The following is a 111,892-nucleotide window of genomic DNA, read 5'->3' as shown; positions in this document are numbered from 1 at the left end:
AGGGGTGCGGCAGCTCGTCGTGGTCATGCGATCAGTAAACCAGACGTACGGTCCTGACAGTCCGCGACTGTCCGCATGCTGGACAGCCATGGACAGTCACGGTCCGGGGTCGGTGCCGGGTCAGTCGCGGGCGGATATCCGGATTCCCCCGTCGGTGACCAGTGTGGAGAGGGCCGACAGGTTCTCGACCACCAGGTCGGCGACCAGCTCGTGGGCCTGATGGGTTGTGGTCAAGGCCACGGTGGTCATCCCGGCGGCGCGGCCCGCCTGGAGTCCCGCGGGGGCGTCCTCGAAGACGACGCAGCGGGCCGGGTCCACGCCCAGTCGGCGGGCCGCCAGCAGGTAGGGCTCGGGGTCGGGCTTGCCGCGCGTGATGTCGTCGGCGGCGATCAGCGACTTGGGCCGGATGCCCACGGCGTCCAGCCTGGCCTCGGCGAGCCGCCGGGTGGCGGAGGTGACGACCGCCCATGAGTCGGCGGGCAGCGAGTCGAGAAGATCCTCGGTACCGGGAAGGAGGTGGACGCCTCCGTTCGGTACGTCCTCGACCTCGAGCTGCTCGACCCGGGCGACGGCCTCCTGCACGAGACCGGCGGGCAGCAGGTCGGCGACGATCTCCACCGCGGGCCGTCCGTGCAGCTCGACCCGCCTGAAATCCTCCGCGGTGATCCCGTACTCCTGGGCCCATCGCGTCCAGCAGCGCTCCACGGAGTCCAGGGAGGAGACGAGGGTGCCGTCGTTGTCGAAGAGCAGGGCTTGCGCGTGGATCGTCATGGTCCAGACCCTACGAGCCCCGTGCTCCCCGGCCGACGGGCGGCCCGCGCGCAGCGGACGGTTCGGCTCGTAATAGGGTCGCCGCATGCTCAATGTCCTGACGCTGGTGACGGGGGTCGCCGCGCTGTTGCTCGCCGCGTGGTGCGGGTGGGCCGCCTACCGCGACCAGCCGACCAAGGACTGGCACTTCATCGGGATGGCCGTGGTCTCGCTGCTGGCCGTGGTGCAGCTGGTGATCGGGTTCGTGCAGCTGGCGCGGGGCGAGAAGCCGGAACAGGGCACCACGATCTTCGTGGCGTATCTGCTGGGCGCCTTCGCCTGCGTGCCGGCGGCGGGCTTCATGTCGCTGGCCGAGCGGACCCGCTGGGGCTCGGTGACGGCCGCCGCCGGTGGCGTGGTGCTGGCCGTGCTCGAGGTGCGGCTCTATGACATCTGGGGAGGATGACCGTGGACACCGCTCAGGACAAACCGGCGCGGAAGCGGCTCATCAGCGGTCCGGGGATGCTGCTCGTCTGGTTCTACGGCGTGATGGTGGTCGGCGCGGTCTCCCGTTCCGCGTACCAGATCGCGACGGACTTCGACCGGGCGCCGCTCGCCTACTCGCTGTCGGCGGTGGCCGGTGTCGTCTACGGCTTCATCACGTACACACTGGTACACGGCGGGGAGACGGCCCGCAGGGCGGCACTGGTGTGCTGTGCCGCCGAGCTGGCGGGGGTGCTGATCGTCGGTACGTGGACCGTGGCCGAGCCGTCGGCCTTCCCGGACGCGACCGTCTGGTCCGACTACGGCATGGGCTACGTCTTCATCCCGGTACTGCTGCCGCTGTCCGCGATCTACTGGCTGCGCAAGTCCCGCACGGTCACGCCGTAGCCGCGTACGTCCCGGCCTGCTTCTCCAGGACGATCATCTCGACTCCGTCGGTGCCCTTGGACGTCCCCACCGTCTGGTAGCCGACCCGGCGGTACAGGCGGAGGTTGCCCTCGCTGCGGTGGCCGGTGTGCAGGCGGAACCTCGTGGCGCCGCGTTCCTGGGCCAGGGCCTCCTCGGCCGCGCGCAGCAGCCTGGCGCCGATGCCGTGGCCCTGCAGGCGCGGGTGGACGCAGAGCCTGCTGATGCAGGCCTCGCCGCCCTCGGTGATCCGGCCGCGCACCGAGCCGACCACCTCGTCACCGAGCCGTGCGACGAAGACGCAGTCGGAGGCGACCTCCTGGCGGACCGAGTCGAGGCTCTGGACGAGCGGGTCGATGCGGTAGTTGCCGTACAGCGCGGCCTCACTCTGGAAACACAGGTACTGGAGCTTGAAGATCTGCTCCGCGTCCTGCTCGGTCGCCACCGAGATGGTCACGCTCATGCCCATGTGCGCACGCCTCCCGCTCACCTGATCACCGGTCGTTCCTCACTCCTATCCCCGCACTTTGCGGGCCGCAACCTCCGGCGCCAGCAAACGTCGAAGACATCCCAGACATCTGGAACGTTCCGGGCCGAGACTGCCCTGTGAGATACCCAACTCCCCCGCGATCTCGCGGTAGGTGAGATCCCGTGCCGACAACAGGACCTCCATCAGCCGGGGACAGCGGCCCGGAAGCCGGCGCACCGCGTCGCGCAGGGCACGCCGCCGGGCCGCGGCGAGCGCCAGTTGCTCCGGGTCACGGCCGCTGTCGTCGGCGGGTTCGTCCTCGTACGGGCGTTCGTGACGGGCTGTACGACGGCTGCGGCGTGCTTCGGCGCGGACGGCCCTGCGCAGCCAGCCCTGCGGGTCGGTCGGCGGCCCGTCGCTCTCCAGCCGCTCCAGAAGGCGGAGCCAGACCGCCTGTTCCAGGTCGCCCGGCTCGGCTCCGGCGGCATGTGCCTCGGCGGAGGCTTCGGCGGTGAGGAGCGGGCGCAGGGAGGCAACCAGGTCGTGCGTCATGTGCAGTGCGACGCGGCCGCCCCGGTGGCAGGTTGCCGGGGCGGCCGCGAGTCTCCCCGAACGGGGTGCGGGGTGGGTCAGCCGTTGACGAAGTCCGCGCGGGCGAGGACACCGGTGTCGGCGTTGTCGGTGAACACACCGTCGATGCCGGTCGCGAAGTACGCCTTGAACGCACCGAATGCGTCACCGTAGGCGTCGGCGCCGCTGCCCTTGCGGAACTCGGCGGGCAGGAAGGGGTTCTCGTTGCGCATGGTGTACGGGTGCAGGATCAGCCCCACGGCATGGGCGTCCTTGACCAGGGTGGTCGGCGTGGTGAGCTTGCCGTTCGCGTCCTTGGGGATGACCAGGTCCAGGGTCGGACCGATGCCCTGTGCGTAACCGGCGATCTCCCTGAGGCCCTTCGGCGTGATGAGATCGGCCACCGTGCGCGGATCGCCCGCCTCGACGAAGTCCCAGGGACGGCTGTCCGCCGTGGAGAGCAGCACGACGAGAGGGTTGTCGACCAGGGTGTTCAGACGCTGGATGCTGCTCGGCTCGAAGGACTGCAGGATGACCGGCGAGTTCCGCTTGTCCTTGCCGTACTTGCGCAGCAGCTTGGCCACCCGCTCCTCCAGGCCGAGGCCCAGCTTGCGGAAGTATGTCGGGTGTTTGGTCTCGGGGTAGATGAACACCTGCTTGCCGCGCTTGCGGGTCTGTTCGTCCTGCCATTTCAGGACTTCTTCGAACGTGGGGATCTCCCAGCGCCCGTTGTAGAGGGTGTTGTGCGGGCGGTTGGCCGGGATGCGCTCGACCGCCCGCAGCGTCTTCAGCTCGGCGAGCGTGAAGTCCTCGGTGAACCAGCCGGTGGTGGAGACACCGTCGAGGACCTTGGTGGTCCTGCGGCCGGCGAACTCCGGATGGGAGGCGACGTCCGTGGTGCCGCCGATCTCCGGCTCGTGGCGGCAGACGAGATGACCGTCCTTGGTGGGCACCAGGTCACCCGCCTCGACGACGTCCGCGCCGAGGTCCAGGGCCAGCTGGTACGAGCCGAAGGTGTGCTCGGGCCGGTAGCCGCTGGCACCCCGGTGACCGATGATCGTCGGCACGGGCAGGCTCTTCAGACCCGCGCCGTGGTGTCCGGACGTCCTCGCGTCGGCGGCTCTGGCCACGCCGGGCAGCCCCAGGGCGGCTCCGCCCGCGCCGAGCACCGCGGCACCGAGCAGCGCCCGCCGTCCGGTGCCGTGCGCCTGTCCGTTCGCGTCCCGCTCGTTCGAGTCCCGCCCGTTCGGGTTCCGGGTTTCCATGAGGGCCCTCCTGCCGTCCGCCCGTCGGTGCGGGCCGATCGTAGGGTCGTGGACATGACCCGCGGGAGACCTTGGTCCGAACAGGTGGGTGACGCCGGATGGCCTAAAGGCGGCGGGATCTGACAGTCCGTCGGCTTCGGTCGGCGCGGCCCGGGTACGCGCCCGGTCGAGGCTGAAGCAAGCGAGGTCCGTCACATCGTCGCGGTCGCGTTACGGGCAGCCGTCGGCGCGGTACCGCAGGTAAACCAGCGTCAACAGTGCGTAAGACCTCGGTGAACCGGACGCGCCCGATGTGCGCTTCGCAGCGACCCGCGAGTATCGTCCTCACCTGCACAGACATATACCGGCCCCTTTGACATCGGAGGAACCGTTGTCCCGCTTCGCGCTCATCAAGGCAGTGCTCGGACCGATCATGCGCCTGATGTTCCGCCCACAGGTGGAGGGCGTGGAGCACATCCCGGGCGACGGCCCGGTCATCCTGGCCGGCAACCACCTCACGTTCATCGACTCGATGATCCTGCCGCTGGTGTGCGACCGTCAGGTCTTCTTCATCGGCAAGGACGAGTACGTCACCGGCAAGACCTTCAAGGGCCGGCTGATGGCGTGGTTCTTCACCGGCGTCGGCATGATCCCCGTGGACCGTGACGGCGGGCGGGGTGGCGTGGCCGCGCTGATGACCGGGCGGCGGGTGCTGGAGGAGGGGAAGATCTTCGGGATCTACCCCGAGGGCACGCGGTCGCCCGACGGCCGTCTGTACCGGGGGCGTACCGGTATCGCGCGGCTGACGCTGATGACCGGGGCGCCGGTGGTTCCCTTCGCGATGATCGGCACGGACAAGCTGCAGCCGGGTGGGCGGGGTATGCCGCGGCCCGGCCGTGTCACCGTCCGCTTCGGTGAGGCGATGGAGTTCTCGCGGTACGAGGGGATGGACCGGGACCGGTACGTGCTTCGGGCCGTGACCGATTCCGTGATGGCCGAGGTCATGCGGCTTTCTGGGCAGGAGTACGTGGATATGTACGCGACGAAGGCGAAGGCTGCCTAGCGCCTCCGGCGGTTCGGCAATCGAATCCAGTGCGGGTGCGTGGGGGCTTGTCGCGCCCCCGCGGCGGAGCAGCCCCGCGCACCTGGGTGGGTGTCCTTACCCGGCGTCTTCAAGGCGCTGCCCCTTCAGCAGGAACCACGCCGCCGCCGCTGTCGCCAGTAGCACCACCGCTCCCGAGCCCGAGGCCAGGTGCAGGCCGTGTACGAAGGATTCGCGGGCCGCGGCCAGGAGGGGCTCAGAGGTGTGGGGTGGCAGGTCCGCTGCCGCCCGTACCGCCGCGCCCAGTGACTCGTGTGCCGCCGCGGGGGTGCCCGCAGGGGCGGTGAAGTCGTGGTACGCCGCCGTCATGATCGAGCCGAGCAGGGCGATACCCAGGGCGGCGCCGAGTTCGTAGGCCGTCTCGGACACCGCCGACGCGGCGCCGGCCTGTTCCTTGGGGACTCCGGCGAGGATGACGTCGGCGGTGACCGTGAAGGAGAAGCCCGCGCCGACGCCGACGACCAGGAGCGCGGCGCCGATGAGCGGGTAGCCGGTCGACCGGGTCAGCGTCGTCAGCGCGGCCAGTGCGAGCCCCATGGCCGCGAGGCCGCCGGAGACGACGGCACGGACCGAGAAGCGCCGGGCCGCTCGGCCCGCGACCAGTCCGGCCACCACCGCGCCTATGCCGCCGGGCAGTTCGGCCAGCCCCGCCTCGAACGGGTGCCGGCCCTGGACGAGTTGCAGGTACTGGGAGAGGAAGAACACCAGTCCGGACAGGCCGAGGACGGTGAGCAGGTCGGCCACGACCGCACCGCTGAAACCCCGGTTGCGGAAGAGGCGCATGTTCAGCAGCGGGGCCGGAAGGGTGAGCTGGCGGTGTACGAACCCGTACAGGGCGGCGGCGCCCAGCAGGCCCACGCCGAGCGTGGCACTCGTGAAGCCGTGGGTGGCGGCCTCCTTCACCGCGTACACCAGGCCGATCATGCCGACCAGGGACAGGGCGACGCTGATCAGGTCCCACGGGCCGGGGTCCGGGTCACGGTACTCGGGGAGCGTGCGGATGCCGACGAGGACGAGCACCGCCATGACCGGCAGGTTGATGAGGAACACCGAGCCCCACCAGAAGTGCTCGAGCAGGAAACCACCCGCGACGGGGCCGACGGCCGTGCCGGCGGAGGCGGTGGCGCCCCAGACGCCGACGGCGAGGCTGCGTTCGCGCGGGTCGTGGAAGAGGTTGCGGATCAGGGCGAGCGTGGCGGGCATCAGGGTGGCGCCCGCGACCCCGAGCAGCGCCCGCGCCAGGATCAGCAGCTCCGGCGTGGTGGCGTAGGCGTTGAGGACGGATATCGCGCCGAACGCGGTCGCGCCGCCGAGCAGGATCCGCTTGCGGCCGATGCGGTCGCCGAGGCTGCCCATGGAGACCAGCAGACCGGCGATGACGAAGGAGTAGACGTCACCGATCCACAGCAGCTGGGTGCCGGTGGGCTTCAGGTCCTCGCTGATGTACGGGGTGGCGAGGCCGAGGACGGTGGCGTCCACGGCCACCAGCAGCACGGCGAGCACGAGGACGGAGAGCGCGAGCCAGCGGCCCGGGCGCTTCTCCCCCTCCCGCGTCACGATCGCCGGCCGCAGGGTGCTGGTCATGGTTCCTCTCTCCGTAGCGCGCCGCCGAGCAGCAGCTCGACGATCATGTGATGGAAGTCCTTGGGGGCGCCTTTGCCGCTCTGCACGACCCAGATGCCGGAGGCCAGCAGGCCGTAGAGGGCCTCGGTCAGCCATGCGGGGGTGAGGTCGATGCGGAACTCGCCGCTGAGCTGGCCGCGCCGGAACAGGGCGCAGACGCGGTCGTCGAGCCGGGACCAGCCCTCGTGCTGCTCCTCGCCCTCGAAGAGCTGGTTCTCGCTGTAGAGGAAGGCGAGCAGTCCGGCGGCCGGTTCGATCTCCTTCACGAACCGGCGCAGGGCTTCCTCGGCCGTTCCCTCGTCGAGCCGTGCGCCGTCCAGCGCGGCGTCGCACTCCTCGATGCCGAGCGCCTCCAACGCCCGTACGAGCGCGTCACGCCCGGCGAAGTGGCGGTGCAGGGTGGCACGGCTGATCCCGGCGGCCTTGGCGACCTCGTCCATGGTCGCGGTGGATCTGCGGGTCAGCAGGGCGGCTGCGCTGCGCAGCACCTGGTCACGGTCGACAGCCATGAGACAAGCATAGCTCGAGTGAGACATTCTTGTCTCAAACGAGGCACACGTGATCCATCAACGCTGGTCGGGCCGGCCGGCCGCCTTGTTCGATCAGTGCCAGGGGAGCCGGCCGCGGTGCTCCCAGTACGCTCGCGGCTCCTCGACGAGCGTGGCGAGACGGGCGAGCTGGTCCTCGTCGAGGTCCACGGCGGCGGCGTGCAGGTTGGAGGCGAGCTGGTTCAGGGTGGCCGCGCCGGAAAGGACCACCCCGGCCCACGGCCGGCGGAGGATCAGCGCCAGGGCGACCGCGTCGCAGCCCAGGCCGGTCTCCGCGGCCACGGCCTTCAGCTCCTCGGGCGCGTGCGGCTCGGCGAGCCGGCCGTTGGCCATGCCCTCCTTGACGATCACGGTGAGGCCGGCGTCGTGCGCCTCGGCGAGCGCGGGGTCGGCGGAGGTCTCCAGCGCGTTGTAGGTCGACTGGACCGTGCGGAAGAGGGGTTCGCCGTCGACGGTGACGGTCAGGGCGGCGCGGATGGCGTCGGCCTGGGCCGGTCCGCTGGTGGAGAACCCGACGGTGAGGCCCTGCGCGGCGGCCTCGGCGAGCCTGGCGTGCAGCTCCTTGTCGGCGAGAGCGGGGCTGTCCGGGGTCACCGAGTGGATCTGGTAGAGGTCGAGCCGGTCGCCGAGCAGCCCGGCGGTCTCGGCGCGCTGCCGCTCGTAGGTGGCGAGGGTGTGGTCCTTGATCTCGTGCCGCTCGGCGTCGGCGGACCAGCCCGCGGTGTACGTGTAGCCCCACTTGCTGCCCACGACGACGTCGTCGGCGTCCGGCCGGGCACTCAGCCAGTCGGCGAGGAACTCCTCGGAGCGGCCGTAGGAGCGGGCGACGTCGAAGTAGCGGACGCCCTGGGCGTAGGCGGCGTCCAGGAGCTGGTGGGTGCGCTCGCGCAGGGCCTCGACGGTGCGTTCGGCCGGCAGGTCGGTCTCCCGGCCGAGGTTGATGTAGCCCGGCCGGCCGACGGCGGCCAGGCCCAAGCCGATGTGGCAGGTGGGAGTCGTGGCCGAGGCCAGTCGGTCGAAGGGCATCGGGGGGGGCTCCGTTCGGTCGGCTCCTTGCTGCTCCGGACCAACGTAACCCGCCGGGTGACGGCGGACACAGCGGGCTCCCGGGAGACCCGCGAGCGGCTACGCGTCCGCGTCCACCGGCCTGCTGTCGTCCTGTGCGTGCCGCACGTGTGCCACGTAGCGCTCGAACAGCTGCGGCTGGTGCGCCCGGACGATGTCGAGCACGGGCGATTCCGCTCTCCGTACACCGGCCAGGTAGGGAGAGGTACGGCAGCGCCCGGTGTCCAGGTCGGGGTCGACGAGGGACAGGTAGCACGTGGGCAGCTGCCGGGTGAAGCGCACCTCCATCCGGCCGGGATGGCCTTCGGCGGCGAAGTCCCGTGCGACTCCTGCCAGCTGACGGGCGGACTCGGCTGCCCGGGCGGGCAGGTCGGGATCGCCGATACTGCGGGCGTACTCGATGGTCAGCGCCGACTCCGGGTCGGCCACCAGATAGGTGATCCGCACGCCACGGCTCAGCAGCCGGCGCACCGGCTCGGTGAAGTCGCGGGCCGGGCGGGAGATGAACAGGCTCGTCAGGCTGCGCAGGGCCACCCCGACCTCGACGATCTCCCCCTGTGCCCCTTCGAGGAAGTCGGCCTTCTCCGTGGGGGCAAGCCGCCCCTCGGCGTGGACGGTCAGGCCGCGCCCTCCGTTGACGGCGGGCGCCCGCTCGTCGATGACCCCGGCCAACTCCTGGAGGAACGTCTGCCGTTCGGCGTCCCGCAGGAACAGGTCGTAGTAGAAGGGGACGGCGACACCGGCCGCCGCGAAGAGAGCGAGTTCGTTGACGAAGGCCCAGCCGAAACCGTCGCGGCCGTTGGACAGAAGCGCCAGGCTCAGGCCCGCCAGTAGGACGCAGAGCGCGAGAGCGGCGCGGAATCTGCTCAGCAGCCGACGGATTCCCGGCGCGTTGTTCTCCATGGTTCCCCCCGCCTCCCTGTCTGCCCGGTGAGGCGGGGGTTCACGCCCCCGGCGCTACCGCTTGTTCTTGGCGTCCGCCCACGCGTGCTGGGCCGCCACGTCCGCCTTGACCTCGGCCAGCTGGACGGCGACGGCGCTGGGTGCCGTGCCGCCGCGGCCGCTGCGGGAGGCGAGGGCGCCGGGGACGTTGAGGACCGAGCGGACCTCGGGGGTGAGGTGGGTGCTGATCTTGGCGAACTGCTCGTCCGTCAGCTCGTCCAGCTCCTTGCCCTCGGCCTCGGCGGCCTTCACGCACTCGCCCGCCACCTCGTGCGCGACACGGAACGGCACGCCCTGCTTGACCAGCCACTCGGCGATGTCGGTGGCGAGCGAGAAGCCGGCCGGGGCCAGCTCCTCCATGCGCTCGTGGTGGACGGTGAGGGTGGCGATCATGCCGGTGAAGGCGGGGAGCAGCACCTCCAGCTGGTCGCAGGAGTCGAAGACCGGCTCTTTGTCCTCCTGAAGGTCCCGGTTGTAGGCGAGCGGGAGGGCCTTCAGCGTGGCCATCAGGCCCGTGAGGTTGCCGATCAGGCGGCCCGACTTACCGCGCGCCAGCTCCGCGATGTCCGGGTTCTTCTTCTGCGGCATGATCGACGAGCCGGTGGAGAACGCGTCGTGCAGGGTCACGAAGGAGAACTCCTTCGTGTTCCAGATGATGATCTCCTCGGAGATCCGGGACAGGTCCACCCCGATCATCGCGGTGATGAACGCGAACTCGGCGACGAAGTCCCGGGAGGCCGTGCCGTCGATGGAGTTGCCGACGCTGCCGTGTTCGAATCCGAGGTCCTCGGCGACGGCCTCGGGGTCCAGGCCGAGGCTGCTGCCCGCGAGCGCACCGGAGCCGTACGGCGACACCGCGGTCCGCTCGTCCCACTGGCGCAGCCGCTCGGCGTCCCGGGACAGGGACTGCACGTGCGCGAGGACATGGTGGGCGAAGAGCACGGGCTGGGCGTGCTGGAGGTGGGTGCGACCGGGCATCGCCACGTCTGGGTGGGCCTCGGCCAGGCCGATCAGCGCGTCCTGGAGGTCGGCGATCAGGCCGCCGATGATCCGGGCGTGGTCGCGCAGGTACATCCGGAAGAGGGTGGCGACCTGGTCGTTGCGGGAGCGGCCCGCGCGCAGCTTGCCGCCGAGTTCGGGGCCGAGGCGCTCCAGGAGGCCGCGTTCCAGGGCGGTGTGGACGTCCTCGTCGGCGATCGTGCCGACGAAGTCGCCGGACGCGACATCGGCCTCGAGCTGGTCGAGTCCGGCGAGCATCCGGGTGAGCTCCTCACTCGTGAGCAGCTTCGCCTTGTGCAGCACGCGCGCGTGGGCACGCGAACCGGCGATGTCGTAGGGCGCGAGCCGCCAGTCGAAGTGGACGGATGCGGACAGTTTCGCCAGGGCCTCGGCGGGACCGTCGGCGAAACGGCCGCCCCAGAGCCGTACGTCACCGCTGTTGCTGCTCACTGTGGGTTGCTCCTCGAAGGTGGTGACCGCGTTGTGCATGATTATGCAGAGCACTGCATGATTCGTCAATCTGAAAGAGATCGTCGAACGCGTTGAACAAACGAAACCGCTTTCACGTACTGACCACCGAACGCTGGCGCCGCGTTAGTAATCCCACTCCTGACCCAAGTGAGGCATCCGCATGTCCAGGGCTCTTCCGAAGTACAGCAAGCGTCGCGTCGCGATCATCGGCGGCGCTGCCGCCGTCGCGCTGTCCGGCGCGATCATCGCGGGCTCCGCTCTCGCCGGGACGCCCGACGACAGCAACGGCAACAGCGGCAGCACGAACGCCCGCACGCTGGCCAGCCCCGGCACGATCACCTGCCCCGACGTGAAGTCGCAGCTCCCGGCCAACATCCCCGCCTCCGCGCAGGCCGAGGTGGACCGCAACCTCACCCTGCTGCAGACGCAGATCGACGAGGCCAACAAGCGACTGCAGGACACGGTCGGCCAGGGCGGACCCAACTTCGTGCAGAACGCGATCCTCGGCCCGCTGGCCGACAAGCGGAAGTCCACGGTCGACCGCATCGCCACCGCCATCGGCCGTAAGGGGACCAAGCCGACCGGCCTGGACGCCCTCGCGACGTGCACGCTGAACGGGGGCGGCACGAACGCCAACGCCGGCGGGAACGCCAACGGGAACGCGAACGCCAACGCGGGCGGGAACGCCAACGCGAACGCCAACGCCAACGCGGGCGGTGGCAAGGCGAACAACGGGGCCAACGCGTCCCAGAACGCGGGCGGCAACGCGGGCAACGCCGGGGCCGCCGCCGCGGGCACCATCACCTGCCCCGACGTGAAGTCGCAGCTCCCGGCCAACATCCCCGCCTCCGCGCAGGCCGAGGTGGACCGCAACCTCACCCTGCTGCAGACGCAGATCGACGAGGCCAACAAGCGACTGCAGGACACGGTCGGCCAGGGCGGACCCAACTTCGTGCAGAACGCGATCCTCGGCCCGCTGGCCGACAAGCGGAAGTCCACGGTCGACCGCATCGCCACCGCCATCGGCCGTAAGGGGACCAAGCCGACCGGCCTGGACGCGCTGGCCGCCTGCACCCTCAACAAGTGAGGTGACAGGCAGCCGGGGCCGCCCCGAGTAACGCCGGCCGGGGCGGCCCTGGTGGCCGCGAAGTCTCGTACAGCCGAGCGGAGTTCACCGATAATCGGCAGTCATGGGAAAGACCTATGAGCGCATAGACGGCAGGCTCCGCACATTCATCGAGGAACAACCCCTCTTCTTCACCGCGACCGCCCCGCTCTCCGGCGACGGCACGGTCAACCTCTCCCCCAAGGGCCTCAAGGGCTCCTTCGCGGTGCTCGACGAGCACACGGTGGCGTATCTCGACTTCGCCGGGTCCAACGCCGAGACCATCGCACACCTGCGTGAGAACGGGCGGATCACCCTGATGTGGTGCGCCTTCCAGGGGCCGCCGAACATCGTGCGGGTGCACGGCCGGGGCGAACCGGTCTTCCGCGACGACCCCCGCTTCGGGGAACTGCTCACCCACTTCCCCGACATCGACCCGACCCCGCACGGCCTGCGCGCGATCATCGTCGTGCACGCGGAACTCGTCCGGGACACCTGCGGATACGCGGTGCCCTTCATGTCGTACGAGACGGACCGCGACCTGCACGGAAAGCGTTTCGCCCGCGAGGACGACGCCTCACTGAGCGAGTACTTCCGCAAGAAGGACCACGTGGCCACCAGCCTGGACGGACTACCCGGGCTGCCGTTGCCACTGCCTCCCTCTACCGTCTGAACCATGCGCCCCGTTGCAGTCGCCCTCGCGTCCGCGTCCGTGTTCCTGATCGGTGCCGCGTCCGGCGGCTGCCCCGTTCCGCTGCCCGCCAGGATGGCGGACACCGGGGGCGGGACCCAGCTGATCACGGCTCAGGCGGCGCGCACCGATTCCACGACGGGCACGGTCGTCTGGTGGGACCTGTGGCACGGGCGGTGGGTGCGGGCGGGTTCGGCCCCCGCCCGCTTCGGCACGAAGGGGCTCGTCGAAGGGACCGCCCGGCAACAGGGCACCAACACGACGCCGACCGGCCTGTACGACCTGCCGTTCGCCTTCGGCACCGAGGCGGCGCCGGCCGGGACCAGGATGCCGTACCGCCCGGTCCACCCGGACTCCTGGTGGTGCCAGGACAACGACTCCGCCGCCTACAACCGGTGGACCGAGCCCCTGGCCGCCGACTGCCGGGCCGGCGAGTCCGAGCACCTCGTCGACTACCGGGGGCAGTACGCGCACGCGCTCGTCATCGGGTTCAACTACCGGCAGCCGGTGCGGGGGCGGGGGGCCGGGATCTTCCTGCACGTCGACGGCCCGGGCGCGACGGCCGGCTGTGTCTCGGTTCCCGAGGAGGCGATGCGGCGGATCCTCGCCTGGGCCGACCCCAGCAGGGGGCCGCACATCGCCGTGGGCACGGAGGACGGTCCGACGGACATCACCCGGTACTGACGTCGCCCAGGGGCAGGCGCACCGTGAACGTCGTCGCCCCCGGCCTGCTCTCCAGGCCCACGCTCCCCCCGTGCGCCTCCACCACCGCCGCCACTATCGCCAGGCCCAGCCCGGCTCCGCCTCCGGAAGCGTCCGTGCGGCGGCGGTGTTCGGCCCGGGTGAAGCGTTCGAAGACTCCCGGCTGGACCTCTTCGGGGACGCCGGGGCCGTCGTCGTGGACCTGCAGGCGGGCCGTCGCGCCGTCGGTCTCCAGGGACACCGTCACCTTGGTGCCCGCGGGGGTGTGCAGACGGGCGTTGGCCAGCAGGTTGCCCAGCACCTGGTGAAGGCGGTGGGCGTCGCCGGTCACGGTCACCGGGTCCTCGGGGAGTTCCATGGTCCAGCGGTGGTCGGGGCCGGCCGCGCGGGCGTCGGTGACGGCGTCCAGGACGAGGTGGGTGAGATCGACGGGGAGACGTTCGAGCGGGCGGCCGGCGTCCAGACGGGCCAGCAGGAGCAGGTCGTCGACCATCTCGCCCATACGGGAGGACTCGGCGGCGATACGGCCGAGCGCCCGGGTGACCGCCGGCGGGACCGGCCCCGGATGCAGCAGGGCTAGCTCGGCGTGGCCGCGCACCGAGGCGACCGGGGTGCGCAGCTCGTGACTGGCGTCGGCCGCGAAGCTGCGCAGCCGCTCCTCGCTGGCGTGCCGTTTGGTCAGCGCGTCCTCGACGTGGCCCAGCATGCGGTTGAAGGCCGCCGCGACCCGGCCGACCTCGCTGTGCGGGTCGGACTCGGGGGCACGCGACGGCATGATGACCTCGCCGCTGGCGAGGGGGAGCTCGCTGACCCGGGCGGCGGTCGCCGCGACCCGGCTCAGCGGCCGCAGCGACCAGCGCACCCAGAGGGCGCCGACCACGCCGGTGGCGGCCAGGGCGAGCCCGAACACCATCCCGGCGACCAGTTCCAGGCGGTGGACGGCGGCCTGTACCGGCTCCAGGGGCAGGCCGACGATCAGGACGTCACCGTCGAGGCCCTGGACCGCGTTGACCCGGTAGTCGTCCAGGGGGGCGAGTTCGACGGTGTGGGCCTGGCCGTCGGCGTCGACCGCCGTGAGCTGCTTCTTGTCCCTGCCGGTCAGCTCGCCGATCACGTTCTCGATGCCGCCGGGGCGGACGACGGCCGCATTGGTGACCTTCCCGTCCACCAGGCGCGCGCCGAAGGTGCCCGTCGCCTGCCTGCGGTCGTCGCCGTGCTCGTCGCCGTCGTGGTCGTCCGGCAGCTTGCCGCCGTGCTCCAGGCTCTGCGGGAACCGGGCGCCGACCTGTTCGAGCTGCTGGTCCAGGCGCTGGGTGAGGAAGCCGTTCAGCTCCACCACCGCGGCGAGCCCGACCGCGGCGCAGCTGATGGCCAGCAGCACCACCAGGCCGACGGTGAGCCGGGCCCGCAGGGTACGGGGACGGGGCAGGCGGCGCAGATACCTCACTTGACCACCGGCTTGAGCACATAGCCCGCCCCGCGCACCGTGTGGATCATGGGATCGCGTCCCGCGTCCACCTTCTTGCGCAGGTAGGAGATGTACAGCTCGACGACATGGGCCCGGCCGCCGAAGTCGTAGGACCACACGCGGTCGAGGATCTGCGCCTTGCTGAGCACGCGGCGCGGGTTGCGCAGCAGGAAGCGCAGCAGCTCGAACTCGGTCGGGGACAGCTCGATCAGTTCCCCGCCCCGGGTCACCTCACGGGACTCCTCGTCCATGACGAGATCGCCGACGACGAGCCGCGGCCCCTCGTCCAGCTGCCGTGCCATGCCCGCGCGGCGCAGCAGACCGCGCACCCGGGCGACGACCTCCTCCAGGCTGAAGGGCTTGGTGACGTAGTCGTCGCCGCCCGCCGTGATGCCCGCGATACGGTCCTCCACCGCGTCCCGGGCGGTGAGGAAGAGCACGCAGACGTCGGGCTTCACCTGGTGCAGGGTGCGCAGCACGGCGAAGCCGTCGGTGTCCGGGAGCATCACGTCGAGGACGACGGCGTCGGGCATGAGCTCGCGCGCGGTGGTGACCGCCGAGGCGCCGTCCCCGGCGGCACGCACCTCCCAGCCCTCGTAGCGCAGGGCGCCGGTGAGCACCTCGGCGAGGTCGGGGTCGTCGTCGACGACGAGGACGCGCAGCGGTGTGCCGTCGGGTCGGGTGAGGGCCGGGCGGCCTGAGCGGGTCGTGTTCATCTCCCTTCCAGGATCACCCCTGCGCGGTACGCCAGGTGCGGCCCGGAGCTCTGAGTTTCCTCTGAGTGCGCTGAGAAAAGGGCCTGCTCAGAGCTGTCTCAGAGGTCCGTCGCGCACAGTTGCGTACCGAACGGCAGAAAGGAACGCCTCATGACCACCGTGTACGAGCGGCGCACGGCACCCCCCGTGGCGCCCGCTCCCCGCAGCTCCCCCGCAGGCCCGCTGCTCGCCCTGTTGTGGGCGGGGGCGGCGGCCGTGCTGGTCCTGTGGTGGGCGGACACCGGCTCGGTGGTCGGCACCGAGGGCTGGCTGACCGGGGCCGGGCGGATCGCCGGGCTGCTGTGCGGCTACTCGTGCGCGGTCCTGGTCGGGCTGATGGCCCGGGTGCCGCTGCTGGAGCGGCGGATCGGCTCGGACCGGGTGGCCCGCTGGCACGCCATGGCGGGCAGGTACACGGTGTGCCTGCTCGTCGCGCACGTCGTGCTGATCCTGACCGGGTACGCCGCGCAGGACCGTGCCTCGATCCTGCACGAGACGGTCACGGTGATCCTGGACTACCCGGACATGCTGATGGCGACGGCCGGCACGGTGATCCTGCTCGCGGTCGGCATCACCTCCGCGCGGACCGTGCGCCGCCGGACCAGCTACGAGTTCTGGTACTACGTCCACCTGCTCACGTACGCCGCCGTCTTCCTGGCCTTCTTCCACCAGCTTTCGCTGGGCGACGACTTCAACGGCAAGCCGGTCTCCACGGCCGCCTGGTACGCCCTGTACCTGGGCGTGGCCGCCCTGGTGATCTGGTACCGGATCCTCGCGCCGGTGCGGCTCAACCTGCGTCACCGGCTGCGGGTGGAGTCCGTGCACAAGGAGGCGCCGGGCGTGTACTCGGTCGTGGTGCGCGGGCGGCGGCTGGACGAGCTGGACGCGCGGCCGGGCCAGTTCTTCCGGTGGCGGTTCCTCGGTGAGGGCATGGGCTGGGCGTCGACGCCGTACTCGCTGTCCGCGCCGCCGCGCCCGGACCGCATGCGGATCACGGTCAAGGCGCTGGGCGACCACAGCGCGGCGGTTCCGCTGCTGCGCCCGGGCACCCGGGTGTGGGCGGAGGGACCGTACGGCTCCCTGACCGCCGACCGGGCCACCAGCCACCGGTCGCTGCTGATCGCGGGTGGCGTAGGCATCACCCCCCTGCGGGCACTGTTCGAGACGCTGCCCGGCGACGTCACCCTCCTCTACCGGGCCCGTACGGCCGAGGACCTCGCCCTGGGCGGCGAACTGGAGGCGATCGCGAACTGGCGCGGGGCGAGGGTGCTGTACGCGCTCAACGGGCCGCGGGGCGAGCGCCCGAGGTTCACGGCCGAGGCGCTGGCCGCCACGGTTCCCGCTCTCGCCGAGCACGACGTGTACATCTGCGGACCGCATGGTTTCGCCCAGGAGCTGTACCGGGAACTGCGCGCCGCGGGGGTCCCGGACCGGCGCATCCACCACGAGTCGTTCGAGCTGTGAGGCAGTAGAAGTGCACGCTTTGAGGAAGAACCGCCCCCTGCGCCGCATCGTGCTGGCCAGTGCCGCCACCGTCTCCGGGATGGTGCTGCTGCTGTCGTTGAAGCCGCACGAGAGTCCCGGCATCACGGTGAGCGCGTCGTCCCCGGCGCCGTCGAGCAGCGCGAGCGCGTCCCCCGGCGGGTCCGGGGGCTCCAGCGGGTCGAGCGGATCGAACGGCTCCAGCGGATCGAGCGGATCGAGCTCCACCGGCACCAAGACCGCCACCGGCGACACGGTCCAGACCCGGTGGGGCCCCGTCCAGGTGCGGATCACCGTGAAGGGCGGCAAGCTCACCGAGGTGACCGCGGTGACCTACCCCACGGAGAACCCACGCGACCAGGAGATCAACAGCTACGCCATCCCCCAGCTGCGGCGTGAGGCGCTGGCCGCGCAGAGCGCCGACATCGACACCGTCTCGGGAGCCACGTACACGAGTGAGGGTTACCGCCAGTCACTCCAGTCGGCACTGGACTCGGTGGGCGTCTGAACACTCGGCCGTCACGGCACGTATCTGTGGGCCAAGGGTCAAGTCCCCACGGAGGAACCGTGACCACCACGATCGCAGGCGGACGTGCCGCCCGCCGCCAGACGATGCGCCGCATCCGTCCGCGCCGCTCCCCGGCCGTCCCGCTGCTGCTCGCCGTCTGGGCGGGCGCGGCGGGCGTGCTGTGGCTGTGGTGGCACAACACGCCGAACATCGCCGACGACAACAGCAAGATTCTCAACGCCGGCCGGATCACCGGTCTGCTCGCCGGGTATCTGATGGCCCTGGTCGTGCTCCAGATGGCCCGGGTGCCCGCGCTGGAGCGCCGGGTGGGTTCCGACCGGGTGGCCCGCTGGCACGCGATGAGCGGCCGGTACACGCTCTGCCTGGTCTTCGCGCACGTCTTCCTCATCATGTGGGGCTACGCGCTGCAGGCGGGCAAGTCGCTCGGTGACATCGTCCAGCAGACCATCGACTCGATCAACCAGCTCCCGGACATGGGCAAGGCGGCCATCGGCACGGGCCTGTTCGTGGTCATCGGTCTCACCTCGATCGGTGTGGTCCGCCGCAGGCTGCCGTACGACGCCTGGTACCACGTGCACCTGTTCACGTACGCCGCGGTGTTCCTGACCTTCTGGCACCAGATCACCACCGGCAACGACTTCGCGATCGAACCGACCGCGAAGACCTTCTGGTACGCCCTGTACGGCACGGTCACCGCGCTGGTGATCTGGTACCGCATCATCACCCCGATCCGGCTGAACGTCCGGCACCGCATGCGGGTCGAGGCGGTCATCGAGGAGACGCCGGGCATCGTGTCCGTGCTGATCGGCGGGCGCAAGCTGCACCGGATGGGCGCGGAGGCCGGCCACTTCTTCCGGTGGCGGTTCCTGGCCCCGGGGATGCGGTTCAGCTCCCACCCGTACTCGCTGTCCGCACCGCCCCGCCCGGACATGCTGCGGATCACGGTGAAGGCCATCGGCGACCACACCGCCCGGCTGCGCGAGCTCACGCCCGGCACCCGGGTGTGGGCCGAGGGCCCGTACGGCGCGATGACCGCCCAGCGGCGCAGCCGCGGCAAGGTGCTGCTGGTCGCGGGCGGGGTCGGCATCACGCCGATGCGCACCCTGTTCGAGACGCTGCCGGGCGGGGCCGGGGACATCACCCTCCTCTACCGCGCCAACACCACCCAGGACCTGGCCCTGTGGGACGAGCTGGCCCTCATCGCCAAGGAGCGCGGTGCCAGGCTGATGTACGCGGTCAACAGCCCGGAGGGCGAGCGGCCGGACATCTCCGCGGAGAACCTCCAGCGGAAGATCCCGGACATCGAGAACCACGACGTCTTCATGTGCGGTCCGCCCGGATTCGCGCAGGGAGTGTACGAAGCACTGCGCGGCGCGGGGGTTCCCGCCCGCCGCATCCATCACGAGTCGTTCGAGATGTGAGCGACGGGAATCGTCGGGAAACCCACGGGAAATCAGGAGCCCAGCAACCATGAGGAAGAGCCACCCCGTTCGGCGCGTCATGCTCGCGACCGCGGCCACCGTGTCCGGTGTCGTACTGCTGCTGTCGCTGAAGCCGTCCACGGACCCGGCCTCCGCGTCGGCGGCCGGTGCGGCCCCGCAGCAGCCCGCGGCGGGACAGGAGGCCCCGCAGGGCGGCGCGGCGGCCGCCGGCACCGTCACCGGTGACGTGGCGCAGACCCAGTACGGCCCGGTCCAGGTGCGCCTGACCGTCGCGAACGGCAAGGTCACCAAGGCGGAGGCGGTGCAGGCGCCCAAGGGTGGCACCAGCGACCAGAAGACCGCGCTGTCCGTGCCCAAGCTCAACCAGGAGGCCGTGGCCGCCGGGACCGCGAACATCGACTCCGTGTCCGGGGCAACCTACACCAGCACCGGGTACAAGAAGTCGCTGCAGTCGGCGCTGGACAAGGTGAAGGCGTCGTCCGCGCAGAGCGGTGGCGGGTCGTCGTCCTCCTCCGGTGGCGGCGGCGCAGCCCAGGCGAGCCGTACCCTCACCGGCAAGGCCGCCCAGACCCCGTACGGGCAGGTCCAGGTCCGGATCACCCTCGCGAACGGCAAGATCACCAAGGCCGAGGCGGTGCAGGCGCCCAAGGGCGGCACCAGCGACCAGAAGACCGCCCTGTCCGTGCCCAAGCTCAACCAGGAAGCCATGGCCGCCGGCAACGCGAACATCGACTCCGTGTCCGGGGCGACCTACACCAGCACCGGGTACAAACAGTCCCTCCAGTCCGCGCTGGACCAGGCCGGTGGCTGACACGGTGACGGACTCACCGGAAGCCCCCGCCGCGGTGCGTCACGCGGAGGAGGTCATGGGGACGGTCTTCTCCTTCGACGTCCGCGGCGGGGAACCGCGCGCCGTGCGCCGGGCCCTCGACGAGGCGGTCGCCGGCCTGCACCGGATCGACGAGGTCTTCAGCACCTACCGCGAGGACAGCCAGGTGTCGCGGCTGGTGCGGGGCGAGGTGACCGTGGCCGACTGCGATCCCGAGGTCGCCGAGGTGCTCGAGCTGGGGGCCGAGGCGGAGCGGGTCAGCGGTGGCTGGTTCAGCATGACGTACGGCGGACGGCTCGACCCGACCGGAGTCGTCAAGGGCTGGGCCGCGGAGCGCTGCGCGCGGCGGATCTCGGCAGCGGCCGGGGTGAGCGGCGTGAGTGTGAACGGCGGCGGAGACGTCCAGATGCTCGGCTCGCCCGAGCCGCAGCGGCCGTGGCGGGTCGGGGTGTCGGATCCGTTGCGGCCGGGTGGGCTGGCGGCGGTGATCTCCTCCACCGGAGTGGACGAGCTGGCCGTGGCCACGTCCGGTACGGCGGAGCGGGGGGCGCACATCGTCGACCCCCGCACACAGAAGTCGGCAGTCACGGACCTGGTCGCCGTGACCGTGGTGGCGCCTCGGCTCACCTGGGCGGACTGCTGGGCCACGGCCGCGTTCGCGATGGGCTCGCGGGAGGGGTTGGCTTGGCTGGAGTCCCTGCCGGGGGTGGAGGCCCTGCTGATCACCGCGGGTGACGAGGTGCGGTGCACCGGGGGGTTGGCGGCCCGTTTGGGCTGACCGGGGCTCCAGCCGACCGGGGTTGCAGCGCGGGCGGGGGTTTCGCTTACCCGCGCTTGGCGGGGTGCCTCCCCCACTCTCGGCTCCGCTCGAGCGGGGGGACCCCCACCGCCCACCCGTGCCGCCCCAGCGGCACGACTGCCCGCAGCCAGGTGGGCTCGGCGTACCACCGCCACCGCCCCACTCAGTGGCCGTTCTGAGCCAGCCTCAGCAAGTGTTCCGCCAGGGCCTGCCCACCCGTCGGCTCCCGGCTGATCAGCAGCAGCGTGTCGTCCCCAGCGATCGTCCCGAGGATGTCGTGCAGCTCCGCCTGGTCGATGGCCGAGGCCAGAAACTGCGCCGCCCCCGGAGGGGTACGCAGAACCACCAGGTTCGCCGAAGCCTCCGCAGAGATGAGCAGCTCCTGCGACAGCCGCCGCATCCGCTCCTCCTTCGCCGACTCCCCCAGCGGCGCCCGAGGAGTACGGAAGCCCCCCTCACTGGGCACCGCGTAGATCAGGTCGCCCTCGGCGTTGCGGATCTTCACCGCGTTCAGCTCGTCGAGGTCCCGGGAGAGCGTCGCCTGGGTGACGCTCAGCCCGTCGTCGGCGAGCAGCTTCGCCAACTGGCTCTGTGAGCGCACCGGCTTGCGGTTGAGGATGTCCACGATCCGGCGGTGGCGGGCGGTGCGGGTCTGCGGCACGGCCGGTCCGCCGGGCTGCTCCTGGTCCTGCGCCTGACTCATCGTCGTCTCATTCTCCGGATCGTCCGTCCCCGTGTACCCCGTCGAGGATGCCGGGCAGTGCCCGGAGAAGCGCGTCCGCCTCGTCGTCGCCGAGGTTCAGCGGCGGCATCAGCCGGACGACGTCGGGGGCGGGTGCGTTCACCAGGAAACCGGCCTCCTGAGCCGCCTGTTGCACCTGCGGCGCGAGCGGCTCGGTGAGCACGATACCCAGCAGCAGGCCGGCGCCCCGGACATGGTCGATCAATGAGTGGCCCAGCGCCTCGATTCCGCCCCGCAGCTTCTCGCTCTGCCGCTTGACGTTCTCCAGCAGTCCCTCGTTCTCGATGGTGTCGAGGACGGCGAGGCCTGCGGCGCAGGCGACCGGATTGCCCCCGAAGGTCGTCCCGTGCTGGCCCGGCTGGAGGAGTTCGGCGGCGCGGCCGAAGGCGACGGTGGCGCCGAGCGGCAGTCCGCCGCCCAGCCCCTTGGCCAGGGTCACGACGTCCGGCAGGACTCCCTCGTGGGCCTGGTACTCGAACCAGTTGCCGGTCCGCCCGATGCCGGTCTGCACCTCGTCCAGGACGAGCAGGGAGCCGGTGGAGGCGGTGATCGCGCGGGCCGCCTTCAGATATCCGGCGGGCGGGACCACGACCCCGTTCTCGCCCTGGACCGGCTCGATGACGACGAGCGCGGTCTCCTCGGTCACCGCGGCGGCCAGCGCCTGCGCGTCGCCGTAGGGAACGTGGGTGACGTCGCCGGGCAGCGGCCGGAAGGGCTCCTGCTTGCCGGGCTGGCCGGTGAGCGCGAGAGCGCCCATCGTCCGGCCGTGGAAGCCGCCCTCGGTGGCGACCATGTGGGTCCGCCCGGTCAGCCGGCCGATCTTGAAGGCGCCCTCGTTGGCCTCGGCGCCGGAGTTGCAGAAGTAGACCTTGCCGTCCCGGCCGAAGAGCTGCAGCAGCCGCTCGGCGAGGGCGACGGGCGGCTCGGCGATGAACAGGTTGGAGACATGGCCGAGGGAGGCGATCTGCTTGCTCACGGCCTCCACGACGGCCGGGTGGGCGTGGCCGAGCGCGTTGACCGCGATCCCGCCGACGAAGTCGACGTACTGGTTGCCGTCGGCGTCCCACAGCCTGGCGCCCTCGCCGCGCACGAGGGGCAGCCGCGGAGTGCCGTAGTTGTTCATGAGGGCGCCCTGCCAGCGTGTGGTCAGTTCCTCGTTGCTCATGACGACTCCCCCTCTTGCTCGTCGGGCACGACCATCGTGCCGATGCCCTCGTCGGTGAAGATCTCCAGCAGGATGGAGTGCTGGACTCGGCCGTCGATGACACGGGCGGTGTTGACCCCGCCCCGCACGGCGTGCAGGCAGCCCTCCATCTTCGGCACCATGCCGGCGGACAACTCCGGCAGCAGCTTCTCCAGTTGGGAAGCGGTGAGGCGGCTGATCACCTCGTCCGAGTTCGGCCAGTCCTCGTAGAGTCCCTCGACGTCGGTGAGGACCATGAGGGTTTCGGCGCCCAGTGCCGCAGCGAGTGCCGCAGCCGCCGTATCAGCATTGACGTTGTAGACATGTCCGTCGTCCTGGCTCCGGGCGATCGACGAGACGACCGGGATGCGGCCGTCGGCGAGCAGGGCCTCGATCGCGCCCGTGTCGATGTCGGTGATCTCTCCCACCCGCCCGATGTCGACCAACTCGCCGTCGATCTCGGGCTGGTGCCTGGTGGCGGTGATGGTGTGCGCGTCCTCGCCGGTGAGGCCCACGGCGAGCGGCCCGTGCTGGTTGAGCAGGCCGACCAGCTCGCGCTGCACCTGCCCGGCGAGCACCATCCGTACGACGTCCATGGCGTCCTCGGTGGTGACGCGCAGGCCCGCCTTGAACTCGCTGACGATGCCTTGCTTGTCGAGGGCGGCGCTGATCTGCGGGCCGCCACCGTGCACGACGACGGGTTTCAGGCCGGCGTGGTGCAGGAACACGACGTCCTGGGCGAACGCGGCCTTCAGTTCGTCGTCGACCATGGCGTTGCCGCCGAACTTGATCACGACGGTCTTGCCGTTGTGCCGGACCAGCCAGGGCAGCGCCTCGATGAGGATCTGGGCCTTGGGCAGAGCGGTGTGTTTCCTGGTCACATTGCTCATGAGGAATAGGCGCTGTTCTCGTGGACGTAGTCGGCGGTCAGGTCGTTGGTCCAGATGGTGGCGGTCTCCGAGCCGGCGGCGAGGTCGGCGACGATGTGGACCTCGCGGTAGCGCATGTCGACGAGGTCGCGGTCCTCGCCCACCGAGCCGTTCTTGCACACCCAGACGCCGTTGATGGCGACGTTCAGCTGGTCCGGTTCGAAGGCGGCGGACGTGGTGCCGATGGCGGACAGGACGCGCCCCCAGTTGGGGTCCTCGCCGTGCAGGGCGCACTTGAGGAGGTTGTTGCGGGCGATGGAGCGGCCCACCTCGACGGCGTCCTCCTCCGTCGCGGCGCCCACCACCTCGACCTTGATGTCCTTGCTGGCGCCCTCGGCGTCCCCGATGAGCTGCCGGCCCAGGTCGGCGCAGACGTCGCGCACCGCCTCGGCGAACTCCTCGTACTGCGGGGTGACTTCGGAGGCACCCGAGGCGAGCAGCAGCACGGTGTCGTTGGTGGACATGCAGCCGTCGGAGTCGACCCGGTCGAAGGTGACCCTGGTGGCCGCCCGCAGCGCCCGGTCCAGGGTGGCGTCGTCCAGATCGGCGTCGGTGGTGAGGACGACCAGCATGGTGGCGAGGCCCGGGGCGAGCATGCCCGCGCCCTTGGCCATGCCGCCGACGGTCCAGCCGCCCTTGGTCACCACCGAGGTCTTGTGGACGGTGTCCGTGGTCTTGATGGCGATGGCGGCCTTCTCACCGCCGTGCTCGGAGAGCTGGGCGGCGGCCTTCTCCACACCCGGCAGCAGCTTGTCCATGGGCAGGAGCACACCGATGAGGCCGGTGGAGCAGACGGCGACCTCGATGGCGCCCCGGCCGAGGACCTCGGCGGCCTTCTCGGCGGTGGCATGGGTGTCCTGGAAGCCCTTCGGCCCCGTACAGGCGTTGGCGCCACCGGAGTTGAGGACGACCGCCGACACCTGCCCGGCCCCCAGCACCTGCTCGGACCAGAGCACCGGTGCCGCCTTGACGCGATTGGAGGTGAAGACGCCCGCGGCGGCGCGGCGCGGCCCGGTGTTGACCACGAGGGCCAGGTCGGGGTTGCCGTTCTCCTTGATCCCGGCGGCGATACCCGCCGCCGTGAATCCCTTGGCTGCCGTGACACTCACGGTGCGACTCCGATCGTGGAAAGCCCCGTGGTCTCGTCGAACCCCAGGGCGAGGTTCATGCTCTGCACGGCACCGCCCGCGGTGCCCTTGGTCAGGTTGTCGATGGCGCTGATCGCGATGATGCGCCCGGCGGCCTCGTCGTACGCGACCTGCACCTGAACGGCGTTGGAACCCTGGACGGACGCGGTGGCGGGCCACTGTCCCTCGGGCAGGAGGTGCAGATACGGCTCGTCGGTGAAGGCCTTCTCGTAGGCGGCCCGCAGGGACTCGGCGGTCACGCCGGGGACCGCCTTCGCGCTGCACGTGGCGAGGATCCCGCGGGGCATCGGCGCGAGCGTGGGCGTGAAGGAGACGGTGACCCGCTCCCCCGCCGCCGCGCTGAGGTTCTGGATCATCTCGGGGGTGTGCCGGTGACCGCCGCCGACGCCGTACGGCGACATGGAGCCCATCACCTCACTGCCCAGCAGGTGCGGCTTGGGTGCCTTGCCCGCGCCCGAGGTGCCGGAGGCGGCCACGATCACGGCCTCGGTCTCGGCCAGATGGGCGGCGTACGCGGGGAAGAGCGCGAGGGAGACGGCGGTCGGATAGCAACCGGGTACCGCGATGCGCTTGGACCCCTCCAGCGCGGCGCGGGCACCCGGCAGTTCGGGGAGGCCGTAGGGCCAGGTGCCGGCGTGCGGGGAGCCGTAGAACCGCTCCCAGTCGGCCGGGTCCTTCAGCCGGAAGTCGGCGCCCATGTCGATCACGAGCACCTCGGGCCCCAGTTGTTCGGCGACCGCGGCGGACTGCCCGTGCGGCAGGGCGAGGAAGACGACGTCGTGTCCGGCGAGGGCCTCGGGCGTGGTCTCGGCCAGCACCCGGTCGGCCAGCGGCAGCAGGTGCGGCTGCAGCGCGCCGAGCCGCTGCCCGGCGTTGGAGTTGCCGGTCAGGGTACCGATCTCGACCTCGGGGTGCGCGAGGAGCAGCCGCAGGATCTCTCCGCCCGCGTATCCGCTCGCTCCGGCCACCGCCGCACGTACCGCCATGTCACCCTCCTCTGGATGGCATGACTATACGTTTCGATGCACGTTTATGCAATCGGGCGCCCGGTTCGGTGGGCGCCCGGTGCAGCGTCTCGCCCTCGCGATGGTCGGGTGCGGAGGTCAGTCTGCCCGCCGACCGGCTCCCACCGCACTCCGCTTTCCACTCATCCGCCGAAGAAGGCCCAGGTCACCGGGTGCGTTCGGCGCGCGCCGGCCGTCGGATCGCGGTCCGGTGGTGGACGGTGGCTCCGACGGCGCCACGGCGCGCCTGCGGCGGACGGCGTCGAGGAAGCCGAGCAGGATCAGAGCCAGGAGCGAGGCCATCCCGACCGTCGTGCCGAGCCGTAGCCCGGGCGGGTGGAACGTGCAGGTGACGCTGGTCGACGAACCGTCGAGGGGGACGGCGATCAGGCCGTAGTACTGCCCTGCCGGCCGGGCGGCGGCACCGCCCGCGGCGCAGCGCCAGCCGGCTGTCCGGGGAGCCGCCACGATCGCGGTTCCCTTGCTGCCCGCGGGGAGCTCGGCCCGTACGGTGCCGTCGGAGACGCTCACCCGGGTGGCGCCGCCGGCCTTGAGCCCTTCTACGGCGGTGTGCAGCCGGGCGGTGTCCAGGCAGCCGACCGCCCGGTTCGGGATGCGGCCGGCCCGGTCCAGGGACAGCTCGATCCGCAGGCGCCCGGAGGCCGGGACGGTGCCGAGCGGCTGCATGGCGGCGAGCCGACTGGGGTCGGACCTGAACCGCACGGCCCGCCCGCCGGCCACGTCACCGGTCAGCCGCGCGGTGCCCGACAAGCGCGGCGCCCACAGATACGCCTCGCTGCCCGCCCGGCACCGGGCCGTGATCGTCGGCCTCCCCCCGGTGCCGCGAGCCGCGGGACCGACGAGCAGTCCGGGACGGGCGGCGTCGCCGCCGTGCGCGGGCTTGCCGGTGGCGGTCCGCACGGTGAGGCGGGGCAGGCTGTAGACACGGGTACCGAGCAGCATCTCCTGGTTGCGGTACGGCGACGCCCCGAAGGCGGAGACGCCCGTGCGCGGGCCGGCGACCGACGGCCGCACCGTGACGAGGGGCGGCACGTCCCGCCGGGACACGGTCGTCCGGCTGCCGTCCTGCGGGGGCCACGTCTGATGCGGGTCCGGCGGGGAGTGCACCCGCGCACCGACGGAGAAGATCGCGTCCGTGACGGCGTTGTCCAGGCTCTGCGGGCTGCGGCCGCCCGAGGTCCAGCCGGCCCCGAGAGCGGTGAGCAGGCGGTAGAGGACGTCGGAGGTGTGGCTGCTGTAGTACTGGGCGCCCTGGCCGCCCACCACCATCGGGTCGTTGCCGACGGTCTGTTCCCGGCCCGGGTCGGTACGGTAGCGGGGCCAGCCGTCGGCCTTCGCGATCGCCTCCGACTGCTCTTGCTGCCGCTCTCCCCACGGCGCGTAGTTGTCCATGCCCGCGAGCCGCTGCCGGGTGGTCGCCGCGGAGTTGGCGGTGGCCTCCCCGAACTGCGCCCCGGCGAGCAGTACGACGGCCAGCCCGGTCAGCGCGGTGCGGCGCGTGCCGGAGGCGAGTCGCCCGCCCTGGAGTCCGGCCAGCAGGACCAGCCCGCCCAGCGCGCCCACGGCGGCGAGGAGGAGCACCGGCCAGGCGTACGGGCGTACCAGATGGCTCCGGCTCGCGACGGCCGCGATCAGCACGAGCAGCGCGCTCGCGGCGAGCAGCGCGCGCCGGCCGGGCGGGCCGTACGAGAGCGCATGCCACGCGGCGATGACCAGCAGGGCGCACAGGACGAAGGCCTGGCGGTACGGACTGCCCTGCGGTGCGGTGAAGGCGTGCCAGGCCAGATGGGTCGGGTTCCACTGCATCGACAGCGTCACCGCGACCACCAGCAGCGTCCATCCCACGCGCACCCGCCGGGGCACCGCCCGGTGGAACGGCAGGGCCAGGGCGAGCAGCAGTGCCATGACGCCGACGTACACGGCCGGCGTGGCGAAGCTGTAGGTCGTGGGCAGCAGACGGGCTGCCAGGTCCTGGCCCGTCGCCGGTACGAAGTCCTGGAATCTGGTCGGGGAGGCGTGCTTGCTGCCGAAGTACACCACCGTGACCAGCGGTGCGGCCAGGCCCACGCCGAGTGCGAAGGTGAGGGCCGCGCGGCCCGCCGCCACGAGCGCCCGTCGACGCGGAGGACCGGCGACCAGCAGCCGGAGCAGCAGTACCAGACCGGCGCCGAGGGTGGCCATGTAGGCGGTGTAGAAGTTGGCGGCCCAGGCGGCCGCGACGACCAGCACACCGAGCAACGGGCGGCGTCCGGTCAGCGTCCACTCGCCGACCAGGCACAGCAGCGGCAGGGCGATGAGCCCGTCGAGCCACATCGGGTTGTACGAGGCGGCCGCCACGCTCCAGCCGCACAGTGCGTAGGAGGTGCCCAGCAGTCCCGCCGCCCACCAGCGGCCCGGGCGCAGAGTGAGCAGAAGAAAGGCCATGGCGGCGGCCGCGCACCCCGTTTTCAGCACGGTGATGACGTACACCGCGAGGTCGATCTCGTCCCGCGGGAACACCGCCACCAGCGGGGCGAACGGGCTGCTGAGGTAGGTGCCGAAGTCGGGCAGGAAACTGGCGCCGAAACCGGACTGCCAGTTGACGAGGAGTCCACCGTCGGCGCGTCCGTGCAGCAGGTCCCACAGGTGCGCGTGATAGGGCACGTACTGATTGCCCAGGTCGTTGACGCTCCGGGTCCGGGGGCCGAACGGATAACTGCGAGCGATGACGTCGCCTACGCATAACGCGGTGACGGTGAGGGCCGCCGCGAGCAGGGAGGCGGCCCGCCGGACACTGCCGCCGCCCGCGCGCAAGATGGTGCGTCGCATTCTTGGAAAGCCCCCGGAGAATTCTGACGTGTCACTGGTTTGCCCGCTAAGACGGACCGGATTTCGGATTGGTTGTGCCGCCGCCGATAAGTGGGTGAGGGAATTCCGAATACATGACCGACGCCCTGTGCAATTATTTTTCGACCGGCAGGTGAATAAAAGGTGACCGGAAAATGATGAGCAGGCCAATGGGTGCCGCGCGGGCCGCTGTCGCCGGACAGCAGCCCGCGGGCGGGCCCGGTCAGTGCTGCTTGATCCGCAAGAAGGTGACGGAGTTCACCGGGAAGGTGTACGTGAACTTGTCGGCGACCCCCGAGTAGGTGGACGTCACCGGGGCGACGGGGGTGGCCGTCTCCGTGTTCACCGCGTCGGGCGCGGCGGCCAGGGTGGTCACGCGGGCCTTGGCGGACACCTTGGCGCCGCCCAGGTCGATCGCCGTACGGGCCGCCGAGGACTGGGCGTTGACGACCTTGACGATCAGGTCACCGGTTTTCGCGTCCCTGGTCACGACCTGCCGGAAGGGTTCGGCCGGCTTGTCGTCGGTGGAGCTGCCCCACACCTGTCCGTCGAGGTAGAGGGTGACCTGACGGCCGCGCACCTTGACGTCGACGTCGTAGGTGCGGCCCGTCTCGATCGATCCCGGCTTGGAGACCAGCGTGGACTTGCCGCCGTCCACGGCCTGTTCGACGGCGCTCTGGGTGTTGTTCCAACCGCCGAGGTTCCACCAGTAGTAGTTTCCGCTGTCCTTGACGCCGAAGGCCACGAGGAAGCCCTCCTTGCCGGACTTCTTGGTGGCCTTCACGTGCAGGTCGTAGTCGTGCCAGGCGGTGTCGCCGGCGGAGACCATGGTGTTCTCGGCCGTGTCGTCGCTCGTACAACACAGTGGTCAGCACTTCGAACGGCAAGATAGAGACGGGGCATGAGCGCGTCAATGGGTCGTGCGCGGCGTACCGTCAAGGGTGTGGTGACGATGGGTGAGTTCTGGCCCGTTCCCGACGTACTGGAGCATCTGGCCGGCCGGTGGTGTGTGACGCGTACCGTGCGGGACCTGGCGAGCGGGGACGAGGGACGCTTCCACGGGGTCACCGTCTTCGGCCCGCTGGAGGGCGGCGGCCTGCTGCACGAGGAGTCGGGCACCTTCACCTGGCGGGGAGTCCCACGGCCCGCCGAACGCACGCTGCGGTTCCTGCCGGGTGCGGCGCCGGGCACGGCGGACGTGCGGTTCGCCGACGGGCGGCCCTTCCACGGCCTGGATCTGACGTCCGGGCGGTACGTCGCCGAGCATCCGTGCGCGGCGGACCTCTACCGGGGCGAGTTCACCGTGGCGGACACCGACCACTGGCGCACGGTGTGGCGGGTCGGCGGCCCCGCGAAGGACCTCGTGCTCACGACCGACTACGCGCGCGTGGTCGAGGGGGACACGCTGTCGAAGCGGAGGTTCCAGCGGCCGGCGCGGCCGATGACAGAGATCGTCGACAGCGGACGGACGTCGAGGTTCCAGTAGGTCGAGGGGGGCGCCTTCAGGGCGTAGACCAGGGCGGCGCGGATCACGGAGGGCTCGGCGACGGCGACGATGCGGCCGCCGTCGTCGGCGGGCCGGGTGTCCAGCCAGCCGCCGACCCGGGAGATGAACGCCAGCAGCGACTCGCCACCGTGCGGTGTGGAGCGTGGGTCGGCGAGCCAGGCGTCCACCGCCCCCGGCTCCCGGGCCATCGCCTCGCCCAGGGTGAGCCCGCACCAGCGGCCCATGTCGCAGTCCCGCAGGGCGAGCTGCGCCAGCGGGGCGTACCCCAGGGCGTCGCCGGTGGCGCGGCTGCGCGGCGTCGGCGAGCAGTAGCGCAGCTCGGCCGCGGCCAGCGGCAGCAGCTCCGGCACGACCCGCTGCACCTCGTCCCAGCCCGCCTGGTCCAGTGGCCGGTCGTCCTGGAAGCGCTCGGCGAGCAGCGGGGCGCTCCGCACGGCGGCCACGAACGTGACCCGAATCTGCATGCGGTGATGGTGAGCCGCGCAAGTGAGCAGGTCAAGGGTCGGATATGGCCGTTACCCGGGAGTTACCCGAGGGCGTGCGAGACCCCTACTGGAAACTGTGGAGCATCCACTGGTCCGGCTGGTCCAGCGGCCGGAAGCCCAGCTTCTCGTAGACCCCCTGGGCGTCCTCGGTGGCAAGCAGGAGGCGGCGCAGTCCGTACGGCCGCAGGTGCTCGCGGATGGCGCGGACCATGGCCGTTCCGACGCCCTTGCCGCGCACGGCCGGGTCCACGTACACGTCGGCGAGCCAGCCGAACAGCGCCCCGTCGGTCACCACGCGCGCGTAGGCCACCTGCTCCCCCGAGGCCGTGTCGTACACCCCGAAGTTCAGCGAACCGGCCATCGCGCGGTCGTGCGTCTCGCGCGTGCGGCCGGTCGCCCAGTAGGAGTCGGTCGACAGCCAGCGGTGGACGCGGTCGACGTCGACGCGGTCGGGGTCGGCGGAGAACTCGTAGCCTTCGGGGAGGACGGGTGTATCGCTCATGCCAGGAGACTGGCAGGCCCGGAGCACGGGTGTCGAATCGATTCACCTCCGCCCACGGGGCGTTGTCGGTGACGGGTGCGATGCTGCACGCATGACCGACACGACGACGGCCGCGGATTACGCGTGGCTGGACAAGGACCACCCCGAGCTGATGGAGGCGTACTGCGTCACGCTGGTCAGGGGGCTGACGCCGGAGCAGTTGCTGCGGGAGCTGGGGAGCGAGCCGCGGACACGGATCACCGGGGTCGCAGCCCTGGCCGAGGCGTCGTACGACGCCTGGGAGGAGCACGACGGCGACCGGCAGTTCGTCGGTGTCGCCGCCGTCGGCGAGTGGTCGCTGATGGTGGAGTACAACGGCTACGTCGGCGTCAGCCGGGAAGTGATGCTCCCGGTCTCCCGCGGCCGCACCGTGGTCTCGCACTTCCGTAACGTCAACGCGGTCGACCACTTCCACTGGTTCGAGGACGGCGACGAACGCCTGCACTTCGAGCCGCTCTTCCCCACCCAACGGGACGGCAGCAGCCCGGACGGACTCGTGACGGAGATGGCGGAGTGCGGCTTCGACCTCACCGAGGACGACGACCGCGACCACCACCTCCACACCGAGGCCGCCTTCGCCCTCGCCCACCGGATAACGGGCGTCCGCCCGACACCGGAGTTGTTCGAGTCGTTGGAGTTCGTCTGCGGGAGCGTGCCCATGCCCTAGTGCCCCGGCACTAGAACACCTCGTCGCATGCCGTCCGCAGCCGCCGCACCCCGTCCGTGATCTCCCCGGTGCCCGCGACCGCGGCGAAGCTGAGCCGCAGATGGGCCGCCGGGGGCTCGGCGCTGAAGTAGGGGCGGCCGGGGGTGACGGCCACGCCCGCGCGGAGTGCCGCCGACGTGAGCACGGAGTCGTCGATACCGTCCGGGAGGCGGAGCCAGAGGTGGTAGCCGCCGGACGGGGTGTGCGGCAGGGCGAGTTCGGGCAGGTCGCGGCGCAGGGCGGTGGTCATCGCGTCCCTGCGGGCCTGCAACTCGGTCGCGACCGTGCGTAGATGGCGGGGCCAGGCGGGCGAGCCGACGAGCTCCAGGGCCGCCTCCTGCAGCGGGCGGGGCACGAAGAAGGAGTCGACGACCTGGATCGCGCGCAGGCGTTCCAGCACGGGTCCGCGGGCCGCCAGCGCGCTCACCCGGAAGCTGGGCGAGGTCACCTTGGTCAGCGACCCCACGTGCACCACGACGCCGTCGGGGTCGTCGGCGGCCAGCGGACGTGGCAGCGGACCCGCGTCGGCGTGCACGAGCCGTCGTACGAAGTCGTCCTCGACCACGAACGCGCCCGCCTCACGGGCGATGGCCAGCACCTCGGCGCGCCGCTCGGGAGCCAGCACGGCTCCGGTGGGGTTCTGGAACAGGGGCTGGCAGACGAACACCCGGGCGCCACTCGCCCGGAACGCGTCGGCGAGCAACTCCGGCCGCACTCCGTCGGGGTCCACCGGCACGGGCACCGGGCGCAGCCCGCCGGCGCGGGCGATGGCCAGCATGCCCGGGTAGGTGGGCGACTCGACGAGCACCGGCGCGCCGGGCGGGGCGAGGGCGCGCAGCGCGGTGGCCAGCGCGGACTGCCCGCCCGCCGCGATCAGCACCTCCGCCGCGGTGACGGCGCCGCCGATGCCGCGCGCGAACCACTCCCGCAACTCCGGCAGCCCCTCCATCGGCGGCCGCTCCCAGGCACCCGGGCGCCGCCCGGCACGGGCCAGGGCGGCCGCCATCGCCCGCTCCGGCTGCAGCGAGGAGTGCAGATAGCCGCCGCTGAACTCCAGTACGCCCGGCGGTGGAGCGGCAAGGGAGACCGTGACCCCGGAGGCGTCGACGGTGCGCGGGACGAGTTCCGCGACGCTGTCGGCGCTGAGCGCGACCTCCTGCCAGGAGGTGTCACCGGTGGCGGTGGGCGCGGTACGTACGTGAGCGCGGAAGGCGCCGGCTCCGGGCCGGGTGACGACCAGGCCCTCGGCGACCAGCTGTGCCAGCGCTCGTGAGACGGTCACCGGACTCACCCGGAAGCGTTCGACGAGTGCCCGGCTCGACGGGAGCTTTCCACCCGGTGAGTAGCGGTCGAGTTCCCGCCGCAGCCGATCGGCCAGCTCTGCCACACTGCTACGCTCTTGCATGAGAACACAGAGTAGCGCTACTACCGCTCCGTCGATAACGGTCACCGCTCCCCGGGAACGCCCCCGCTTCGGCGGCACCCTTCAGGCCGCCCTCGGCGTGACCGCTTTCTCCCTCACCTTCCCGGCCACCGTCTGGGGCCTGGAGGGCTTCGGACCCTGGTCGCTCGTGGCGGTACGCAGCGTTCTGGCGGCGGTCATCGCCGGCTGCTGTCTGCTCCTCCTGCGCGTAGCCCTGCCCGACCGCCGGCACTGGGCGGGGCTGGCCGTGGTCGCCGCCGGAGTGGTGCTCGGTTTCCCGCTGCTCACCACGCTCGCCCTGCGGACCTCCACGACCGCGCACGCCGCCGTGGTCGTCGGCCTGCTTCCGCTGACCACCGCGCTCTTCTCCGCCCTCCGGACGGGCACCCGCCCCTCCCGTACGTTCTGGGTGGCCGCCCTCGCGGGGGCGGGTGCGGTCCTCGCCTTCACCGTGCAGCAGAGCGGTGGCGCGCTGACCGCCGCCGACGGCTACCTGGCCGGCGCGCTGCTCGTGTGCGCGGCCGGCTACACGGAGGGCGGCCGACTGGCCCGGGTGATGCCGGGCTGGCAGGTGATCGGCTGGGCGCTGGTGCTGTGCCTGCCGCTCACCGGGCCGGCCGCCGCGCTGGCGCTGTCGTACGAACCCGTGTCCCTGACCGCGCACGGTGTCGCCGGGGTGCTGTGGCTGGCGGCGGGCTCGCAGTTCCTCGGGCTGGTCGTCTGGTACCGGGGCATGGCGGCCATCGGCATCCCGCGGGCCAGCCAGTTGCAGTTGGCTCAGCCGCTGCTCACACTGGTGTGGTCGGTGCTGCTGCTGGGCGAGCACCTCACGGTGGCCGCTCCACTGACGGCCGCCGCCGTGCTCGTGTGCATCGCCGTCACCCAACGGTCTCGATCATGAGGAGGCCCCGCAGATGCACGCATCCGTGGGCGACCAGCTTGTCCAGCACGGCAGGGTGGTCGGCCAGCACGACCAGGTCACCGAAGTCGTCGAAGTGATGGGTACGGAGGGCACCCCGCCGTACCGCGTCCGCTTCCCGGACGGCCACGAGGCCGTGATGTCCCCCGGCCCCGACTGCGAGGTCCGGCACCGGGAACCGGAACACCGGACACAGTAGATCAGCGGGGTGGCTTCGCCGGCTGCCCGTAGTGGTCGGCGACCACCCGCGCCATCGCCCCGATCGGGTCCTTCGCCGCGTCCTGTGCGGCGAAGAAGACGTGTCCGCGCACCTGCGGGTACCGCGCGGCCAGGGTGAGGTGCCGGGAGAGCTCCACCGGATCCTGCCAGGCCGCGGGCTGTGCGGCGGCGCCCGCCTTGTACAGCGCCTCGCCGATGTGGAGGCGCGTTTTCGTGCCCTGGGCGACCTCCGCCCACCAGGCCACGAGCGTGGCGTAGTCGGCCGCGGCGAAGCCGATGTGCCAGTACACCTGCGGCACGATGTAGTCGATCCAGTTCTCGCGGACCCATGTGCGGGTGTCCGCGTGCAGATCGTCGTACGTCTGGACACCGGCCCGGGTGTCCGAGCCCCGCTCGTCGGTCGTGGCGTTGCGCCACACGCCGAACGGGCTGATCCCGAACCGGGTGCCGGGCCGGACCTTCTTGATCCGGGCCGCGGTCTCGCGCACCAGCCGGTCGATGTTGTCACGGCGCCATGCGGCCCTGCTGTCGAAGTCACCGCCGTACGCGTCGTACGCGGCGTCGTCGTCGAAGGTCTGCCCGGCGACCGGATACGGATAGAAGTAGTCGTCGAAATGGACCGCGTCGACCGGGTACTTCGCGACCGCGTCGAGCATCGCGTCCTCGACGAAGCCGCGGACCTCGGGCAGGCCCGGGTTGTAGTAGAGCTTGCCGCCGTACGGCACGACCCAGTCCGGGTGCTTGCGGGCGGGGTGCGAGGCGGCGAGCCGCGTCGGATCGGCGTGGAGCGCGACCCGGTAAGGATTGAACCAGGCGTGCAGTTCCAGGCCCCGCGCGTGCGCCTCGGTGACAGCGGTGCCCAGCGGGTCCCAGCCGGGGGCCCTGCCCTGGGTGCCGGTCAGCACCTGCGACCACGGCTCGTAGGGCGAGGGCCACAGGGCGTCCGCGGTGGGCCGCACCTGGAAGACCACGGTGTTGAGCCGGTCGCGGACGGCGCGGTCGAGGAGGGCGGTCAGCTCCGCGCGCTGTTCGGCTGCCGTGAGGCCGGGACGCGAGGGCCAGTCCCGGTTGTCGACCGTCGCCAGCCACACGCCCCGCATCTCGGTCGCCGCCCGTGGGCGGCACGGTCCCGCCGACGCGCCCTGCGTCATCGCCAGCGTCGACAGCGCCGCGAGGGCGAACGCACGCCGCGAGACCCGCCTCGTGGACCCCATGGGCACACCCCATACGCTCAGGATCCGCTCGGTCACGGATCGTCTCGGGGCAAAGGATGCCCCTCCCCGGACGATCGATCATCGATACTTGGGAGTAACGTGCACGATCGGAGCAGGGGCACAACCCGGAGCGCCTGCCTTCCAGTCGTTGATCAGCGAAGGGGACGATGTGACCGACATCGAGCAGGTCGGAGTCGTGGGCTGCGGCCAGATGGGAGCGGGCATCGCCGAGGTGTGCGCCCGTGCCGGACTGGATGTGAAGGTCGCCGAGACCACCGGCGAAGCCCTGGAGATAGGCCGTACCCGGCTGTTCAACTCCCTGACCAAGGCAGCCGAGCGCGGCAAGATCACCGACGAGGAGCGGGACGCCACCCTGGAGCGGCTGAGCTTCACCACCGACCTCGGCGAGTTCGCCGACCGCGACCTGGTGATCGAGGCGGTCGTCGAGAACGAGCAGGTGAAGACGGAGATCTTCCAGGTGCTCGACCAGGTGGTGACCCGGCCGGACGCGATCCTCGCGTCCAACACCTCCTCCATCCCGCTGGTGAAGCTCGCGGTGGCCACCTCGCGCCCCGACCACGTCATCGGCATCCACTTCTTCAACCCGGCCCCCGTGCAGCGGCTCGTCGAGCTGATTCCGGCGCTCACCACGTCGGAGGGCACGCTCGGCCGCGCCCAGCTCTTCGCCGAGAAACTGCTCGGCAAGCACGCCATCCGCGCCCAGGACCGCTCCGGGTTCGTGGTCAACGCGCTGCTGGTGCCCTACCTGCTGTCCGCCATCCGCATGTTCGAGTCCGGCATCGCCAGCCGCGAGGACATCGACAACGGCATGGAGATGGGCTGCGCCCACCCGATGGGTCCGCTGAAGCTGTCCGACCTGATCGGCCTGGACACCATCGTCTCCATCGCCAACTCGATGTACGCCGAGTACAAGGAGCCGCTGTACGCCGCTCCCCCGCTGCTCCAGCGGATGGTGGAGGCGGGCCGGCTGGGCCGGAAGGCGGGGTCCGGCTTCTACACGTACGGTTGATCACGAGCTGCCACGCTCTGCTGTGCCCGGCACCCGCTCGGTGCCGGGCACACGTGTTTCACTCCCCGTGTGCGCCCCGGGCCCGCATATGCCCGTCGCACACGCTCCCCACGCGTCCACCAGGCGAGTTCACTCATCATGCGCATGCCGGGATGCGAAAACCACCACGTTCGACTACGGAAGGGAGTGGACCCGTGACCGTCGATCCGGAGCATCCCGTGGTCCATGGAGAACTCGCAGAGTTACGTCGCCGCCTCGATGTGGCATATGCCCGCGTCGAGGGCGGGCTGGCGCTGCTCAGCCACCGTACCGAGGAGACCGCCAAGGAACTCGACGAGCTGAACACCCGCATGATCTCGCTGGAACACGCACGCTGGCCACTGCCCTCGCTCGCCGCGCTCACGGCACTGGGAGCGCTCGTAGTGACCCTCTGGCAGGCGCTGGCCCACTAGTCATCGGCGAGCCTGAGGTGGTGCAGCAGTAGTAACGCGGCCGCCATGTTGGCGGCCGGGACCTCCCCGCGGGCGACCATGTCGGGAACGAGTTTGAGGGGGACCCATTCCCGGCGGTCCGACTCGAAGTCGTCCACCGGGTGTCCGACGTGCTCGCCCTCGTCGGCCCAGTAGATGTGATGCCGGGCGTCCGTGAGGCCGTTGGACGGCTCCACGCTCATCAGATGGTGCAGAGGCCCCGGCCGCCAGCCGGTCTCCTCCTCGAGTTCCCTGGCGGCCGCGCGCGCGATGTCCTCGCCGTCCTCGACGACCCCCGCGGCCAGTTCCCACCCCCAGCTGTCCGTGATGAAGCGGTGCCGCCACAGCAGGAGCACCTCGTTGGCCTCGTTGACCACGGTGGCCACGGCCACGGGACGCAGCCGTATCAGGAAGTGGTCGAGGTGCCGGCCGTCCGGCAGCTCGACGTCTGCGAGATTGACGCTGAACCAGCGGTTCGCGTACACAGTTTGTTCGTTCCGTTTCGTCCACTGCACGGTTCTGCCACCTTCCGTCGAGTAAGTGGCAATATCGCAGCAGCGTGTCTGGTGAACTACAGCGGAACGCGCAGTGCCCCGTCGATGAGTTCGGCGGCCTCGGCAGTGCCCGCGCCGCCACTGCGCACGAGGTTTTCTCGCACCGTGCGCAGTCTGTCCCGTAGTCTCTGGGACTCCATCCCCCGGGCCTGTTCGGCCATCTGCACCGCCGTCACCACCGCCTTGTCCGCGTTGCCCTGGCGGAGTTCGATGGTGCTGAGCATGGCGAGCCGGTGCACCCGGCCCCGGTCGTGGGCGGGATTGTCCACGGCGGCGGCCGCGTGCTCCCGGGCGGCCGCGAGTTCACCGAGGCTGAGCAGCGCCTCAGCCACCTGGACGTTGACCAGGCCCGGCTGGACATAGCCGGTCTCGTCGGGTTCGTGCCCGCGTCGGATGCGGTCGGCGGCCGTCTCCGCCCGCCGGATGCAGGACAGGGCGCTCGTGCCGTCGCCGAGGTGGGCGTACGCCTTGGCCTGCATCGCGTACAGGTCGGAGGCGAGGGCGGGGGTGATGTGCCGGCCGGCGGCACGCAACGCCGCCTCGGCGAAGGCGACGGCCTGCCGGTACTCCCGCATGAACAGCGCCTGGTTGACCAGGAGCGCGATCACGTAGGCGCCAAGTCCCCGGTCCCCACTGGCCTTCGCCAGCCTGAGGGCCTGGTGGAAGTAGCGCTGGGCCAGGCCGTGCGCGTCCGAGTCGTACGCGCAGATCCCGGCTATCGCCACCAACCCGCCGGTCGCCCGGTGCAGTTGCCGGCCGGTGGCGTCGGTGTAGCTGCCGCGCAGCAGCGGGGCCGCCTCCGCGTTGAGGAAGCCGACGATACGGGTGCGGGTCGCGACGCCGCCGGCCTTGCGGTACATCTGCTCGTAGTGGGTGCGGGCGGCCCGCAGCATCTCGATGTCGGCCGAGGTCACCCGGTGCCGGCCGCCTCGGGAGACGTCCACGTCCTCCGGCGGGTTCTCCCACTCCCACACCGGCATCACGGCGGGTGTGCCGGTGACCGCAGTGGCGCCGAGGAGGTGCGGGCGCTGCTGCTCGTCGGAGCGCCACAGGGCGGTGGCGCGTTCGACGAAGCCGGAGAGCGAGGTGCCGTGCGGGACGCTCGGCTCGCCGGGCACACCGAGGCCGATGTCGTCGAGGGTGACAGGCCGTTGCAGCCGGGCGGCGAGCACCTCGCAGATCAGGTCGGGCACCTGGCCGCGTGGCCGCTGCCCCTTCAACCATCGGGCGACGGCGGTGTGTTCGTACCGGAGCGCGAGACCGCGCGCGCGGCCCGCCTGGTTGACGTGGGCGGCGAGACCGGCGTGCGAGATCCCGGCCTCGTCGAGGATCGCGTCGAGCAGAGTGTTGGGCTGCATCAAGCCCCCCCGGATGGCTCGGTGAGCGCCACCTTCGTCGGTGAGCGTCACCTTCGTCAGGGTAGTGGGTGCGTCTTCACACGGGGTGTGAACGGAGTACGCGAATCCGTACTGTGCGCGCGCTGTCGCGCAGAGTCGTCGGCCGATTGACTTGATTGCCTCGCAAGAGGCCGGCCGGGTCACCGGCTCCCCCTCATACAGCGGTGGCCTGGCCGTCGGCACCGGCTCTTGCGGCCCAGAGGTGGGGGTCGCGGTCGTTGCGCACCACGAGCAGGGCGACGTCGTCGGCCGGGGTGCCGCCGGTGTGGCGCAGCAAGGCCGTGAAGACCCTGCGCAGGATGGTCTGCGGCGTGACGGAGTGGGCGTGCAGGGCCTCGCTCAGCGCCGTGGGCAGGGAGAAGAAGCGGCCCCGCGCGTCACGGGCGTCCTCCGCGCCGTCCGTGTAGAGGACCAGGGTCTCGCCGGGCGGCAGTTGTCCGCACTCCAGGACCGGCAGGTCGGGTGGCAGTGGGAAGGGGCCGAGCGGCGGGAGGGGGTCGGCCCGCGTCAGGGGCTCGACCCGGGCGCCGCTGAGCAGGTACGGCCAGGGGTGGCCGCAGTTGAGTGCGCGCACCTCGCCGTCTCGGTCGATCTCCAGGAGCAGTACGGTGACGAACTCCTCGGCGACGGGGGTGTCCGGTACCTGGCCGCTCGCGGGATGCTCGGCGCGGGCCCGCTCCCGCAGGTGCCGGGCCAGGGCGCGGTCCAGGCGCCGCAGCACGCGGTCCAGTCCGGGCTCGTCGTGCGCGGCCTCGCGGAAGCTGCCGAGGACCGCGGCCGCGGTGCCGATCGCGGACAGTCCGTGACCGCGCACGTCGCCCATCACCACCCGGACGCCGTGTTCGGTGGCCACCGCTTCGTACAGGTCGCCGCCGATGGCCGCTCCGCGGTCGGCGGACAGTTGGGCGGCGGCGATGCTCAGACCGTCCAGGCGCGGGGGCGGAGGCCGCAGCAGCACGCTCTGCGCGGCACCCGCCGCCCGGCGGGCCTGCCGCAGCTCACGCAGCAGGGTCCGGCTGAGATGGACCATCAGGCCGGTGCCGACCGTGAAGAACACGGCGCTGGTGGCGAGCCTGGCGCCGAGCCCGTCCTGCCGGGCGAGCGGACAGACCAGTTTGTAGAGGACCGCCATCGCACCCCAGGCGAGTGGCAGTCCCAGCGCGCGGCACAGCGGCCGCCGGTCGGGCTCGCGGGCGGACCACCCTCGGGTGGGTCCCCGAGCGTTGATACGGATCATGCCGATGGCCCCCCATACAGGCTCTGACAGAGCAGACGGACCGGCCCCGAAAGGCCGGTCCGATTCTGTCCAGGGCATGCCCCAAAGGGGATGGATCACCCGAAGTTCTCACCCTAATGAGTGAGCGTTCAACGGGTCCGTGCATTTATGCAGGTGGCAACTGTCCTCGCTAGCTCCGCAGCACCGCGCCCGTACGCTCGCCCGCGAGGGCCACCGCCGCGTCTCGGGCCGCGGAGGCCTCGTCGACGGTCAGCGTGCGGTCGCTCGCGCGGAAGCGCAGCGCGTACGCCAGGGACTTCTTGCCCTCGCCCAGCTGGTCGGCGTTCTCGTAGACGTCGAACAGGCGGATGGACTCCAGGAGTTCACCGGCGCCCTCGCGCAGCGCGGCCTCGACGTCCGCGTGCGGGACGGGCCGGTCGACCACGAGGGCGACGTCCTGAGTGGCGACCGGGAAGGCGGAGATCCGCGGCGCCTGCGGGGTGCCGTCGCCGACCGCCTCCAGGGCGTCCAGGTCGAGTTCCATGGCGGAGCTGCGCTCGGGCAGGCCGAGGGCCTTCAGCACCCGCGGGTGCAGCTCACCGGCGTGGCCCACGACCTGCTCGGTGCCGTCCGCCACGACCGCGAGCTCGGCGCAGCGGCCCGGGTGCCACGGGCCGTACTGGCCCTTGCGGACGATCAGGTCGGCACCGGCCTCACGGGCGACGGCACGGGCGGCCTCGATCGCGTCGGCCCAGTCCGTGGGACGGCCCTTGCCCCACCAGCCGGCCTGCTCGCGGGCCCCGGCGAGGACGACGGCGACGTGCCGCGGCTGCTCGGGCAGCGCGGCGTCGAGCTGCGCCAGCTCCTCGTCGGTGGGGCGCCGGTCGACGGGCGGATGCACGGCGGCGTGCTGCTCGGCACGCGGCCGGAAGACCAGGCCCGTCTCGAACAGCGCCAGGTCGTGCGAGCCGCGGCCGTCGTTGCGCCGCAGGGCACCGAGCAGGCCCGGCAGCAGCGTCGTACGGAGCGCGGGCTCCTCGTCACTGAGCGGGTTGACCAGCTTGACCACACGGCGGGCCGGGTCGTCGGCCTCCAGTCCGAGCTGGTCGAAGACCTGCTCGGAGACGAACGGGTAGTTGGGCGCCTCGACGTAGCCGATGCCGGCCAGCGCCCGGCCGACCCGGCGGTGCAGCCGCTGGCGGTACGTGAGGCCGCGGCCCGAGGGGGGCTTGGGCAGCGTGGAGGGCAGGTTCTCGTAGCCCTCCAGCCGGATGACCTCTTCGGCCAGGTCGTTGGGCTCGGCGAGGTCGGGCCGCCAGGACGGAGCGGTGACGATCAGCTCGTCCTGCCCGTAGACGTCGCAGCCGACCTCCTGCAGCCGGCGCACGACCGTCTCGCGGCCGTAGTCGACGCCCGCGACCTTGTCCGGGTGGTTGGCCGGGAGGGTGATGGTGTGCGGCGCGGACGGCGCGATGATCTCGGTGACGCCCGCCTCGGCGGTGCCGCCCGCGAGCAGCACCAGCAGGTCCACCGTGCGCTGGGCGGCGGCGGCCGCGGCCAGCGGGTCGACGCCGCGCTCGAAGCGACGGGACGCCTCCGACAGCAGCTTGTGGCGGCGGGCCGTGCGCGCGATCGCCACGGCGTTGAAGTGGGCCGCCTCGATGACCACGTCGGTCGAGGCGTTCTCGAGATCGTCGTGATCCGCGATCTCCGTGTTGGCGCCGCCCATGACGCCGGCCAGGCCGATCGGGCCGCGCTCGTCGGTGATGACCAGGTCCTCGGCGTGCAGCTTGCGCTCGACGCCGTCGAGGGTGACGAGCTTCTCGCCCTCCTCGGCCCGGCGCACCCCGATCGTGCCCTGGACCAGCTTCCGGTCGTAGGCGTGCAGGGGCTGGCCCAGCTCCATCATCACGTAGTTGGTGACGTCGACGGCGAGCGAGATCGGGCGCATGCCGACCTTCTGCAGCCGGCGCTGCAGCCAGATCGGGGAGCGTGCCTCGGGGCTCAGGCCGGTGACCGTGCGGGCCGTGAAGCGGTCGCAGCCCATCGGGTCGGAGACCTGGACCGGGTGGCCGAAGGCGTTGGGGGCCGGTACGTCGATCAGCGCCGGGTCGCGCAGCGGCAGCCGGTAGGCGATGGCGGTCTCGCGGGCGACACCGCGGATGGACAGGCAGTCACCGCGGTTGGCGGTGACGGCGATGTCCAGGACCTCGTCGACCAGCTCCAGCAGCTCGATGGCGTCCTTGCCGACCTCGGTCTCCGGCGGCAGCACGATGATGCCGTGGTTGCCGTCGTCGCCCATGCCCAGCTCGTCGCTGGAGCAGATCATGCCGTGGGACGTCTTGCCGTAGGTCTTGCGGGCGGAGATGGAGAAGCCACCGGGCAGCGTGGCACCGGGGAGGACCACGACGACCTTGTCGCCGACCGCGAAGTTACGGGCGCCGCAGACGATCTCCTGGGGCTCACCGGTGCCGTTGGCCTGGCCGACGTCGACGGTGCAGAAGCGGATCGGCTTCTTGAAGCCCTCCAGCTCCTCGATGGTCAGCACCTGGCCGACGACCAGCGGGCCCTTGAGGTCGGCGCCGAGCTGCTCGACGGTCTCCACCTCCAGGCCTGCCGAAATGAGCTTGGCCTGGACGTCACGGCCGGTCTCGGTGGCCGGCAGGTCGACGTACTCCCGCAGCCAAGAAAGCGGGACCCGCATCAGATCTCCATCCCGAACGGCCGGGTGAACCGGACGTCACCCTCGACCATGTCTCGCATGTCCTCGACGTTGTGGCGGAACATCAGCATCCGCTCGATGCCGAACCCGAAGGCGAAGCCGCTGTACTTCTCCGGGTCGACGCCGCAGGCGGTGAGCACCCGCGGGTTGACCATGCCGCAGCCGCCCAGCTCGATCCAGCCCTCGCTGGAGCAGGTGCGGCAGGGCCGGTCGGGGTTGCCGACGGACTCGCCCTTGCAGACGTAGCAGAGCATGTCCATCTCGGCGCTCGGCTCGGTGAACGGGAAGAAGTTCGGCCGCAGCCGGGTCTTCATGCCCTCACCGAACAGCGACTGGACCATGTGGTCCAGGGTGCCCTTGAGGTCGGCCATGGTGAGGCCCTCGTCCACGGCGAGCAGCTCGACCTGGTGGAAGACGGGGGTGTGGGTCGCGTCCAGCTCGTCGGTGCGGTAGACGCGGCCGGGGCAGATCACGTAGACCGGCAGTTCCCGCTCCAGCAGGGAGCGGATCTGCACGGGCGAGGTGTGGGTGCGCAGCACCACACCGGACTCGGTGCCGCCGTCCTCGCCCCGCACGAAGAAGGTGTCGGCCTCACCGCGGGCCGGGTGGTCCGGACCGATGTTGAGGGCGTCGAAGTTGAACCACTCGGCCTCGACCTGCGGGCCCTCGGCGACCTCGTAGCCCATGGCCACGAAGATGTCCTCGATGCGCTCCGACAGGGTGGTCAGCGGATGGCGGGCACCGGCCGGGACACGGTCGTACGGCAGGGTGACGTCGACGTCCTCCTCGACCAGCACCCGGGCGTCGCGCTCGGCCTCCAGCTCGGTCTGGCGGGCGGCCAGGGCCTTGTTGACGGCGCCGCGGGCCATGCCGACCCGTTTGCCGGCGTCGGCCTTGGCGTGCGGGGGCAGGGCGCCGATCTCGCGGTTGGCGAGGGCCAGCGGGGAGGCGGGGCCGGTGTGCGCGACCTTGGCCTCGTGGAGCGCGTCGAGGGAGTCCGCGGCGGCGAAGGCGGCGAGCGCCTCGTCCCGCATGCGCTCGATCTCTTCCGGTTTCAACGCCTCGACCTCTACAGGGTCGTACGACTTATTCGGTGCCGACATCTCTTCCCGTGCTTCCGATTGGCTGGCTGGGGTGCCCCGTCTTCGAGCCGGAGACGATCCGGGGACGATTCGTCCCTGGTCCTGGTCGTCCCTGGTTTTGGACGCAAAGGTGCCAATGGCCGAGTCTAACGGGGCTGAAGGTTGCGATTGCGCCCGCGGGCGGCTCAGGCCAGGTAGGCCGGCACGCTCACGGGCAACGTAAATCGGAACTCGGCGCCGCCGCCGGGGGCGCGGCCGACCGTGATGGTGCCGCCGTGGGCCTCGACGATGCCCTTGACGATATAGAGCCCGAGGCCGGTGCCGCCGCGCTTGCTGCCCCGCCAGAAGCGGGTGAAGACGCGGTTCATGGACTCCTCCGGGATGCCTGGGCCCTCGTCGCTCACCGTGACCGACGTGCCGGTTTCCTCGCCCTCGCGGGGGGACGCCGAGGGCGTGACGTCAATGGTGACGGTTCCCTCGCCGTGCCGCACGGCATTTTCGATGAGGTTGCTGAGCACCTGGTCGACCTTGTCGGGGTCGGCCCACAGGGCGGGCAGCGGCTGCTCGATACGGAGCAGGAAGCGGTCGGCGGGCTGTCCGGCGGCCACGTAGGCCTGGATGTGCCGTCCGACGGCGGCGCCTATGTCCACGGGCTGGCGGCGCACCTCCAGGCGTCCCGAGTCGATCCGGGAGATGTCCAGCAGCTCGGCGATGAGCCGGGTGACCCGGTCGGCGTCCGCGTCGACGGTCTCCAGCATCAGCCGCTTCTGGTCGTCGGTGAACCGCTCCCACTTGGCGAGCAGGGTGGCGGTGAAGCCCTTGACGGAGGTGAGCGGGGAGCGCAGCTCGTGGGCGACGGTCGCGATCAGCTCTGCGTGACTGCGTTCGGTACGGCGGCGGGCCTCGGTGTCGCGCAGGGTGACGACGACGCGGCGGACGGGCCCGGTGGGTTCCTCGCGGACGTAGCGGGCCGACACGAGGACCTCCCGGCCGCCGGGCAGCAGCAGGTTGCGCTCGGGCTGCCGCACGCGGATGGCGAGCCCGCCGTAGGGGTCGGTGAGCTGCCACCAGCGCCGCCCCTCGAGATCCTCCAACGGCAGGGCCCGCTCCAGGGGCCGGCCGAGGGCGTCGGTGGCGCGGATCGCGCTGATGCGTTCGGCGGCGGCGTTGAAGCAGACGACCCGGCCGTCCTCGTCGGCGACCACGAGGCCGTCGGGCAGGTCGTCCGGATCGATGCCGAACTCGGTGAGGTCGCCGGGCCGGGACGCGGGTGTGCGTGGCACGCCCCGCCCTCCCGGCGCCGTGCTGGTGCCGACGACACTCATCCCCGTACCCCACCTCTCGAACGGCGCAGGGCCCCGAGCTGGTCACCCTACTAGCTGTCGGTGACGGAACGGCACCCTCCGGAGGCGCGCTGTGCACGGGCTGACGCATAGAGACATACGGCGGCGGCCGTGGCGAGGTTCAGACTCTCGGCCTTCCCGTGGATCGGGACGCGCACCACGGCGTCCGCGAGCGCGCGGGTCTCCTCCGGGAGCCCCCAGGCCTCGTTTCCGAACACCCATGCGGTGGGGTCGCCCATGGTGCCCCGGTCGAGCTCGTCGTCGAGGTCGCGGTCACCGGCGCCGTCGGCGGCGAGGATGCGTACGCCGGCGTCCTTGAGCCCCTGCACCGCCCGCTCGACGGGCACGCCCACGGCCACGGGCAGATGGAACAGCGAGCCCACGGAGGCGCGGACGGCCTTCGGGTTGTACAGGTCGACGGAGGCGTCGGTGAGGATCACTGCCTCGGCGCCGGCCGCGTCGGCGCACCGGAGTACGGTCCCTGCGTTCCCCGGGTCCCGCACGTGGGCGAGCACGGCGACGAGCTTGGGCCTGGCGGCGAGGACGTCCTCGAAGGGCGTGTCCAGGAATCGGCAGACACCGACCAGCCCCTGCGGGGTGACAGTCGTGGAGATGTCGGCGATGACCTCTTCGGAGGCGAGGTGGACACGGGCCCCGGCGTCCCGGGCCGCTCCGACGATGTCGGCGTACCGCTCCGCGGCCTCGACCGTGGCGAACAGCTCGACCAGTGTGGGGGTGCCGTCCACGTGATGCCCGGCGGCCTCCCTGACGGCCTGCGGCCCCTCCGCGAGGAACAGCCGGTCCTTCCCCCGGAAGTTCCGCTTCCCCAGCCGCCGCGCGGCAGCCACACGTGCGGAACGGGGGGAGATCAGCTCGGGGGTGGCGGGGGGCATGGGTTCACCTTCGGATGTTCACGGGTACGGGTCGGTGCCGGTTCGCTGCCGCGGCCCTTTCCGGTGGTACTCAATCCGGCGTTGCGACGCGCAACACGCTGACGGGGTGCCGCTGCGCCCACCCGTGCCGCCCCAGCGGCACGACTGCCCGCAGCTGGGCCGACCAAGGGGCGCGGGGAACTGCGCGACCAGCCACGATGCTCCCGCAGCCGAACGACGACCAAGCAACCCCAACAGCAGGACCCGCAAGCCGAGAAGCCTGCGGGTCCTTCAGTGAGCGTCGGCTGAAAGCCAGCGCAGCGTCACGCGGCCTTCGGCGCGTTGACGTCCGAGGGCAGCGCCTTCTGCGCGACCTCGACGAGCGCGGCGAACGCGTTCGCGTCGTTGACCGCCAGCTCGGCCAGGATCTTGCGGTCGACCTCGACGTTCGCGGCCTTCAGACCCTGGATGAAGCGGTTGTAGGTGATGCCGTTGGCGCGGGCAGCGGCGTTGATGCGCTGGATCCACAGCTGACGGAAGTCGCCCTTGCGCTTCTTGCGGTCGTTGTAGTTGTAGACCAGCGAGTGGGTGACCTGCTCCTTGGCCTTGCGGTACAGGCGCGAACGCTGACCGCGGTAGCCGGAGGCCTGCTCGAGGATCGCCCGGCGCTTCTTGTGGGCGTTGACTGCCCGCTTGACGCGTGCCACTTGTTAACTCCTTGTAGCGGGGCCGTGGGGGTACTCACACGGCCCGGAAACGATTCGGTCCCGGTCCAGACGTACGGCGCTCGGACGGCGCCGCCGCGTCACTTGCCGAGAAGCTTCTTGATCTTCGCGGCGTCGCCCGGGGCCATCTCGGCGTTGCCGGTGAGGCGACGCGTCACACGGGACGACTTGTGCTCGAGCAGGTGGCGCTTGCCGGCGCGCTCACGGAGCACCTTGCCGGAGCCGGTGACCTTGAAGCGCTTGCTGGCACCGCTGTGCGACTTGTTCTTCGGCATAGCGCCGTTCTCTCCTCGTCGGTGGCGCTCCGGTGCCCGGTCGGGAAAACCGGGCACGGTGGAGCGTCGGACTTGTTTCGGTTACATCCTGGGGACTGGCGTCCCCCGGGATCACGCCTCGGCGGAAGCCTCGGCAGGCGCCTCGGTCTCCACGGCATTCCCGGTTTCCGCGGCGTTCTGCGACTTGCCGGGGTTCGCCTTCGCTTCGGCCTTGCGGGCCTCCTGCGCCTGGCGGGCCTCGGCCATCGCCTCGGTCTTCTTCTTGTGCGGACCGAGGACCATGATCATGTTGCGGCCGTCCTGCTTCGGGTTCGACTCGACGAACCCGAGGTCCTGGACGTCCTCCGCGAGACGCTGCAGCAGTCGGTAGCCCAGCTCGGGGCGGGACTGCTCACGGCCACGGAACATGATCGTGATCTTGACCTTGTCGCCCTGCTTGAGGAACCGGACGACGTGACCCTTCTTGGTGTCATAGTCGTGCGGGTCGATCTTCGGCCGGAGCTTCATCTCCTTGATGACCGTGTGCGCCTGGTTCTTGCGCGCCTCACGGGCCTTCATGGCCGACTCGTACTTGAACTTCCCGTAGTCCATGAGCTTGCACACGGGCGGACGGGCGTTCGCCGCGACCTCGACCAGGTCCAGGTCGTACTCCTGCGCAAGCTCCAGTGCCTTGGCCAGCGGGACGATGCCCACCTGCTCGCCACTGGGACCGACAAGTCGCACCTCGGGAACGCGAATCCGGTCGTTGATGCGGGGCTCGGCGCTGATGGATCCTCCTCGGTAGCACCACGCGACGGTCTGGCGGACAGCCGCGTAACGTCTGTATTCGTAAGACCTAACCGCGCCGAAGCACAAAAAATGCCCCGGACGATCACAGGCGGGGCTCCAATGACTGCCGGAGCACCGCCGCGGTGAACGCGGGGCGCGCTTTCGGGCGACTCCATCGTCCGTACGGAACGATGGCGGCCGCCTGACCGGGTGACCCGCCGTCCCGGGGGACGATCGGGTGGGAGATCGGAGCCTCCACTTGTGGGCCGGACATGACGATGGTGACATGACGATGTCCAGCCGGTCGTTACACAAGGTTAGCAGCAAGGCTCGGGAAAGGGCCAATCGGAAGACGCGCCCGGGTACCGCCTATCGTGTGGGACATGAGTGAGACCTCCCCTTCCGGCACCGCCGACCAGCCCGACTTCGACGAGATGACCCGCGACATCGCCGAGGTCCCCGCGGTCGAGGTGATCGTGACGGTCGCCGTCAACCTGATGAGCGCCGCGGCCGTGAAGCTGGGGCTGACCGAGGAGGGCGACAAGCACAAGGACCTGGACGAGGCCCGCAAGCTGGTGACCGCCCTCGCCGGTCTGCTGGACGCGAGCGCGACCGAGATCAGCTCCTTCCACGCGGCGCCGCTGCGCGACGGCCTGAAGTCGCTGCAGCTGGCGTTCCGCGAGGCGTCCCTCGTCCCGGACGAGCCGGGCCAGGGCCCCGGTGAGAAGTACACGGGGCCGATCTACGGCTAGAGCCGGGTAGTGGATTTACGACCTTCTAGCCGCGTACGTACAAGGGCTCGCCCGGTGGCGTCGTCCCGGCCGGCAGCAGTGCCAGGTCGAGGCCGCGCACCAGGCGGGCCCTCAGTGTGTCGTCGGCGGCCAGGCGCCCCGCGACCGCGCGGGCGGCCTCGTCGGGGGCGACGGCCGGGTCCAGGACCAGGGCGAGGGTGCCGTCCGCCCGGCCGGGACCGAGGTGGGCTCGGAGCACGGCGGGCTCGGCGGCGACGGCGGTGCGGACCGCCTCGACGACGGCCGGGTCCGCCAGCGGGTCGGTCGTCGTGCGGCCCTCGGCGAGCGCGAGCAGCGCGGGTCCCGTCAGCTCGAACGGCACCGGACCGGACAGGTCCAGCACGATCGTGTCCGCCTTCTCGTGCGCGGCGGCCTGCAGGGCTTGATGCAGGGGCACGGCGACCGGCCGGGCCGCGGGGTCCCAGCGGGCCAGCGAGTCGGTGGACGTGAAGGCGGGCAGGGCGGTGCGGGAGCCGGCCTTCAGCGTCGGCACCGCCATGTCGCTGGTCTTCTCTCGGCGCAACCCGTTCTCGTCCTCTTCGACCTCACCCAGTACGGCCACCACCGGAACCAGCAGCCGGGCGCCCTTGAGCGCCTCCAGGACGGGTGCGACGGCGGTGCGGTCCTCGGCCCACGCGGCCAGCGCGGCGCTCAGCCGGGGGTCGGCGGAACCGTCGTCGTCGGAGAAGCCTGGGTCGGGAATGTTCTTGTTCGCCACGGTCATCGACCCTATAGCGGCGGTGCCGCTGGGCTTGTGCGGCCCCTGGGACCCCGCGGACACCGCGTTCACAGGAATCTCAGTCCTCCCTGAGGCAGTTCTCACTTCAGTCCAACGGGGTGCACAGTCCCCGCCCCCAGCATCGCGGGCATGGAGTCCTCCAGAGCCCGCCGGCGCCGGCGCGCGCGCCCGCCCCGGCGCCGTCCGCTCCTACGCACCGCGCTCGCCACCGTCGCCGTGCTCGGCGGCACGGCCGCGGGAACCGTGTACGTGAAGGCGAGGGCGCACCCCGGCCCCGTATCCTCGGCGGCGTCGCCGTCGGCCTCCTCCTCGGCCTCGGCGGACGGGGAGGCATCGGTGGAACCTGTGGCGGAGCCGTCGGCGGACCGGAACGCGACGCTGACGAAGGCCATGGCGGCGGTCACCGTGCCGTCGGCCGCGAAGGTGTCGGCGGCCGTACTGGCCCTCGGCTCCGGTGAGAGCGCCACGTACGGCGACGCCGCCTTCGACACGGCGAGCATCGTCAAGGTCGACATCCTGGCGACGCTGCTGCTGCAGGCGCAGGACGCGGGCCGCCCTCTCACGGCGGCCGAGAAGGCCTATGCCACGAAGATGATCGAGAACAGCGACAACGCCTCCACGACCGCGCTGTGGCATGTCATCGGGAGCGCGGACGGGCTCGACGCGGCGAACGAGCGGTTCGGCCTCACCGCCACCGCGGGCGGTGACGGTGAGCTGTGGGGGCTGACACAGACCACGGCCGCGGACCAACTGGTCCTGCTGCAGCAGGTGTTCGGGGACGACTCGGAGCTGAGCGAGGCCTCGCGGGAGTACGTGCAGGGTCTGATGAGGAACATCGAGCCGGACCAGCGGTGGGGCGTCTCGGCGGCGGCCGACGGCTCCGCGTGGGCGCTGAAGAACGGCTGGCTGCCCCGCAGCACGACCGGACTGTGGGACGTCAACAGCATCGGGCGGGTGACGGTCGACGGAGACGACTATCTGGTCGCCGTGCTGTCGAACGGCAGCGCGAGTCTGGAGACGGGAATCTCGCTGGTCGAGGCCGCGGCGAAGGCGGCGGCGAAGGCGTTCATCGGGAACGACGCCACGTCGTCGGCCCCGGCCCCGGCGTCCCGGTAGGAGCGAGGGGGCCTCAGTTGCCGTCGGGCTCCTGCTCGCGGCGTCCCCGCCACAGGACGACCGCCGCCGCCAGGAGCACCCCGCCGGTGCTGCCGGCCAGGACCCCGGCCCAGCCCGACGAGCCGTCGGCGGCGTCGGCGGTGTCCGGGCCCGAACCGAAGTACTTCTCACCGTAGGCGGCCGACTGCAGGCCGTCCGGCTCGAGACGGTCGGCGGCCTTGATCGCGGCGGCGGGGTCGACCATGCCGAAGCCACGGGAGTCGTCGCGGCCGCCGCTGGGCGAGTCCCGGGCGGTGTCCTCCAGCAGCTTCTTGATCTGGGCCGGGGTCAGGCCGGGGTGGGCGGCCTTGACCAGCGCGACGGCGCCGGAGACGAAGGCGGAGGCCGCACTGGTCCCCCACCCCTCGTAGTACTTGTGGTCCGGGTCGGCGATGACGACGTCGTCGCCGGGGGCACTCACGGTGGCGTACCAGCGGCGGGTGGAGAAGGAGGCGCGGGTGCCGTAACGGTCGACGGCGGTCGCGGCGATGACGCCCGGGTAGGCCGCCGGGTAGGAGATGTGGTCGCCCTTCCTGCCGCCGTTGCCGGCCGAGGCGACGACGACGACGCCCTTCCTGAGGGCGTACTGGACCGCCTCGTCCTCGCTGGGTTCGGGATGCGCGGAGGCGGAGTCGTCGCCGAGGGAGAGGTTGATGACGTCGGCGCCCTGGTCGGCGGCCCAGCGGATGCCTTCGGCGAGTGCGTCGCCCCGGGTGGAGCGGGCCTTGGCGCGGGCGGGGTCGTCGTCCTCCAGGATCACCCGGACGGGGAGGATCCTCGCCTCGGGGGCGATGCCCATGACGCCGTCGCCGTCTCCCGGTCCGTGTCCGTGGGCGGCGATGATCCCGGCCATCGCGGTGCCGTGCCGGGCCCATGGGCGGTCACCGCGCTGGGCACCGAAGCCGATCATGTCCTTGCCGGGCAGGACGTTGCCGACCAGGTCGGGGTGGTCCTCCTCGACACCGGTGTCCAGGACGGCGACGGTGATGCCCTTGCCCTTGGTGGTGCGCCAGGCCTCCTGGGTGTGCATCGCGGACAGGGCCCACTCCTGGGCGCGGATGCCGTCGGCGTACGCCACGGTGGACGGCAGGAGGGCGAGTGAGCCGGCGAGCATGAGGCTCAGGGCTGCCCCGGTCGTACGGTTCATGAGGGGCGCTCCGTGGGCGTGCTGACGGTCTTGCGCAGTCGCCGTTCGACGCGGTCGGCCAGGCCCTGCGCCTCGTTTCCGAGGCCCGCCTGGGCGGGGGCCGAGGTGGCGCCGGAGCGCGTGGCCTCGGCCGCGGGCTGCGGGTCGTCGACGGTGCGGCCGTCGGCCCAGCCGGAGACGGCGTAGGCGACGACCGGGGCGTCGGTGAGGACGGAGACGGTCCAGGAGGCGCGCTGCCTGTCGCCGAAGCCCGCGGCGGCGGTGCCCTTCGCCGCGTAGGGGCGGGGCATGAGGTCGGCGCGGCCGGCCAGGCCCTCGCCCTGGAAGCGGCGGGCCAGGGAGCTCATGGCGGCGGCGTCGGCCTTGGTGAAGAGCAGGCCGACGGTGGTGACGTAGCTCTGGGTGGCGTCCGTGTAGGTGGCGCGCAGCAGGCGACGGCAGCCGACGGGGGCGAGCGCCTTGGCGAGCAGCGGGTCGAAGGCGTTCGCGCAGCCGCTGTCGGGCGCTACGGCGATCCGGGTCCAGGCCCGGTCGGCGCCGCCGGGGCCCGCGCCGGTGCCCTCCAGGGTGGGTGGGAAGAGCTGGTCGACGGGCACGCTGTGCCAGAGGTCGGCGGCCGAGGCGTAGCCGTTCAGGGCTCCGGTGCCGTCGTCGCCCCCGGTGAGCCAACTGCCGGTCACCGCGCCGCCGATGAGCCCGAGGCCCAGCACGACACAGGCGGCGGCAGCGGCGGTACGGGACCGTACCCGCGCACCGAGCGGCCGGGGCCGACCGCGCTCGTCGTATCCCTCGGCCTGTGCGAACGTCACAATGGGCGGGACGGCCGCGCTCCAGGAGAGGGCGGGGTCCGGGTTCACGGTGGGCGCGCTCGCCACTGGGGGCGAGGGAGGCGCGGTCGTGCGCGTCGCGCCCATGGCGCCGGTGGCGCCCGGGCTGGCGGTTTCCCGCGTGACCGGGCGGGCCGTGCCGCCGCTCCCCGGCAGCCGGCCCGACGTCTGAGCGGGTCGCTCCGCCGGGGTCCCGGGACTGCGGCGGGGCACGGTGGGGCGGTGACGGGGCGGGGGCGGTATGCGCTCCCCGTCGGGGCTGCCCGTGCGCTCGGTGCCCGGTTCGCGGCCGACGGTGGGCGGGGCGTCGGGGAAGCGGGCCGAGGCGGGCGGCGGCGGAGCCGTGGGGGCGGGGTTGCGGGCGGCGAAGGCGGGGCGGAGGTAGGGAAAGTCCGGGCGCGCGTCCTGGCCGCCCGAGCCTCGGCGGGGCGGGCTCGTGTCGTCCGCGTTCCGCGCCGGCGCACCGGAGTCCGGCCGCACCGGCGCTCCCGGCCGACGCGATCCGCTGGGGGCACCACCAGGGGCGGTGCGCCCGCCCGAGGGGCCGTCCCCGGCCGCCGCACGGGAAGCCCGAGGGGCACCACCGGCCGCCGCACGCGAACCCGGCGACGTACCGCTCCCCGCCGGCCGTGCGCCCGAGGGCGTGTCTCCGTCCGCCCTGCGGGGTCCGGACGAAGCGTCACCGGCCGCGGCACGCGCACCCGGGGAGCCCTCACCGGTGGTTGAACGTCCCTGCGGAGCGGTGTCACCGCCGGCGGGCCGAGCACCCGAGGTCGTGCGACCACCCGCCGGGCGGGAGCCCGAGGGGGCTCCGCTACCCGCCCCGCGCGGCCGAGGCGGTAGGTCATCGGCCCTCGACCGCGCACCCGAGGAACCCTCACCTGCCGCCGACCGCGCCTGCGCAGAGGCGCCACCGCCCACCGGCCGAGCACCCGACGTCGTGCCACCGCCCACCGGACGGGAGCCCGAGGGGGCGCCACCACCTGTCCGCCGCGCACCCGAAGCGGCGCCACCGCTCGCGCTGCGCGGGTCGAACCGGAAATCGCGGGCCGTCGCGCGCGGGGCCGAGGGGGCTTCGCCGCGCTCCGTGCGGCCCGGTGCCGCAGCGGTGAGGGGGTCCCGTGTGGCCTTCGGTTCCGGCTCTGCGTCCGAGGCGTCGCCCGGCGGGGTGGAGTCGTCGGAGGGGCGTGGGGGGATCGGGGCGTGCCGCGCTTCCGTGCTCATGCACCCCCCGCTTCCTCGTGCCGTCATGCATACCCGCACGCGCGGACCGGCATCCCGGCGCAGCGACAGCGGCCGGGACGGTTTCCACCGTGCGTGTGCGCGTCACTCTACGGCTTGGTCCTGGTCGAACGGGAACCAGTCCACGAGGCCGGGGGTATCTGCCCGGAACGTCCCTCTACCCTGCGGTAATCCTGTCTGGCAGGCTTCGTGCATGACTGCGCGCGCCTCCGACCGGGCCCGTTACGACAAGGCCACTGCCCATCTCGACGCCCCTCTCGCGATCGTGGACCTGGACGCCTTCGACGCCAACGCCGCCGATCTCGTGCGGCGAGCGGGCGGAAAACCGATCCGCCTCGCCAGCAAGTCCGTACGCTGCCGGGCCCTGCTGGAGCGGGTGCTGGCGAAGGACGGGTTCGCCGGCATCATGTCGTTCACGCTGGCCGAGTCGCTGTGGCTCGCCCGCTCCGGGTTCGACGACGTCCTGCTCGCCTATCCGTCCGTCGACCGGTCCGGTTACGCCGAACTCGCCGGGGACCCCAAGCTCGCCGCCGCCGTCACGGTGATGGTCGACCACCCCGCCCAGCTGGACCTGATCGACGCCGCCCGGGGCGGTGGCCGCGAAGTGGTGCGTGTCTGCCTGGAGTTGGACACCTCGCTGAAGCTGCTCGGCGGGCGGGTGCGGGTGGGTGCGCGCCGCTCGCCGCTGCACTCCCCCGCCCAGGTGGCCGACCTGGCGCGGGCCGTGACCCGGCGACCGGGCTTCCGGCTGGTGGGGATCATGGCGTACGAGGGGCACATCGCCGGGGTGGGTGACTCGGTCGCCGGCCGTCCCTTCCGCTCCCGCGCCGTCCGGCTGATGCAGGCCACCGCCCGGCGGGAACTGGCCGAGCGGCGGGCCGCGGTGGTGCGGGCGGTCCGGGCGGTGGCGCCGGACCTCGAGTTCGTCAACGGCGGTGGCACGGGCAGTGTGCAGCACACCGCCGCCGAGGCGGCCGTCACCGAGATCGGGGCCGGTTCGGGACTGTACGTGCCGCGGCTGTTCGACAACTACACGTCGTTCACCGGCCGCCCGGCCGCCCTCTTCGCCATGCCCGTCGTGAGGCGGCCGGGCGTGGGGGTCGTCACCGTGCTCGGCGGCGGCTATCCCGCTTCCGGCGCCCCCGGCCCCGACCGGCTGCCGGTGCCGTACCTGCCCGAGGGACTGCGCTACGACCCCCAGGAGGGGCCCGGCGAGGTGCAGACGCCACTGCTCGGCTCGCCCGCCGACGATCTGCTGATCGGCGACAAGGTGTGGTTCCGGCACGCGAAGGCCGGTGAGCTGTGCGAGCGGTTCGACGTGCTGCACCTGGTCGAGGGGGACGCGGTGACGGCGACGGTGCCGACGTACCGGGGTGAGGGACACACCTTCCTGTGACGCACCTTCCCCGGACGCCCGGCCCTACAGGGGCGTGACGTACGCGCCGGAGATCCCGCCGTCCACCAGGAAGTCGGTGGCGTTGACGAAGGAGGAGTCGTCGCTGGCCAGGAAGGCGACGGCGGCGGCGATCTCCTCCGCCTCGGCGAACCGGCCGACCGGGATGTGCACCAGGCGGCGGGCGGCCCGCTCGGGGTCCTTGGCGAACAGCTCCTGCAGGAGCGGGGTGTTGACCGGGCCCGGGCAGAGCGCGTTGACGCGGATGCCCTCCCGCGCGAACTGCACGCCCAGCTCACGGGACATGGCGAGCACCCCGCCCTTGGACGCCGTGTAGGAAATCTGGGAGGTGGCGGCGCCCATCCTCGCCACGAAGGACGCCGTGTTGATGATGGAGCCCCTGCCCTGGCGGCGCATGTAGGGGATCGCGGCCTTGCAGCACAGGTAGACGGAGGTGAGGTTGACCTCCTGGACGCGCTTCCAGGCCTCCAGGCCGGTCTCCAGGATGGAGTCGTCGTCAGGTGGGGAGATGCCGGCGTTGTTGAAGGCGACGTCCACGCTGCCGTAGGTGTCGAAGGCGGCCTTGAAGAGCGCCTCGACCTGGTCGGGGTCGGTGACGTCGACCTTCACGTAGAGCCCGCCGACCTCCTCGGCTGCGGCCTTGCCGCGGGTTTCGTCGACGTCGCCGCAGACGACGTGCGCGCCCTCGGAGGCGAGCCGGCGGGCGGTGGCGAGGCCGATGCCGCTGCCGGCTCCGGTGACGACGGCGGTGCGGCCGACCAGACGGCGGCAGATGGTGGTTTCCTCGGTCATGTGCGGCTCAGGCCTCCGTGCTGATGAAGACGTTCTTGGTTTCGGTGAAGGCGGTCAGGGCTTCGGGGCCCAGTTCGCGGCCGATGCCGGACTGCTTGAAGCCGCCGAAGGGGGTCCAGTAGCGGACGCTGGAGTGGGAGTTGACGGACAGGTTGCCGGCCCGGACGGCCTGGGACACGCGCAGGGCGCGGCCGACGTCCCGGGTCCAGACGGAGCCGGAGAGGCCGTAGTCGGTGGCGTTGGCGAGCGCCACGGCCTCCGCCTCGTCCTCGAAGGGCAGGACGACGGCGACGGGCCCGAAGACCTCCTCCACCGCCACGCGCGCGTGCGGGTCCACACCGGTGAGGACGGTGGGCGGGAACCAGAAGCCGGCGCCCTCAGGGACCTTGCCGCGGATGCCCTCGGCCTGCGGTGGCATGTACGAACGCACCCTCTCCAGCTGGGCCTTGGAGATCAGGGGGCCCATCTGTGTGCTCCCGTCGGCCGGGTCGCCGACGACGACGGACTCGATCGCGGGGGCGAGGAGGTCGAGGAACCGGTCGTGGACGCCGCGCTGGACGAGGATGCGGGTCCGGGCGCAGCAGTCCTGGCCGGCGTTGTCGAGGAAGGACATGGGGGCCGCGGCGGCCGCCGCCTCCAGGTCGGCGTCGGCGAAGACGACGTTGGGGCTCTTGCCGCCGAGTTCCAGGGTGACGCGCTTGACCTGTTCGGCGCACAGCGCCATGACGCGCTTGCCGACCCGGGTGGACCCCGTGAAGACGATCTTGGCGACGCCGGGGTGCCGTACGAGCGAGTCGCCCGCGATGTCGCCGCGTCCCGGCAGTACTTGGAAGAGGTGCTCGGGGAGCCCGGCCTCCAGGGCGAGTTCGGCGAGCCGCAGCGCGGTGAGCGGGGTGGTCTCGGCGGGTTTGAGGATGACGGCGTTGCCCGCGGCGAGGGCCGGGGCCGTGCCCCACGCGGCGATCGGCATGGGGAAGTTCCAGGGCGCGATGACGCCGACGACGCCGAGCGGTTCGAGGATCGTGACGTCCAGGCCGCCGGGAACCGGGATCTGCCGGCCCGCCAGCCGCTCCACGCCACCGGCCGCGTAGTCGAGGAGGTCGCGCACGTTGCCCGCCTCCCAGCGGGCGTTGCCGATGGTGTGTCCGGCTTCGCGGACCTCCAGGAGCGCGAGTTCCTCGAGGTGTTCGTCGACGACGACGGCGAAACGGCGCAGCAGCCGGGCCCGGTCGGCGGGCGCGGCGGCGGCCCATGCGCGCTGTGCGCGGGCGGCCCGGTGGACCGCGGCGTCGACGTCCTGTTCGACGGCGCCGGGAACGGTCGCGATCACCTCTTCCGTCGCGGGGTTGAGGACGTCGAGTTCGTACGGTTGCGACACGTGGTGCCTCACATGCGTTCGAAGGAGCGGCGCAGCTCCCAGTCGGTGACCGCGGCGTCGAAGGCGTCGAGTTCGACGCGCGCCATGTTGCGGTAGTGCGCGACGACCTCGGCGCCGAAGGCGGCCTCGGCGATCGCGCTGTTCTCCCAGAGCTCGGCGGCCTCGCGCAGTGTGGTGGGCACGTGCGCGAAGTCGGCGGTGTAGGCGTTGCCCGGGCAGGGCTCGGGCAGCTCCAGCTTCTGCTCGATGCCGTACAGCCCGGCCGCCACCAGTCCGGCGACGGCGAGGTGCGGGTTGACGTCGCCGCCGGGCAGCCGGTTCTCGAAGCGCAGGGAGCGGCCGTGGCCGACGACCCGCAGGGCGCAGGTGCGGTTGTCGTGGCCCCAGGCGACGGCGGTCGGGGCGAAGGAGCCCGGCTGGAACCGCTTGTAGGAGTTGATGTTCGGGGCGTAGAGGAGGGAGAAGTCACGGAGTGCGACGAGCTGGCCGGCGAGGAAGTGCCGCATCACCTCGGACATGCCGCCCTCGCCGTCCGCGCCCTCCGCGGCCATGACGTTGCCGCCGTCGGCGTCGGCGAGCGAGAGGTGGATGTGGCAGGAGTTGCCCTCGCGCTCGTTGTACTTGGCCATGAAGGTGAGGGACATGCCCTCCTGGGCGGCGATCTCCTTGGCTCCGGTCTTGTAGATCGCGTGCTGGTCGCAGGTGACGAGGGCCTCGTCGTAGCGGAAGGCGATCTCGTGCTGGCCGGGGTTGCACTCGCCCTTGGCGGACTCGACGGTCAGCCCGGCGCCGGCCATCTCGTTGCGGATGCGGCGCAGCAGGGGCTCGATGCGGCCGGTGCCGAGGACGGAGTAGTCGATGTTGTACTGGTTGGCCGGGGTGAGCCCTCGGTAGCCGGAGTCCCAGGCCTGCTCGTAGGTGTCCTTGAAGACGATGAACTCCAGCTCGGTGCCGACCTGGGCGGTGTAGCCGAGTTCGGCGAGCCGCTCCAGCTGGCGGCGCAGGATCTGGCGGGGAGCGGCGACGACCGGGGAGCCGTCGTTCCAGGCGAGGTCGGCGATCACCATGGCCGTGCCCTCGTTCCAGGGGACGCGGCGCAGGGTGGTCAGGTCGGGATGCATGGCGAAGTCGCCGTAGCCGCGGTCCCAGGAGGACATGGCGTAGCCGTCGACGGTGTTCATCTCGGTGTCGACGGCGAGGAGGTAGTTACAGCCCTCGGTGCCGTGGTGGAGGACCTCGTCGAGGAAGAAGCGTGCGGCGAACCGCTTGCCCTGGAGCCGCCCCTGCATGTCGGGGAAGGCCAGGACGACAGTGTCGATCTCACCGCCGGCGACGAGGGTGTGCAGCTCCTCGACGCTCAGCGGGGGTGTGCGGTCTGCCACGGGAGAGCCTCCTTCGGCTTCTTCGTGCCTCTTAGCGCATTCTCGCGCTTCCTCGCCGCTTTTTCGGCCGGGCCGGGAGCCATAAGGTATTGCCGAGAACCATTGCTTGGGAAGGGGGCACGGCCAGATGCCAGTGGATGCCGACGGTGGCCTCGGCGACCGGCTCACGCCGGTGCTGCGGCCGGTGCGGGCGGGCAACGGCTTCGAGGAGGCGCTGGAGCAGATCCTGCAGGTGGTCCGGCTGGGTCTGGTACCGGGCGGGGGGCGGCTGCCCGCCGAGCGGGAGCTGGCGGAGCGGCTGGGGATCAGCCGGGTGACGCTGCGCGAGGTACTGAAGGTGCTCCAGGAGCAGGGGCTGGTGGAGTCCCGGCGCGGGCGGTACGGCGGGACGTTCGTGCTGCCGCGCACGGAGGCGGGCGGCGAGGACGAACTGCGGCGCCGGATCGCCGAGGTCGACGTCGAGGACGTGCTCCGCTTCCGTGAGGTGCTCGAGGTGGGCGCGGCGGGCCTGTGCGCGGCGCACGGGCTGACCGGCGGGCCGGCGGCCCGGCTGCGCGAGGCGCTGGCCCGCACGCATGACGCGCCGCTCGCCGACTACCGCCGCCTGGACACCCTGCTCCACCTCACCCTGGCCGAGCTGTGCGGCTCACCGACGCTCGCCGCGCAGTACGCGGCCGTCCGGGCGACCGTGAACGACCTGCTGGACTGCATCCCGCTGCTGGTCCGCAACCTGGAGCACTCGCAGCGGCAGCACACCGCGCTGGTGGGGGCGGTGCTGGAGGGGGACGCGGACGGGGCACGGGAGATGATGCGGGAGCACTGTGCGGGGACGGCGGCGCTGCTGCGGGGCTTCCTGGCATGAGCGGCCGCCGCAAAGGTGTGAAGGTGAACCATATGAGCGCTGGGAGGCCCGCATGACCGGACGACCGCTGATCGGCGTGAGCACGTACCTGGAGGCCGGGGCGCGCTGGGGGGTCTGGGAGCTCGAGGCGGCCCTGCTGGCGGCCGCCTATCCCCGCCTGGTCCAGCGGGCCGGGGGGCTGACCGCCATGCTGCCCCCCGACGATCCCGCGCACGCGGCGGCCACGGTGGCCCGGCTGGACGGTGTGGTGATCGCGGGCGGCCCGGACGTCGACCCGGCCCGCTACGGCGCCGAACGCTCCCCCCGCACGGGCCCGCCCGCACCCGAGCGGGACGCCTGGGAACTCGCCCTGATCGACGCGGCACTGGCCGCGCGCGTCCCGCTGCTCGGCATCTGCCGGGGCATGCAGCTGCTGAACGTGGCCCTCGGCGGCACCCTCGTACAGCACCTCGACGGGCACGCGGAGGCGGTCGGCGTGTTCGGCGGCCACCCGGTCAAGCCGGTCCCCGGCACCCGGTACGCCGAGGCCGTACCGGAGGAGACGACCGTACCCACCTACCACCACCAGGCCGTGGACCGGCTCGGCGAGGGCCTCGTCCCCTCGGCCCACGCCGCCGACGGCACCGTGGAGGCCCTCGAACTGCCGTCCGCCGACTGGGTAGTGGGCGTGCAGTGGCACCCGGAGATGGGCGAGGACCTCCGCGTCATGCAGGCACTGGTCCGGGCGGCGTCCGGCCCCGGCCCCTCAGCCCCGTAGCGCCTCTCAGCCGGCGGCGAGACGCTCCCTGAGCCAGGTCAGGGCCGCTTCCCCCTGCGCGCGCTGGAAGGCACGGACCGTGGGGATGCCCGGGGGCGGGGGCTGCAGCGAGTGGCGCAGGAAGTAGCCGGTCAGTGCCGCCAGGGTGGCGGTGACCGCGGCCGGGTCGGCGTCCCGGCCCACCGGATGCCCGGTGAACAGCTCCTCCGGCTCGGGCCCGCCCTGCGCCCGTACGCACGGCAGCATCACCAGCAGGTCGAACCACGGCGCGGCGCGCACGGCGTGGGGCCAGTCGACGAACACGACGCCATGGCCGTCCTCCTCACCGGTGAGGAGGACGTTGTCGGCGCGCAGGTCGGCGTGGGCGAGGGTGTCGCCGCCGGCTGCCCGGCGCCAGGCGCCGGCGAGTCCGGCGAGCTCGGGCAGATGGGCGACGGCCCAGGGGTCGAGGCGTCCGGTGAGGTCGCCCTCCGCCCCGTCGAGCAGTTGCCGCCAGCCGTCGAACGTTCCGGCCAGGGCCTCGGCCACGGGCGGAGCGGCGACGGGTGACGGGGTGAGGCCGCTGCTCAGCTCGCCGACGGCGCCCAGGACCAGCCGGAGCTCGGCCGGCCGCCACGGCACGTGGGGCTGGCGCCCGGCGACGTCCTCGAAGACCAGGGCGACCCAGGTGCCGTCGTCGTAGGTGCCGAGCAGCCGGGGCGCGGGGACGGTCTCCGGGAGGGCGGCGGCGTTGCGGGCCTCGGCGCGGTGCATGGCCGGGCTGTGCGGGTTGGCGTCCGCGCTGACCGCCTTCACGAAGGCGCGCCGGCCGGTGGCGGTACGGACCCGCGCCGCCACACCGGGCGAGAAGCCACCCGGCTGGGTCACGGCGTGGACGACAGGGGCACCGAGCAGGCCGGCGACGGCGTCAGTGACAGTGGTGGGGAGTTTCTCCCAGGGGGTGCGGACACCTGTGGCGGGCGGGGCGGTGGAGGCCATGCGCCATGGTGGCGGGCGTGGGGAAGAGTGCGCCAGCGGATTTCCGCTCGCGTGCGCCAGCGGATTTCCGCTCGTCCGACTCCGGCGGTACGGGTGCCTCAGGCCGGGTGGTCGGGTCGGGAGCGGGTCAGGGAGAGCAGGTCCCGGGCGGGCCCCGCCGGGCGGTGGCCCGTCGGCCAGACCGCGCGCAGGTCGCGCCGGAGCGCGACGCCCTCCACCGGAATGCTCACCAGGCGGCGCAGGGACAGTTCCTCGCCGACCGCGAGTTCGCTCAGCACCGCGGGGCCGGCTCCGCTGACCGCAGACGCCTTGACCGCGGTGGTCGAGGACAGCTCGATCAGGGGGCGGGCCAGGCCGCCCAGGGCCGCGTCCAGCACCTGGCGGGTGCCCGAACCCTTCTCCCTGAGGATCAGCGGGGTCGATGCCAGTTCACGTGCCGCGAGCGGGCGCCGGCGGCGGGCCCACGGGTGGGCCGGTGCCGTCACGACGATCAGCCGATCGTGGGCGATCACCGCGGAGTCCAGGCCGGACGGCACCGACAGCCCCTCCACGAAACCCACGTCGGCCTCGTCCGCGAGCAGCCGCTCGGCCACCGCGGCCGAGTTCCCGGCGAGCAGCGAGACCGCCGTGTCCGGCCGCCGGGCGCGCAGCGCGATCAACCAGCCCGGCAGGAGGTACTCCGCGATGGTCATGCTCGCCGCGACCCGCAGCCGGGAGTCCCGGCGGTCCCTGAGCGCCTGGGCACCCGCGTCGAAGGCCTCCGCCGCCTCCACCACCCGCCGCGCCCAGTCGGTGACCAGCGCGCCCGTGTCCGTGAGCCGGGAGCCGCGCGGCGACCGGTCCACGAGGGCCACGCCCAGCTGCCGCTCCATGGAGCGGATCCGGCTGCTGGCCGCGGGCTGGCTGATGCCGACCTCCCGGGCCGCCGCCCCGAGGCTGCCCAGCCGCGCGACCGCCAGCAGCAGTTCCAGCGCACCCAGATCGGGCACCCGGTACGCCAGCGAACCGGCCCCCCGCCGCTTGCCGGCCGCATCCCTCGCCTCGCTCATAAAGCCAGCTTATGTGCTGGTCACCGCATGTCCCCAGGCGCCCGCAGGGCCCCGGCCAGTACCCGCGGCGCCTCGGCCAGCGAGGGCCCGTACCAGGTCAGGTGCCGTCCGCTGACCAGTGCGCAGCTCAGCCCCGGGAAGGCCTCGGGGCCGTCGTCCGCCGTGAAGCGGTACGGCTCGTCCGGCAGGACGACCAGGTCGGGGCAGGCGGCCCTCAGCTCGTCGAGGGGCACGCGCGGGTAGCGGTCGGGGTGGTCGGCGTAGAGGTGGTCGACACCCAGCCGGGCCAGCACGTCACCCGCGAACGTGTCCCGGCCCAGCACCATCCACGGCCGACGCCAGATGGGCACCACCGCCCTCGTACGGCGGTCCGGCACCGGCGGTGCCGCCCAGGCGGCTTGCGCCTCGTCCAGCCACCGCGGCCGGCTCCCCGCCCCGCACGCGGCCAGTACGCGCCACAGCTCACGGAAGGCCTGCGGCACGCCCCGCACCTCCGTGACCAGGACCGTCAGACCCGCCGCGCGCAGGGCGTCGAGGTCGGGCGCGCGGTTCTCCTCCTCGTTGGCGAGCACCAGGTCGGGAGCGAGGGCGGCGATGCGGTCGAGCCGGGGGTTCTTGGTGCCGCCGACACGGGTGACGTCGAGGTCCGCCGGATGGCTGCACCAGTCCGTGGCGCCGACGAGCACGCCGGGCAGGGACACGGCGACCGCCTCGGTGAGAGACGGCACGAGGGACACGACCCGCACGTCGGGGACCCTAGCGCGACCGGTCCTTGACCGCCTCGATGTGTTCCGCCACCGCGACGACGATCACCCGGGTGTCCGGGACGGTGGCCCGCCACCGGTGGCGGACGCCACCGGTGAGGTAGAGGGTGTCACCGCGGCCGAGACGGTAGGCGCGGCCCTCGGCCTCGATCTCCACCGCGCCGTCGGCGACGTACATCAACTCGTCGTTGCGGTGCTGGAATTCGCGGCCCGCGTCGTGGTCGCCGGTGATCTCGGAGGCGTGCAGTTGATGGTGCCCGCGCACCAGGGAGCGCACCCGGGGATCGAAGTCGTTGTCCGTGATCTCGGCACGGACGACGTCCACGCTGCATGCCGGGTCGGCGGCGGCGAGGAGCTCGACGGCGGTGGTGCGCAGTGCGTCGGCCACCTTCTCCAGGGAGCCTGTGCTCGGGCGCGCCCGGTCGTTCTCGATCTGGCTCAGGAAGGGGACCGACAGGCCGCTGCGCTCGGCCACGACGGCGAGGGTGAGCTGCAGCGCGCGGCGGCGCCGCCGGACGGCCGCGCCCACCCGGAGGGGCTGCTGTTCTTTGTGGTCGCCCATCGCTTCGGCTCCCTCCTTCGCTCGTCGTTGTTTTTCCCACCGGGTGCCCCGCATCGGGCACGCCACTTCTGATGACTTCTCTGCACCCTACGCATGTTCGGCAAACCGTTTCACGCGGCCGTCACATCGATGTCATGTCGCATCGGCGCGACCCTCACAGATCGCGCCAGTCCCAGAGCCCTCGGACGCCCCGTGCGGGGGACTCGCCCCCAGGGGTGAACACGTCGAGCGGGCCGACCGGCGACAGCCCGGCCGCCTCTCCGGCCGTGCGCAGTGCCGGACGGTCGGCGCTGACCTTCGATCAGGACGCCGCAGGGAAGCACGAACTCCATTGCCCATGGGCCCAGTTGGTGACCTGCCCACCAGCCGGACGGCAAGGTCTGGGCATGGCCGTAGCACTACGTGATTGGCCGGATCCTTCTGGTAGGCGAGAGCACGCCCGGACGCCGTCCGCCCCCGCGTGCACCGGTCCGCCCCCGGCTCGCGGAATCACCCGGTACGGCATGATGCGAGGCGTGACCGGACGACTGATGCTCCTCGACACCGCCTCCCTGTACTTCCGCGCCTACTTCGGCGTGCCGGACTCGGTGAAGGCGCCGGACGGCACGCCGGTGAACGCCGTGCGCGGGCTGCTGGACTTCATCGACCGACTGGTGAAGGACCACCGGCCGGACCACCTCGTGGCGTGCATGGACGCCGACTGGCGACCCGGGTGGCGGGTCGACCTGATCCCCTCCTACAAGGCGCACCGGGTGGCCGAGGTGCACGAGGGGGGACCGGACGAGGAGGAGGTCCCGGACACGCTCTCCCCTCAGGTGCCGGTCATCGAAGCCGTCCTGGACGCGATCGGCATCGCGCGGGTCGGCGTCGAGGGCTACGAGGCGGACGACGTGATCGGCACGTTCACCGCGCGCGCCGGGGGCCCGGTCGACATCGTCACCGGCGACCGCGACCTCTATCAGCTGGTGGACGACGCCCGCGGGGTGCGGGTGCTGTACCCCCTCAAGGGCGTGGGCACGCTGCAGCTGACCGACGAGGCCTGGCTGCGCGAGAAGTATGGGGTCGACGGCAGCGGGTACGCGGATCTCGCGTTGCTGCGCGGCGACCCGAGCGACGGCCTGCCGGGCGTGCCCGGCATCGGCGAGAAGACGGCGGCCAAGCTGCTCGCCGAGTTCGGCGACCTCGACGGGATCATGGCGGCGGTCGACGACCCGGGGGCCAAGCTCACGCCGTCGCAGCGCAAGCGGCTGGAGGAGGCCCGCCCGTACGTGGCGGTCGCCCCGACGGTCGTCCGAGTGGCCCCCGACGTCCCGCTGCCGGACGTCGACACGACGCTGCCGCGCGCCCCGCGCGACCCGGCAGGGCTGGAGGGGCTTTCGGCGCGCTGGGGGCTGGGCGGTTCCCTGCAGCGGCTGCTGACGACGCTCTCGTCCAGCTCTTGAGCGAAGGGGTGTTCCATCCCCCCGAGTGGTAACTTAGGTAATCCTAACCAATGGAGCAGAGCCGGGAGGCCGTCATGGCAGAACGTCCGGGACGCAAGCCGCGGAAACCCTATGCGGCCCAGGTCGTGCGCACGGAGCGGCTGACCCCGCACATGCAGCGGGTGGTGCTCGGCGGCGCAGGGCTGGCCGACTTCGCCCCGGACACCTGCACCGACCACTATGTGAAGCTCCTCTTCCCGGCCGAGGGCGCGAGCTATCCCGAGCCCTTCGACGTGGAGCGGATCCGTGCGGAGTTCCCGCGCGAGCAGTGGCCGGTGACCCGGACGTACACAGTGCGCGCCTGGAACCCCGAGGACCGCGAACTGACCCTGGACTTCGTGATCCACGGCGACGAGGGACTGGCCGGGCCATGGGCGGTGCGCGTCCAGCCGGGTGAGACCGTGCACTTCATGGGTCCCGGCGGGGCGTACGCGCCGGACGTGAGCGCCGACTGGCATCTGCTCGCCGGCGACGAGAGCGCCCTGCCCGCGATCGCCCGCTCCCTGGAGGCGCTGCCCGAGGGCACGAGGGCGCACGCATTCGTCGAGGTCACAGGCCCCGAGGAGGAGCAGAAGATCGACTCCGATGTGCAGGTCGTCTGGCTGCACCGCGGTGACCGGCCGGTCGGTGAGGCGCTGGTCGAAGCGGTACGGACGCTGGAGTTCCCGCAGGGACGGGTGCACGCGTTCGTGCACGGCGAGGCGGGCTTCGTGAAGGAGCTGCGCCGGCTGCTGCGCGTCGAGCTCGCCATACCGCGCGAGGACCTGTCGATCTCCGGTTACTGGCGGCTGGGCCACAACGAGGACGGCTGGCAGGCCTCCAAGCGGGAGTGGAACGCGCGGGTCGAGGCGGAGCAGGAGGGCGGCGCGGCGGCCTGACGCCTGCGACGGCACTTGGCGGCACGCGGCGGCGCTCCACGAGGGCGCCGCCGCTGTCGTATTCGGGGGAGCCACGTGGAGGCGTGAGGACTTGGGCCCGCACCGGACACGTCGGCGTGACGCGGTGGAAACAGCCCCTGCCTAATTTCTGTCGCCCGACAGGAACTCGATTCCTCCCTCGCGCGCCCAAGGCAGGTGCCGCCGTGACGACAACCGACGACCGCTCCCTCCACGACCGTTCCCTCCAGGAGTTCGGCTACCGCCAGGAACTGCACCGCAGCCTCGGCCGGTACGCCTCGTTCGCCGCCGGGTTCTCCTTCATCTCCGTCCTGACGACCGTCTTCCAGTTCTTCGCCTTCGGGTACTCCTTCGGTGGGCCGGTCTTCTTCTGGGCCTGGCCGGCCGTGCTGCTCGGCCAGCTCGCGGTCGCCGCTTGTTTCGCGGAGCTGGCCGCCCGCTACCCGATCTCCGGCGCGATCTACCAGTGGTCCTCGCGGCTGTCGACCCCCGCCTTCGGCTGGTTCGCCGGCTGGATCATGGTGATCGGGCAGATCGTGGTGGTCGCGGCGGCGGCTCTGGCCCTGCAGATGGTGCTGCCGGCGCTCTGGTCCGGCTTCCAGCTGATCGGCCACGACCCCTCACCGGTCTCCGCCGACGGCGCCGCGAACGCCGCGGTGCTCGGCGTGGTCCTGCTGGTGCTGACGACACTGGTCAACATCATGGACAACCGCGTGATGTCCGCGATCAACCGCATCGGTGTGACCGCGGAGATCATCGGCGCCGCGCTGATCGTCGTCCTGCTGCTGACCCACGCGAAGCGGTCCCCCGGGATCACCTTCCACACGGGGGCCGCGACACAGAACGGCCTGTTCGGCGCCCTGCTGGTCGGCTCGTTCACGGCTGCCTACGTGATGATCGGTTTCGACAGCGCGGGCGAGATGAGCGAGGAGACGCACCGCCCGCGCCGCACCGCCCCGCGCACCATCCTCACCGCCCTCGGTGCCGCCGGACTGCTCGGCGGGCTGGTGGTGCTCGGCGGGCTGCTCGCCGCGCCCAGCCTCACCGACGGGCACCTCGCGGTCGACGGACTGAGCTACGTCCTGACGAGCAGCCTGGGCGACGGGGTCGGCCGGGTGCTGCTGGCCGATGTGGTGGTGGCGATCGCGGTGGCCACGCTGGCGATCCAGACGGCGGCCTGCCGGATGCTGTTCTCCATGGCACGCGACGGCCGTCTGCCCTTCTCCCACCGGCTCGCCAGGGTCAACCCGCGTACCGGCCAGCCCAGCGCCCCGGCCCTGGTCGTCGGCCTGCTCGCGGCGGCCCTGCTGCTGCTGAACTTCACCTCCCCCGATGCGTTCCTGGCCATCGGCACCACCTGCATCGTGATGCTCTACCTCGCCTACGCCATGGTCACCGGTCCCCTGCTGCTGCGCCGCCTGCGCGGCCGGTTCACCGCCAACGGCACCGACGAGGCCGGCGAACCCCTGTTCTCCCTGGGCCGCTGGGGCCTCCCGGTCAACGCGATCGCCTTGCTGTACGGCCTGGCCATGACGGTCAACCTGGCCTGGCCGCGGGCGGCGGTGTACGACCCTGAGGGCGGGCACTGGTACTTCCAGTGGTTCACGGTCCTGTTCCTCGCCGCGACGCTTGCGGCCGGGGCGGCCTACCGTGCCTACCGAGCGCGTACGGCGCTGGTGGACCCGGAGACCGCGGAGGCGGTGCCCGCTTAGGACTCCGGCGGTCCGCCGCTCGTCGCCGTAGCGGCGGACCCTGGGCGCCCTGACGGACCTCAGGTCCACGCCGATCCCATGCGTCAGGCCAGGCCGAACCGCTCGGCGTGCACTTGCCGGTGGGGAACCTCCAGCGCGCGCAAGGCGCTGAGTACGGCCGAGGTCATCGGCGGCGGGCCGCAGACATACACGTCGCGTTCGGCTATGTCGGGCACCAGGGCACGGAGACTGTCCGGCTCGAAAGGCGATCTCCCCTCCCCCCTGCGGCCGGTGAGGAGGTGCAGCCGCCCGCCGCGGTCGGCGACCAGGTCCCGTACCTCGTCGGCCAACACGGCGTCGTGCTCGCTGCGCACCCGGTGGAGCACGACGACGTCGCCGGCCGACTCCTCCTCCAGCAGGGCTCGAATCGGTGTGATACCGACTCCTCCGGCGATCAGCAGCGCACCGGACCGCGTTCGGTGCAGCGAGGTGAACGCCCCGTACGGGCCCTCGACGAACGCACGGCTCCCGATCGGTACGTTCCGCAGGCCGGCGCTGGCTCTGCCGACCGCCTTGGCGGTCAGCCTCAGCGTGCGGCCGTCGGGTGCCGCCGACAGCGAGAACGGATTGGCCAGCCACCAGTGGTGGTGCCCGGGGAACCGCCAGATGCAGAACTGTCCGGCTCGCGCCGGCAGCCTGTCGAGGTGGCGTCCGGCGACGTGCACCGACACGACGTCGTCCGACTCCTGCACCACCGCCACGACGCGGAATCGGTGATAGGCGTTGCGCCACAGGGGCATGACGATCCGCCCGGTGACCAGGGCGCCGAACGCGAACAGCCACAGGGCCCACCAGTAGATTCTCGCGGGCGCGGAAGAGCTGAAGGTCGTCGTCTCCCGCAACTGGTGGACGAACGCCAGCCCCAACGCCAGGTAGAGCAGCAGATGCAGGCCGTGCCAGGTCTCGTAGCGCAGCCGCTGTCTCACGTACCGGGCGGAGACCGCGGCGACCACGACGACGATCGCCGCGGCGCACATCCCGAGCAGGGAGGCCGGAACGCCGGCCAGCGAGGAAAACGTCTTCCCCACCGATGTGTCACCGAGCCGCGCGTAGCCCAGGATCACCAGCACGGCATGGGCGAGGATGGTCCACAACAGGGTGAAGCCGACCCACCGGTGCCACACCGTCAACCTGTCCATGCCGATACGGCGGTCGAGCCACGGCAGCCGGGCCACCAGCAGCAGCTGGAACAGCATCAGCACGGCGGCGTGCAGGCCGAAGAACTTGGCGACCGTGAGCACCCCGTTCTTGCCGCTCCCGGCGCTGAGGAACAGGAATTCGAGGATCACGAAGTTGGTGATGACAAACGTCCACAGCGCCCAGCGCGCCGCGACCACCGGAGGTATGGTGCCTTGCCGCACCTGTGTATGCGTCGCCTCCACCGTTTCCCCTTTTTTCTCGATGTGACGCGTTCGCGCCCGGCGCCCCGAGAAGTCACGAGAACCCGAGCGCCCTTCTTGTCGGCCCGCCGACCAGGCCGCCGTCGCCGGGTACGCTGATTGATTAAGTTCTTAACCACAAGCCCTCATGGGGCCGTTGGGGTACATGGGGTGCGCATGACGAGCTCGCGTGTCTGGCGGCGACCCACGCTGGATGCCGTGGCCGCACGTGCTGGAGTGTCGACGGCCACGGTGTCGAATGCGCTCAACGGCAACGGACGGCTGTCCGAGGCGACCAGGCAACGCGTGCTGGTCGCGGCGCGCGAACTCGGTTACGCCCCGGCCACCCGGGCCCGAGCCCTGGCTCGCGGCGGCACCGGAGTGCTCGGCCTGACCATGACCGCGTACGGCGACCTTCCCGTTCCGTACACCGAGATCCCGTACTACGCGCAGCTGACGCTGGCCGCCATGGCGGCGGCGCACGAGCGGGGCTACCTGCTCCAGGTGATGCCGAGTTCCATGTCATCGTGGATGTGGCTCAACACGCCGATGGACGGCGTCATCCACGTCTCCCCGCGCGCGGACGACCCGGTGCGTTCCATCCTGCGGGAGCGTGGCACACCGATGGTCTGCGAAGGCCGGCCGCCCGCACCGCACTGGTACGACGCATGGGTGGACGCCGACTGCGAGGCGGCCCTGAGGCTGCTGCTCGAGCACCTGGCGGAATCCGGCGCCCGGCACGTCGGGCTCTCTCTGCCCCTGCACGACGACGCGTACCCGAGCCTGATCGCGCAGGCCTACCGGTCCTGGTGCGACGACCACCGCATGCCCGCCCTTGTGGAGGAGTACGCCACCCTGCCCGACTACTTCACGGCCGAACAGGACGCGGTGAGTCGACTGCTCCACCGGGATCCGAGACCGGAGGCCGTGATCGGCGTCTACTCCGACTCCGGTCACAACATCCTCGCCGCCGCCCGTCGGCACGGCCTTCGGGTACCGCGGGATCTGTTGGTGGCGTGCGTCAGCGAGGACCCGGAGTACGCGAGCACAACTCCGCCGGTCACCACCGTCAGCCTCCGTCCGGACCGGGTGGGTGACGAAGCGGTCGATCTGCTCATCGCTGTCATCAACGCCCGCAGCGGTGTGGACCGGCGTCGGCTCGTGCCACCGGTGCTGCTCCCTCGACGGTCCACCCGACGCCCGACGGCTGCCCCCCGGAGAAGGGGCCGCCCGGAGTGATGCCGGCCACGGCAGCCCAGCGCCTACGCTGGTGCCCTGATGAGACGCAAGACCCGGATCCCACCCGCTCCCCTGCCGCAGCGCCACGGGGTCGACCCGGTACGGGTCCGGCTGCCCTTCGACGGGCCGTGGACCACGGTGGGCGAGCACCTGGTGGAGCGGCTCAGCGGGGCGGGGCCCGGGGTGGTACGGGGGATGCTGGACACGGGGCTGGTCGTCGGGGCCGACGGGCGGGCAGTGGCCGCCGACGCACCGTATGCGCCGGGGATGTACGTCTGGTTCCACCGGGAGCTGCCCGAGGAGGTGCCGGTGCCGTTCCCGCTGGAGGTCGTGCACCGCGACGAGCGGATCGTCGTCGTGGACAAGCCGCACTTCCTCGCCACGACACCGCGCGGCAGCCATGTCGCCGAGACCGCGCTGGCCCGGTTGCGGTGCGAGCTCGGTCTGCCGACGCTGACGGCGGCGCACCGCCTGGACCGGCTGACGGCCGGGCTGGTGCTCTTCACGGTGCGGCCCGAGGACCGCGGCGCCTACCAGTCGCTGTTCCGCGACCGGCGGATGCACAAGGAGTACGAGGCCGTGGCCCCGTACGTCCCCGGTCTGGCCCTGCCCCGCACCGTGCGCAGCCGGATCCTCAAGGAGCGGGGAGTGCCGGCGGCGCGGGAGGTGTCGGGCGAGCCCAACGCGGTGACCCGGGTGGAACTGGTCGAGCACCGGGAGCGGGACGGGCTGGGCCGGTACCGGCTCCTCCCGGCCACCGGGCAGACGCATCAGCTGCGGGTGCACATGAGCGCCCTTGGTCTGCCGCTTCTCGGGGATCCGCTGTATCCGGAGGTGACCGCCCCCGTGCCGGCCGGTGATTTCCGGCGTCCGCTGCAACTGCTCGCCCGGAGGCTGGAGTTCACCGATCCGGTCACGGGGGTGGAGCACCGCTTCGTCAGCGGTCGGACCCTGCAGGCCTGGTCGTCGCCTGCGGAGTGGGCCGCCGGGTAGGCGGTACGACGCCCGCTGAGTGCCCGGTCAGTGGCGGCGCCACCAGCGCTTGACGCGCTGCCACACGCCGATCCGACGGGCGGGTTCGGCGGCGGGCGGCGCGGGCTGTGGTGCCGCCGACACGGGCTCCGGCACGGCTTCCGCAGCGGGCACGGGGGGCGGCGTGGGCTCCGTGCGGGTGGTGCCGATCTCCCAGGTGGCGCGCTGCGGCGGGATCGGCGCGGGGCTCGGTTTGAGCGTCACGTCCTGCTGCGGCTTGGGCTCGAAGCGCACCGGCAGTTCCACCAGGTGCCGTGAGGCGATCGACGACCTCCAGCGCAGCTCCTCCTCGGCGCAGTCGAGCTGGACGTCCGGCAACCGCGTGAGCAGCGCGTCGACACCGACGTCGGCGATGGCACGGCCGATGTCCTGTCCGGGGCACTCGTGCGGACCGCCGCCGAAGGCGAGGTGGGAGCGGTTGCCCTGCATGTTGGCGGACAGGTCGGGGCGCACCCGTGGGTCGACGTTGCCCGGCGCGGGGGCGAACAGCAGCCCGTCGCCCGCGCGGATGCGCTGGCCGCCCAGCTCCGTGTCCTGCTTGGCGAAGTAGCCGAGGACGGCGCTGAACGGCGGCTCGTCCCACAGGGACTGCTCGACCGCCTCGGGCACCGTCATCTGGCCGCCGTTGAGCTGGGCCCGGAAGCCCGGCTCGGTGAGGACCATGCGCAGCGCGTTGGCGAGGAGGTTGGTGGTGGCCTCGTAGGCCGCGAAGAGCACCAGGCGCAGGTGCTCCCGGACCTCGTCGTCGGTCAGCCTCGCCGGGTGGGCGATGAGATGGCTGGTGAAGTCCTCGTCCGGCCGGGCCCGGCGGCGGCTGGTGAGCCGGCTGAGCGCGTCCATGACGTAGCTGTGGCTGGCGATGGCGGTCTCGGTGCCCTTGAGCGCGTCGCGTGCGGACTGCACCATGCGGTCGTTGAACTCCTCGGGCATGCCGAGGATCTCGCACATCACCGCCATCGGCAGGTGTTCGGCGAACTGGCCGACGAGGTCGGCGCGGCCCTCACCACAGAACTCGTTGACCAGCACCTGGGTGTAGCGGCCGATGTGGCGCCGGATGCCGCGGTGGTCGATGGTCGACATGGCGCCCGTGACGGCCGCCCGCAGCCGCTGGTGCTCGTCGCCCTCCGCGTGCGAGCAGATGGGCTGCCAGGCGATGTGCGGCATCAGCGGGTGGTCGGGCTTGACCATGCCTTCGAGCAGCGGGGTCCAGATGCGGCTGTCCCGGGTGAACTGCGAGGGGCTGCGCACCATGTGCAGGTTCTCGGTGTGTCCGAGGACCACCCAGATCGGCACGTCGTCGTGCAGCAGCACCGGTGCGACGGGTCCGTGTTCCGCGCGCAGCTTCTCGTACAGCTCGCCCAGGTCGTCCGCGCCCGAGCCGTACAGGCGGTGCAGTCCCCCGGGCCCGAGCCCGTGCGCGGGGCAGCCGGGGGGCGGGCCGAGCGTGGGGTCGTCCGTGCCGGCCGGGGAGTGGGGTTCAGGCGTCACAGTGGTCGCTCCGAGAGGGATGGATCCGGGGTGGGGGTGGTCTGGTGGGTTCAGGTGAGGGCGCCGGTCATGGCGAGCGAGTGCAGGAAGCGCATGAGGGTCATGAGCGTGTCCCGACTGGAGGCCCGGCGGCGGGCGTCGCACTCCACGATGGGGATCTCCGGTGGCAGGTCCAGCGCGGTGCGCAGTTCGTCCATGGGGTAACGAGGCGCGTCGGGGAAGGAGTTGACGGCGACGACGAAGGGCACGCCGCGGTCCTCGAGCCGCCCTATGACGTCGAAGCTGACCTCGAGACGGCGGGTGTCGACGAGGACGACCGCACCGAGAGCGCCCTCGAAGAGACCGTTCCACAGGAACCAGAAGCGTTCCTGGCCGGGCGTGCCGAAGAGGTAGAGCACCAGCTTGTCGGTGATGCTGATGCGGCCGAAGTCCATGGCCACTGTGGTGGCCGTCTTGGACTCGGAGCCGTAGTTGTCGTCGATCCCGATGCCGGCCTGGGTCATCGTCTCTTCGGTGGTCAGCGGTCTGATCTCGCTGACGGAGCCGACCATGGTGGTCTTACCGACTCCGAAGCCGCCCACGATCACGATCTTCACGGCGGCCTGGGCCGTGTGCGGCAGATGGTCCTCGGCGCGGGGGCCCGGGATGGTGTCAGAGCTTTTGAAGTCCATGCATCACTGCTTCGAGGAGTGAACGGTCGGGTAGTGCCTGGCGGACGATCGGGGCGCGTGCCTGCACCAGTTCCGCCGTGATCATCTCGGTGATCAGTACGGTCATCGCGCTGAACGGCAGGTTGAGGTAGGCGGAGAGTTCGGCCACGGAGAGGGGGGAGGCGCAGAGCCGGAGGAGTGCCGCCTGTTCCGGCGGGACGGACGGCGGTGGGTCGGCGCGCGCCACGATCAAGGTCACCAGGTCCATCTCGGCGCGTCCCCCGTCGGCGGTGCCGGTGATGACGTACAACCGCTCGGGGTTCTTCTTGGTCGTGCCCGTCTCCCCGCCCGCCTCGGTTGGTTGCTGCAGCGGTTCCTGTCCCGGGGGGCGCCGTTTGCGTTGCGGAGGAGTCATACGGTCTGCCCGTTCCGCCGGGGCGGACTGGTGAGGTGGGCGCCGATACGGACGACGAGGTCGCGCATCATGCCGCTCATCCGACCGGGCTCGCAGACCACGTCGGCGAGGACCGCCAGGTAGGCGTTGGCGCCGGCGGCCATCAGATAGAAGTAACCGCCGTCGATCTCGATGACGACCAGTTTCATGTCGCCGTCGCTGCCGGGCAGTTCCTGGGCGACGGCGCCCGCCAGACTCTGCACGCCGGCGCAGGCCGCGGCGACGCGGTCGGCGGCGTCGGGGTCGCCGCCGTGGCGGGCGATGCGCAGTCCGTCGGCGGAGAGCACCACGATCATCTCGATGCCCGGTACACCGTCGGCGAGCTCCTTGAGCATCCAGTCGAAGTTCGCTCGCTGCTGGATCACTTGGGGTCCCCCTCGTCGCCGGCCTCGGTGCGGTCGGCCGAATCGTTGATCAGGTGCAGGTACGCGGTCGGGTTCCGCGTGAAGTCCGTCGGATGGCCCGGGTTGTCCTTCTTGAGGCCCTCCCAGAAGGCCTCGACCCACAGTCCGGGTTCGCGGTCGTCCTTCTTCTTCTCCGGCTCGGGTTCGGGCTTGTGCTGCGACCAGATGGTGGGCTTGCCCTCGCGTTCGGCCTGCTCGATGGCGGCCTGTTCGGCGAGCCGCCGGCTGAGCGGGATCTTCATCCTGCTGCGGCGCTGCGGCAGGCCGCCGGCGGTCCACTCGGTGACCTCGGGGACGTCGTCCTCCATGGAGATCCCCGCGGGGATGCGCGGACTGGTGGGGCGCCGCTTCTTGGGTGCGCGCTTGGGGCCCTCGAGCGCGCCCAGCTCGGCCTTGGGCACGGCGGTGGCGCCGATGCCGTGGGCGAGGCCGGGGGCGGGCTCGGTGGTCATCATGCTGCGGGGCACGATGAGGACGGCGCGGACGCCGCCGTATGCGGAGGACCGCAGCGAGACCTGCATGTCGTACGTCGAGCAGAGCCGGCCGACGACGGCCAGCCCCAGACGCGGGGTGGTGCCGAGGGTCTGCAGGTCGACGCCCGCCTTGGCCGCCTCCAGCATGTTCTCGATTCGGGCGCGGGACTCCTCGTTGAGGCTGACCCCTGCGTCCTCGATCTCGATGGCGACGCCGGTCTGCACCTCGGTGGCGGTGACGTGCACCTTGGTCTGCGGCGGTGAGTAGCGGGTGGCGTTGTCGAGCAGTTCGGCCGCTGCGTGGATGACCGGTTCCACACAGGTGCCCTTGATGTTGACGTGGGCGATGGAGGCCAGGTCGATCCGGCGGTACTCGAGGATCCGGGACATGGCACCGCGCAGCACGCTGTAGAGGGCCACGGGGTTGGGCCACTGACGGCCGGGACGGCCGCCGCCGAGGACGGAGATGGAGTCGGCGAGACGTCCGATCAGCGCGGTGCCGTGGTCGATGCGCAGGAGGTCGTCGAAGACCTCGGGGTTGCGGCCGTGGTCCTCCTCCATCTCGCGCAGTTCGTTGGCCTGCTGGTGGACGATGGCCTGGACGCGGCGGGCGATGTTCACGAACGCCTGCTGCGCGGCGTCGCGCGCCGTCTCCTCCTCGTCCACGACCTTCAGCAGGGTCTTGAGCAGGTCGCGCAGGGTGTCGGGGAGGTGGCGCAGGTCCGGGTCCGCGTCGAGAACCTTGTGCACCACCTCTCTCGGGGGCTCTCCGGCGCGCAGCCGGTACAGCGCGGTCGGCACGATCTCCGTGCGGAAGTGGTGGAGATCGGCTTCGTGGGCGGCCAGCCGCCGTTCCAGATACGCGGCGTGACGGGCGTGTTCCGCCCGCACCTCACGGAGCTTGCGACCGCGGCGCACCGCTTCGGCCGCCGCCGCGATCACCAGCAGTGTGGCGACGGCGCCGCACAGGCCGACCGCGGTCCGGGCCGGCGCCGCGACCACGGCGACGGCGGCTCCGGTCGCCGCGGCCATCAGTATGACCGGCAGCAACAGCACGCGGGCGTAGGACAGTTCGCGGCCACCGGGAGGCGGTTGAACACTCACCATGGATGCCTTCTGTGACGAATCTGCGGGGTGTCGGGGGAGTTTTCCTGGGGAAGATTCATGGAGCAGTCTGGATCTTCGTCATGTTTGAGAACAAGCGCACGAATTCACCTCAACCCGGTGCGCCGCGGGCGAGCCTAGTCCGACCGGATCATCGCTGTGTCATATTCGGCGAGTGCCTGAAATCACCCTGGGGAGAGGAGTACGCTCAGCACCATTTGCACACACAGGAAACATTCGCACACGAAGCGTGACCGAGCACAGGCGTACGAAGATAACTCACCGTAACGAGTGAAGAGCCGCTCGAGCGGTGACGGGGCGTCCGCTCAGATGCCGGTGATACGCAGCGCCGCGTCCGCGGTGGCGCGGGCGAACTCCGAGGCGGTCCGGTCCGGTTCGGAGCGGTGCACCAGGATGACACCCTCGATCAGTCCGAAGACCAGATCGGTCCGCAGTTCCAGCTCACTCTTGGCGAGTACCGCACCGGCAGCCGTCGCGGCGATCAACTGCCGGTAGGCGTCCTTGAGTTCGGCACGTACGGCATGGAAGCCGGCGAACCGCTCGGCGCGCACCTCGGGCAGCAGGTAGAGCCCACCGAGGTTGTACGGGCCCGCGCACAGCAGTTCCACGTCGGTACGGCACAGCTCCCACAGCCGGTCCCCGGCCGGGCGCGCGTCGTCCGCGAGCAGCTCACGGGCGCACGCCAGGGAGGGCGCCACGGTGGACTCCAGGAGCTCGGCCAGCAGCTCCTCCTTGCCCGAGACGTAGTGGTACATGGACGCCTGCCGCATCCCCGCACGCTCGGCCACGGCGCGGGTGGTGGTGGCCGCGTATCCGCGGGTGGTGAACAACTCCGCCGCGGCGCGGAGCAGTTCGGCCCGCGGCTCCAGTCCGCTCTCCGGCCGCTGCGTGGCCCGCGGCCGGCCGACCCGGCGCCCGCTGCTGGTCCCCATGCGTTCGATCCTCGCACACGGCGCCGCCGGGCGATCTCCGTGAGGGCCCGGTAACCCGTCGGCAACGCCGGGGCAATCCCCCCGACCCGCCCCGCCCCTAATTTCTGTCGCACGACAGAAATGCGTACGGACGTGACAGTCACACCGCCAGCCGGAAGCCGGAGGTCCCCGATGCCGACAGCGACCACTCACGGAGCCCGGGCCCATGCACGGGCCCAGGCAGGAACACGCGCCGAGGCCATGCCCGTGGTACCGGCCCAGGAGTGGCCCGCGCCGCCCTGCGAGGCGGGCCACCTGGTGTGGGCGGAGACCGTCGCGGGCGGCAACTACACGCACCGTGTCCTCGCACGCGGCACCGAGCTGCGGCTGACCGACCTGCACGGCGACGCGTGCGCCCACCTGCTGCTGTACGCCGCCGACCGCCCCTGGGAGCGGCTGAACGTCGCCGACACCGTCAAGGTGCAGTGGAACGCCTACCTGGGTGCGGGGCAACTGCTGCTGTCCGACCAGGGCCGCGTCCTCGCCTCCGTCGTCACCGACACCTCGGAACGGCACGACGCGCTGTGCGGCACCTCCACCCTCGTACGCAACACCGACCGGTACGGCGACGGCACCCCGCAGTCCGCGTCGCCCGCCGGCCGTGAGCTGTTCAAGCTGGCCGCCGCGAAGAACGGCCTCGGACCGCGCGACCTGCCGCCGTCGCTCTCCTTCTTCCAGGGAGTCCGGGTCCGCAGCGACGGCGCGCTGGACTTCACCGGCTCGGCCGGCCCCGGCGGCAGTGTCACCCTGCGCGCCGAGCAGGACGTGACCGTGCTCATCGCCAACGTCCCGCACCCGGCCGACCCCCGCGCCGACTACGTCAGCACCCCGCTGGAGGTCCTCGCCTGGCGGGCCGCGCCCACCGCGCCGGGCGACCCGCTGTGGGAGGCCACCCCCGAAGGCCGCCGCGCCTTCCTCAACACCGCCGAATTCCTCACCGCGAGGGGGCTCGTATGAAGACCGTCGTCCCGGCCCGCGCCGCGTGGTCGTCCCTCGTCCGCACCGGCGACACGCTCACCATCACCGACCTGCACGGCAACCAGGCCGTCGACTTCCTGGTGTTCGACGCCCACGACACGGCGGTCCGCTACAGCGCCCCCGACACCATCCAGGCCCAGGGCGGCATCTTCCTCACCACGGGCAGTGTGCTCATGTCCAACGAGCACACCCCGCTGATGACCGTGACCGCCGACGACGTGGGCCGCCACGACACGGTCGGCGGCGCCTGCTCCAAGGAGTCCAACACCCTGCGCTACGGCCACCACACCTGGTCGCAGCACGCGTGCGTGGACAACTTCCTCGCCGAGGGCGCGAAGTACGGCCTCGGCAAACGCGACCTCGTCTCCAACATCAACTGGTACATGAACGTGCCCGTGGAGAAGGACGGCACCCTCGGCATCGTCGACGGCATCTCGGCACCGGGGCTCTCACTGACCCTGCGCGCCGAACGGGACGTCCTGGTCCTCGTCTCCAACTGCCCGCAGATCAACAACCCCTGCAACGGCTTCCAGCCGACGGCGGTGGAGATGACGATCGGAACCGCGGCCGAAGGGGACGGCGCATGAGCTTCGACACCCTGCTGGTCGCCAACCGCGGCGAGATAGCCGTCCGGATCATCCGCACGGCCCGGGAACTGGGACTGCGGACCGTGGCCGTGTACTCCGACCCGGACCGGTCGGCTCCGCATGTCCGGCTGGCCGACGAAACGGTACGGCTCGGGCCCGCGCCCGCCAAGGAGTCGTACCTCGACGCCGACCTGGTCCTGAAGGCGGCCAAGGACACCGGCGCGGGCGCGATCCACCCCGGCTACGGCTTCCTGTCCGAGGACGCGGCCTTCGCCCGGCGCTGCGAGGACGCCGGGATCGTCTTCGTGGGCCCCACACCGGAGCAGCTGGAGCTGTTCGGTGCCAAGCACACCGCACGGGCGGCGGCCGCGGCGGCAGGGGTTCCGCTCGCGCCGGGCACCGGACTGCTGACCTCGGTGACCGAGGCCCTCGAGGCGGCAGGGCGGATCGGCTACCCGGTGATGCTCAAGGCGACCGGCGGAGGCGGCGGCATCGGCATGTCGGCCTGCCGCTCCGCCGACGAGCTGACCGAGGCCTGGGAGCGGGTGCAACGCGTCGCGGCCGCCTCCTTCTCCTCCGCCGGGGTCTTCCTGGAACGGCTGGTCGAGCACGCCCGCCACGTCGAGGTGCAGGTCTTCGGCGACGGCACGGGCCGGGTGGTGACCTTCGGCGACCGCGACTGCTCCCTGCAGCGCCGCAACCAGAAGGTGGTCGAGGAGGCCCCGGCTCCGGGCCTGCCCGACCACGTCCGCGCCCGGCTCGCGGACTCCGCCCGCCGGTTGTGCGCCTCCGTCGGCTACCGCTCCGCCGGCACGGTCGAATTCGTGTACGACGCCGCCCGCGAGGAGGCCTTCTTCCTGGAGGTCAACACGCGCCTGCAGGTGGAGCACCCGGTCACCGAGGAGGTCTACGGCGTCGACCTGGTCGCCTGGATGCTGCGCCTGGCGCGCGACGAGCCGGACGTCGTCCGCGACCCGGGGCCGCCCCGCGGACACGCCGTCGAGGCACGCCTGTACGCGGAGGACCCCTCCCGGGACCACCGGCCCAGTGCCGGACTGCTGACGCGGGTGGAGTTCCCGGGCGGGGTGCGCGTCGACGGCTGGGTGGAGACGGGCACCGAGGTGACCACGTCGTACGACCCGATGCTCGCGAAGGTCGTCGCCCACGGCCCCGACCGGGAACACGCCCTGCGGCGGCTGGAGGAGGCCCTGTCCCGCACCCGTGTCGACGGCATCGAGACGAACCTGGGCCTGCTCCGGGAGGCGCTCGCACACCCCGGCTTCCGTGCGGCGGACCACTCGACGGCGACCCTGGCAACCGTGACCGACCCGACGCCCCGGATCGAGGTGGTCTCCGGCGGAACGCTCACCACCGTGCAGGACTGGCCGGGCCGCACCGGATACTGGCAGGTCGGGGTGCCGCCGTCCGGCCCGATGGACGACCTGTCCTTCCGCCTCGGCAACCGTGCGCTGGGCAACCCGGAAGGCGCTCCCGGCCTCGAATGCACCCTGCGTGGCCCGTCACTGCGGTTCAGCCACGCCACGACCGTGTGCGTGACCGGCGCACCGGCCACGGCCACCGTCGACGGCAGGCCCGTCCCCCAGTGGGAGCCGGTCACGGTCCCCGCGGGCGCCGTCCTCGAGGTCGGCGCTCCGGACGCCTGCGGTCTGCGGACGTACGTGCTGTTCGCGGGCGGCGGCCTGGACGTGCCGGCGTTCCTCGGCAGCGCGAGCACCTTCACCCTGGGCCGGTTCGGCGGGCACGGCGGCCGGGCGCTGCGCACCGGTGACGTGCTGCACGGCGGCACCGTCACCGAGGGCACCCCGGTGGCCGAGCGGCCCGGCTTCACCACCGAGTGGCACATCGGCGCCGTGGAAGGCCCGCACGCGGCACCGGAGTTCTTCACCGAGGACGACGTCCACGACTTCTACGCCGCCGACTGGAAGGTCCACTTCAACTCCGCCCGCACCGGGGTCCGTCTGGTCGGCCCCAAGCCGCGCTGGGCACGCTCGGACGGCGGCGAGGCCGGCCTGCATCCGTCCAACATCCACGACACCCCGTACTCCGTGGGCGCCGTCGACTACACCGGGGACATGCCGGTGCTGCTCGGCCCGGACGGCCCCTCGCTCGGCGGGTTCGTGTGCCCGGCGACGGTGCTGAGCTCCGAGCGGTGGAAGCTGGGCCAGCTACGCCCGGGCGACACGGTCCGCTTCCGGCCCGTGGACGTGGACGGCGCACCGCGCGCCGGTATCGTCGACGGCGGTGTCCTCGCGCGGGACGGTGACGTGACGTTCCGCCGCAGCGGGGACGACAACCTGCTGGTCGAGTTCGGCCCGATGCAGTTGGACCTGGCCCTGCGGATGCGGGTCCACGCCCTGATGGAGGCGGTGGCCGAGGCAGGCCTCGCGGGCGTCACCGACCTCACCCCCGGCATCCGCTCCCTCCAGATCCGGACGGACCCGGCGCGCCTGCCCCTGAGCGATCTCCTCGCGGCCGTACGGCGGATGGCGTCCTCCCTCCCGCCCACGGACGAGCTGACCGTCCCCTCCCGCACCGTCCACCTCCCTCTGTCCTGGGACGACCCGGCCACGCGCGAGGCGATCGCCCGCTACATGGCCGGGGTCCGCGACGACGCACCCTGGTGCCCGTGGAACATCGAGTTCATCCGCCGCGTCAACGGCCTGGACACGGCCGCGGACGTCTACGACACGGTGTTCGCCGCGGAGTACCTGGTCCTGGGCCTCGGCGACGTCTACCTGGGCGCCCCGGTGGCGACTCCGCTCGACCCCCGCCACCGCCTGGTGACGACGAAATACAATCCGGCGCGCACCTGGACGGCGGAGAACTCGGTCGGCATCGGCGGGGCCTATCTCTGCGTATACGGCATGGAGGGTCCGGGCGGCTACCAGTTCGTGGGCCGGACCACACAGGTGTGGTCCCCGTGGCAGCAGCGCGGCGCGTTCGAGCCGGGCTCGCCCTGGCTGCTGCGCTTCTTCGACCGGATCCGCTGGTACCCGGTCGGCGCGGACGAACTCCTCGACCTGCGCGCCGACATCACCTCCGGCCGCTTCGTGCCGCGTATCGAGGAGGGCACCTTCTCGCTGGCGGACCACCAGACCTTCCTGGCCGAACACGCGGATTCCATAGGGGCGTTCAGACGGCGCCAGCAGTCCGCGTTCGCCGCGGAGCGGAACGCGTGGGAGGCGGCGGGCGAGTTCGCGCGGGCCCAGGCCGCAGCGGCACCGCCCGCTCCCCCGGCCGCGGTGAGCGTCCCACCGGGCGGACACCTGGTGGAGGCCGAGTTCGCGGCGTCCGTGTGGCAGGTGCACGTGTCCCCGGGCGACGCGGTGACGGCGGGTCAGCCGCTGCTCGCGCTGGAGGCGATGAAGATGGAGTCCAGGGTGCACGCGCCGATCACCGGCGTCGTCGCGGAGGTCCTGGCCGGGCCGGGCGACCAGGTGGAGGCGGGAACGGCACTGGTCGTCCTGGCCCCGGCCGCGAACTGAGGGAGGAACCGGGCATGTCCAGCACCGTCTCCCGCGTCCGCACGGCCTACGCCCGCGTCGACGCCGTCGACCGCCCCGAGATCTGGATCGACCTGCGCCCGCAGGCCGAGGTGGAGGCCGAGGCCCGGGCGATCGACGAGCACGTCGCCTCCGGAGCCCGCCTCCCCTTGGCCGGGCGCCTCTTCGCCGTCAAGGGCAACATCGACGTGGCCGGCCTGCCCACGACGGCGGCCTGCCCGGCGTACGCGTACCAGCCGGCCGTCGACGCGCCCGTCGTCGCCCGGCTGCGTGCCGCGGGCGCCGTGGTCCTCGGCACCACCAACCTCGACCAGTTCGCCACCGGCCTGGTCGGCACCCGCTCACCCCACGGTGCGGTACGGAACGCCCTCGACCCGGCCAGGACCAGCGGCGGTTCGAGCTCCGGCTCGGCCGTCGCGGTGGCTCTGGGCCTCGTGGACTTCGCGCTGGGCACGGACACGGCGGGCTCGGGCCGGGTCCCCGCGGCGTTCAACGGCATCGTCGGCCTGAAACCCACCCGTGGTCTGGTCCCGGCGACGGGCGTGGTCCCGGCGTGCGCCTCGATCGACTGCGTGACGGTGTTCGCCCGCACCCTGCCGGAGGCCGAACAGGCCCTCGCGTTCATGGCCTCCCCGCCCGGCCGCGAGCTGCCGCCCCTCCCCCAGCGTGCCCCCGGCCCCTGGCGGATCGCCGTGCCACCGCTCGAACAGCTCGGAGAACTGGACGACGGCTGGGCCGAAGCGTACGAGGCGGCGGCCGGGCGGCTCGTGGCCTTGGGGGCGTCGGTACGCCCGCTCGACCTCACACCGTTCACCGAAGCTGCCGCCATGCTGTACGAGGGCGCGTTCGTCGCCGAGCGGTACACGGCCGTGGGGAGCTTTGTCGACAAGTTGATCCGCGAGGGTGGCGAGGGGCTCGACCCCACGGTCGCCGGCATCATCACCGGCGCACGCGACATCCCCGCCCACCGGCTCTTCGCCGACCAGGACCGGCTGGCCGCCCTGCACTCCCGCGCCCTGACCGAACTGGCCGACGCCGACGCCCTGCTGCTGCCCACCGCCCCCGGCCACCCCACCCTCGCCGAGGTGGCCGCCGACCCGCTCGGCGCCAACGCCCGTCTGGGCCGGTTCACCAACTCCACGAACCTCTTCGACCTTGCCGCGGTCGCCGTCCCGGCGGGCGAGGTGAACGGCCTGCCGTTCGGCGTGATGCTGATCGGCCCGGCGTTCACCGACGAACGGCTGGCCCGCATCGCCCGCACCCTGCAACCGGAGACGAGCCTCGCCGTGGTCGGGGCCCACCTGACCGGCCAGCCCCTCAACCCCCAACTCCTCGCGCTGGGGGCCCGCCTGGACCGCACGACCACCACGGCCCCGGTCTACCGCCTGCACGCGCTGCACACCGCCACGCCCAAACCGGGCCTGGTCCACGTGGGCGAGGGCGGCACGGCCATCGAGACGGAGGTCTGGCGGCTCCCGGCAGAGGGCCTGGGCCGCCTCCTGACCACACTCCCCCGCCCCATGACCCTGGGCTCAGTGGAACTCGCCGACGGCAGCAGCGTCCCCGGCTTCCTGTGCGAACCCAGCGCACTGACGAACGCCGAGGACATCACGCCGTATGGAGGCTGGCGCGCATACTTGGAGTACCGGCCAGGGGAACCTACCTAGGGGCGCGGGGAACTGCGCGAGCAACCACAGATCACCCGCACCCGCCAAACGGCAGGTCACCCCACCGACGAGTAGGCAACAACACCCCGCAGCACCAGATCAACAGCCTTACGCGCAGTCTTCCCCACGGTCGAGCCCTCCGCAGGAGAAGCCGCCGCTATCTGCCCGAGCACATCGATCACCTGCTTGCACCACCGTACGAAGTCACCGGCCGGCATCTCCGCCTCGCGCAGCACCTCGTCGAGGCCCTTGCCGGAGGCCCACATGTACACGGCCCAGGCGAAGCCGAGGTCGGGCTCGCGCTGGCCGACGCCCTCGCTCTGGGTGATCCGGAACTCCTCCTCCAGGCCGTCCAGCCGACCCCAGATCCGGACCATCTCGCCCAGCGCGGCCTGGGCCTTGCCGGACGGCAGCTTGGGCGCCATCGCGTCGTCGCCGACCCGGGCCTCGTACACCAGCGCCGAGACGCAGGCGGCCAGTTCGGCCGGAGCGAGGCCCTCCCAGACGCCGGCGCGCACGCATTCGCTGGCCAGCAGGTCGAGTTCGCCGTAGAGCCGGGCGAGCCGCTTGCCGTGCTCCGTGACCTCGTCGCCGCGCAGGTAGTCCAGTTCGGTCAACAGGGCCACGATGCGGTCGAAGGTCCGCGCGATGGTGTTGGTGCGGCCCTCGATCCGGCGTTCCAGCTGCGAGGTGTCCTTCAGCAGCCGGTGGTAGCGCTCGGCCCAGCGGGCGTGGTCCTCACGGTCGTTGCAGCCGTGGCAGGGATGGGCGCGGATCGCGGTGCGCAGCCGGGCGATCTCGCGGTCGTCGGCGGCCTGCGAGCGCTTCTTGCGGGCCCGCTCCGGCGGGATGTGCCCGGCCTTGGTGCGCAGCGCGGAGGCGAGGTCCCGGCGGGACTGCGGCGAGCGCGGGTTGAAGGACTTCGGGATCCGCATCCGCTCCAGCGGCTCGACCGGCACCGGGAAGTCGATGGACGCCAGCCGCTTGACCTGCCGCTCGGCGGTCAGCACCAGCGGGCGCGGGCCGTCGTGGTGGTCGAAGCCGCGGTGGCCGTTGGAACGGCCGGCGGGCAGGCCCGGGTCGAGCACCAGCGCCAGGCCCGCGTACTTGCCCGTCGGCACGTGGATCACGTCACCCGGCTTGAGCTTCTCCAACGCGACGGAGGCCTCCGCGCGCCGCTCGGCGGCGCCCTGCCGGGCCAGTTCGTTCTCGCGGTCCTTGAGTTCGCGGCGCAGCCGCGCGTACTCCTCGAAGTCGCCCAGGTGGCAGGTCATGGAGGCCTTGTAGCCCTCCAGTCCCTCCTCGTTGCGCTGGACCTGCCGGGAGATGCCGACGACCGACCTGTCGGCCTGGAACTGCGCGAAGGAGGTCTCCAGGAGCTCGCGCGAACGGTGCCGGCCGAACTGCTCGACGAGGTTGACCGCCATGTTGTACGACGGCTTGAAGCTGGAACGCAGCGGGTACGTGCGCGTGCCCGCGAGGCCCGCGAGGTGCTCGGGGCTCATGCCGCGCTGCCACAGCACCACCGCGTGGCCCTCGATGTCGATTCCGCGGCGGCCGGCGCGGCCGGTGAGCTGGGTGTACTCGCCCGGGGTGATGTCGGCGTGCTGCTCGCCGTTCCACTTGACGAGCTTCTCCAGCACCACGGAGCGGGCGGGCATGTTGATGCCGAGTGCGAGGGTCTCCGTGGCGAAGACGGCCTTGACCAGGCCGCGGACGAACAGTTCCTCCACGACCTCCTTGAAGGTCGGCAGCATGCCGGCGTGGTGGGCGGCGATGCCGCGCTCCAGGCCCTCGAGCCACTCGTAGTAGCCGAGGACGTGCAGGTCTTCGGTGGGGATCGACGCCGTGCGCTCCTCGACGAGGGCGCGCACCTGTTCACGCGCCTCGTCGTCGTTGAGGCGCAGGCCCGCGTACAGGCACTGCTGGACTGCGGACTCGCAGGCGGCGCGGCTGAAGATGAAGGTGATCGCGGGCAGCAGGCCCTCGGAGTCGAGTCGCTCGATGACCTCGGGGCGGCTCGGCGTCCACACCCGGGAGCGCTGCCTGCGCTCCCGCTCCCGGTCGGCCTCACGCATGGCACGGCCGCGCCTGCGGTCCTGGTACGACGGACGGCTGGCCTCCATCCGGGCCAGCCGCGTGAGGTCGGGGTTGACGGCTTTCTTGTTGCCCTCGCCCTCCTCGAACAGGTCGTACATCCGCCGCCCGGCGAGCACGTGCTGGAACAGCGGCACGGGCCGGTGCTCGGAGACGATCACCTCGGTGTCGCCGCGGACGGTGTCCAGCCAGTCGCCGAACTCCTCGGCGTTCGACACGGTCGCCGACAGCGACACCAGGGTCACCGACTCGGGCAGGTGGATGATCACCTCCTCCCAGACGGCGCCGCGAAACCGGTCGGAGAGGTAGTGCACCTCGTCCATGACCACGTATCCGAGGCCGAGCAGCGTCTGCGAGCCCGCGTACAGCATGTTGCGCAGCACCTCGGTGGTCATCACGACCACCGGCGCGTCGGAGTTCACGCTGTTGTCTCCGGTCAGCAGGCCGACCTGCTGCGTGCCGTAGCGGCGGCACAGGTCGGAGTACTTCTGGTTCGACAGCGCCTTGATGGGGGTCGTGTAGAAGCACTTCTTGCCCTGCTTCAGGGCGAGGTGGACGGCGAACTCGCCCACGATCGTCTTGCCGGAGCCAGTGGGGGCGGCCACCAGCACGCCCTTCCCCGCTTCGAGCGCCTGACAGGCCTCGATCTGGAAGGGGTCGAGGCCGAATTCGTACAGCTCGCGGAAGGAGGCGAGCGCGGTGGCCTGCTCGACTGCCCGCCTTCGGGCTGCCGCATACCGCTCGGCCGGTGAGAGGTCCTCTGTCATCGTGCTTTCGAGGTTACCGGGCCCCACTGACAACAGGACGATCATTATCCGGAACGTGTGACGGCGGCAACGACAGGTGCCCGCGTCCCCGAGGAATCCCCCGGGAACGCGGGCACCTGTCACAGGCCGGTGGAGTCGATCGGTCAGGTCACGTCGTCGTACCCGTTGATCCGGTCCGCCGTCGTCTGCTCGGGCACCCGGCCGGCGGAAACGGGCTCGATCTCGCCGATGTCCTCGGGTGTCAGATCCAGCTCGGAGGCCTCGTCGTCGGCGGGGCCCTGCGCCTCGCGACGCGCCCGGCGCCGGTCGTTGAGCAGCGAGATGGCCACGGCGAGGAAGTAGAGCGCCCAGATCGGTGCTGCCAGCGCCAGCATCGTCATCGGGTCGGGGCTGGGTGTGGCCACGGCCGCGAAGACGGTGATGCCGATGACCATGCCGCGCCACCAGCCCAGCATGCGCCGCCCGGACAGCATGCCGGTGAGGTTGAGCATGACCAGCAGCAACGGCATCTCGAAGGCGAGGCCGAAGACGACGATCATGCGGGTGACCAGGTCCAGCAGCTCGTCCAGCGGCAACAGGTTCTCGGCACCGGCCGGCGTGAGGCCGATCATCACCTTCGCCGTGGTGGGCAGCACGTGGAACGCGAGGTAGCCACCACCGACGAACAACGGGAAGCCGAAGCCGACGAAGGCGTAGGCGTACTTCTTCTCGTTGCGGTGCAGACCCGGCGCGACGAACGCCCAGAGCTGGTACAGCCAGATCGGCGACGCGAGAACGACACCGGTCATCAGGGCGACCTTCAGGGCCAGGGTGAACGGCGCGAGCAGGCCGCTGACGGTGAGGTGCGCGCAGTGGACGTTCTTGGCCTTGGCCAGCTCCCCGAAGGTCTGGTGGCAGCCGATCTCGTCGAGCATCGGCTTGGTGATGACATCGATGATGTCCCTGTAGAAGAAGGCCGCGACGATCGTGACGACGAGGATCGCCAGGACACCCTTCGCAAGCCGGTTGCGCAGCTCACGCAAGTGATCCGCGAGCGGCATCCGCCCCTCGGGATCCCTCTCCTTTTTGCGGGCAGACTTGAGCAACCCACATCCTCATCTCGTGCAGTGGACCGGATGCCCCGGTCCTCCCGTCATCGCTGGGTCGTGTCCGTCGGCTCGTTGACCGGGCGGGAGCTGGTCACATCGCCGGGCGCGGCCTGGATCGTACGCTGAGCGGGCGCGGGCTCCTCGGTGGACTCGGCGGTGCCGGACTGCTTGCCGTCCTCCTTCATCGCCTTCGCCTCGCTCTTCAGAATGCGGGCGGACTTGCCGAGCGAGCGGGCCATGTCCGGCAGCTTCTTGGAACCGAACACCAGCAGGATGACCACAACGAGGATCAGCAGGTGCCACGGCTCGAGTCCGTTGCGGAACATAAATCTTCACCTTCTCACCGAGGCGGGGCGACGGGCCTGTCCGACCAGTCGGACGTTTGTCCGAACATCGTGCTGTCAGCGATCGTAACGCTCAGGGGTAAACATGAGGCAATCCCCGTGCGTACTCCCGATCAGCGGTACGCGCCTCGTATCCGTACCGCGACCAGCAGAGTACCTGGCGCACCGGCCCACGTGACAGGGCGAAGTGACCCAAACCGCTGACGGCCCGGGACTCACAGGACCACCACAGCGGACCTCACAGGGAGTCGGCGGCGCGGGCGGCACTCACCGACGCCCGCTCCAGATCCTCGGCCGCCCGGTTGATACGACTCGCGGAGTCCGCGACCTGTCTGCCCAGACGCTGCGCCTCCAGGAAGACCCTCACCGCCAGCACACCGAGGATGGCGAGTCCCAGGAACCCCACAGCTACCGCGAACATCGGCCAGAACATGACGCCGAGCCTAGACGGTGGAGTGCAGCCGCAGAGTCCTGACCCCGCCCCCGGTCAGCAGTTCGACGATGCGTTCCCCGGCCGGCTTGCGGACGGCCACCCCGCACTCGGGACAGGTGAAGGAGTAGAACGTCGTACGGCTGGTGGCGCCGATCGCCAGCCGCAGAGCACTCGCGGAGAGCTCGAAACGGCTCCGGCAGTCCGGGCAGCCCGCCTTGAACACCACGGGGGCCACTCTCCTCATCCCGGCGAACGCCGCCGCGACCGTCATGTCCCTCACCCCGGACCCCGCGGACTCGCTCAAAGCCCCAGCTCCTGCCTGTCGTACTGCCCGTCCTCCACGCCGTGCGCAGCACCGTCACCCGCCGGCGCGTCGTACGCCGCGAGCGCCTCGGTCGCCGCCTGGCGGGCGCTGGCGGCCAGCTCGGGCGGCGAGACGATCCGGCCGTCGGGGCCCAGCCGCAACGCCAGACGCCTGAGCGAAGCCGGATCGGGGGTGCGCAAGGTAATACGCAGCCCGCCGTCGGCAAGCTCATCCGCGCTGTCATGCGGGTAGTACTCGGCCACCCAGCGGCCGCCGGGGCCGACCTCGACGACGACCTCCGGGTCCTCGGCGGCGGGCTGCACCAGGGCCTGGGAAAGATCCCGCAGCTCGATCTCCGGCGGCACCGACGGCTCGTCGAGGATCTTGATCTCGGCGACCCGGTCCAGCCGGAACGTACGACGCGCCTCGGAGCGGCGGCACCAGGCCTCGACATAGGTGTGCCCGACACTGACCAGCCGGATGGGGTCGATCTCACGCTCGGTGACCTCGTCCCGGGCGGGCGAGTAGTAGCGGATCCACAACCGGCGGCGCTCGGAGATCGCCCGGTCGACGTCGGCGAAGACACCACCCTCGGACTCGAAGGTCACCGACAGCCGGGAACTGGCCCCGGCCGCCTCCCCGGCCGCCGTCTCCACCTTGGCGGTCGCCCGCAGCAGCGCCTGCCGGTCCCCCTCCCGCAGACCGGGCAGGGTCGCTACGGCCCGGGCGGCCACCAGCAGGGCGGTCGCCTCGTCGGCGGCGAGCCGCAGCGGCTCGGCGGCCTCCGCGCCGAGCGCGGCCGGGTTGTGCCACCAGATGCGCTCACCGTCGGTGTCGATGTCGAGCAGGTCACCACCCCGGAAACTGGTGCCGCACATCGGCAGCACGTCCAGGTCGGAGACCAGCTCGTCCTCCGTGATCCCGAACGCGCGCGCCACGTCCGCCACCCGGGCACCGGGGCGCTCCCGCAGATACGTCACCAGGGAGAGCATCCGCCGGGTCTGATCGATGGCGTTCACGGACCTGACCGGTCTGCCTGCCACTGTCCTGCTCCCCTCCCCCTCAACCCTTTGCCACGGCACGCAGGCGGTCCACCACGTCGGCCCGCAGCTCCGCGGGCTCCACGACCACCACGTCCGGACCGAACTCCACCAGCCACGCGTCCAGACCGTGCCCGTACGGGATCTCCAACTCGTCCCAGCCGTCACCGAGTTCCCGCACCGACGTGGCCTTCGCCCGAAGGGGGTAACCCGCACCCGAACGCAGCCGGATCACAGCGGTACGGTCGGCGATCTCACCCGCCCAGCTCGCCACGGTCTCACGGACGGTCACCACATCGGGGACCGGAGCGGTGAAGCCGCTGCCACGGGAACGCACCTTCCCCGTGATCCGCGACAGGCGGAACACCCGCTCGGCGCCCCGGTCGCGGTCCCAGCCCGCCAGGTACCAGTGGCCGCGCCAGCACTCCAGCGCCCACGGTTCCACATGCCGGGACTCCGGACGGGCCGCGGAGGCCTTGCGGTAGTCGAAGACGACCGGGCGGCGGTCACGGCACGCCAGCATCAGCGGCTCGAACGCGGCCTCGTGCACCGGGATACGGGGCTCCAGCGCGCCGTGCGCCTCGTACGGGTCGACGTCCTCGGGCAGGCCGGCCGCACGCAGCTTCTGCAGGGCGCCGCTCGCCGCGCCGGCCAGCCGGGCCTGCTGCCACACCTTGGCGGCCAGCCCCAGGGCAGCGGCCTCCTCGGCGTCCAGAGTGATCGGCGGCAGGCGGTTGCTGTCACGGCGGGCCAGATAGCCGACCTCACCGTCCAGGTTCTCCACGGTCTCGATGACGAGGCCGAGCTCCCGCAGATCGTCCTTGTCGCGCTCGAACATCCGGTTGAAGGAGTCGTCGCCACCCGCCTCGCCTCTACCCGGCCTGGAGGCCTCCCCCTTACCCGGCCTGGAGGCCTCGACGTAAGCCTCGATGGAATCGCGCAGCTCGCGCTTGCTGAGCGGCCGCCGCGTCCCCAGCAGACACAGCGCCAGGTTCATCAGCCGCTCGGCCTTGGCAATGGCCATCGACGCCCTTCGCCTTCCCTATGGTGCTTCCGACCGATGACCGTACCGCTCCGCAGCGTCACGGCAAAAGCCGAAGGCCCATGCGGACAGCACGGGCCCTCGTCCGACCAGGAACGGTCAGCGCTTGGCAACGCCCACCAGGTCGCAGACGAAGATCAGCGTCTCGCCCGGCGCGATCCGGCCACCGGCACCCCGGTCGCCGTACGCGAGGTGCGCGGGGATGACGAGCTGACGGCGACCGCCGACCTTCATACCCTGCACACCCTTGTCCCAGCCCTGGATGACCTGGCCGACACCGAGCTGGAAGTCCAGCGGGGCGCCCCGGTTCCAGGAGGCGTCGAACTCCTCACCGGTGGAGAACGCCACGCCCACGTAGTGGACCTTCACGAAATCGCCGGCCGCGGCGACCTCGCCGTCCCCCTCCCAGATGTCCTTGATCTCGAGGTCGGCCGGGGGCTCGCCACCCGGGAAGTCGATCTCGGGCTTCTCGATGCTCACGTCTAAAGCTCCTGCTCGTGTACGACTCGGAACGCGGACAGTCTTTCATCTCCCGGCCGCTCCCGCCCGCGGCGGGCGGCCCCGCACGGACCGCCTACATCGCCGCCAGGATGTCCACGGAGAACACCAGCGTCGAGCCCTTCTTCACGGGGCCGCCGCTGGGCGGATTGTCGCCGTACGCCAGGTCCGGCGGCACCACGACCAGCACCCGGCTGCCCACCTTCTTGCCGGTGACACCCTCGGCCAGACCCTTGACGACCTGCTGCATCTGCTCCAGGGAGATCTGGCTCAGCCGCCCCGAGCCGTATGTCGCCTCGAACGTCTTCCCGCTGTCCCAGACCAGCCCCTCGAACTGGCACAGGATCGCCTGGTTGGCCTTGACCTCGGGCCCGTCACCCTCCAGGACGTAGGCGGACACGAGCTTCTTCGGCGGATCCGCCTTGGGAATCCTGACCGAGGGAGCCTTGCCGTCGGTGTTGGTGCCGACCTTCGGCACGGCGGCGTCGCTCTGCGCGACCACCTTGCCCTTGCTGGAGCTCTTGGAGTTGAACGAGTCGATCAGATCGACGACGAACACCAGCGTGTCGGTGCCCTTGATGCCCGCCTGGGGGTTGCCCGACTTGCCGTACCCCCAGGTCGGCGGGACGGCGATCTCGATCCTGCTGCCGGCTTTCCGGCCCGCCAGCCCGTACCGCCAGCCGTCGATGATGCTGCCCTGGGCGAGCTGCATGAGCAGGGGCGTCTTACGGTCGTAGGAGTTGTCGAAGACCTTCCCCGTGTCCCAGATCTGCCCCAGGTAGTTCGCCTGGACGAAGTCGTTCTCCGCGACCGTGCGACCACTGCCCGCGATCACCGTCTTGACCGCCAGGTTCTCCGACGGATCACCCGAACCCTTGGCCACCGTCGGCTTCTCACCGAACTTCGTACCCGCCGTGATCGCGGGCAGCGGCCCGTCCACGATCTTCGGCGGCGGCACGGACGAGGCGGACGCCGACGGCGACGCACCGGCCTTGCCCGACCCCGACGTGTCGTCGTTACAACCGGCGAGCGTGACCAGACCAGCGGGTACCGCGGCAAAGAGGAGAGAGCGTCGACGCACGTGAGGAGCCTCGTAATCGGTCGATCTTGCGGATGGCGTGCGCGCCACTCTACGGCGTGAGCAGGGCGCCGTACGGAATACGTACGGCGCCCGTGTCACGTTCGGCATTCCACAGCCGAAACTCACATACCGGCGATCAGCTTCTCCACCCGGTCGTCCACCGAACGGAACGGGTCCTTGCACAACACCGTGCGCTGCGCCTGGTCATTGAGCTTCAGATGCACCCAGTCCACCGTGAAGTCCCGGCGCTGCTCCTGCGCCCGGCGGATGAAGTCACCGCGCAGCCGCGCCCGAGTCGTCTGCGGGGGAACCGACTTGCCCTCGAAGATCTTCAAGTCGTTGCAGATCCGGGTGGCTTGGCCCTTCTTCTCCAGCAGGTAGTACAGGCCACGACGCCGGTGGATGTCGTGATAGGCGAGGTCTATCTGGGCGACCCGCGGATGCGACATCGTCATGTTGTGCTTGGCCCGGTACCGCTCGATGAGCTTGTACTTCATCACCCAGTCGATCTCGGTGCCGATACGGTCGAGGTCCTCCGCCTCGATCGCGTCCAGCGTACGGCCCCACAGCTCCAGCACCTGCTCGACCGTGCCCGTACGGATACCGCGGCGCTCACAGAAGTCCACGGCCTTCTCGTAGTACTCCCGCTGCACCTCCAGCGCCGAGGCCTCCCGGCCACTGGCCAGACGCACCTTGCGCCGGCCGGTGATGTCATGGCTGACCTCGCGGATCGCCCGGATCGGGTTCTCCAGGGTGAGATCCCGCATCACCGTGCCCGCCTCGATCATGCGCAGCACCAGGTCGGTCGCACCGACCTTCAGCAGCATCGTCGTCTCCGACATGTTCGAGTCGCCCACGATGACATGCAGACGGCGGTACCGCTCGGCATCCGCGTGCGGTTCGTCACGCGTGTTGATGATGGGCCTCGAACGGGTCGTCGCCGAGGAGACGCCCTCCCAGATGTGCTCCGCCCGCTGACTCACGCAGTACACCGCACCGCGCGGCGTCTGCAGCACCTTGCCCGCCCCGCACAGCAACTGGCGCGTGACCAGGAACGGGATGAGAATGTCCGCGAGCCGGGAGAACTCCCCGTGCCGCGCGACGAGATAGTTCTCGTGGCAGCCGTAGGAGTTGCCCGCCGAGTCCGTGTTGTTCTTGAAGAGGTAGACGTCGCCCGCGATTCCTTCCTCGTGCAGGCGTCGTTCGGCGTCCACCAGGAGTCCTTCCAGAATGCGCTCGCCGGCCTTGTCGTGGGTGACCAGTTCGATCACATTGTCACATTCCGGTGTCGCATATTCCGGATGTGAGCCCACGTCGAGATAGAGCCGGGCGCCGTTTCGCAGAAAGACATTACTGCTGCGGCCCCATGACACGACACGGCGGAAGAGGTACCGCGCCACCTCGTCAGGCGACAGACGGCGCTGTCCCCTGAACGTGCACGTGACACCGTACTCGTTCTCCAGCCCGAAAATGCGGCGGTCCATGACTGAACATTACGCCCGATCCCCCGAGCTGAAACGGGGTTCGGCAGCACGATTTGGATCATTTTCCGATGAAGCCGCAACCACCCCACCCCCAGCGGGAGCTGCGAGGACCCCTCCGGTCCCCAGCAGGACCAGCAACGACACCGCCCCTGCCGCCCCCGGCACGGCGAAACCCCACACCGCGCCACCCGCCTCGACCACCGGACCCGCCAGGCCCGTTCCCACCGACGCACCCACCGTGAACGTCGTCACCAGCCACGAGAACGCCTCCGTGACCGTCCCACCCGGCGCATGCCGGTCCACGATGACGAACGCACACGCGATGCACGGCGCCAGAAACACCCCCGACACCGCCGTCAACAGAACCATCGCCACCGCACCCGGCATCAGCATCAACGGCAGATAACACACCGCCAGAAGCCCCACCAACACCCTCAGTCGCCGCTCCGGCACACCACCCCACTGCCGCGCCCCGTACACCGTGCCACCCACCAGCGCACCCAGACCCAGCGCCGCCATCAGCCAGCCGTACACCGCGTCCCCGCCGTGCCCGTCGGCGTACGGCACCGAGGCCACCGTGATGGAACCGAGCGCGACCCCCACGAACAGGAAGGCCCCCAGCAGCACCAGCAGACCGGGCGAACGCAGAGCCCCCAGCCAGTGCGCCTCACGGGGCGCCGAACGCCACGCGCGCGAGGGCGGCGAGACCACCACCGACAGCGCACCCACCACCCCCACCGCGTTCAGCACGAGCAGCGCGGCCCGCTCCGACCACAGCGACACGCACAGCGTCACCAGCAGCGGCCCGACCGTGAACATCACCTCCTGCGCCACGGCATCCATCGCGTACGCCGTGTGCACCTGGTCCTCACGCCGCAGCACGGACGGCCACAGCGCACGCAGACCGCCCTCCAGCGGCGGCGTGAACAACCCGGCCGCCGCTACGGCGACGCAGGCGAGCGGCAACGGATCGATCCCCGTGAACGCGAACACCACCATCGCCAGGGCGGAGGCCACGGCCGCGGGCAGCTGCACGCGCGGCTGCCCGTACAGGTCCACCAGCCGCCCCAGCACCGGCTGCCCCACGGCGGTGGCGACACCGTAGACCGCCGCCAGCGCCCCGGCGAGGCTGTACGTGCCCCCCTCGGCCCGGACGAAGAGCACCAGCGCGATGGCGGCCGTGGCGTTCGGCAGACGGCCCACCAGAGTGCCGACCAGCAGCCGGACCGCATGCCTCGCCCTGAGGATCTCCAGGTATCCCGCGGCCACCGCTGCCTCCAAGTGTTACGTATAACGCCGACCCGCCATACGTACCATGTGCGCTGTGACGCGTCCAGGCGAAAACAGGCGCGCACCCGGGCGACAAAGGAGCAACCCACGGTGGCAGGCAGCAGCACGCGCCCGACGAGCAGGGACGTCGCCCAGGCCGCCGGAGTCTCACAAGCGGCCGTCTCACTCGTCCTCGGCGACAAATGGCGCGGCCGCGTGTCCGCCGCCACCGCCGAACGCGTACGAGAAGCCGCACGCGACCTCGGCTACCGCCCCAACCTCGCCGCCCGCAACCTCCGCCTCGGCCACACCCGCACCGTCCTCCTCGTCGTCCCCGCCCTCACCACCGAATTCTTCGCCGGCGTCTACACCGGCGCCGCCCGCATCGCCGCCCAGCACGGCTTCGGCGTCGTCCTCTACCCCTCCCCCGAAGGCATCGGCCCCGCCCGCGACCCCTTCGCCTCCGCCCAGGCCGCCCTCGACGGCATCATCGCCTCGTCCATGGCCGCCGACGCCCTCACCGCCCTCCGCGGCGACCAGCTCCCCCTCGTCATGCTCGACAGCGACCCCGACGGCAGTCCCGGCTCGGCCACGGTCAATCTGGACATCGCGGACGGCGTACGCCAAGTTGCCGAACACCTGCTCGAACTGGGCCACCGCCACTTCCTCCACCTCGCCGCCGACGTCGCCTCATGGACCTTCGAGATACGCGGACGGGAACTGACGACACGCGTCGGCGCCGTCCCGGACACCTCGATCCGCACCATCCGCGCCCCCATCTCCATCGCAGGCGCACTCGCCGCCACCGAAGCGGCACTGGCCGGCCCAGGCCCCCACCCCACCGCCCTCGTCTGCGACGACGACAAACTCGCCGCCGGCGCCTACAAAGCCCTGCGTCGCCTCGGCCTGCGCGTACCCGACGACATCTCCGTCACCGGCCTCGACGACCTCGCCCTCGCCACCGCCATCGACCCCGAACTCACCACCGTCCGCCTCGACGCCGAACAGTTCGGCGAACGCGGCATGCAAGCCCTCCTCGCCGTACTGGAGGGCCGCGCACCCGAACACGGCGACATCCCCGTCGAACTGGTCGTAAGAGGCTCCACCGCCCCGCCCGGCGCCCCCTGACACGCCTGTGCCCCGGCCGTCACACGGCCGGGGCACACCAGGAACGCAAGGACGTCAGGAACGCCAGGAACGAGGCGGACTACTTCTCGTCGGACTCGTCGGGCTCCTCCGCACTCTCCGCCTCCGTGCTCGCACCGTTCGCCTCCAGCAGACGCGCCAGCTGACGACCCACGATGCGCTTGAACTTCCGCTGCTGCGGACGCGTACGGTCCAGCACCGCCACCTCCAGCCGCTCCGCGGGAATCTCCCGCTCACTGCCATTGGTGTCACGGGACAGTGCCTGCACCGCCAGCTTCAACGCCTCCGCCAGCGACATCCCGTCCTGGTGACGCTGGTCCAGGAAACTGCTGATCTGCTCGGCATTGCCACCGACCGCCACCGAACCGTGCTCGTCCACGATCGAACCGTCGTGCGGCAGACGGTAGATCTGGTCACCCTCCGGGGTCTCCCCCACCTCGGCGACCACCAGCTCCACCTCGTACGGCTTCTCCGCCGCACTCGAGAAGATCGTGCCCAGGGTCTGCGCGTAGACGTTCGCGAGACCACGGGCGGTCACATCGTCCCGGTCGTAGGTGTAACCCCGCAGATCGGCATACCGCACCCCGCCGATCCGCAGGTTCTCGTACTCGTTGTACTTACCGGCGGCCGCGAAACCGATCCGGTCGTAGATCTCGCTGAACTTGTGCAGCGCACGGGACGGGTTCTCACCGACGAACACGATGCCGTCGGCGTACTGGAGCACCACAAGGCTGCGACCACGGGCGATGCCCTTACGGGCGTACTCCGCCCGGTCGGCCATCGCCTGCTGAGGCGATACATAGAACGGCGTCGACACCGGTTATCCGTCCCTTTCTGTGGAAGTCACTGCGATCACCTTCACCAAGAACCCGGCCCGCCCTCAGAGCAGGGCGGCCTTCGGCCCGTCCGGCTCCTCCAGACGACGCTGGAGCACCGAACGAGCGATCTCGGAGGACTCGTCGTCGGTCAGCCGACGGAAACCGTCCTCGGTGATCACGGTGACGATGGGGTAGATCCGGCGGGCGACATCGGGACCACCGGTCGCCGAGTCGTCGTCGGCCGCGTCGTACAGGGCCTGCACCACGAGCGTCGTGGCCTGCTCCTCGGACAGGTCGTCGCGGAACAGCTTCTTCATCGCACCGCGCGCGAAGATCGAACCGGAACCGGTGGCGGCGAAGTTGTGCTCCTCGGAACGGCCACCCGTCACGTCGTAGGAGAAGATCCGGCCCCTCTCCCGGTCCAGGTCGTACCCCGCGAACAGCGGCACCACGGCCAGGCCCTGCATGGCCATGCCCAGGTTGGAGCGGATCATGGTCGACAGCCGGTTCGCCTTGCCCTCCAGGGACAGCTGCGCGCCCTCGACCTTCTCGAAGTGCTCCAGCTCCAGCTGGAACAGCTTGACCATCTCCACGGCGAGACCGGCCGTGCCGGCGATGCCGACCGCGGAGTACTCGTCCGCCGGGAACACCTTCTCGATGTCCCGCTGGGCGATCACGTTGCCCATGGTGGCCCGGCGGTCACCGGCGAGCACGACGCCCCCCGGGAAGGTCACGGCGACGATCGTGGTCCCGTGGGGAGCCTCGATGACACCTTGGGTCGGGGGCAGCTGCCGGTTGCCCGGGAGCATCTCCGGCTGGTGCTCGGACAGGAAGTCCATGAAGGAGGAGGACCCTGGCGTCAGGAAGGCAGCTGGTAGACGCCCGGTGCTACGAGTGTTGGCTTCCACGCGTTTCCTTCCAGGTAATCGGCAGCTCGGTACATGGCGTCGGGGTCATCCCTCAACAGCCCGAGGCCGGAATTGCAGTTGAAGCACAGTACGCCACGGACCCTACCCGTGTTGTGGCAGTGATCCACATGTACAGCAGGGGCGAATAGACAGATGCAGCAGACTCCGCCTTGGGCGGCGATCAACTCATCACGCTCGGCCTCCGTGATGCCGTACTTGCGCCGCAGGTGCTGCGCTGGGGCATCCGCCGCCCTGCAGGCCTTGCAGCGGCTTGCCAGGCCATCGCCCTTGCGGTGCCACTCGCTGTGCGGCTTCACTTCACCGCAGCCCCGACAGCGTTTGTGCCCCTCCGGCACATGGTCTGCGGGCCCGTGCACCGGGGGGTCCAGGACTCGGCGGTGGTAGTTGGTCGCGCAGTTCCGACAGTGGCGCTGCAAGCCGTCCAGATTCGACCGCTTGCGGGCGAACGCTGCGTGCGGCTTCCATTCGCCGCACCGCACACAGCGCCTCCGCTGTTCAGCCCCGGCCACCCACACCCCCTTCACCTTCACTTCAAAGGCTGCTGACCCGCCGCGCCTTTACTCTCCACCCTTCTGAACGAATGACCTCACGAAATCCTCTGCGTTCTCCTCGAGCACATCATCGATTTCGTCCAGAACCGAGTCCACGTCGTCGCTCAGCTTCTCCTGCCGCTCCTTGAGGTCCTCCGAGCCCTGCGCCTCCTGCGCCTGCTCCTCGACCTCCTCGGTGGAACGCGTCGCCTTCTGCTGGCCGCCGCCGGTGTCCTTGGTTGCCATGACCCTCACCCCGCTCAGTTCGCCCGACATGGTCGACAGGTCGGCATTCCTGCCGATCGGTGATGATCAGACCCTACAAGCCGGGTCCGACATCGGCCCCGCAGTTGGTACAACGTGCGGGGGCCACCTCGATGATTCCCGCGCGCCCGGGGTTTGCACCCCGTGCGCCCGAGGCGGTTCGAGTACCCGCTCAGCCGCCGGAGAGGACCCTGACGAGGTCCTCGGCCGTGCGGCAGCGGTCCAGGAGTTCCTTGACGTGATTTCGCGTTCCGCGAAGTGGTTCCAGGGTTGGGACGCGCTGGAGGGAGTCCCGGCCCGGGAGGTCGAAGATCACCGAGTCCCAGGAGGCCGCGGCGACGTCGTCGGCGTACTGCTCCAGGCAGCGTCCGCGGAAGTAGGCGCGGGTGTCCTCCGGTGGCTTCGTACGGGCCCGTTCGACCTCGGCCTCGTCCAGGAGGCGCTTCATGCGCCCGCGGGCCGCCAGACGGTTGTACAGGCCCTTCTCGGGGCGTACGTCGGCGTACTGGAGGTCGACGAGGTGGAGCCGGGCGGCGTCCCAGTCGAGGTTGTCGCGGCGGCGGTAGCCCTCCATGAGTTCTCGTTTGGCGACCCAGTCGAGTTCTCCGGCGAGGCTCATGGGGTCGTTCTCGAGCCGGCTGAGGGTGTCCTCCCAGCGGGACAGGACGTCCTTGGTCTGTTCGTCGGCGTCGGCGCCGTAGCGTTCCTCCACGTATTTGCGGGAGAGCTCGTAGTACTCCATCTGGAGTTGTACGGCGGTGAGTGTGCGGCCGCTGCGGAGGGTGACGAGGCGCTTGAGCGACGGGTCGTGGGAGACCTGGTGGAGGGTGCGGACGGGCTGGTCGACGGCCAGGTCGACGGCGATGAAGCCGTCTTCGATCATGGAGAGGACCAGGGAGGTCGTGCCCAGCTTGAGGTAGGTGGAGATCTCGGAGAGGTTGGCGTCGCCGATGATCACGTGGAGGCGGCGGTATTTCTCCGCGTCCGCGTGGGGTTCGTCCCGGGTGTTGATGATGGGGCGTTTCAGGGTCGTCTCGAGCCCTACCTCGACCTCGAAGTAGTCGGCGCGCTGGCTGAGCTGGAAGCCGTGTTCGTGGCCGTCCTGGCCGATGCCGACGCGGCCGGCGCCGGCGAAGACCTGGCGGGAGACGAAGAAGGGCGTGAGGTGGCGCACGATGTCGGAGAAGGCGGTTTCCCGCTTCATCAGGTAGTTCTCGTGCGTGCCGTAGGAGGCGCCCTTGTTGTCGGTGTTGTTCTTGTAGAGGTGGATGGGCTGGGCTCCGGGGAGCTGGGCGGCGCGTTCGGCGGCCTCGGCCATGATGCGTTCGCCGGCTTTGTCCCAGAGGACGGCGTCGCGGGGGTTGGTGACCTCGGGGGCGCTGTATTCGGGGTGTGCGTGGTCGACGTAGAGGCGTGCGCCGTTGGTGAGGATGACGTTGGCGAGGCCGATGTCCTCGTCGGTGAGCTGGCTGGAGTCGGCGGCCTCGCGGGCGAGGTCGAAGCCTCGTGCGTCGCGCAGCGGGTTCTCCTCCTCGAAGTCCCAGCGGGCCCGGCGGGCCCGGTGCATCGCCGCGGCGTAGGCGTTGACGATCTGGGATGAGGTGAGCATGGCATTGGCGTTGGGGTGGCCGGGGACGGAGATCCCGTACTCCGTCTCGATGCCCATTACTCGCCGTACGGTCATGCGGCCCTCCTTGCCCGGCGGCGCCCTCGGTCGTGGGCGCCGCTCAGTTACCGCTGGCGCTCCGGTGCGTGTGCGGTGCCCGTCCCCGCACTGCGCGACTCGGCGGTAGGAATGAGCCTAGAACGCCTTTGCGCTGGTGGGGAGATCATTTGCGTCATTTGCGTGCTTCAGCTGTGCCTGGAAAACACTCGGCTGCGGGTACCCGTGGTGGGCACCCGCAGCCGCCCTGTTTTTACAGGTACTGACCGGTGTTCGCCACCGTGTCGATGGAGCGTCCGGTGTCCGCGCCCTGCTTTCCGGTGATGAGGGTGCGGATGTAGACGATCCGTTCGCCCTTCTTTCCGGAGATTCGGGCCCAGTCGTCGGGGTTGGTGGTGTTGGGGAGGTCTTCGTTCTCCTTGAACTCGTCCACGCATGCCTGGAGGAGGTGGGAGACGCGGAGTCCCTTCTGGTTGTTGTCGAGGAATTCCTTGATCGCCATTTTCTTGGCGCGTCCGACAATGTTTTCGATCATGGCGCCGGAGTTGAAGTCCTTGAAGTAGAGGACTTCCTTGTCACCGTTGGCGTAGGTGACTTCCAGGAAGCGGTTCTCCTCGGATTCGGCGTACATGTGCTCGACTGCGGTCTGGATCATGCTCTGGACCGTGAGGCCCTTGTCGCCGCTGTGTTCGCCGAGGTCGTCGGCGTGCAGCGGGAGGCGTTCGGTGAGGTACTTCCCGAAGATGTCCTTGGCCGCTTCGGCGTCCGGGCGCTCGATCTTGATCTTCACGTCGAGTCGGCCGGGGCGCAGGATGGCGGGGTCGATCATGTCCTCGCGGTTGGAGGCGCCGATGACGACCACGTTCTGCAGGCCTTCCACGCCGTCGATCTCGGCGAGCAGCTGGGGGACGATGGTGTTCTCCACGTCCGAGCTGACGCCGGAGCCTCGGGTGCGGAAGAGGGATTCCATCTCGTCGAAGAAGACGATCACGGGGGTGCCTTCGCTGGCCTTTTCCCGTGCGCGCTGGAAGACGAGGCGGATCTGCCGTTCGGTTTCGCCGACGTACTTGTTCAGGAGCTCGGGGCCCTTGATGTTGAGGAAGAAGCTCTTGCCTGCGGCTTGGCCGGTGACTTCGGCGACCTTCTTGGCCAGCGAATTGGCGACGGCCTTGGCGATGAGCGTCTTGCCGCATCCGGGGGGTCCGTAGAGGAGGACGCCCTTGGGTGGGCGCAGTTCGTGCTCTTTGAACAGGTCCGGGTAGAGGTAGGGGAGCTCTACGGCGTCGCGGATGGCTTCGATCTGTCCGCCGAGTCCGCCGATCTGCTCGTAGCCGATGTCGGGGACCTCTTCGAGGACGAGTTCTTCGACCTCGCTCTTCGGAACGATCTCGTACACGTAGCCGGAGCGGGGTTCGAGCAGCAGGGCGTCGCCGGGGCGGATGGTGACGTCCAGCAGCGGCTCGGCGAGCCGTACCACCCGTTCCTCGTCGGTGTGCCCGAGCACCAGGGCGCGCTCGCCGTCCTCGAGGATCTCCTTGAGGGTGACGATGTCCCCGACGCGCTCGAACTCCATGGCTTCGACCACGTTGAGCGCTTCGTTGAGCATGACTTCCTGGCCGCGCCTGAGGTCGTCGACTTCGACGCTCGGGCTGACGTTCACGCGGAGTTTGCGGCCTCCGGTGAAGATGTCGGCGGTGCCGTCCTCGTTGGCCTGCAGGAAGACACCGAAGCCGGCCGGTGGCTGGGCGAGCCGGTCGACTTCTTCCTTGAGGGCCACGATCTGGTCGCGGGCCTCGCGGAGTGTGTTGGCGAGTCGCTCGTTCTGGGCGGACACGCCGGCCAGGTTGGTCTGCAGCTCGACGATCCGCTCTTCGAGAATTCTCGTGTGTCGCGGAGAGTCGGCGAGCTTGCGTCGCAGGACGGCGATCTCCTGCTCAAGATAGGCGATCTGCCCGGCCGGGTCGTCGGACCCCCGTCCCGGGCGGATGCCGCGGTTCATGTCGTCGTCGTGGGCTGCCACGGTCCTCACCTCCTCCAAGGGGAGCTGGACGCTTCCAGACCCTACCTGGGTGGGTGCCGATTGAAACCCCTAGATCACAAAGACTGTCGAGGAGTGTCCGATCTTCACCCTTGCGCTCTCCCTCGCATCAGGGGGATACCCACCGAACGTGTCGGGGAAGCCGACGGAGGTAGGGTCGGGACGTTCAACACCCGTCAGAGCTGGCCGGATTCCCGTCGGCTTCGCGTTCAAACGGCAGGAGAGATGACCGTGCAGCAGGAGGCCCGAAGCGGCAGTGAGGCGCTGGAGGTCTGGATCGACCAGGATTTGTGTACGGGCGACGGGATCTGTGCCCAGTACGCGCCGGAGGTGTTCGAGCTGGACATCGACGGCCTGGCCTACGTGAAGGGCGCGGACGAGGAGTTGCTGCAGGCCAAGGGGGCTACGGTGCCGGTTCCGTTGCCGCTTGTGACGGATGTGGTGGACTCGGCGCGGGAGTGTCCGGGTGAGTGCATCCATGTGCGTCGAGTTTTGGACAAGGTGGAGATTCACGGTCCGGACGCTGAGTGATGCCTCGGGCGCGCACGGTGAGCATTGTCTGATTTCTCACATGTGCGGGGCGGGGTGGGGTGGTTTCAGACGCTGTGGGCGTCGGCTGGGGTGGAGCGGATGAAGGCGTCGTTCTTCCATTGCCACTTGGCGGGGGTCTTGAGGTCGGGGCAGCAACTCGGTACGTCGGACGAGGAGTAACCGAGCAGGGTTGCGGTGACGGCTTCGGCGCGGACGGTGAAGTCGGTGACGTTGAGCCGGTCCTTGGGGTCGACGAGGGTGGCGACGACGCGTGGTCTGCCGGTGTCGGCGGCGTGGGTGAGGACGTAGACGGCGTCGGGTGGGGTGCCCATGGCGGTGTCGCAGTGGACGACGGCGACCGTTTCGGGTTTGCCGTCGCCGTCGAGGTCTCCGGTCGCTTTTTTGGCGACGACTGCTTTTTCGCGTCCGCAGTGGAGGGGGAAGGCGACGCCTGTGGTGGTGGGTGGTGCGGCGGCCGGGGCGGATTTCGCTGTGGTGCCGGTGGTCGGCTGGGCGGCGGTGGCGGATCCGGGCTGGAGGGCGGAGGAGAGGGCCACTACTGCGGCGACGGCTGTGGCGGTGGCGAGCCAGTGGATGGGGCGGGGCTGGGCGTGAGCGAGTTCCGGGACGGCGGATTGCTGCACTAGGAGCGTCTCCTGGGAGGGCTGTGCCGGTGGGTGGCCAGCATGGTGCCACAGGTCACAGTCGGGGGGAACGGCGGGGTCAGGGTTCCTTGGCCGGGTGGGCGTGGGTCCTGGTGCTCCGTCAACGCACGGGCGCGGTGGCTTGGTTCCGGGTGGGTCGGGGGAACTTCGCGGTGGCGCCCGTGCGTTGGTGCGGCGAGTGCGGCAAGGGCGCCCGGAGGGGCGGCCGTGCGGCGGTGGGGTCGGCTCAGCGGCCGGTGCCTCCGTCGGCGTTGGGGCCGGCGTAGTCCTCGCCGTAGGCGCCCTTGGCGGGGCGGCGGCGGCGCATGGGGGGTTCGACGCCGTCGGCGAGGCGGCGGGCGGTGAGGAGGAAGCCGGTGTGGCCGATCATCCGGTGGTCGGGACGGACGGCGAGGCCCTCGATGTGCCAGTTGCGGATCATGGTCTCCCAGGCGGTCGGCTCGTTGAAGCAGCCGATCTCGCGAATGGATTCCACGGTCCGGGCGAGCTGGGTGGTGGTGGCGACGTAGCAGCAGAGGATGCCGCCGGGTACGAGTGCCTTGGAGACGGCCTCGAGGCATTCCCAGGGGGCGAGCATGTCGAGGATGACGCGGTCGACGTCGGTGTCGGACAGGTTGTCCTGAAGGTCGCCGACGGTGAGCTGCCAGGCGGGGTGGGGACCGCCGAAGTAGCGTTCGACGTTCTGCTTGGCGATCTCTGCGAAGTCCTCGCGGCGTTCGTAGCTGTGCAGCATGCCGTGGTCGCCGATGGCGCGCAGCAGGAAGCTGCTGAGCGAGCCGGAGCCGACGCCGGCTTCGACGACGCGGGCGCCGGGGAAGATGTCGGCGAAGGCGAGGATCTGCCCGGCGTCCTTGGGGTAGACGACGGCCGCCCCGCGGGGCATGGACAGGACGTAGTCGGGGAGCAGGGGGCGCAGCGCGAGGTAGGCGACGTTTCCGGTGGTGCGGACAACGCTGCCCTCGGGTGCGCCGATCAGTTCGTCGTGCGGGAAGGAACCCTTGTGGGTGTGGAAGTTCTTCCCGGCCTCGAGTGTGAACGTGTAGTGGCGGCCCTTGGGGTCGGTCAGCTGTACCTGGTCCCCGACCTTGAAGGGCCCGCGCCTGCGGGCGGCACCGGTCGGTTCGGACATGTGACCAGCCTACCGGCGTTTGCGGGGGTCGCCGACCATCCGGGTGGGGGTCAGGGGGGCGAGAGGGTGGGGCGGGCCATGGCTTTGACGAAGGCGCGTTCCACGTCGGCGGCGGACAGGACGCCGTAGATCTCGCCGGTGTCCTCGACGACGAGGTATTCGGTGGCGGGGGTGGCGCGCAGGGCGTCGAGGAGGTCTTCGCCGGCGAGTTCGGCGGAGACGCGCATGCCGTCGGTGAGGTCCTGGGCGAGGCCGCTGACGGTGACCCAGGGGCGGCGGTGTTCGGGTACGCCGACGATGGCGGCTTCGCGGACGAGGGAGAGGGGGTTGCCGTCGGCGTCGACGACGACGAGGGCGCGGGCGCCGGCGGCGTTGGCGCGGCGCAGGGCTTCGGAGAGGGGGGTGTGGGTTTCGACGGGGACGGCGCGGCGGGTGAGGGTGCGGGCGCGGAGTTCGGGGAGGTGTTCGCGCAGGCGGGCCATGCGGAGGCTGTTGCCGGCGCCGGTCCAGATGATGGCGGCGAGGATGGCGGCGAGCAGGGCGTCGGTGACGGTGTCCATGCCGACGTTGTCCTCGGCGGTGGTGCCGAGTGCGCCGGACTGGGTGAGGAGGGGGAGGCCGATGAGGACGGTGACGGCGAGGGCGCGGCCGACCCAGGCGGCGGCGATGGTGCCGGTCATGGGTTTGCCGCTGATTTTCCAGACGACGGCGCGGAGCATGCGGCCGCCGTCGAGGGGGAGGCCGGGCAGGAGGTTGAAGGCGGCGACGATGAGGTTGGAGATCATCAGGCCGGCCAGGAGGACGCCGGGGACGGTGCCGGGTGCGACGGGCAGCATGGCGAGGTAGAACAGGCCGGCGAGGACGAGGGAGAGCAGGGGGCCGACGAACGCGAGTACGAATTCTCGTCCGGGGGTTTCGGCTTCTTTCTCGATTTCGGAGACGCCGCCGAAGAACTGGAGCTGGATGCGGCGGACGGGGAGTCGGAAGCGGAGTGCGGCGACGGTGTGGGCGAGTTCGTGGATGAGGACGGAGGCGTAGAAGGCGACGGCGAAGAAGAGGGCGACGAGGTAGCGGGCGGCGCCGAGTTCGGGCAGTACCCGGTCGAGTTGTCCGCCGAACACCCAGGTGATCAGTGCGGCGACCAGGAACCAGCTGGGTGCCACGTACACGGGTACGCCGAAGGGGCGTCCCATGAGCATGCCGCCGCCGGGTTCGCGGGGGCGGCGGGGCGGGCGGCTCTTCGCCGGTCCGGGGGTGGCGGGGGCGTCGCCGGTGGGCCGGGGGGCGGGGGGCGGCGGGGTGTCCGGGGCGGCGGGTGTGTCGGCGGGGCTGTCGTCGTCGTTGCCGGGGCGGTTCTCGGGGGGTGTGTCGGCGGGTGCCGGTTCGGGGCTGCCGGGGGGTTCGTCCGCGGGGGGCGGTGGTGTGGGGGTGTCGTGGGGCTCGGGCCCGGGGTGGCCGGTGGCCGGGGCCGTTGGACTCGCGGGGTGCTGGGCCGGCTCGTCGTCGCCGGACCGCGGCTGCCCGCTCGCGCCGCTCACGTCCACGGTGTCCCCTCGTTCGAAGCGTCTTCCGCGCCTGCCGGGTGCCGGGCGGAAGGGTCTCGGGGTCGATGGTATGCGGCCGTCGTACTCCGTTCCGCGCCGGCACCCCCTGTGTTGGGCCGCCGGTTGTCCACAGGCGTGGTCGGTGGCTGGGTGACTGTCAGTGCCGGGCCGTATGGTCTGTGGTCATGGACAGCAGCATGGAGGGCACGGCAGGGGGCGGCGTGGACTCGGAGGCGGATCCGTTGCCGGGGGGCGCGGCGGAGGCGGCTTCGACGGACACGGCGACCGCGGCGGGTACCGCGGGTGAGCGGGTGGCCGTGCCGCCGGCGTCGCTGTCGCCCTCGCGGGCCGGTGATTTCATGCAGTGCCCGCTGCTGTACCGGTTCCGGGTGATCGACCGGCTGCCGGAGAGGCCCAGCGAGGCGGCCACCAGGGGCACGCTGGTGCACGCGGTGCTGGAGCGGCTCTTCGACGCGCCGGCGGCGGAGCGGACCGCGCCGCGCGCCAAGGCGCTGGTTCCCGGCCAGTGGGACCGTCTGCGGGAGAGCCGGCCCGAGGTGGTGGAGCTGTTCGCGGACGATCCGGAGGGTGAGCGGCTGGCCCGCTGGCTGGGTGAGGCCGAGCGGCTGGTCGAGCGATGGTTCACGCTGGAGGACCCGACGCGTCTGGAGCCGGCCGAGCGTGAGCTGTTCGTGGAGGCGGAGCTGGAGTCGGGGCTGCGGTTGCGGGGGATCATCGACCGGGTGGACGTGGCGCCGACCGGCGAGGTGCGGATCGTCGACTACAAGACCGGCAAGGCGCCGAGGCCGGAGTATGCCGAGGGCGCGCTGTTCCAGATGAAGTTCTACGCGCTGGTCGTGTGGCGGTTGAAGAACGTGGTCCCGCGTCGGCTGCAGCTGGTGTATCTGGGCAGCGGTGACGTGTTGACGTACGACCCGGTCCTGGCCGACCTGGAGCGGGTCGAGCGCAAGCTGCTGGCGTTGTGGGAGGCGATCCGGCGGGCGACGGAGAGCGGGGAGTGGCGGCCGCGTCCGACGAAGCTGTGCGGCTGGTGCGACCACCAGGCGCACTGTCCGGAGTTCGGTGGCACTCCCCCGCCGTACCCCCTGCCGACGAGGGTGACCGAGGAGCCTTCGGCCGGGGGCCCGGGGGTCGCCCCCGGGCGGGCACAGTCCCTGCCGGTGCAGGCGGACGACGGGCCTTCGGCCGGGGGTCCGGGGGTCGCCCCCGGGGAGGCATAGTCGCTGCCGTCGAGGGCGGCCGAGTCCGCTGCCGTGTCGCAGGGCAGAATGGGGCCGGACTAGCCGAAGGAGACTTACGTGGCCATCCGCGTCCTACTGGTCGACGACCAGCCTCTGCTGCGTACCGGGTTCCGGATGATCCTGGAGGCGGAGCAGGACATCGCGGTCGTGGGCGAGGCCGGAGACGGCCTGCAGGCTCTCGACCAGGTGCGTGCCCTGCAGCCGGATGTGGTGCTGATGGACATTCGCATGCCGCGGATGGACGGGGTGGAGGCGACCCGGCAGATCACCGGTCCCGGTCGGGACGGCCCGGCGAAGGTGCTGGTGCTGACCACGTTCGACCTGGACGAGTACGTGGTGGAGGCGCTGCGTGCCGGGGCAAGCGGCTTTCTGCTCAAGGACGCGCCGGCCGATGAGCTGGTGCAGGCCATTCGGGTGGTGGCGGCCGGGGAGGCGATGCTCGCGCCGAGCATCACGCGCCGGCTGCTGGACAAGTACGCCACGCATCTGCCTTCCGGGGACGAGCCGGTGCCGGACACGCTGCACACGCTGACCGACCGGGAGGTGGAGGTGCTGAAGCTGGTGGCGCGGGGGCTGTCGAACGCGGAGATCGCCGCTGACCTGTTCGTGAGCGAGACGACGGTGAAGACGCATGTGGGTCATGTGCTGACGAAGCTGGGGCTGCGGGACCGGGTGCAGGCGGCGGTGTACGCGTACGAGAGCGGGCTGGTGCGTCCCGGGGGGCAGTAGCGCGGCCGTGCGACTACGAAGGGCGCCCCTTTCCCGGAGGAGAAGGGGCGCCCTTCGGTGTGTGTGGCAGGCCGTCAGTCGTCCTTGCTGAGTTCCCAGAACCGGAAGACGGTCGAGGCGTCGAGGCAGTATTCCAGGCCGTAGACGCCGTCCCGGACGACCGCGTACTGCTTGGCCTGCCAGATGGGCAGGACGGGCAGTTCGTCGGCGACGATCTTCTGGAGGCGGGCGAAGTCCTTGGTGGTGGCGGAGCGGTCGCTCTGGGCGGCCGTGCTGGGGATGAGGGAGGCGGTGATCGTGCTGTTGTTGTAGTTGTTGCTCAGCACGTTGCCCTTTCCGAAGAAGGGGGACGTGAAGTTGTCGGCGTCGGGGTAGTCGGGCACCCAGCCCTTGACGTACACGCCGTACTTGCCGGCCTCGATGTCCTTCTCGTACTGGCTGAACGCGACGGACTTGACGTCGGCGTCGAACAGGCCGCTGGCGTTGAGCTGGGCGGCGATCGCCTTGAGTTCCTGGTCGGTGGCGGGGCCGTAGCGGGAGGGGGTGGACCAGAGGGTGAGCTTGACCTTGCCGTTGATGCCGTCGTTGTGGAGGGCGGCGGCGGCCTTGGTCTTGGAGGGGCGGGCGCCGTAGGTGTCGAAGAACGCCGTGTTGTGGCCGGTGATGCCGGCCGGGATGATCGAGTACAGCGGGGTCGCGGTGTCCTGGTAGACGTTGCGCATCAGGGCGTCACGGTCGAGCAGGTAGGCGATGGCCTTGCGGACGCCGAGCTTTCCGGCGACGGGGTCGTGCATGTTGAAGACGAGGTGCTGGACTTCGGCGCTGGTGCCGTCGATGACCTCGATGCCGCTTTTCGCGTCCTGCTTCTCGATGCCGGCGACGGCGCCGGCGGTCAGGCCGCGGTAGGCGATGTCGACGTCGCCCTTGACGAGGGCCTTCTCCAGGTCGGCCTGCTTGCCGTGGAAGAACTTGAGGGTCACGCCGGAGTTCTTCACCTTGGCGGTGCCCTTGTAGTGCGAGTTGACGGAGAAGACGGCCTGCTCGTCGTCGAAGGAGTCCAGCTGGTAGGGGCCGGAGCCGACGGCCTTGTGGTCCTTGCGCAGTTGGCCGCCGTCGTACTGGCTGTGGTCGACGATGGAACCGGCGCCGGAGGCGATCTTGCTGGGGAAGGTGGCGTCCGGGGCGTTCAGCCGGAACACCACCGTCTTGGCGTCGGGGGTCTCGACCTTGTCGAGCATCGGGAACATGATCGCGGGACCGGCCGCGTCGTTGATCTTCAGCATGCGGTCGAAGGAGAACTTGACGTCCTCGGAGGTGAGGGCGTCACCGTTGCTGAACTGCAGGCCGTCCTTGAGGGTGCACTTGTACACCTTGGCCTGGGTGTCCGTGAATGAGCACTCCTTGGCCGCCTCCGGCTCGGGTTCCGTCTCACCCTTGGGGAAGCTCAGCAGCGACTGGAAGACGTTGTTGAACAACAGCCAGGAGCCCGGGTCGTAGCCGGAGGCCGGGTCGGTGGCGAGGACGTCGTCGGACATCCCCATCACCACGGAGGAGCCGGTGCCACCGGAGTCGCCGGTCCCCGAACCGCAGCCGGTCAACAGGCCGGAGGCCAGTCCCGCCACGATGGGCAGGACCGGCCAGTGAGTGCGCTTGTTCACTGGAGGTGCCTTTGTCGTCGTCGAAACCCGGGGCCGCGGTCACCGGCCCCGGGTATGAGGAGGGAGCGTCAGCCGCTCACACCGCGGCCGAGCTCCCACAGCTGGAGCGTGGAGGTGGAGTTGAGCGCGTAGGAGGTACCCGTGATGTCGGTGCGTGCGCCGACGTACTGCTTGCCCTGCCACAGCGGCAGGATGGGGACCTCGTCGGCAACGATGTCCTGGATCTTCGTCAGGTTCTTGGCGGCGGTGAGCCGGTCGGCCTCACGACGGGAGTCCGGGATCAGCGTGTTGCGGATCTGGGTGTTGTCGTACGGCGAGCCGAGGAAGTTGTTCTTGTCGAGGAACGGCGCGAGGAAGTTGTCGGCGTCCGGGAAGTCGGGGAACCAGCCCATGCCGTAGACGTCGTACTTCCCCTTCTGCTCGGCCGGCCGGAAGGTGGACCAGGGGGAGCCCTGGATGCTGACGTCGAACAGACCGCTGGCGTTGAGCTGCTTCTGCAGGATCTGGAACTCCTGCTTGGTCGCGGCACCGTAGTGGTCGGTGGTGTAGTGCAGCGTCAGCTTCACCGGGGTGTTGATGCCGGCCCTGGTCAGCAGCGACTTGGCCTTGGTGACGCTCGGGTCGCCGTACGTGTTGAAGAACGAGTTGGAGTGGCCCGTCACGTTGGCCGGGACCAGCGAGTACAGCGGTTCGGCCTGCGAGCCGTACACCTTGGAGACGAGCTCGCCGCGGTCGATGAGCTGGGCCATCGCCTGGCGGACCGCCGTGGTCTTCACGGTGGGCGCGTCGGTGTTGAAGGCCAGGTAGCGGATTTCCAGACCGGGCATGCCGACGAGATCGACGTTTTCGTCGGAGCCGGCGTCGAGCTTGTTGATCTGGGCGGGCGACATGGTGCGGGTCATGACGTCGATGTCACCCTTGTCGATCGCGGCGCCCATGGCGTCGGCGTCGGCGAAGGAGCGCATCTGCACCTGGTCGTTGCTGACCTTCAGACTGCCCTTGTAGTCGGGGTTCTTGGTGAAGATGGCGGTGGTGATCTCGTCGTTCTTGGTGTCGGCCCGGAAGGTGTAGGGGCCGGAACCGTCGACCGAGAAGCCGTCGCGCAGCTTGTCCTTCGCGTAGTCCTTGGGGTTCACGATGCCCGCGACCGGGGTGGACAGCTTGTACGGGAAGGTGGCGTCGGCGGTCTTGAGGTGGAAGATCACCTCGCGGTCGCCCTGCGTCTCGATGGTGTCGATGGTCGACAGCAGGGCGAACACACCGCTGTCGGCCTTGATGTGCAGGGCGCGTTCGATCGAGTACTTCACGTCCTGGGCGGTGACGGCGTCCCCGTTGGCGAACTTCAGCCCGTCGCGGAGCTTGCAGGCGTAGCGCTCGTTGCCGCTGTCGGTGAAGCCGCAGCTTTCGGCGGCCTCGGGTACGGGGTCTCCCTCGCCCTTGGGCTGGATCATGAGGGTCTGCACGGTCTGGCGCAGGATGTTCCAGGTGCCGACGTCGTAGGCGTAGGCCGGGTCGAGCGGGGCCGGGGCGTTCTTCGTGGCCGTGAACCGGTCGGTGGTGCCGACGACGATCGCGTCGTCGCTCTTGCTCCCGCTGTTCTCCCCGCCGCACGCGGCGAGGACCGGCGCGAGCAGGCCGGCCACGGCCGGCAGCACCAAGGTCTTGCGGTTCATGCTCGAGTTTCTCCAGAGCTGTTCGAGTCCGTGTACCCGGCATGCATGGGTGTCGCGGCGGGTCACGGGGTAAGTGCGATGTTCTCGCGTCGAGGTTAGTCCGCGCTCGCATG

General features: G+C 71.1%; 104 protein-coding genes and 2 pseudogenes. 35 read left to right on the top strand and 71 right to left on the bottom strand.

Going from position 1 to position 111,892, the window contains the following annotated elements:
* Positions 1 to 120: 120 nt before the first annotated feature.
* Entirely contained in the window at positions 121 to 771 is a 651-nt protein-coding gene (locus tag ACFYZQ_RS17830; protein ID WP_389148040.1) for an HAD family hydrolase, read from the bottom strand.
* 85 nt (positions 772 to 856) lie between these two features.
* Here ACFYZQ_RS17830 and ACFYZQ_RS17825 point away from each other — a divergent pair, with 85 nt between their 5' ends.
* Positions 857 to 1,216: a hypothetical protein gene (locus ACFYZQ_RS17825; protein WP_389148037.1), complete on the top strand. Its 360-nt coding sequence runs from the start codon at positions 857 to 859 to the stop codon at positions 1,214 to 1,216.
* Positions 1,217 to 1,272: 56 nt separating this feature from the next.
* Positions 1,273 to 1,641, top strand: coding sequence for a hypothetical protein (locus ACFYZQ_RS17820; protein ID WP_389148482.1), 369 nt, complete (start codon positions 1,273 to 1,275; stop codon positions 1,639 to 1,641).
* On the opposite strand, the gene ACFYZQ_RS17815 is transcribed toward ACFYZQ_RS17820, so the two are convergent.
* From ACFYZQ_RS17815 to ACFYZQ_RS17805, 3 genes are all read right to left on the bottom strand, one after another.
* Positions 1,631 to 2,128 carry a GNAT family N-acetyltransferase gene (locus ACFYZQ_RS17815; protein WP_389148034.1) on the bottom strand — a complete coding sequence of 166 codons (498 nt, stop codon included), beginning with the start codon at positions 2,126 to 2,128 and terminating at the stop codon, positions 1,631 to 1,633. The genes ACFYZQ_RS17820 and ACFYZQ_RS17815 overlap by 11 nt on opposite strands.
* 45 nt (positions 2,129 to 2,173) lie before the next feature.
* Positions 2,174 to 2,680, bottom strand: a complete 507-nt coding sequence (locus tag ACFYZQ_RS17810) for an RNA polymerase sigma factor (protein WP_389148031.1) — start codon at positions 2,678 to 2,680, stop codon at positions 2,174 to 2,176.
* 77 nt (positions 2,681 to 2,757) lie between these two features.
* Positions 2,758 to 3,963: a glycerophosphodiester phosphodiesterase gene (locus ACFYZQ_RS17805; protein WP_389148028.1), complete on the bottom strand. Its 1,206-nt coding sequence runs from the start codon at positions 3,961 to 3,963 to the stop codon at positions 2,758 to 2,760.
* A 370-nt stretch (positions 3,964 to 4,333) separates the two neighbouring features.
* Between ACFYZQ_RS17805 and ACFYZQ_RS17800 the strand changes: the two genes are divergently transcribed.
* The gene (locus tag ACFYZQ_RS17800) at positions 4,334 to 5,005 is read left to right on the top strand and encodes a lysophospholipid acyltransferase family protein (RefSeq protein ID WP_389148479.1); all 672 of its coding nucleotides are present in this window, start codon (positions 4,334 to 4,336) and stop codon (positions 5,003 to 5,005) included.
* 96 nt (positions 5,006 to 5,101) lie between these two features.
* Here ACFYZQ_RS17800 and ACFYZQ_RS17795 read toward each other — a convergent pair whose 3' ends face one another.
* From ACFYZQ_RS17795 to argH, 5 genes are all read right to left on the bottom strand, one after another.
* Positions 5,102 to 6,628: an MFS transporter gene (locus ACFYZQ_RS17795; RefSeq protein WP_389148025.1), complete on the bottom strand. Its 1,527-nt coding sequence runs from the start codon at positions 6,626 to 6,628 to the stop codon at positions 5,102 to 5,104.
* Complete coding sequence (locus ACFYZQ_RS17790; protein ID WP_389148023.1) at positions 6,625 to 7,176, bottom strand: TetR/AcrR family transcriptional regulator; 552 nt, start codon at positions 7,174 to 7,176, stop codon at positions 6,625 to 6,627. The genes ACFYZQ_RS17795 and ACFYZQ_RS17790 overlap by 4 nt, the downstream gene beginning before the upstream one ends.
* 93 nt (positions 7,177 to 7,269) lie before the next feature.
* A complete protein-coding gene (locus ACFYZQ_RS17785; protein WP_389148020.1) occupies positions 7,270 to 8,241 on the bottom strand; it encodes an aldo/keto reductase in 972 nt (323 codons plus the stop codon).
* A gap of 99 nt (positions 8,242 to 8,340) precedes the next feature.
* Positions 8,341 to 9,183 carry a hypothetical protein gene (locus tag ACFYZQ_RS17780; protein WP_389148017.1) on the bottom strand — a complete coding sequence of 281 codons (843 nt, stop codon included), beginning with the start codon at positions 9,181 to 9,183 and terminating at the stop codon, positions 8,341 to 8,343.
* A 54-nt stretch (positions 9,184 to 9,237) separates the two neighbouring features.
* A complete protein-coding gene (argH, locus tag ACFYZQ_RS17775) occupies positions 9,238 to 10,671 on the bottom strand; it encodes an argininosuccinate lyase (RefSeq protein ID WP_389148014.1) in 1,434 nt (477 codons plus the stop codon).
* Between the two features lie 181 nt (positions 10,672 to 10,852).
* Between argH and ACFYZQ_RS17770 the strand changes: the two genes are divergently transcribed.
* The 3 genes from ACFYZQ_RS17770 (at position 10,853) to ACFYZQ_RS17760 (ending at position 13,172) form a co-directional block, all read left to right on the top strand.
* Entirely contained in the window at positions 10,853 to 11,779 is a 927-nt protein-coding gene (locus ACFYZQ_RS17770) for a hypothetical protein (protein ID WP_389148011.1), read from the top strand.
* A 103-nt stretch (positions 11,780 to 11,882) separates the two neighbouring features.
* The gene (locus ACFYZQ_RS17765) at positions 11,883 to 12,470 is read left to right on the top strand and encodes a pyridoxamine 5'-phosphate oxidase family protein (protein WP_389148009.1); all 588 of its coding nucleotides are present in this window, start codon (positions 11,883 to 11,885) and stop codon (positions 12,468 to 12,470) included.
* Between the two features lie 3 nt (positions 12,471 to 12,473).
* Positions 12,474 to 13,172, top strand: coding sequence for a L,D-transpeptidase (locus ACFYZQ_RS17760; RefSeq protein WP_389148006.1), 699 nt, complete (start codon positions 12,474 to 12,476; stop codon positions 13,170 to 13,172).
* Here the strand turns inward: ACFYZQ_RS17760 and ACFYZQ_RS17755 are convergent.
* On the bottom strand, positions 13,159 to 14,628 hold the full coding sequence (locus ACFYZQ_RS17755) for a sensor histidine kinase (protein WP_389148476.1): 1,470 nt from the start codon (positions 14,626 to 14,628) through the stop codon (positions 13,159 to 13,161). The two genes, ACFYZQ_RS17760 and ACFYZQ_RS17755, sit on opposite strands and share 14 nt — an antisense overlap.
* 5 nt (positions 14,629 to 14,633) lie before the next feature.
* The gene (locus ACFYZQ_RS17750; RefSeq protein WP_389148003.1) at positions 14,634 to 15,374 is read right to left on the bottom strand and encodes a response regulator transcription factor; all 741 of its coding nucleotides are present in this window, start codon (positions 15,372 to 15,374) and stop codon (positions 14,634 to 14,636) included.
* A gap of 150 nt (positions 15,375 to 15,524) precedes the next feature.
* Here ACFYZQ_RS17750 and ACFYZQ_RS17745 point away from each other — a divergent pair, with 150 nt between their 5' ends.
* The 5 genes from ACFYZQ_RS17745 to ACFYZQ_RS17725 are packed head-to-tail and all read left to right on the top strand — an operon-like array spanning position 15,525 to position 20,473.
* On the top strand, positions 15,525 to 16,877 hold the full coding sequence (locus tag ACFYZQ_RS17745) for a ferric reductase-like transmembrane domain-containing protein (protein ID WP_389148000.1): 1,353 nt from the start codon (positions 15,525 to 15,527) through the stop codon (positions 16,875 to 16,877).
* A gap of 10 nt (positions 16,878 to 16,887) precedes the next feature.
* A complete protein-coding gene (locus ACFYZQ_RS17740) occupies positions 16,888 to 17,403 on the top strand; it encodes an FMN-binding protein (RefSeq protein ID WP_389147997.1) in 516 nt (171 codons plus the stop codon).
* 59 nt (positions 17,404 to 17,462) lie between these two features.
* Positions 17,463 to 18,845 (top strand): ferric reductase-like transmembrane domain-containing protein, encoded by a 1,383-nt coding sequence (locus ACFYZQ_RS17735; protein ID WP_389147995.1) that lies wholly within the window; start codon positions 17,463 to 17,465, stop codon positions 18,843 to 18,845.
* A 49-nt stretch (positions 18,846 to 18,894) separates the two neighbouring features.
* A complete protein-coding gene (locus ACFYZQ_RS17730; protein ID WP_389147992.1) occupies positions 18,895 to 19,677 on the top strand; it encodes an FMN-binding protein in 783 nt (260 codons plus the stop codon).
* Positions 19,670 to 20,473 carry an FAD:protein FMN transferase gene (locus ACFYZQ_RS17725; RefSeq protein WP_389147990.1) on the top strand — a complete coding sequence of 268 codons (804 nt, stop codon included), beginning with the start codon at positions 19,670 to 19,672 and terminating at the stop codon, positions 20,471 to 20,473. Before ACFYZQ_RS17730 ends, ACFYZQ_RS17725 begins: the two co-directional genes overlap by 8 nt.
* Positions 20,474 to 20,657: 184 nt before the next feature.
* Here ACFYZQ_RS17725 and ACFYZQ_RS17720 read toward each other — a convergent pair whose 3' ends face one another.
* The 7 genes and pseudogenes from ACFYZQ_RS17720 to ACFYZQ_RS17690 form a co-directional block, all read right to left on the bottom strand.
* Positions 20,658 to 21,197, bottom strand: coding sequence for an arginine repressor (locus tag ACFYZQ_RS17720; RefSeq protein WP_389147987.1), 540 nt, complete (start codon positions 21,195 to 21,197; stop codon positions 20,658 to 20,660).
* Between the two features lie 7 nt (positions 21,198 to 21,204).
* Positions 21,205 to 22,401: an acetylornithine transaminase gene (locus ACFYZQ_RS17715; RefSeq protein ID WP_389147984.1), complete on the bottom strand. Its 1,197-nt coding sequence runs from the start codon at positions 22,399 to 22,401 to the stop codon at positions 21,205 to 21,207.
* A complete protein-coding gene (gene argB, locus ACFYZQ_RS17710) occupies positions 22,398 to 23,309 on the bottom strand; it encodes an acetylglutamate kinase (RefSeq protein WP_389147981.1) in 912 nt (303 codons plus the stop codon). The genes ACFYZQ_RS17715 and argB overlap by 4 nt, the downstream gene beginning before the upstream one ends.
* A complete protein-coding gene (argJ, locus tag ACFYZQ_RS17705) occupies positions 23,306 to 24,457 on the bottom strand; it encodes a bifunctional glutamate N-acetyltransferase/amino-acid acetyltransferase ArgJ (protein ID WP_389147978.1) in 1,152 nt (383 codons plus the stop codon). Before argJ ends, argB begins: the two co-directional genes overlap by 4 nt.
* The gene (argC, locus tag ACFYZQ_RS17700; protein ID WP_389147975.1) at positions 24,454 to 25,482 is read right to left on the bottom strand and encodes an N-acetyl-gamma-glutamyl-phosphate reductase; all 1,029 of its coding nucleotides are present in this window, start codon (positions 25,480 to 25,482) and stop codon (positions 24,454 to 24,456) included. Before argC ends, argJ begins: the two co-directional genes overlap by 4 nt.
* A 117-nt stretch (positions 25,483 to 25,599) precedes the next feature.
* Positions 25,600 to 28,329, bottom strand: a complete 2,730-nt coding sequence (locus ACFYZQ_RS17695; protein WP_389147972.1) for a YfhO family protein — start codon at positions 28,327 to 28,329, stop codon at positions 25,600 to 25,602.
* 241 nt (positions 28,330 to 28,570) lie between these two features.
* Positions 28,571 to 29,200, bottom strand: a pseudogene (locus ACFYZQ_RS17690) (alpha-N-arabinofuranosidase); the annotation flags it as partial.
* A 99-nt stretch (positions 29,201 to 29,299) separates the two neighbouring features.
* Here ACFYZQ_RS17690 and ACFYZQ_RS17685 point away from each other — a divergent pair.
* Positions 29,300 to 29,734, top strand: a pseudogene (locus ACFYZQ_RS17685) (DUF6314 family protein); the annotation flags it as partial.
* On the opposite strand, the gene ACFYZQ_RS17680 reads toward ACFYZQ_RS17685, so the two are convergent.
* Positions 29,725 to 30,318, bottom strand: coding sequence for a histidine phosphatase family protein (locus tag ACFYZQ_RS17680; RefSeq protein ID WP_389147969.1), 594 nt, complete (start codon positions 30,316 to 30,318; stop codon positions 29,725 to 29,727). The pseudogene ACFYZQ_RS17685 and the gene ACFYZQ_RS17680 overlap by 10 nt on opposite strands.
* Positions 30,319 to 30,403: 85 nt before the next feature.
* A complete protein-coding gene (locus ACFYZQ_RS17675) occupies positions 30,404 to 30,841 on the bottom strand; it encodes a GNAT family N-acetyltransferase (RefSeq protein ID WP_389147966.1) in 438 nt (145 codons plus the stop codon).
* A gap of 91 nt (positions 30,842 to 30,932) precedes the next feature.
* Here ACFYZQ_RS17675 and ACFYZQ_RS17670 point away from each other — a divergent pair, with 91 nt between their 5' ends.
* Entirely contained in the window at positions 30,933 to 31,547 is a 615-nt protein-coding gene (locus tag ACFYZQ_RS17670; protein WP_389147963.1) for a DUF6461 domain-containing protein, read from the top strand.
* Positions 31,548 to 31,557: 10 nt separating this feature from the next.
* Here the strand turns inward: ACFYZQ_RS17670 and ACFYZQ_RS17665 are convergent, their stop codons facing one another.
* Positions 31,558 to 32,991, bottom strand: a complete 1,434-nt coding sequence (locus ACFYZQ_RS17665) for a PLP-dependent aminotransferase family protein (RefSeq protein ID WP_389147960.1) — start codon at positions 32,989 to 32,991, stop codon at positions 31,558 to 31,560.
* Here ACFYZQ_RS17665 and ACFYZQ_RS17660 point away from each other — a divergent pair.
* A complete protein-coding gene (locus ACFYZQ_RS17660; RefSeq protein ID WP_389147957.1) occupies positions 32,990 to 33,910 on the top strand; it encodes a DMT family transporter in 921 nt (306 codons plus the stop codon). The two genes, ACFYZQ_RS17665 and ACFYZQ_RS17660, sit on opposite strands and share 2 nt — an antisense overlap.
* Positions 33,911 to 33,923: 13 nt before the next feature.
* Complete coding sequence (locus ACFYZQ_RS17655) at positions 33,924 to 34,127, top strand: DUF1918 domain-containing protein (protein ID WP_389147954.1); 204 nt, start codon at positions 33,924 to 33,926, stop codon at positions 34,125 to 34,127.
* 1 nt (position 34,128) lies between these two features.
* On the opposite strand, the gene ACFYZQ_RS17650 is transcribed toward ACFYZQ_RS17655, so the two are convergent.
* Positions 34,129 to 35,361, bottom strand: a complete 1,233-nt coding sequence (locus tag ACFYZQ_RS17650; protein WP_389147951.1) for a glycoside hydrolase family 10 protein — start codon at positions 35,359 to 35,361, stop codon at positions 34,129 to 34,131.
* Positions 35,362 to 35,530: 169 nt separating this feature from the next.
* On the opposite strand from ACFYZQ_RS17650, the gene ACFYZQ_RS17645 reads away from it, so the two are divergent.
* Together ACFYZQ_RS17645 and ACFYZQ_RS17640 are read left to right on the top strand one after the other, a co-directional pair.
* The gene (locus ACFYZQ_RS17645; protein ID WP_389147948.1) at positions 35,531 to 36,391 is read left to right on the top strand and encodes a 3-hydroxybutyryl-CoA dehydrogenase; all 861 of its coding nucleotides are present in this window, start codon (positions 35,531 to 35,533) and stop codon (positions 36,389 to 36,391) included.
* 194 nt (positions 36,392 to 36,585) lie between these two features.
* The gene (locus ACFYZQ_RS17640) at positions 36,586 to 36,843 is read left to right on the top strand and encodes a hypothetical protein (protein ID WP_389147945.1); all 258 of its coding nucleotides are present in this window, start codon (positions 36,586 to 36,588) and stop codon (positions 36,841 to 36,843) included.
* On the opposite strand, the gene ACFYZQ_RS17635 is transcribed toward ACFYZQ_RS17640, so the two are convergent.
* The 10 genes from ACFYZQ_RS17635 to infC form a co-directional block, all read right to left on the bottom strand.
* On the bottom strand, positions 36,840 to 37,376 hold the full coding sequence (locus ACFYZQ_RS17635; RefSeq protein ID WP_389147942.1) for an NUDIX hydrolase: 537 nt from the start codon (positions 37,374 to 37,376) through the stop codon (positions 36,840 to 36,842). The two genes, ACFYZQ_RS17640 and ACFYZQ_RS17635, sit on opposite strands and share 4 nt — an antisense overlap.
* A gap of 56 nt (positions 37,377 to 37,432) precedes the next feature.
* On the bottom strand, positions 37,433 to 38,773 hold the full coding sequence (locus ACFYZQ_RS17630; RefSeq protein WP_389147939.1) for a transcriptional regulator: 1,341 nt from the start codon (positions 38,771 to 38,773) through the stop codon (positions 37,433 to 37,435).
* Between the two features lie 193 nt (positions 38,774 to 38,966).
* A complete protein-coding gene (locus ACFYZQ_RS17625; RefSeq protein ID WP_389147936.1) occupies positions 38,967 to 40,049 on the bottom strand; it encodes a PP2C family protein-serine/threonine phosphatase in 1,083 nt (360 codons plus the stop codon).
* A gap of 169 nt (positions 40,050 to 40,218) precedes the next feature.
* Positions 40,219 to 42,732, bottom strand: coding sequence for a phenylalanine--tRNA ligase subunit beta (gene pheT / locus ACFYZQ_RS17620; RefSeq protein ID WP_389147934.1), 2,514 nt, complete (start codon positions 42,730 to 42,732; stop codon positions 40,219 to 40,221).
* Complete coding sequence (pheS, locus tag ACFYZQ_RS17615; RefSeq protein WP_389147931.1) at positions 42,732 to 43,853, bottom strand: phenylalanine--tRNA ligase subunit alpha; 1,122 nt, start codon at positions 43,851 to 43,853, stop codon at positions 42,732 to 42,734. Before pheS ends, pheT begins: the two co-directional genes overlap by 1 nt.
* Positions 43,854 to 44,017: 164 nt before the next feature.
* Positions 44,018 to 45,157, bottom strand: coding sequence for an ATP-binding protein (locus tag ACFYZQ_RS17610; RefSeq protein ID WP_389147928.1), 1,140 nt, complete (start codon positions 45,155 to 45,157; stop codon positions 44,018 to 44,020).
* A gap of 50 nt (positions 45,158 to 45,207) precedes the next feature.
* Positions 45,208 to 46,068: a TrmH family RNA methyltransferase gene (locus ACFYZQ_RS17605; RefSeq protein ID WP_389147925.1), complete on the bottom strand. Its 861-nt coding sequence runs from the start codon at positions 46,066 to 46,068 to the stop codon at positions 45,208 to 45,210.
* Positions 46,069 to 46,370: 302 nt separating this feature from the next.
* Positions 46,371 to 46,754, bottom strand: a complete 384-nt coding sequence (rplT, locus tag ACFYZQ_RS17600) for a 50S ribosomal protein L20 (protein WP_006141703.1) — start codon at positions 46,752 to 46,754, stop codon at positions 46,371 to 46,373.
* A 98-nt stretch (positions 46,755 to 46,852) separates the two neighbouring features.
* Positions 46,853 to 47,047 (bottom strand): 50S ribosomal protein L35, encoded by a 195-nt coding sequence (gene rpmI / locus ACFYZQ_RS17595; protein WP_004933563.1) that lies wholly within the window; start codon positions 47,045 to 47,047, stop codon positions 46,853 to 46,855.
* Between the two features lie 111 nt (positions 47,048 to 47,158).
* The gene (gene infC / locus ACFYZQ_RS17590; RefSeq protein WP_389148473.1) at positions 47,159 to 47,815 is read right to left on the bottom strand and encodes a translation initiation factor IF-3; all 657 of its coding nucleotides are present in this window, start codon (positions 47,813 to 47,815) and stop codon (positions 47,159 to 47,161) included.
* A 383-nt stretch (positions 47,816 to 48,198) separates the two neighbouring features.
* Between infC and ACFYZQ_RS17585 the strand changes: the two genes are divergently transcribed.
* Positions 48,199 to 48,567: a DUF1844 domain-containing protein gene (locus tag ACFYZQ_RS17585; protein WP_389147923.1), complete on the top strand. Its 369-nt coding sequence runs from the start codon at positions 48,199 to 48,201 to the stop codon at positions 48,565 to 48,567.
* Positions 48,568 to 48,592: 25 nt separating this feature from the next.
* Here the strand turns inward: ACFYZQ_RS17585 and ACFYZQ_RS17580 are convergent, their stop codons facing one another.
* Entirely contained in the window at positions 48,593 to 49,324 is a 732-nt protein-coding gene (locus ACFYZQ_RS17580; protein WP_389147920.1) for an SseB family protein, read from the bottom strand.
* A gap of 150 nt (positions 49,325 to 49,474) precedes the next feature.
* Here ACFYZQ_RS17580 and ACFYZQ_RS17575 point away from each other — a divergent pair, with 150 nt between their 5' ends.
* On the top strand, positions 49,475 to 50,461 hold the full coding sequence (locus ACFYZQ_RS17575; RefSeq protein WP_389147917.1) for a serine hydrolase: 987 nt from the start codon (positions 49,475 to 49,477) through the stop codon (positions 50,459 to 50,461).
* A 13-nt stretch (positions 50,462 to 50,474) separates the two neighbouring features.
* Here the strand turns inward: ACFYZQ_RS17575 and mycP are convergent, their stop codons facing one another.
* Positions 50,475 to 51,647: a type VII secretion-associated serine protease mycosin gene (mycP, locus tag ACFYZQ_RS17570; protein WP_389147915.1), complete on the bottom strand. Its 1,173-nt coding sequence runs from the start codon at positions 51,645 to 51,647 to the stop codon at positions 50,475 to 50,477.
* Complete coding sequence (locus ACFYZQ_RS17565; protein WP_389147913.1) at positions 51,644 to 52,954, bottom strand: hypothetical protein; 1,311 nt, start codon at positions 52,952 to 52,954, stop codon at positions 51,644 to 51,646. Before ACFYZQ_RS17565 ends, mycP begins: the two co-directional genes overlap by 4 nt.
* Positions 52,955 to 53,909: 955 nt before the next feature.
* On the opposite strand from ACFYZQ_RS17565, the gene ACFYZQ_RS17560 reads away from it, so the two are divergent.
* A complete protein-coding gene (locus tag ACFYZQ_RS17560; protein ID WP_389147910.1) occupies positions 53,910 to 55,112 on the top strand; it encodes an amino acid deaminase/aldolase in 1,203 nt (400 codons plus the stop codon).
* Between the two features lie 24 nt (positions 55,113 to 55,136).
* Here the strand turns inward: ACFYZQ_RS17560 and ACFYZQ_RS17555 are convergent, their stop codons facing one another.
* From ACFYZQ_RS17555 to ACFYZQ_RS17545, 3 genes are read right to left on the bottom strand one after another with little or no spacing between them, the layout of a single operon-like run.
* Positions 55,137 to 55,922: a 3-oxoacyl-ACP reductase gene (locus ACFYZQ_RS17555; protein ID WP_389147908.1), complete on the bottom strand. Its 786-nt coding sequence runs from the start codon at positions 55,920 to 55,922 to the stop codon at positions 55,137 to 55,139.
* A gap of 7 nt (positions 55,923 to 55,929) precedes the next feature.
* Positions 55,930 to 57,300 (bottom strand): aldehyde dehydrogenase family protein, encoded by a 1,371-nt coding sequence (locus ACFYZQ_RS17550; RefSeq protein ID WP_389147905.1) that lies wholly within the window; start codon positions 57,298 to 57,300, stop codon positions 55,930 to 55,932.
* 8 nt (positions 57,301 to 57,308) lie between these two features.
* Positions 57,309 to 58,682 carry a glutamine synthetase family protein gene (locus ACFYZQ_RS17545; protein WP_389147902.1) on the bottom strand — a complete coding sequence of 458 codons (1,374 nt, stop codon included), beginning with the start codon at positions 58,680 to 58,682 and terminating at the stop codon, positions 57,309 to 57,311.
* A gap of 127 nt (positions 58,683 to 58,809) precedes the next feature.
* Here ACFYZQ_RS17545 and ACFYZQ_RS17540 point away from each other — a divergent pair, with 127 nt between their 5' ends.
* Positions 58,810 to 59,544 (top strand): FadR/GntR family transcriptional regulator, encoded by a 735-nt coding sequence (locus tag ACFYZQ_RS17540; protein WP_389147899.1) that lies wholly within the window; start codon positions 58,810 to 58,812, stop codon positions 59,542 to 59,544.
* A gap of 52 nt (positions 59,545 to 59,596) precedes the next feature.
* Positions 59,597 to 60,301, top strand: a complete 705-nt coding sequence (locus ACFYZQ_RS17535) for a gamma-glutamyl-gamma-aminobutyrate hydrolase family protein (RefSeq protein ID WP_389147896.1) — start codon at positions 59,597 to 59,599, stop codon at positions 60,299 to 60,301.
* Between the two features lie 6 nt (positions 60,302 to 60,307).
* Here ACFYZQ_RS17535 and ACFYZQ_RS17530 read toward each other — a convergent pair whose 3' ends face one another.
* The 4 genes from ACFYZQ_RS17530 to ACFYZQ_RS17515 form a co-directional block, all read right to left on the bottom strand.
* Entirely contained in the window at positions 60,308 to 61,279 is a 972-nt protein-coding gene (locus ACFYZQ_RS17530; RefSeq protein ID WP_389147893.1) for an aminoglycoside phosphotransferase family protein, read from the bottom strand.
* Positions 61,280 to 61,377: 98 nt separating this feature from the next.
* On the bottom strand, positions 61,378 to 62,328 hold the full coding sequence (locus ACFYZQ_RS17525; RefSeq protein ID WP_389147890.1) for a LysR family transcriptional regulator: 951 nt from the start codon (positions 62,326 to 62,328) through the stop codon (positions 61,378 to 61,380).
* 20 nt (positions 62,329 to 62,348) lie between these two features.
* The gene (locus ACFYZQ_RS17520; RefSeq protein WP_389147887.1) at positions 62,349 to 63,074 is read right to left on the bottom strand and encodes a helical backbone metal receptor; all 726 of its coding nucleotides are present in this window, start codon (positions 63,072 to 63,074) and stop codon (positions 62,349 to 62,351) included.
* 10 nt (positions 63,075 to 63,084) lie between these two features.
* A complete protein-coding gene (locus tag ACFYZQ_RS17515) occupies positions 63,085 to 63,654 on the bottom strand; it encodes a helix-turn-helix domain-containing protein (RefSeq protein WP_388794709.1) in 570 nt (189 codons plus the stop codon).
* A 506-nt stretch (positions 63,655 to 64,160) separates the two neighbouring features.
* Here ACFYZQ_RS17515 and ACFYZQ_RS17510 point away from each other — a divergent pair.
* The 3 genes from ACFYZQ_RS17510 (at position 64,161) to ACFYZQ_RS17500 (ending at position 67,743) form a co-directional block, all read left to right on the top strand.
* A complete protein-coding gene (locus tag ACFYZQ_RS17510) occupies positions 64,161 to 65,096 on the top strand; it encodes a 5'-3' exonuclease H3TH domain-containing protein (protein WP_389148470.1) in 936 nt (311 codons plus the stop codon).
* A 74-nt stretch (positions 65,097 to 65,170) separates the two neighbouring features.
* Entirely contained in the window at positions 65,171 to 66,013 is an 843-nt protein-coding gene (locus ACFYZQ_RS17505) for a siderophore-interacting protein (protein WP_389147884.1), read from the top strand.
* 203 nt (positions 66,014 to 66,216) lie between these two features.
* Positions 66,217 to 67,743 (top strand): amino acid permease, encoded by a 1,527-nt coding sequence (locus ACFYZQ_RS17500; RefSeq protein ID WP_389147882.1) that lies wholly within the window; start codon positions 66,217 to 66,219, stop codon positions 67,741 to 67,743.
* A gap of 83 nt (positions 67,744 to 67,826) precedes the next feature.
* On the opposite strand, the gene ACFYZQ_RS17495 is transcribed toward ACFYZQ_RS17500, so the two are convergent.
* Entirely contained in the window at positions 67,827 to 69,119 is a 1,293-nt protein-coding gene (locus tag ACFYZQ_RS17495) for a ferric reductase-like transmembrane domain-containing protein (protein WP_389147879.1), read from the bottom strand.
* 261 nt (positions 69,120 to 69,380) lie between these two features.
* Between ACFYZQ_RS17495 and ACFYZQ_RS17490 the strand changes: the two genes are divergently transcribed.
* Positions 69,381 to 70,400, top strand: a complete 1,020-nt coding sequence (locus ACFYZQ_RS17490) for a LacI family DNA-binding transcriptional regulator (RefSeq protein WP_389147876.1) — start codon at positions 69,381 to 69,383, stop codon at positions 70,398 to 70,400.
* A 39-nt stretch (positions 70,401 to 70,439) separates the two neighbouring features.
* On the top strand, positions 70,440 to 71,393 hold the full coding sequence (locus ACFYZQ_RS17485; RefSeq protein ID WP_389147873.1) for a pseudouridine synthase: 954 nt from the start codon (positions 70,440 to 70,442) through the stop codon (positions 71,391 to 71,393).
* Positions 71,394 to 71,420: 27 nt separating this feature from the next.
* Here the strand turns inward: ACFYZQ_RS17485 and ACFYZQ_RS17480 are convergent, their stop codons facing one another.
* From ACFYZQ_RS17480 to ACFYZQ_RS17455, 6 genes are all read right to left on the bottom strand, one after another.
* Entirely contained in the window at positions 71,421 to 72,920 is a 1,500-nt protein-coding gene (locus ACFYZQ_RS17480) for a cytochrome P450 (RefSeq protein WP_389147870.1), read from the bottom strand.
* A 50-nt stretch (positions 72,921 to 72,970) separates the two neighbouring features.
* Positions 72,971 to 73,591 carry an ATP/GTP-binding protein gene (locus ACFYZQ_RS17475; RefSeq protein WP_388794727.1) on the bottom strand — a complete coding sequence of 207 codons (621 nt, stop codon included), beginning with the start codon at positions 73,589 to 73,591 and terminating at the stop codon, positions 72,971 to 72,973.
* Entirely contained in the window at positions 73,572 to 73,985 is a 414-nt protein-coding gene (locus ACFYZQ_RS17470) for a DUF742 domain-containing protein (RefSeq protein WP_389147867.1), read from the bottom strand. Before ACFYZQ_RS17470 ends, ACFYZQ_RS17475 begins: the two co-directional genes overlap by 20 nt.
* Positions 73,982 to 74,389, bottom strand: coding sequence for a roadblock/LC7 domain-containing protein (locus ACFYZQ_RS17465; RefSeq protein WP_388794733.1), 408 nt, complete (start codon positions 74,387 to 74,389; stop codon positions 73,982 to 73,984). The genes ACFYZQ_RS17470 and ACFYZQ_RS17465 overlap by 4 nt, the downstream gene beginning before the upstream one ends.
* Positions 74,386 to 76,008, bottom strand: coding sequence for a sensor histidine kinase (locus tag ACFYZQ_RS17460; protein ID WP_389147864.1), 1,623 nt, complete (start codon positions 76,006 to 76,008; stop codon positions 74,386 to 74,388). The genes ACFYZQ_RS17465 and ACFYZQ_RS17460 overlap by 4 nt, the downstream gene beginning before the upstream one ends.
* 323 nt (positions 76,009 to 76,331) lie before the next feature.
* Entirely contained in the window at positions 76,332 to 76,958 is a 627-nt protein-coding gene (locus tag ACFYZQ_RS17455) for a TetR/AcrR family transcriptional regulator (protein ID WP_389147862.1), read from the bottom strand.
* Positions 76,959 to 77,129: 171 nt separating this feature from the next.
* Between ACFYZQ_RS17455 and ACFYZQ_RS17450 the strand changes: the two genes are divergently transcribed.
* From ACFYZQ_RS17450 to atzF, 4 genes are read left to right on the top strand one after another with little or no spacing between them, the layout of a single operon-like run.
* A complete protein-coding gene (locus ACFYZQ_RS17450; protein ID WP_389147859.1) occupies positions 77,130 to 77,954 on the top strand; it encodes an urea amidolyase associated protein UAAP1 in 825 nt (274 codons plus the stop codon).
* Entirely contained in the window at positions 77,951 to 78,562 is a 612-nt protein-coding gene (locus tag ACFYZQ_RS17445; RefSeq protein WP_389147856.1) for an urea amidolyase associated protein UAAP2, read from the top strand. Before ACFYZQ_RS17450 ends, ACFYZQ_RS17445 begins: the two co-directional genes overlap by 4 nt.
* Positions 78,559 to 82,068: a 5-oxoprolinase/urea amidolyase family protein gene (locus ACFYZQ_RS17440; protein WP_389147853.1), complete on the top strand. Its 3,510-nt coding sequence runs from the start codon at positions 78,559 to 78,561 to the stop codon at positions 82,066 to 82,068. The genes ACFYZQ_RS17445 and ACFYZQ_RS17440 overlap by 4 nt, the downstream gene beginning before the upstream one ends.
* A gap of 14 nt (positions 82,069 to 82,082) precedes the next feature.
* Positions 82,083 to 83,753, top strand: coding sequence for an allophanate hydrolase (atzF, locus tag ACFYZQ_RS17435; RefSeq protein WP_389147850.1), 1,671 nt, complete (start codon positions 82,083 to 82,085; stop codon positions 83,751 to 83,753).
* A gap of 56 nt (positions 83,754 to 83,809) precedes the next feature.
* On the opposite strand, the gene ACFYZQ_RS17430 is transcribed toward atzF, so the two are convergent.
* The 11 genes from ACFYZQ_RS17430 to ACFYZQ_RS17380 all read right to left on the bottom strand — a co-directional run bounded on the left by ACFYZQ_RS17430 (position 83,810) and on the right by ACFYZQ_RS17380 (position 95,200).
* Positions 83,810 to 86,662: a DEAD/DEAH box helicase gene (locus tag ACFYZQ_RS17430; protein WP_389147847.1), complete on the bottom strand. Its 2,853-nt coding sequence runs from the start codon at positions 86,660 to 86,662 to the stop codon at positions 83,810 to 83,812.
* A gap of 98 nt (positions 86,663 to 86,760) precedes the next feature.
* On the bottom strand, positions 86,761 to 87,702 hold the full coding sequence (gene tatC, locus ACFYZQ_RS17425) for a twin-arginine translocase subunit TatC (RefSeq protein ID WP_389147844.1): 942 nt from the start codon (positions 87,700 to 87,702) through the stop codon (positions 86,761 to 86,763).
* A 47-nt stretch (positions 87,703 to 87,749) separates the two neighbouring features.
* A complete protein-coding gene (gene tatA, locus ACFYZQ_RS17420; protein WP_389147841.1) occupies positions 87,750 to 88,031 on the bottom strand; it encodes a Sec-independent protein translocase subunit TatA in 282 nt (93 codons plus the stop codon).
* A 256-nt stretch (positions 88,032 to 88,287) separates the two neighbouring features.
* The gene (locus ACFYZQ_RS17415; RefSeq protein WP_389147838.1) at positions 88,288 to 88,482 is read right to left on the bottom strand and encodes a hypothetical protein; all 195 of its coding nucleotides are present in this window, start codon (positions 88,480 to 88,482) and stop codon (positions 88,288 to 88,290) included.
* Positions 88,483 to 88,492: 10 nt separating this feature from the next.
* Positions 88,493 to 88,786, bottom strand: a complete 294-nt coding sequence (locus tag ACFYZQ_RS17410) for a hypothetical protein (RefSeq protein ID WP_389147835.1) — start codon at positions 88,784 to 88,786, stop codon at positions 88,493 to 88,495.
* A complete protein-coding gene (locus ACFYZQ_RS17405; RefSeq protein WP_389147833.1) occupies positions 88,783 to 89,829 on the bottom strand; it encodes a helix-turn-helix transcriptional regulator in 1,047 nt (348 codons plus the stop codon). The genes ACFYZQ_RS17410 and ACFYZQ_RS17405 overlap by 4 nt, the downstream gene beginning before the upstream one ends.
* Before the next feature lie 19 nt (positions 89,830 to 89,848).
* The gene (locus ACFYZQ_RS17400; protein ID WP_389147830.1) at positions 89,849 to 90,850 is read right to left on the bottom strand and encodes a helix-turn-helix transcriptional regulator; all 1,002 of its coding nucleotides are present in this window, start codon (positions 90,848 to 90,850) and stop codon (positions 89,849 to 89,851) included.
* A 117-nt stretch (positions 90,851 to 90,967) separates the two neighbouring features.
* A complete protein-coding gene (locus ACFYZQ_RS17395; protein WP_388794777.1) occupies positions 90,968 to 91,348 on the bottom strand; it encodes an FKBP-type peptidyl-prolyl cis-trans isomerase in 381 nt (126 codons plus the stop codon).
* 94 nt (positions 91,349 to 91,442) lie between these two features.
* Complete coding sequence (locus ACFYZQ_RS17390) at positions 91,443 to 92,447, bottom strand: FKBP-type peptidyl-prolyl cis-trans isomerase (protein ID WP_389147827.1); 1,005 nt, start codon at positions 92,445 to 92,447, stop codon at positions 91,443 to 91,445.
* Positions 92,448 to 92,569: 122 nt separating this feature from the next.
* A complete protein-coding gene (gene pafA, locus ACFYZQ_RS17385; protein WP_365166794.1) occupies positions 92,570 to 93,931 on the bottom strand; it encodes a Pup--protein ligase in 1,362 nt (453 codons plus the stop codon).
* A 9-nt stretch (positions 93,932 to 93,940) separates the two neighbouring features.
* Complete coding sequence (locus ACFYZQ_RS17380; RefSeq protein ID WP_389148467.1) at positions 93,941 to 95,200, bottom strand: MFS transporter; 1,260 nt, start codon at positions 95,198 to 95,200, stop codon at positions 93,941 to 93,943.
* 111 nt (positions 95,201 to 95,311) lie between these two features.
* Between ACFYZQ_RS17380 and ACFYZQ_RS17375 the strand changes: the two genes are divergently transcribed.
* The gene (locus ACFYZQ_RS17375) at positions 95,312 to 96,328 is read left to right on the top strand and encodes a LacI family DNA-binding transcriptional regulator (protein WP_389147824.1); all 1,017 of its coding nucleotides are present in this window, start codon (positions 95,312 to 95,314) and stop codon (positions 96,326 to 96,328) included.
* A 79-nt stretch (positions 96,329 to 96,407) separates the two neighbouring features.
* Here ACFYZQ_RS17375 and prcA read toward each other — a convergent pair whose 3' ends face one another.
* The 6 genes from prcA to arc all read right to left on the bottom strand — a co-directional run bounded on the left by prcA (position 96,408) and on the right by arc (position 102,570).
* Positions 96,408 to 97,163 (bottom strand): proteasome subunit alpha, encoded by a 756-nt coding sequence (prcA, locus tag ACFYZQ_RS17370; protein ID WP_389147821.1) that lies wholly within the window; start codon positions 97,161 to 97,163, stop codon positions 96,408 to 96,410.
* Positions 97,164 to 97,226: 63 nt separating this feature from the next.
* Positions 97,227 to 98,072, bottom strand: coding sequence for a proteasome subunit beta (prcB, locus tag ACFYZQ_RS17365; RefSeq protein ID WP_389147818.1), 846 nt, complete (start codon positions 98,070 to 98,072; stop codon positions 97,227 to 97,229).
* Positions 98,024 to 98,602: an endonuclease VII domain-containing protein gene (locus ACFYZQ_RS17360; RefSeq protein WP_389148465.1), complete on the bottom strand. Its 579-nt coding sequence runs from the start codon at positions 98,600 to 98,602 to the stop codon at positions 98,024 to 98,026. The genes prcB and ACFYZQ_RS17360 overlap by 49 nt, the downstream gene beginning before the upstream one ends.
* Before the next feature lie 48 nt (positions 98,603 to 98,650).
* Positions 98,651 to 98,869 (bottom strand): ubiquitin-like protein Pup, encoded by a 219-nt coding sequence (locus tag ACFYZQ_RS17355; protein ID WP_389147815.1) that lies wholly within the window; start codon positions 98,867 to 98,869, stop codon positions 98,651 to 98,653.
* 190 nt (positions 98,870 to 99,059) lie between these two features.
* The gene (gene dop, locus ACFYZQ_RS17350) at positions 99,060 to 100,571 is read right to left on the bottom strand and encodes a depupylase/deamidase Dop (protein ID WP_389147812.1); all 1,512 of its coding nucleotides are present in this window, start codon (positions 100,569 to 100,571) and stop codon (positions 99,060 to 99,062) included.
* Positions 100,572 to 100,803: 232 nt separating this feature from the next.
* Positions 100,804 to 102,570 carry a proteasome ATPase gene (gene arc / locus ACFYZQ_RS17345; RefSeq protein ID WP_389147809.1) on the bottom strand — a complete coding sequence of 589 codons (1,767 nt, stop codon included), beginning with the start codon at positions 102,568 to 102,570 and terminating at the stop codon, positions 100,804 to 100,806.
* Positions 102,571 to 102,813: 243 nt separating this feature from the next.
* Here arc and ACFYZQ_RS17340 point away from each other — a divergent pair, with 243 nt between their 5' ends.
* Positions 102,814 to 103,119: a ferredoxin gene (locus tag ACFYZQ_RS17340; RefSeq protein ID WP_389147806.1), complete on the top strand. Its 306-nt coding sequence runs from the start codon at positions 102,814 to 102,816 to the stop codon at positions 103,117 to 103,119.
* A gap of 65 nt (positions 103,120 to 103,184) precedes the next feature.
* Here the strand turns inward: ACFYZQ_RS17340 and ACFYZQ_RS17335 are convergent, their stop codons facing one another.
* The 3 genes from ACFYZQ_RS17335 to ACFYZQ_RS17325 all read right to left on the bottom strand — a co-directional run bounded on the left by ACFYZQ_RS17335 (position 103,185) and on the right by ACFYZQ_RS17325 (position 106,457).
* The gene (locus tag ACFYZQ_RS17335) at positions 103,185 to 103,763 is read right to left on the bottom strand and encodes a hypothetical protein (RefSeq protein WP_389147803.1); all 579 of its coding nucleotides are present in this window, start codon (positions 103,761 to 103,763) and stop codon (positions 103,185 to 103,187) included.
* A 247-nt stretch (positions 103,764 to 104,010) separates the two neighbouring features.
* On the bottom strand, positions 104,011 to 104,913 hold the full coding sequence (locus ACFYZQ_RS17330; protein WP_389147800.1) for a tRNA (adenine-N1)-methyltransferase: 903 nt from the start codon (positions 104,911 to 104,913) through the stop codon (positions 104,011 to 104,013).
* 50 nt (positions 104,914 to 104,963) lie between these two features.
* A complete protein-coding gene (locus ACFYZQ_RS17325; RefSeq protein WP_389147797.1) occupies positions 104,964 to 106,457 on the bottom strand; it encodes a site-2 protease family protein in 1,494 nt (497 codons plus the stop codon).
* 185 nt (positions 106,458 to 106,642) lie between these two features.
* Between ACFYZQ_RS17325 and ACFYZQ_RS17320 the strand changes: the two genes are divergently transcribed.
* Both ACFYZQ_RS17320 and ACFYZQ_RS17315 read left to right on the top strand, forming a co-directional pair.
* Positions 106,643 to 107,698: a RecB family exonuclease gene (locus ACFYZQ_RS17320; protein ID WP_389147795.1), complete on the top strand. Its 1,056-nt coding sequence runs from the start codon at positions 106,643 to 106,645 to the stop codon at positions 107,696 to 107,698.
* 78 nt (positions 107,699 to 107,776) lie between these two features.
* Positions 107,777 to 108,448: a response regulator gene (locus ACFYZQ_RS17315; RefSeq protein ID WP_388794819.1), complete on the top strand. Its 672-nt coding sequence runs from the start codon at positions 107,777 to 107,779 to the stop codon at positions 108,446 to 108,448.
* 74 nt (positions 108,449 to 108,522) lie between these two features.
* On the opposite strand, the gene ACFYZQ_RS17310 is transcribed toward ACFYZQ_RS17315, so the two are convergent.
* Both ACFYZQ_RS17310 and ACFYZQ_RS17305 read right to left on the bottom strand, forming a co-directional pair.
* Positions 108,523 to 110,106: an ABC transporter substrate-binding protein gene (locus tag ACFYZQ_RS17310; RefSeq protein ID WP_389147792.1), complete on the bottom strand. Its 1,584-nt coding sequence runs from the start codon at positions 110,104 to 110,106 to the stop codon at positions 108,523 to 108,525.
* Between the two features lie 68 nt (positions 110,107 to 110,174).
* Positions 110,175 to 111,779: an ABC transporter substrate-binding protein gene (locus tag ACFYZQ_RS17305; protein WP_389147789.1), complete on the bottom strand. Its 1,605-nt coding sequence runs from the start codon at positions 111,777 to 111,779 to the stop codon at positions 110,175 to 110,177.
* Positions 111,780 to 111,892 lie beyond the last annotated feature (113 nt).

Source organism: Streptomyces sp. NPDC001843, from assembly GCF_042891955.1.
Lineage (GTDB): Bacteria > Actinomycetota > Actinomycetes > Streptomycetales > Streptomycetaceae > Streptomyces.
Note: the sequence above shows the minus strand (reverse complement) of the source record. Positions and strands in the feature narration are given on the sequence as shown.

Excerpts from the sequence above, each read along its gene's own strand:
- ACFYZQ_RS17780 (WP_389148017.1), bottom strand. The coding sequence starts at position 9,183 with ATGGAGAACAACGCGCCGGGAATCCGTCGGCTGCTGAGCAGATTCCGC.
- ACFYZQ_RS17805 (WP_389148028.1), bottom strand. The coding sequence starts at position 3,963 with ATGGAAACCCGGAACCCGAACGGGCGGGACTCGAACGAGCGGGACGCG.
- pheT (WP_389147934.1), bottom strand. The coding sequence starts at position 42,732 with ATGCGGGTCCCGCTTTCTTGGCTGCGGGAGTACGTCGACCTGCCGGCC.
- ACFYZQ_RS17415 (WP_389147838.1), bottom strand. The coding sequence starts at position 88,482 with ATGTTCTGGCCGATGTTCGCGGTAGCTGTGGGGTTCCTGGGACTCGCC.
- ACFYZQ_RS17655 (WP_389147954.1), top strand. The coding sequence starts at position 33,924 with ATGCACGCATCCGTGGGCGACCAGCTTGTCCAGCACGGCAGGGTGGTC.
- ACFYZQ_RS17610 (WP_389147928.1), bottom strand. The coding sequence starts at position 45,157 with ATGAGTGTCGTCGGCACCAGCACGGCGCCGGGAGGGCGGGGCGTGCCA.
- ACFYZQ_RS17730 (WP_389147992.1), top strand. The coding sequence starts at position 18,895 with ATGAGGAAGAGCCACCCCGTTCGGCGCGTCATGCTCGCGACCGCGGCC.
- ACFYZQ_RS17605 (WP_389147925.1), bottom strand. The coding sequence starts at position 46,068 with ATGCCCCCCGCCACCCCCGAGCTGATCTCCCCCCGTTCCGCACGTGTG.
- ACFYZQ_RS17750 (WP_389148003.1), bottom strand. The coding sequence starts at position 15,374 with ATGAACACGACCCGCTCAGGCCGCCCGGCCCTCACCCGACCCGACGGC.
- argB (WP_389147981.1), bottom strand. The coding sequence starts at position 23,309 with ATGAGCAATGTGACCAGGAAACACACCGCTCTGCCCAAGGCCCAGATC.
- ACFYZQ_RS17715 (WP_389147984.1), bottom strand. The coding sequence starts at position 22,401 with ATGAGCAACGAGGAACTGACCACACGCTGGCAGGGCGCCCTCATGAAC.
- ACFYZQ_RS17695 (WP_389147972.1), bottom strand. The coding sequence starts at position 28,329 with ATGCGACGCACCATCTTGCGCGCGGGCGGCGGCAGTGTCCGGCGGGCC.
- ACFYZQ_RS17555 (WP_389147908.1), bottom strand. The coding sequence starts at position 55,922 with ATGACCGAGGAAACCACCATCTGCCGCCGTCTGGTCGGCCGCACCGCC.
- ACFYZQ_RS17510 (WP_389148470.1), top strand. The coding sequence starts at position 64,161 with ATGCGAGGCGTGACCGGACGACTGATGCTCCTCGACACCGCCTCCCTG.
- mycP (WP_389147915.1), bottom strand. The coding sequence starts at position 51,647 with ATGAACCGTACGACCGGGGCAGCCCTGAGCCTCATGCTCGCCGGCTCA.
- ACFYZQ_RS17665 (WP_389147960.1), bottom strand. The coding sequence starts at position 32,991 with ATGCAAGAGCGTAGCAGTGTGGCAGAGCTGGCCGATCGGCTGCGGCGG.
- ACFYZQ_RS17515 (WP_388794709.1), bottom strand. The coding sequence starts at position 63,654 with ATGGGCGACCACAAAGAACAGCAGCCCCTCCGGGTGGGCGCGGCCGTC.
- ACFYZQ_RS17760 (WP_389148006.1), top strand. The coding sequence starts at position 12,474 with ATGCGCCCCGTTGCAGTCGCCCTCGCGTCCGCGTCCGTGTTCCTGATC.
- ACFYZQ_RS17785 (WP_389148020.1), bottom strand. The coding sequence starts at position 8,241 with ATGCCCTTCGACCGACTGGCCTCGGCCACGACTCCCACCTGCCACATC.
- ACFYZQ_RS17445 (WP_389147856.1), top strand. The coding sequence starts at position 77,951 with ATGAAGACCGTCGTCCCGGCCCGCGCCGCGTGGTCGTCCCTCGTCCGC.
- ACFYZQ_RS17320 (WP_389147795.1), top strand. The coding sequence starts at position 106,643 with ATGGACAGCAGCATGGAGGGCACGGCAGGGGGCGGCGTGGACTCGGAG.
- ACFYZQ_RS17400 (WP_389147830.1), bottom strand. The coding sequence starts at position 90,850 with ATGGCCATTGCCAAGGCCGAGCGGCTGATGAACCTGGCGCTGTGTCTG.
- ACFYZQ_RS17585 (WP_389147923.1), top strand. The coding sequence starts at position 48,199 with ATGAGTGAGACCTCCCCTTCCGGCACCGCCGACCAGCCCGACTTCGAC.
- atzF (WP_389147850.1), top strand. The coding sequence starts at position 82,083 with ATGTCCAGCACCGTCTCCCGCGTCCGCACGGCCTACGCCCGCGTCGAC.
- ACFYZQ_RS17815 (WP_389148034.1), bottom strand. The coding sequence starts at position 2,128 with ATGGGCATGAGCGTGACCATCTCGGTGGCGACCGAGCAGGACGCGGAG.
- ACFYZQ_RS17455 (WP_389147862.1), bottom strand. The coding sequence starts at position 76,958 with ATGGGGACCAGCAGCGGGCGCCGGGTCGGCCGGCCGCGGGCCACGCAG.
- ACFYZQ_RS17505 (WP_389147884.1), top strand. The coding sequence starts at position 65,171 with ATGGCAGAACGTCCGGGACGCAAGCCGCGGAAACCCTATGCGGCCCAG.
- ACFYZQ_RS17485 (WP_389147873.1), top strand. The coding sequence starts at position 70,440 with ATGAGACGCAAGACCCGGATCCCACCCGCTCCCCTGCCGCAGCGCCAC.
- ACFYZQ_RS17630 (WP_389147939.1), bottom strand. The coding sequence starts at position 38,773 with ATGCAGCCCAACACTCTGCTCGACGCGATCCTCGACGAGGCCGGGATC.
- ACFYZQ_RS17530 (WP_389147893.1), bottom strand. The coding sequence starts at position 61,279 with ATGGCCTCCACCGCCCCGCCCGCCACAGGTGTCCGCACCCCCTGGGAG.
- ACFYZQ_RS17470 (WP_389147867.1), bottom strand. The coding sequence starts at position 73,985 with ATGACTCCTCCGCAACGCAAACGGCGCCCCCCGGGACAGGAACCGCTG.
- pheS (WP_389147931.1), bottom strand. The coding sequence starts at position 43,853 with ATGTCGGCACCGAATAAGTCGTACGACCCTGTAGAGGTCGAGGCGTTG.
- ACFYZQ_RS17540 (WP_389147899.1), top strand. The coding sequence starts at position 58,810 with ATGCCAGTGGATGCCGACGGTGGCCTCGGCGACCGGCTCACGCCGGTG.
- ACFYZQ_RS17450 (WP_389147859.1), top strand. The coding sequence starts at position 77,130 with ATGCCGACAGCGACCACTCACGGAGCCCGGGCCCATGCACGGGCCCAG.
- ACFYZQ_RS17650 (WP_389147951.1), bottom strand. The coding sequence starts at position 35,361 with ATGGGGTCCACGAGGCGGGTCTCGCGGCGTGCGTTCGCCCTCGCGGCG.
- ACFYZQ_RS17340 (WP_389147806.1), top strand. The coding sequence starts at position 102,814 with ATGACCGTGCAGCAGGAGGCCCGAAGCGGCAGTGAGGCGCTGGAGGTC.
- ACFYZQ_RS17535 (WP_389147896.1), top strand. The coding sequence starts at position 59,597 with ATGACCGGACGACCGCTGATCGGCGTGAGCACGTACCTGGAGGCCGGG.
- ACFYZQ_RS17560 (WP_389147910.1), top strand. The coding sequence starts at position 53,910 with ATGACTGCGCGCGCCTCCGACCGGGCCCGTTACGACAAGGCCACTGCC.
- ACFYZQ_RS17525 (WP_389147890.1), bottom strand. The coding sequence starts at position 62,328 with ATGAGCGAGGCGAGGGATGCGGCCGGCAAGCGGCGGGGGGCCGGTTCG.
- ACFYZQ_RS17825 (WP_389148037.1), top strand. The coding sequence starts at position 857 with ATGCTCAATGTCCTGACGCTGGTGACGGGGGTCGCCGCGCTGTTGCTC.
- ACFYZQ_RS17820 (WP_389148482.1), top strand. The coding sequence starts at position 1,273 with ATGCTGCTCGTCTGGTTCTACGGCGTGATGGTGGTCGGCGCGGTCTCC.
- ACFYZQ_RS17680 (WP_389147969.1), bottom strand. The coding sequence starts at position 30,318 with ATGCAGATTCGGGTCACGTTCGTGGCCGCCGTGCGGAGCGCCCCGCTG.
- ACFYZQ_RS17355 (WP_389147815.1), bottom strand. The coding sequence starts at position 98,869 with ATGGCAACCAAGGACACCGGCGGCGGCCAGCAGAAGGCGACGCGTTCC.
- ACFYZQ_RS17440 (WP_389147853.1), top strand. The coding sequence starts at position 78,559 with ATGAGCTTCGACACCCTGCTGGTCGCCAACCGCGGCGAGATAGCCGTC.
- ACFYZQ_RS17675 (WP_389147966.1), bottom strand. The coding sequence starts at position 30,841 with ATGAGCGATACACCCGTCCTCCCCGAAGGCTACGAGTTCTCCGCCGAC.
- ACFYZQ_RS17830 (WP_389148040.1), bottom strand. The coding sequence starts at position 771 with ATGACGATCCACGCGCAAGCCCTGCTCTTCGACAACGACGGCACCCTC.
- ACFYZQ_RS17625 (WP_389147936.1), bottom strand. The coding sequence starts at position 40,049 with ATGATCCGTATCAACGCTCGGGGACCCACCCGAGGGTGGTCCGCCCGC.
- ACFYZQ_RS17790 (WP_389148023.1), bottom strand. The coding sequence starts at position 7,176 with ATGGCTGTCGACCGTGACCAGGTGCTGCGCAGCGCAGCCGCCCTGCTG.
- ACFYZQ_RS17810 (WP_389148031.1), bottom strand. The coding sequence starts at position 2,680 with ATGACGCACGACCTGGTTGCCTCCCTGCGCCCGCTCCTCACCGCCGAA.
- rpmI (WP_004933563.1), bottom strand. The coding sequence starts at position 47,047 with ATGCCGAAGAACAAGTCGCACAGCGGTGCCAGCAAGCGCTTCAAGGTC.
- ACFYZQ_RS17430 (WP_389147847.1), bottom strand. The coding sequence starts at position 86,662 with ATGATCGTCCTGTTGTCAGTGGGGCCCGGTAACCTCGAAAGCACGATG.
- ACFYZQ_RS17660 (WP_389147957.1), top strand. The coding sequence starts at position 32,990 with ATGAGAACACAGAGTAGCGCTACTACCGCTCCGTCGATAACGGTCACC.
- ACFYZQ_RS17770 (WP_389148011.1), top strand. The coding sequence starts at position 10,853 with ATGTCCAGGGCTCTTCCGAAGTACAGCAAGCGTCGCGTCGCGATCATC.
- ACFYZQ_RS17745 (WP_389148000.1), top strand. The coding sequence starts at position 15,525 with ATGACCACCGTGTACGAGCGGCGCACGGCACCCCCCGTGGCGCCCGCT.
- argC (WP_389147975.1), bottom strand. The coding sequence starts at position 25,482 with ATGGCGGTACGTGCGGCGGTGGCCGGAGCGAGCGGATACGCGGGCGGA.
- ACFYZQ_RS17670 (WP_389147963.1), top strand. The coding sequence starts at position 30,933 with ATGACCGACACGACGACGGCCGCGGATTACGCGTGGCTGGACAAGGAC.
- tatA (WP_389147841.1), bottom strand. The coding sequence starts at position 88,031 with ATGTTCCGCAACGGACTCGAGCCGTGGCACCTGCTGATCCTCGTTGTG.
- ACFYZQ_RS17575 (WP_389147917.1), top strand. The coding sequence starts at position 49,475 with ATGGAGTCCTCCAGAGCCCGCCGGCGCCGGCGCGCGCGCCCGCCCCGG.
- ACFYZQ_RS17765 (WP_389148009.1), top strand. The coding sequence starts at position 11,883 with ATGGGAAAGACCTATGAGCGCATAGACGGCAGGCTCCGCACATTCATC.
- dop (WP_389147812.1), bottom strand. The coding sequence starts at position 100,571 with ATGACCGTACGGCGAGTAATGGGCATCGAGACGGAGTACGGGATCTCC.
- ACFYZQ_RS17305 (WP_389147789.1), bottom strand. The coding sequence starts at position 111,779 with ATGAACCGCAAGACCTTGGTGCTGCCGGCCGTGGCCGGCCTGCTCGCG.
- pafA (WP_365166794.1), bottom strand. The coding sequence starts at position 93,931 with ATGGACCGCCGCATTTTCGGGCTGGAGAACGAGTACGGTGTCACGTGC.
- ACFYZQ_RS17330 (WP_389147800.1), bottom strand. The coding sequence starts at position 104,913 with ATGTCCGAACCGACCGGTGCCGCCCGCAGGCGCGGGCCCTTCAAGGTC.
- ACFYZQ_RS17720 (WP_389147987.1), bottom strand. The coding sequence starts at position 21,197 with ATGAGTCAGGCGCAGGACCAGGAGCAGCCCGGCGGACCGGCCGTGCCG.
- ACFYZQ_RS17475 (WP_388794727.1), bottom strand. The coding sequence starts at position 73,591 with ATGGACTTCAAAAGCTCTGACACCATCCCGGGCCCCCGCGCCGAGGAC.
- ACFYZQ_RS17460 (WP_389147864.1), bottom strand. The coding sequence starts at position 76,008 with ATGGTGAGTGTTCAACCGCCTCCCGGTGGCCGCGAACTGTCCTACGCC.
- ACFYZQ_RS17795 (WP_389148025.1), bottom strand. The coding sequence starts at position 6,628 with ATGACCAGCACCCTGCGGCCGGCGATCGTGACGCGGGAGGGGGAGAAG.